Origin of the sequence: Chitinophaga sp. CF118, assembly GCF_900112615.1 — a bacterium.
In the GTDB taxonomy this organism is placed as follows: Bacteria; Bacteroidota; Bacteroidia; order Chitinophagales; family Chitinophagaceae; genus Chitinophaga.
Genome location: NZ_FOMK01000007.1, coordinates 115343 through 230685, shown reverse-complemented (window position 1 = coordinate 230685; position 115343 = coordinate 115343). Strand labels below are relative to the sequence as shown.

Here is a 115343-nt window from a genome sequence, read left to right as displayed (position 1 = left end):
GATATGGGAAACCGTTTCCGTTTGCTGGTGAATGAAGTGGAAGCTGTGAAACCGGAACATGAACTGCCTAAGTTACCTGTGGCCCGTGTGTTATGGAAACCATTGCCGGATATGAAAACAGGCTGTGCAGCATGGATTCAGGCAGGAGGAGCACATCATACATGTTATAGTCAGAATCTTTCTGCTGCACATATGCAGGATTTTGCCGATATGGCAGGAATTGAGTATGTACGCATAGCAAAGGATACGGAAATGTATCAGTTCCGGAATGAGTTGCGTTGGAATGAAGCGTTTTATTTGTTGAAAGGATTGAAGTAGTCAATATCGTTTATAACATAAGAGGTTGTATTCTTTTGATACAACCTCTTGTGTTTCCGGAGAACTTAATTTAATCATTTACAACTGTATCGGATCACTACAAAATTTAGCGGAATTGTTGCAAAAGATCCATAAAACGGATCTCCCAAATAAGCATTTTGTGGTAGGCCGTATTTATTATAATTAGATGGCTCCACACTTAGTGAATTATTCATACTGTAATCCCTATTCAGGAATTGCCAGATAGGGTGGAGAAGCCGGAAATTTACCTTATCATCGAAACGAAAGTAACGAGTGATGGTATCCATGCCGGACTTAGTAAACAGCTTAGCAAGGTTGCCCTCCTGATTATATGTGTATGTCCGGGTTGTTATGGTGCTTGCCTTTCCGTAGGTGTCTGTTGACTCAATCATCCTGTCTTTCCAATCGTATTTATAAGTTGAGATATTGTTGACTCTTAATATGCCATCATGATCCGGAAGAGGACCACCTGGGCCAATAAGACCAAATCCATAAGTGGAGTCTACTATGATTCTGTTCTTACCATCATAAACGTAACGGTGCCAGATCTCAAAATAGGGATTAGGACTGGTATAAACGCCATAAAAATCAGTCATCCTGCCTTTTTTGTCATACCGGAATAAGAAATTAGGACGGCCCGTACCAACATTAGCTCTCGTGATACTAACAGGATTGCCTTTAATATTATAGACTATAGCCAAAGAATCTTCGTCAAATATACCTTGTCTTACCTGGATGATCTGGCAGCAGGGAATGCCTGGGGAATGATCGTGATATTTGTTACAGGCTTGTAATAGCAGGCTAGCAATACATGTCAATGCGCATGATGCAATCAATGAATGAGGCTTCATAAAAAGATTTTAGGGGATGAACAATTATTATCTATAAGTGGTGTATCGGTAGGTAGGAAATTCTCCGGAAATGATTGTTTGGGAACGTGGAATTATATGCAGATAAAGATAATCGAGAAATATGAAAAATAAAAATCAAAAGCAGGCATAACTGCGGACTGATAGATAATCCGCAGTATTAATATGATAAAGCCCGCTTTTTAATAAAAAGTTATAAAGTATGCCAGTTTCTCACCAGTTCATCCACCAGTGATTGTCCTGCTGACCATTCTCCAAGATTAGATTCTGCATTAATATGTCCTTTATCACCTGCGTTTACAAAGCGGCTACCCCATGCATTTGCAAAAGTAACAGCCCGTTGCTGGCTGGCAAATTCATCATTTGTACTGGAAACAACTATGCTTTTAAAAGGTAATGGAGCGAGAGGAATAGGAGCGAAGCCGGTTGCTTCTTTCGGGAAGGCTTGTCTTTCTGTATCAGCAGGAGCGACTAATAATGCACCTCTTATACGGAGTTTTGTTTGCTGTGCCCAGTGTGCGAGCGCAATGCAGCCCAAACTATGGGCTACGATCACTACATCGGGTCCGGCTTCGGCGACTGCTGTTTCGATCGTATGAACCCATTCGCTCATCACGGGTTCATCCCAGTTTTGCTGCTCGATACGTTTGTAACCTGGCTTTTTTTCCCATACACTTTGCCAGTGTTGCGGCCCGGAACCATATAGGCCGGGAGCGGTCAGAACATTAATTTGCATAAAAGAAAAACTTTAAAAACGTTCACTGTAAGAGGTAGTTGGCATTTCTACAATTTACGCAAAAAGAATAAAAAATTAAATGCCCCTTAAGTGTAAATTTCTGCGGATCCCTTCATATTTGGATCGCTTTAGAGGAGAGTGCCGGAAAATCTTTTTAAATTCTTCTTCAGTTAATTCTTCCCAGTCTTTCGTACTGAAATTGAGAATAGCAGGAATGGGAGTGAACTCTGCCGTTTTATTTGGTTTGGAAAACCTGTTCCACGGACAAACATCCTGGCATACATCACATCCGAACATCCAGTTATCAAAACGATTCTGCATGTTTTCCGGTATCAGCATTTCCTTTAGTTCAATGGTAAAATAGGAAATACATTTACTTCCATCTACCACGCCGGGAGCTACAATTGCTTCAGTTGGGCAGGCATCAAGGCAACGGGTACAAGTGCCGCAGTAATCACCTACAGGACTATCATACTCAAGAGCAAGGTCTGTAATAAGTGTGGCGATAAAGAAAAATGAGCCGGATTGTTTATGAATAAGGTTCCCGTTTTTGCCTAGCCATCCTAGTCCGCTGCGTTGGGCCCAGCTTCTTTCCAATACCGGTGCAGAGTCTACAAAACCACGTCCGTTCACTTCACCGAAAGTTTCCTGCATCCTGGTTAATAACACCTTTAATTTGGCTTTGATTACTTCATGATAATCCTGTCCGTATGCATATTTAGATATTTTTGGGGCATCCGGATGTTGTTGCACTTCCGGGTAATAATTTAATAAGAGTGTGATCACGGATTGGGCGTTATCCACTAGTTTGCGGGGATCAATGCGCTTGTCAAAGTTGTGCTCCATGTATTGCATGGAGCCATGCATTCCCTTCTTTAACCATGATTCCAGTCTCCTGGCATCATCATCCAGCTGTACGGCACGGGCAATACCACATTGGTCGAATCCCAGATCAGCAGCCTGTTTTTTTATAAAAGCCGTATAATTTGCTGTTACATTCATGTAATATGCAAGTTACACAAAATAGAAGATTGTGATGATTTTACATGGATTCTGACTTTTTCCATATCTTCATATTCTTTAAAAATATTCCTATTATACCTTTATGCAAGTTAAATCTGTTGTATTCCCCATACACCTTATTGTTGGGTGTCTGTTTGCATTTACCTCTTATTCCCAGGACAAGAATAAGAACCGATTTGGGAAAGTAGAACCCAAAGATTTTGAAAAAACAACATTCGAATTGGATACGAGTGCACATGCTGTGATTCTTGCGGATGTTGGTACCTCCGAATTTGAAATGGCGCGGGATCATTTTGAGATCCGTTTTAAACGCACCCGCCGTGTGAAGATTGTAGATGACAATGGCTATGATGCTGCCAAGGTAGAAATCCCATTGATAAAATCGGGACAGTCTGAAGAGCGACTGTTAAGTTTGAAAGCCGTTTCCTACAACCTGGAAAACGGAAAGGTGGTTGAAACTAAAATGGATAGTAAAAGTGTGTTCACTGACGAGCTGGTAAAGAACTATATTGAAAAGAAATTTACACTTCCAGCGGTAAAAGCGGGTACCATTATAGAATATACATATTCGGTTTCTTCTCCCTTTGTTTTTAATCTGCAACCCTGGGTTTTCCAGGATGAATATCCTTGCCTGTGGAGTGAATATTCCGTAACAATTCCAGAGTATTACGATTTTGTCTTTCTGCGTCAGGGATATCAGTCGTTTGTAATAAACGGAGAAAGGTCTAGTGATAGAAGATCCTATGAAATGAGTTATGAATTAGATGGTGGTGCCAGCCGTACACAACATGCTACTTATACTACCAATGTAGCTACCACCCATTGGGCAACCAGAGATGTACCGGCATTGAAAGAAGAAAATTATACTACTACGCTGTATAATCATATCTCAAAAATAGAATTCCAGCTCGCATCGATAAAATATCCCGATTCGCCAATAAAGCCTGTTATGAGTACATGGCCCAAATTATATGAAGACCTTAATAAGAAAGAGGATTTCGGAGCTTCGCTGGACAAGAACAATGGTTACCTAAGTGATGTGGTAGACGAACTTACTGCAGGTCTTAGTTCCGATACGGCAAAGGCGAGACGGATTTACAATTATGTAAGGCAGAATTTTTCATGCACTATACATTCCGGCCTTTATCTTACAAAATCTCTTAAAACTGTATTCACCTCTCATAACGGAAATGAAACAGACCTGAACCTGTTACTGGTAGCAATGTTACGCAGGGCAAAACTGGATGCCAATCCTGTTATATTAAGTACGCGGCAGCATGGTTTGACCTATGAAATGTATCCAATTATTAACAGGTTCAATTATACAATTGCCAGTGTGAATTCGACTACAGGCACTTATTTTATGGATGCTTCTCTTCCTTATCTTGGTTTCGGGCGACTGGATAGCCGTTGTTATAACGGACATGCACGTATCCTATCTCCTGAAATTCCTGCTATCAGGTTTGATGCAGATTCCCTGCAGGAAAAGAAAACCACCTACATAATGCTGATGGGTGAAAATGGTGTGATCAAAGGACATTTTGAGCAAAGACCTACGTATATGGAATCCTGCGATCTGCGTGAAACAGTAAAGACCAAAGGGAAGGAAGAGTTTTTTAAGCCTGTTACCAAGAGCTTTGCTATGGAGGCGACTGTCAGTAACACTGTAATAGAAGATCTTGATGATTACGAGATTCCTGTGAAAGTAAGTTATGATTTTGAAATGAAGCCAGAGGCAGACGGGATGCTGTACATTAACCCTATGTTCTCGGAAGCTACACTCAATAATCCTTTTAAGTCGCAGGAACGTTTCTATCCCGTAGAAATGCCTTATGTAATTGACGAATTATATACCTTGAATATGACCATACCAGAAGGGTTTGAAGTAGAGGAACTACCTAAACCGGCTATTGTGCAATTAAATGAAACTGATGGTGTTTTTCAGTACCTCATCCAGAGGAACGAGAACCAGATTCAGTTTCGCTCCAGGATCAAACTAGCCAGAGCCACTTTTAACCCCGATGAATACAATTTACTACGGGATTTTTATGATATGATTGTGAAGAAACAGGCAGAACAAATCGTACTGAAAAAAAAGTAAATAATGGATCACTTTAAGAAGATAATCTCGTACTGTATTACTTGTTTGTTTTTTCTGCAATCTGCTTTTGCCGGAGATCCTGATTATAATGTTAGTGTCATTCCTGCTGCTTTAAAAGAGAAAGCGCATGTAGTGAAGCGTATGGAAGAAATGCAGGTAAACATAACAGGTTCCGGAGATGTAATTACTACGCACAGGTATGCGATCACTGTATTTGATGCCAGCGGCGATAACGATGCGCGAATGGTGGCAGTATATGATAAGTTCACAGACATCCGCTCTATCAGGGGGGCATTATATGATGCAACGGGGAAGCAATTGAAGCGACTGAAACAAAGCGATATAGAAGATATGAGTGCAGTAGATCAAGGCTCCCTAATGACAGATGCCCGAATGAAAGTGCATACTTTTTATCATACCGAATATCCTCATACTATTGAATATGAAGTAGAGCAAAAAAAACGGCAAACATTTTCTTTACCCCGCTGGATACCACAAATTAATGAAAAGTACGCAGTAGAAAACAGTAAACTGGTTGTAAATGCTCCACTTGATTTCACACTCCGCTATCGCAATTTCAATTATAAGGGAGAACCTGTTATCACTACAGATAAAGATACACGTACCTATACCTGGGAAGTGAAAAGTGTTCCTGCATTACCAGATGAATCATATGCCGATGAGTGGTATAAACGCACTACGGCAGTATTTCTGGCTCCTTCCAGCTTTGAGATTCAGCAATATAAGGGCACTATGAATACCTGGGAGGAACTAAGCCGTTTTATATATGGACTTAACAAAGGAAGGGATCAGTTGCCCGATGCAATAAAGCAAACGGTACACCAACTTACGGATGGTCTTAGCCGGGATGAAAAGATTTCCAAACTCTATCGCTATTTACAACAGCATACACGTTATATCAGTGTACAGTTAGGAATAGGGGGGATGCAAACCTTTGATGCAAATTATGTAGCCAGCAATGGATATGGCGATTGTAAAGCTTTATCAAACTATATGTGTGCAATGTTGAAGGAGGCTGGTATCCCGGCTTTTTGCGTACTGGTTCATGCCGGGGATTACAGTATTACCCTGGTTGAGGATTTTCCATCAAATCAATTTAACCATGCTATTGCATGTGTACCGGGCGCAAAGGATACTACCTGGCTGGAATGCACCAGCAGTATTCTGCCTGCTGGTTATCTCAGCGGTTTTACCGCCAACAGGCCGGTACTGATTATTAGTGAAACTGGCAGTAAGCTGGTATATACACCCGCTTATAAGATGGAACAAAATCTACAGTTGAGACATGTCTCTGCCACTGTAAGTGAAAATGGAGATATGTTGCTAAAAGCCAGTACACATTATACGGGATTGCAACAGGATGATCTGCTGGAAATGCTGCATGCATTATCAAGAGAAAAATTACTGGAGAGGAAGAAACGAAGTTATTCATTTCCCAGTTACGATTTAAATAAATATGAATGTAAAGAACTGGCAGAACGACTACCTGCCATAGATGAAGAGCTAGAACTCACCACCCGTAATTATGCATCCATTTCCGGAAAGCGGATGTTCATAGCTCCGAACCTGCTTAACAAATCAATATCCCGCTCCGAATCAGAAGCGCCACGGCAGTCCGAGATCTGTTTGAAATCTTCATTCCGGGATATAGATACGGTGTTGATTACTGTACCTGCCGGCTACACGCCGGAATCAGTTCCGCAACCCGTTAGCCTGCAAAGTGCTTTTGGAACTTATTCCACGCGAACAACGATGAATGGAACAGTCATTACCTATATCCGTACCATTGAATATAGGGGAGGCACATACCCTGCCGCTTCGTTTCCGGAACTGGAATCATTTCATAATGCTATCTATAAAGCGGACAGGGCAAAAATGGTATTGGTAAAGAATTAACCTGAAAATATAGCAGAGACCTTTCACAAAACCTGTTAAAAGAGCAGTCCGCCATTGTATTTTCTGCCAAATTTGCTCTAACGATAAGTTGGAGCAGGTTTTGTTACTCTCTTCGCGTATGTGAAGCAAAACCATAAAAGGTATGAATCTTAATAATTTCACCATTAAATCGCAGGAGATCCTGCAACAGGCGCAGCAACTGGCTTTTAACAGTCAGCATCAGGCTATCGAAACCGGGCACTTACTCAAAGCCTTACTGGAAGACCAGGATAGCTCTATTGATTATCTGCTCAAAAAGAATAATGTAAACGTTAATTTCCTGTCTTCAAGACTGGACGAACAAATAGGCAAATATGCCCGTGTTAGTGGAGAGGGAGGACAGGTACTGAGCCGCGATGCCAATACAGCTATGCTGAGGGCAGGTGCCAGTATAAAAGAATTTAAAGACGAATTTGTAAGTGTAGAGCATCTGCTTTTAGGCTTGCTGGGAGGTAGCGATGATACTGCCAAACTCCTGAAAGATGCAGGAGTTACGGAAAAGGGACTCAAAGCCGCCATTAAGGAATTACGCAAAGGCAGCACTGTCAACTCCCAGACAGCAGAGAACCAATACAATTCATTACAGAAATATGCGAAGAATCTCAACGACCTGGCTCGTGAGGGCAAGCTGGACCCGGTAATTGGTCGCGACGAAGAGATCCGCAGAACATTGCATATCCTTTCCCGCCGTTCCAAGAACAACCCTATCCTGGTGGGAGAACCCGGTGTAGGTAAAACAGCCATCGTGGAAGGGCTGGCACATCGTATTATCAATGGTGATGTACCTGAAAATCTACGTTCCAAGATTATCTATGCCCTCGATATGGGCTCGCTGATGGCAGGTGCCAAATACCGTGGAGAGTTCGAAGAAAGACTGAAAGCAGTAATTAAAGAAGTAACTGAAAGTGACGGGCAAATCATCATGTTCATTGATGAAATCCACACACTGATTGGTGCCGGTGCCATGGAAGGTGCAATGGATGCCGCAAATATATTAAAACCGGCACTGGCACGTGGAGAATTAAGGGCTATCGGTGCTACTACCCTGAACGAATACCAGAAATACTTTGAGAAAGATAAAGCGCTGGAACGCCGTTTCCAGAAGGTGATGGTAGATGAACCCAGTGTGGAAGATGCTATCTCGATTCTCCGCGGACTGAAAGAACGGTACGAGAGTCATCATCACGTGCTGATCAAAGACGAAGCGATCATTGCAGCTGTAGAATTATCACACCGTTACATCACAGACCGCTTCCTTCCGGATAAAGCGATAGACCTGATAGATGAAAGTGCTGCCAAGCTTCGCCTGGAAATGAATTCCATGCCGGAAGAACTTGATGAACTGGAACGCAGGATCCGTCAGCTGGAAATTGAAAGGGAAGCGATCAAGCGGGAGAATGACGAAACAAAACTGCGCGAACTGAATGAAGAAATAGCCAAGCTGGGTGAACAACGTAATACCTTTAAAGCAAAATGGCAGGCAGAAAAAGAGATTGTAGATAAAGTGCAGAATGCAAAGGCATCTATAGAAAATCTCAAACAGGAAGCTGAGCAGGCTGAGCGTAACGGTGATTACGGCAGAGTAGCAGAAATACGCTATGGTAAGGTAAAAGAACAGGAAGAACTGGTATCAAAATATTCGGCAGAACTAAATGATATTTCAACAGATCATAAACGTTTGTTAAAAGAAGAAGTAGATGCCGAAGATATAGCTGAGAATGTAGCGAAAGCAACAGGCATTCCGGTGCACCGTATGATGCAGAGCGAAAGGGATAAACTGTTAAGGCTGGAAGATGAATTGCATAAGCGTGTAGTAGGGCAGGAAGAAGCCATTATAGCAGTATCTGATGCTATCCGCCGTAGCCGTGCAGGACTTCAGGATCCTAAAAAGCCGATTGGCTCATTTATCTTCCTGGGTACGACCGGTGTAGGTAAAACGGAGCTGGCGAAAGCACTGGCAGAATACCTGTTTGACGATGATTCGATGATGACGCGGATAGATATGAGTGAATACCAGGAAAAACATTCGGTAAGCCGCCTGGTAGGTGCACCTCCGGGATATGTGGGATATGATGAAGGTGGACAACTGACAGAAGCGGTAAGACGTAAACCTTACTCTGTTGTATTACTTGATGAAATAGAAAAAGCGCATCCGGATGTATTCAATATTCTGCTGCAGGTATTGGATGACGGCCGCCTCACGGATAACAAAGGCCGTGTAGTGAACTTTAAGAACACCATCATCATCATGACCAGTAACATGGGTAGCCAGATTATCCAGGATAACTTTGAAAAGATAAATGAAGAGAACAGGGAAACGATTGTGGATGCAACCAAGGCAGAAGTGATGGATTTGTTAAGAAAAACGATCAGACCGGAGTTCTTAAACCGTGTGGATGAAGTTATTATGTTCCAGCCATTATTGCGTGACGAGATTAAGGGAATCATCAATATCCAGTTGCAGCAGCTTAAAAATCTGCTCGCACAAAATGGCATAATTTTGGAATTCTCAGACTATGCATTAGAGTACCTGGCAATCCAGGGATATGATCCGCAATTTGGTGCAAGGCCTCTGAAACGCCTTATCCAGAAAGAGATTGTAAACTTGTTGAGTAAAAAGATCCTGGCAGGTGATATTGATAAATCGAAACCAGTATTGATAGATGTGTTTGACGGAGTAGTGGTAGTTCGGAATAATCATACTGTATAATGCATCAGAAAAAGTTTTAAATACGACGATATACAGTTACAGAATACCCGGGCAATTCTTTGTCCGGGTTTTTTAATGTATGATGCTGTCGCATCTTATTTTCTTACATTTGAAATAAAAAACCATATGGCTGGCGAAAGAGAACATCACTTTATGCAGATAGCAGTGGAATTGTCACGTAAAGGCATGGAAAATGGGGATGGCGGACCTTTTGGCGCTATTGTAGTACGTGGAGATGAAATAGTAGGCAGAGGCTGGAACCAGGTGCTGAGCAACAATGATCCTACCGCCCATGCAGAAGTGATGGCTATCAGGGAGGCCTGTACTCATTTAGGTACTTTTCAGCTGCATGATTGCGAAATATACACTTCCTGTGAACCCTGCCCAATGTGCCTGGGGGCTATATATTGGGCCAGGCCGCAACGGATCTATTTTGCTAATACAAAAGATGACGCCGCGGCTATTGATTTCGATGATTCATTCATCTACCAGGAAATCCAGCAGCCCCATTCCGAAAAGAAAATCCCCTTTATTCAGTTAACTGTTCAGGAAGCCGGTAAGGTGTTTAAGGACTGGCAGGAAAAGGGGGATAGAACATTATATTAAAACGGAGAGAGCCGCTTCATATGAAGCGGCTCTCTCTATTACATCGTTTAAGCTTTGCTGATTAAGCTGCTTTTTTAGGAGCATGGTGTGCTTTCTTAACAGCCTTAGTGGTGTCAGAAGCTGGTTTTTCAGTTTTTGCTTTTTCTTTCTTTGCTGGTTTAGTAGCAGGAGTTTGTGCAAAAGTGATAGCACTAACACTCATAAATAATGCAGCTACAATAAGACTTTTCTTGATGTTCATGATCGTAATTTTAAGAATTATTAGATTTGTAATTTGTTGATTGTTTCTGATGTAAATGTACGATCGTGAGCAGGCGTTTTCGAACTGGTTTCGGTGAATAAGGAATAACTGTCGTTGAAAAAGGGAAAAGCGAAGTCAGGGTTGATTAATGAGATATTATGGATAGGGAATTACCGATATATTATAACAGGATATTTAGTGTTTCCTGCATGGCCTGCATGCATAACTGTTTGAGGGTGTTGAACTTATCAGAAATATTTGCAGGATTATAGCTGGAAGCTTCCAGTGTTTCCATTGGTTCCAGAAGGGGATATAATTTTGATTCCAGCCCTATAAAAGAGATTGTGGTTTTCAGGTTATGGGCTGCACTGCGGATGTCTGCAATCTGTTCTTCCGTAATAGCTTTTTTTAATAATGCAAGATCTTCCGGAAGCTGTGTAAGGAATTGTTGCAACATGCCATTCTCAAAATCTTTATCGCCTTTAGAAAGCTCCCGGAGGTATTGCAACTGAACAATGTTATTGTCACTATCTGTAAGATATCCGTGCCCGTTATTGTATATAAATAATTCAGGTGTACTGTTTTTACCGGTAAATACCTGGATCATTCGATATAGCTCTTCTTCCCTGATCGGTTTAGCCAGGTATTCATTCATTCCGGCTTGCAGGCATTTTTCTTTTTCTCCTGCCATGGCATGTGCTGTCATGGCAATAATTGGGATATTGGAATGAAGTTCACTGCGGATCTTTTGGGCGGCTGTGTAACCATCCATTCCCGGCATCTGGATATCCATCAGCACCAGATCAAAGTGATTCTTAGTGAGCGCATTGATAGCATCCTGTCCGTTTGTTACCAGCTGGTAATGTAGCTGCCGGTTGCCCAGCAGATGGCGCAACAGGTCCTGATTCATTTTGTTATCTTCTGCTACCAGCAGGCGGATATCCGGTTGGTGTAACAGGCTGAAGTTATCCGGCGAATAGTTATCCCCGTTTTCGGACAACATTTCCCCCAGTGCATAAGGCAGTTCTACCCTGAAACTGCTGCCTTTACCTGGTTCACTTTCAACAATCAACGCGCCGTGCTGTAACTCTACTAATTGCTTTACAATGGTTAGTCCTAGCCCGGTGCCGCCGTATTTACGGGTCGTATCAGCTTCTGCCTGGTTGAACCGGTCAAAAATAGCTGCCAGTTTATCAGATGCAATGCCTATTCCGGTATCTGTAACGGTAAATAACAGGCGTACGGTCTGTTCCTGAGTTCCTAATTTACTGACTATAATGTTTACGCGTCCCTGATGGGTGAATTTAATTGCATTATTGGTGAGATTCACTAATACCTGCGTAAGCCGCATCGCATCTCCGAAAAGGATATCCGGAACATCCTCATTAATATCTACAGAAAGGGTCAGGTTTTTTTCGATGGCTTTAGGCTGGAACATGGTTTGCAGGGAATGCAGCATGCCGCGCAGACTGAACGATACCGGTTCCAGCCGCATCATGCCCGATTCTATCTTTGAAATGTCAAGAATATCGTTGATGATATCCAGCAAATTTTCACCTGCACTATGAATAGCCGTTACATATTCCCGCGACTTCTCATTCATGGGCTGCTGCTTCAGCAGGGTGGTAAATCCCAGCACCGCATTCATCGGCGTTCGTATTTCATGGCTCATATTAGCCAGAAATTGATCTTTGATCGCCGTCAGTTTCTTTTCCTGCTGTTGTGACTGATCCAGCGCTTCTATTAGTTGTTCCTGTTTATGAATTCTGCTGGTGATATATAAAAAGGCAAGAAGGCTGAAAATGCAGGCAAATACCATCATGATGGTGCCCCAATTCTGTGCTTTCTGACCGCTGGTATCTATGAGATGGGTAGTACGGTTCATTTCCGTTTGCCGTGTAGTATCAAGCTGGTGCAAAATGCCGGTGATGGCTTCTCCCAACCGTTTACCTTTTTGAGCGTTAATCAGCCTTTCGGCAGACCATTTTCCATGACTATAAAAAGAGTCAAGCACTTCAATATTGAAACGGTTCTTTTCTTCCACTAAATAATTAAGCTGTGTAAGCAGTTTCTCTGTACTATCATTGAGAACAAGTTTATTGATCTCTTTAAGGTCTGCTTTGATAACAGCTACTTCGGCTTCAATGCCGGTAATATTGAGTGTATCCTGGGAGATGACAGTACCCCTTACTTTACTGTCTGTTTTGGCAATGTTGGTTTGCAGTTTCTGTAATTCATTTTTTACGTTCAGCTCGTTAAGTAATTGTTCATTACCTGAGATGAGTTTACGGATATTCTGGGCGGAGTTAAACTGCAGCACAATAAATAATACCATGCCTGTAAGGAACAGGCCTAATAAGTAATATTTAATCTGTTTAGGCTGCATAGAGGAATTGATAAGCTATATAAAGATAACAACGAATGATCAATTGCGGATTACGATAGGGAATAGTAGACTACCCCCCAAGGTAATGCGCGATTGATCATTCGCAAGGTAATTATACCTTATTTTGCTTTCGGAGCTACTGCTGCTTTCTTATGACCTTTATGGTGTTTGTGATGCACTTTAGGTTTTGCAGCTTGTGCAGTCTTCACAGCTTTAGCTGTATTAGCAGGTTTTGTAGTATTTGCGAAAGTAGCGGTACCAACTAACAGCATGGCAGCAGCCATCATTATTCCTAACTTTTTCATGATAATTAATTTTTGTTTTTGTGATTGATTACTATGATGACCTAAAGGTACATCTGCATAACACCCAAAATTCCTACAAGTTGTTTAACAGGCAATAGTAATCGTTAGAAAAGGAAAAACTGTCGTTTTGGTATTTTTACAGCAGATTCAGCCTGCTGTTAAGGGCTGATCTATATGCATCTGCTATTGGTACTGCATTCTTTTGAATCACGATGGTGCCATCTTCAATGGCTTCTATTTTGTCAAGTGCTACTATATAAGAGCGGTGTACCCGCATAAACCTACCCGCAGGAAGTTTTTCCTCTACCGCCTTCAGAGTGGTATGGATTGCGTAATATTTCTGAGGGATATGGAGCTTTACATAATCTCCCATGGCTTCCAGGAAAAGGATTTCGTCGATCTTAATGCGCTTCAGCACCCCATTATCGCGTATAAATACAAATTCATTGTCGGATACTTGTAATTCCTGTTGCTGGGACTGTGTCTCACAAATTTCCCTGGCCCTTTCTATGGCCTGGATAAATCTTGCAGGGCTTACAGGTTTGATCAGATAGTCCGCTACATTGAGTTCGAAAGCTTCTACCGCATAGTCTTTCTTTACAGTAGTGAAAATGATAACAGGAGCTTTTTTACCCAGATTACGGGTAAGTTCGATGCCGCTCATACCAGGCATTTCGATATCCAGCAGCAACAGATCTATCTTTTCCTTCTGCAACAGGTTATAAGTTTCTATCGCACTGGTGCATTCTCCCAGTACATGCAATTGTTCTACATGGCTGGCCAGTTGCTTCATTGCAGTACGGGCCATTTTATTGTCATCAACAATCAGACAGTTCATATGGCAAATATAACGAAACATTGATCCTGAGATTGCCGGTATGGCAGATTATAATTTGCTTAAAAGATGGATTTAACTACTTTTTATAACACATAATAAATATCTTGCAACTCCTAAAAGGTTTCATTTGAAACAGCTAAAGCTGCTAGTACTATTTATTTCATGTTTATTCCTTCTGTCATCGATGCAGGAGGTGAGGCATAGTACTGTTTCTTCAGCTCACGAATTGCTGATTGATTCGTCTGATACCATACATACTCAAGGTCATCTTTTTGTGGGAGAGAAGCGGCAGCGGTTCTATTACCGTACAAAAGCCCTGAATGATTTTAATGAGCATTGTATTGTTGTTTCAAGTATCAGGATCAAATCTCTCTTCGTTTTTATCTGTTCCCATTATAAAGGCTATACACAATCCTATATCAGTGTAGCTGTCTCCCTGAATAACTGGAGAGGCCCGCCCACCGCTTAATCCAATTTACACATTCAACGCTAATTTATTATTTGTAGTCCGGGGCTGTTGCCCCCGGGTACTTTAACACTTTCCATCAGTATGCGATGTAACATTACTGCAGGAACGTGGGTGGCTATGTTTTGCCTTTTCATTGGCATGACCATCCGTTCCTATGCACAATTACCGCTGCAGCAGGCAATTACGCTTACCCTGCAGCACTATCCCACTTTAAAGGTAAAAAGGGCATTATCCGAGGCCGCCGTGGCACATTCCACAGATGTAAATCATCAGTGGTGGCCTTCTATGAAACTACTGGACGAAGTGAATGCGGGTACCGATAATGGTATTTACGGTTCTTACTTTCCTATGAGTACCATCCCGTCTACTTCCGGTGGTATCAGGGATGCCAACCGTTCCGAAGTGATGAGCGGAAATATTGCACTGGCACAGATGCAGTGGGAGGTATATAATTTTGGTGCATACCGAAGTAAGCGGGAAGAAGCCCTGCAACAACAAAAAGTATACACCTCAGATGCAGACATCACAGCAAATGATCTGACGGTTTCCGTGATCCAGGACTACCTCCGGTTGTTGCAATACTACGCTATGATGCGTATTCAGGCAGATAATATTGCCCGCACCCGTTCTGTATTACAAGCGGTTACAGTGATTGTATTGCATGGACTTAAACCAGGGGTAGACAGTTCTATTGCTACCGCAGAACTTTCCAAGGCCAGGCTGAATTATCTGGATATGCAGAACGGGTATAACCAGGTAAGGATGCACCTGGGTATCCTTACCGGTCTCGATAGCTCAGTTATAATTCCAGATACATTATATAATGGAGGATTGGTACAGATGCTTGAAAATGCAACGGATACCGCTGTTGTACAACAGGAACACCCTGCTCTGCAATTTTACAATGCATTATTCCAGCAACAAAAAAAGCATGAAGATGTGATCCGGAAAGACGCGTTACCGAAGGTATCGCTGATGGTTGCAGGATGGATGCGTGGTTCCAGCACACAATACAATGATATATTTAACAAAAACCTGTTGAGTGGTATCGGTTATAGCCGCTATAATTACCTCGCAGGAGTAAGTGTTGCTTATAATTTTACAGATATCGGGCACACACGTGATAAGATGCGTGAGCAACGCTTGCGTACACAGGCGGCCGAAAGTCAGCTCGAAGCCTCGCATACCTTATTGGATAACCAGTTGATGCAGGCACAGATAAATATTCATACCGCCATGGATAAACTATTTGAAATGCCTGCTCAGCTCAATGCAGCCAGGGCCGCAGCTATGCAAAAAATGGCACTCTATAAGGGGGGCCTTACGAATATCATAGAAGTAACCAATGCATTGTATGTGCTGAACCGTGCAGAGACAGACCTTGTGCAAACCCATAATGCTGCATGGCAGGCCCTTTTCATGGAGGCATTTGCCAGTAATCATTTACAGCAGTTGGTGCAGCAACTGGAAACCGCACGCCGGCAATAAAAAACTTAAAACCAATCATTATGTCATTAGTTGCAACTGCATTGAAAAAGCCATTGTCCGTAGTCGTAATTACTCTGGGCGTGTTCTTGTTTTCAATACTGGCCGTGATAAATATCCCGATAGATATTTTTCCTAAACTGAACCTGCCTACGATATATGTAATAGAACCATATGGAGGCATGTCTTCCCAGCAAATGGAAGGCTTCTTTGCTACAAGATTACAGGACCAGTTTCTGTATGTAAATGGGATCAAAAATATCAGTAGCAAAAATATCCAGGGTCTCACCATGATCAAACTTACTTTCTACGAAACCACCAATATGGCAGAAGCATCGGCACAGGTAGCTTTACAGGTTAGCCGTGCTATGAACTTTTTTCCACCGGGGGCCGCACCTCCGCAGGTAGTGCGTTTTGATGCATCTTCACTGCCGGTTGGACAATTGGTATTCAGTTCTAAAACCCGCTCTCTGAAAGATATTTACGACCTGGCTAATACCCGTATACGGCCTATGTTTTCATCTGTTCCCGGTCTTTCAGCACCACCTGCATTTGGCGCCAATGCCCGTTCTGTAGTAGTGAATGTCATCCCGGAGCAATTGCGTAGTTATAACTTAAGTGCAGACCAGGTAGTGGAAGCCATTGCAAAAAATAATGTGATGACGCCTTCCGGTAATATCCGTATTAACAATAAAATGTACCTCACAACCATCAACTCATTAGAGGAACAAGTGAAAGATTTCGGTGATATTCCCATTACGACCAATGGTCAATCCACCGTGTTTGTTAAGGATGTGGCGAATGTAGCTGATGCAGCAGATATAACAGTAGACTATGCACTGGTGAATGGTAAACGTTCAGTATATATGCCGGTAGTTAAAACTGCCGATGCATCTACCTGGGAAGTTGTAAAACAACTTAAGGCTAAACTACCGGAAATGCAAAGCCTGCTGCCGGAAGATACGAAAATTACCTACGAATTTGATCAGTCAGTAGCCGTGATCAATGCAGTAAAAGGACTGGTGACAGAAGGCTTACTTGGAGCACTGTTAACTGGTTTGATGGTATTACTTTTCCTGCGGGATTTACGTAGTTGCCTTGTGGTGGTAATCACTATCCCTGTAGCAATATTAAGTGCGGTACTTGGATTACAATTGGCCGGACAAACAATAAATCTCATGACTCTTAGTGGTCTTGCATTGGCAATAGGAGTGCTGGTAGATCAGGCGACTGTCACCATAGAAAATATTCACCAGCACCTGGAAATGGGCAAGCCTAAACGACAAGCCATCTATGAAGCATGTGAGGAAATAGCTTTCCCTTTATTACTCATCCTGCTTTGTATCCTGGCGGTATTTGCACCTTCACTTATTATGACAGGCGTACCTAAAGCAATGTTTCTGCCATTGTCTTTGTCTATCGGATTTGCCATGATTGCATCATTCTTTACTGCACAAACACTGGTACCTGTTATCTCCAATTGGTGGCTAAAAGAAGAGAAATTCCAGTATCATCATGGGCAGCCACATGCACATGCGGGACTGGCATTGGACGAAGAAGAAATCAAAGAAGTAGACTCCCATTTGTCCGATCAGCAGCAACATCCGGAAAAAAACAGCAGTTTTGAGCGCTTTAAAGGTTGGTTTATACGTACGCTGGAAATGTTAGGCAAGCATTCTGCATTGGTGATCACTATGTATGTTATTGTTGCATTTGCAGCTGCCGGTGCCGCTTTTATGGTAATAGGAAAAGACCTGATGCCGCATCTTAATGGTGGACAATTCCAGCTTCGCCTGCGTGAACCGGATGGTACAAGACTGGAACGTACTGAAGAGAAAGTACATCAGGTATTACAGCTGATAGATAGTACTGTGAATGGAAATGTGGCTATCAGTTCAGCTTATGTGGGACTAATACCCAGCAGCTTTGGTTCAAGTAACCTGTATGTGTTCAATGCCGGCACACATGAGGCAGTATTGCAGGTAAATCTGGATGAAAATTATAAGACGGATATAGACAAGTTAAAAGACCGGCTTAGGAAAGTAATCTCTACTCACTATCCGGAATTACGGATATCTTTTGAGCCGGTAGACCTGACAGAGAAGATTATGAGCCAGGGTTCAGCAACACCCATTGAAGTGCGGGTGGCAGGTAAAGATATGAAGCAGATTGAGGAATATGCAGATAGATTGGTAGAAAGGCTGAAGCGGATCGATATCCTCCGGGATGTACAGATTGCCCAGCCATTGCACTATCCGGTTATCAATATTAATGTAGACCGCTTTAAAGTGGCACAGATGGGATTGAATATCTACCAGGTGGCCCGCTCAGTTACAGCATCAACTTCCTCCAGCCGTTTTTCTGAAAAGAATCAGTGGTTGGATCAGAAAGGTGCCTACACCTATCAGGTGCAGGTACAAATTCCGGAATACAATATGCAGACTGTAGACGATCTGAAAGAGATCCCGTTGGTAAAAGGACAATCACGCCCGGTACTTGGCGACGTAGCAACCTTCTCATATAGCGAAATGCCCGGAGAATATGACCGTGCCGGCCCCCGTAGATTTCTGACTGTGAGTGCAAATATTTCTGGTGCTGATCTTGGGAGAGCAACAACAGCTGTACAAAGGGAAATTGATGAACTTGGGCCGCCTCCCAGAGGGTTAAAAACAGAGGTAAAGGGTAGTTCCAGCCTACTATTGGAAACACTTGGCGGATTGCAGAATGGTCTGATCCTGGCCATCGTCGTAATCTTCTTACTTTTAGCAGCCAACTATCAGTCATTTAAACTGAGTTTTGTTGTACTTGTAACTGTCCCGGCTGTAATTGCGGGTGCACTGCTTATGTTATTGCTTACAGAATCTACACTTAATCTGCAGTCTTACATGGGTATGATTATGTCTACCGGAGTATCAGTGGCTAATGCCATCCTTATTGTTACAAATGCAGAAAAGCTTAGGCTGGAATACAGGGATGCTTATAAAGCAGGTATTGTGAGTGCCGGGATCCGTTTGCGTCCTATCCTCATGACCAGTCTTGCCATGATTGCAGGTATGATCCCTATGGCATCCGGAATGGGCGAATCGGGCGATCAGACTGCCCCATTAGGACGAGCTGTGATAGGTGGGCTGATTGCATCCACAGTGGCTGCGTTGTTTGTATTACCACTGGTGTATGCCGCCATGCAGCGTAAAACTACTTACGACTCACCCTCCCTTATGCCTGAAAAAAATATTGCTGACCATAAAACAATCATCACTCATGTATAAGAATATCGTGATTATCACTAGTGTTGTGGTATTACTGGCTGCCTGTAATACCGCTTCATCAAAAAAGAGAACAACGAAGAAAGATAACGTTAACAATTATACGCTCACCGAAGTAATTAAGAAACCCCTTTCTTCCAGTATAGAACTCCCAGCTGTATTGGAGGCTTATCAAAAGGTAAGTATCTACCCACGTGTAAATGGTTTTGTAAGAGATATAATGGTAGACCGTGGAAGTGTAGTGAAAAAAGGACAATTATTGTTACAGCTGGATGCACCGGAAATCATCCAGCAATATTATGCAGCACAGTCAAAATACCTGCAGGCGAAAGCTGTATTTGCAGGATCAAGAGATAACTACGAACGTACTCTGGCTGTCAGTGAAACCCCTGGTACTATTTCCCCACATGATGTGGAAGTGGCAAATGCAAAGATGCTGGCAGATAGTGCTATTATGAATAGTGAGCTGGCTAATCTGCGTGCATTGGAAGCTACCCGTAGTTATCTGACGGTGACCGCTCCGTTTGATGGGGTGATCACAGAACGTAATATTCATCCAGGAGCGTTGGTTGGCCCTACAACAAATGTTGACGGGCGTCCTATGCTGATGCTGGAGCAGGAGGGCCGGCTGCGTTTGGTAGTGCAGGTACCGGAGGCATACAGTGCGCAACTCTCAGCTGTGAGGCAAGTGAAATTTCACGTGAATGCATTACCGGGAGTTGAATTTGCAGGAGGTATCAGCCGGCAGGCCGGTTCATTAAATGACCACTATCGTTCAGAAGCTGTGGAAGTAGATGTACAGAATCCGCAGCATCAGCTTAAACCTGGTATGTATGCAGAAATTGTAATACCGGTTACGGGCTCCCTTGAGGCAATGGTTGTACCAGGTAGTGCAATCGTTACTTCTACGGAAAGAAAGTATGTGATAGCCATTAAAAATGGTCGTACGCACTGGATAGATGTGCAAGAAGGAAATCGGCATAATGATTCAACGGAAGTGTTTGGTCAATTGATGCCAGGGGATAAAGTTATATTACAGGCAACTGACGAGATTAAAAATGATATCAATATAGAATAAAATGAAAAGAGGATGTATCAGTAATATGATGCATCCTCTTCTGTTTTGCATGGCAGCATTTTTGTAACTCTATATGTAAAATGTATTGTTATGACAGTTAAAAAAACAACGAGCACTCAACGTACTATTAAACAGACAAAACGCGAAAATGCTACCAATGTTCAAGCCGCAAAAGCTGCTCCCAAAAAGGAGTTCAATGATGATAAAAATAATACCCTGGAAGGATATGATGAAAATGAATATGATAGTAAGGATAAGGCAGATGAGAAACGTAAAAAAAGTTAAACATTCCAGCCATAAGGAATATACTCGTTCTCAAAACTACCATCGTCATACAGATTTACCATAGCATAGCCATTGTCTGTCTGATAACGTTTTCCTTTCCACCAGTTACCACTTACCGCACCATTGCTGATGTATGTAACGCCATTGTACATAACCTGTTCGTAAAGGTGGATATGTCCACTTAAACAAAGTTTAACATTAGGATGTTGATCGAATAATGCAACAATACGTGCAGAATCTACGTGCATAGAACCTAATCCCAATTGGTATCCGATCTCATCTTTATATTTATTGTCGACAACTACAGTTGCTGCGGATACAATAGGAGCATGTGATAAGACGATGATAGGCATAGTGGTATTTGCCTTCAGATCTTTTTCCAGCCAATCGAATTGCTCATCATCCAGTTTACAGGTATACCATACACCATCTTTTTTAGGTTGGATACTGTCAAGAACTATAAAGTGCCAGCCGGCTTTGTTAAAACTACGATAAGGTTTTTCCAGCCGCATCATCTCCAGTGCATATTTTTTACCATAGAGCAGGTCTGATGTCTGACCAGCACCCCAGCAGTCGTGATTACCAATACAATATTCTATTGGCAGACTATTATCATTTTTCATGAGATCATGCCAGAGTTTCCATTGTACTTCCACCCGGTCTTTAGGTTGTTTTAGTGCATCCATGATACAATCCCCTGTATTCATAATAAAGGAGGGCTTATCTTTTTGAGACTGAATATGATGCAGGCATTTCGCAAGGCCTTCCGATGCATGCATTTCGGGTTCCAGGTGTACATCTGTAAGGTGGGCAAACCTTAATGCAGGTTTTTTAGTGGTAGAAGTAATAGCAGCAAGAGAGCGGGTGCCCGGGAGGGTGCTAACCAGTGCACCCAGGCCAAGGCTTTTCAGCAATGAACGACGATCCATAGAAAAGTTATTTTTGCAAACTTATTTTCTCTGGAGGTCAGTTACCAACTGATAACAGGTTCTTAATATAAAGATAACAATGCCTTATTTTGGTAGGAACACAAGGCTGATACCCGCAGTTTTCCATTCTGCATTGTAAGTAGGCAGAATCATTGCATTCATGGCGGATTTAGGTATGAATAACCGTTGCAGTTTGGGATAGATCCAGTAAGCTGCTTTTGTGCTCAGGATACCAATACCGGCACCAGTAACCACATCGCTAACCCAATGGCGGTTATTGTACAACCGTAGTACGCCGGTGGCAGTTGCCGCTGCATAACCAGCCACCCCATACCAGGGACTTACATCTTTATATTCCTGCCACATAAACTGTGCTCCCATAAAGGCAGTCGCAGTATGGCCAGAAGGGAAGGAGTTATAAGTACTTCCATCAGGGCGTAATATATGTGTACTGTTTTTCAGGATGCCCACCGTACTTGTCATCAGCAGGGCGGAAATACCCAGGATCATTGTCCTGTCACGGAAATTATGAGCGCCATGAATCCCAGCAAGGTTGAGTGCATATACAGCCAGTGCAGGAGAGTACTCAAGATAATTATCAATTTTGGTGGAGAAGCCCGGATTGTCTTCCCTTAATTCAGCCCTGGTGGTATGATTGATAGATAGTAGTGTCGGATTTTTCAGCGCAAAGAAGCCATAACCAACCATTACAGCCGGAACAGCGATCCCAGCAATGGAAGGGCGGTAGTTCTTTATGGCAGCACGCCTGTCAAAAAGGGTTGTAGTAGTATCTTTTATGGAGATTGTTGATGTATCTACAGGCATTGTTTGCGCCATGGTAGAGGATATCATTGATGTAAATATAAACAGTTGAAGGTAAAATCTCATTGTTCTGTACAGCTTAGGCTTTGTAAATTGCAATAACATTCTTAAAACATTCTGAAGATACGAAGAAGATAATTTTAATCTTTAGCACTTACATGTTATATTTGTCCCTATACCAGGAAATGGTGTCTTCCTGCACAAGAACCGTCCGGGCATTAGTTAGCCGGAACTGATGACGCCTACAAATTGAAACGGATGCTCCTGTGAGGGGGCATCATATTAAGTTTATTTGTAGGTTATGAAGTTTATCAGACAGTCATTTGAGCAATTTACTATCGCTTATCAGCTTATCCGCTGGACCATTATTCTTATTCCTCTTTCCCTTATTGTGGGCACATTGGTGGCTCTTTTCCTCTGGTTGCTGGAATATGTAACTGAGTACCGCTATGACCATGAGTGGCTGCTCTATTTCCTGCCCCTCGCAGGTGTTGGTATCTATTTCATTTACAAAGAGTTTGGTGGTAAGTCTGAAGCAGGGAATAACCTTATTATGGATGAGATCCATGAACCGGGCGGGGGCGTACCGGCCCGCATGGCTCCGCTGGTATTACTTACAACTATTATTACACACCTTTTTGGAGGATCTGCCGGCCGGGAAGGTACTGCTGTACAGATCGGTGGCAGTATGGCAAACTTTTTAGGCCGCAGGATGCGCCTGAAGCAGGCAGATGTTCGTATTCTGTTAATGACGGGTATAGCAGCCGGTTTCGGCGCGGTGTTTGGCACGCCGCTCACAGGGGCCGTTTTTGCTCTGGAAGTACTGGCTATAGGCGTAATCCGCTATGATGCACTGATTCCCTGCCTGATTGCAGCTATCTTTGCAGATATTGTTTGCGGTGCATGGGGCATCCATCACACTCATTACCAGATCTTATTTCATGAAGCGAAACCTTCCCTTTTTCATTTTATACATTTCGATCTGTTGCTTTTGGCAAAAGTGATTGTTAGCGGTGTTGCTTTCGGACTTGCCAGTTTTACATTTTCTACCTGCATGCGTAACATTAAGAAGTATGCAAAACAATTTATCCGCCCGGCATGGCTGATTCCTGCTATTGGTGGAATAATCATAATCCTGTTATGCTGGTTGCTGGGAACTCATGATTATTTAGGATTAGGAGTAACGGCATCGAATGAGTCTGGCGTAAGCATTGTTGCAGCATTTACTAATGGTTATGTTCCCACCTGGGCATGGTTCTGGAAGTTGCTTTTTACAGCTATCACACTGGGTATGGGCTTCAAAGGCGGGGAAGTTACCCCGTTATTCTTTATCGGTGCTACATTAGGTGTTACAATAGCGGGATTAGTGGGTGCACCTCCAGATCTGTTTGCCGGCCTTGGTTTTATTGCCGTATTTGCAGGGGCCACCAATACGCCTATAGCCTGTACCCTCATGGGCATAGAACTTTTTGGCACGGAGCATGCGTTGTATTTTGCCGTGGCCTGTTTTACGGCTTACTATTTCAGTGGGCATGCTGGTATCTACAGTGCGCAGCGTGTTGCGGTTTCCAAGAAATAAATTCATCACCATATTAACTCCTTAGTATTCATGAAAGCAGTTGCTGTTTCTAAATTTAAATCCGCTCCCGAAGTAATGGAGCTTCCAAAGCCCACAGTAAAACCTGGTACACTTATTATCCGTGTAGCCGCGGGAGGTATGAACCCTTTTGACTGGAAGTTGACAGATGGTATCCTGGATGGGAAAATGCCGCACCAATTCCCCCTGATTATGGGCACGGATGGTGCTGGTATTGTTGAATCAGTGGGAGAAGGAGTAACCCATTTTAAGGAAGGAGATGTCGTGTATGGACAATTCATTCATGCACCAATAGGTGAAGGTGCTTTTGCGGAGTATGCCATTGTACCGGATAGTGTGATCATTTCCCGGGCGCCTGCAAAGATTTCACTCACCGAAGCTGCAGCTATACCCACTGCCGGTATGACCGCACAACAGTTAGTGGAAAAATCGGGACTTAAACACGAACAGACATTGCTGCTCGTAGGTGCTACTGGAGGTGTAGGTTCTTTCTTAATTCAGTTGGCTAATATGCAGGGGATTTATGTGATAGCGACTGTCAGCGATGATGAAGGGGCTTCACGTGTTACAGAATTGGGTGCGAGAGAAACAATCAATTATAAAAAGCTGTCAGTCGATCACGAGATAAAAGCTAAATATCCTGATGGCGTGGATGGGCTGATTGATCTTGCCAGCAATGCGGAAGCTTTTAAAACTATGTCTGCACTGGTGAAAGATGGTGGTGTGGCTTTGACAACGAACTTTGTTGCAGATAGTCATGCATTGAAAGAAAAGAATATCACAGGAGGTAATTTTGAAACAAAAAGTACAGTGGAATCTCTTGATTCTTTAACTGATGCAGTAAATAATGGAATGCTAAAAGTTTCAGTGGCTGCTGTGATAAGCCTGGAAGAAGTTCCTGCGGCTATCGAATTAAGCAGGCAAGGGAAAAGCGAGGGGAAAACAGTGATTAAAATCAGTTAGAAATAATCGGGCCCAACCAAAAAGAGGGCGTACTAAAAGTAAGATACGCCCTCTTAAAACTTTATTATTATACATCCGTATAGTCACTTGCAATATTTAATTTTTCAATAGCTCCTGCATCCAGATTCAACTGAGTTGCCTTAAACAATTCATCCAGTTGTTCTATATTGGTTGCACTGACAATAGGTGCTGTCAGGCCTTCCCTCTGTACAAGCCATGCAATGGCAACACTTGCCGGTGTTGTGTGATAACTTGCCGCTACTTCATCAAGTGTATCTAAAATATTCATTCCACGTTCATCCAGATAACTGAGTGCTTTCTTCCCTCGCGGACTTTTTGCAGCATCTTCTTTAGAACGGTATTTACCACTCAGAAAACCACTGGCCAGTGAATAATAACTAATCACTCCCAAATCATATTGCCTGGTAATCGGCTCATATTCCCGCTCAAATTTTTGGCGGTCATAGAGGTTATATTCAGGTTGTAATGTTTCATATCTTGGATAACCATATTGTTCGCTGGCCTGTAATGATTGCAGCAATCTTTCGGGACTCATATTAGAGGTGCCGATAACACGTACTTTGCCGGCTTTGATCAGTTTTGCATATGTTTCCAGTGTAGCCTCTACAGGTGTTTCCAGGTCATCATAATGTGTCTGATAAAGATCAATATAATCTGTCTGTAAACGGTGAAGAGAATCTTCAATGGCTTTCTCAATATATTGTGGTGCGAGCCCTTTTTTATCAGGAGCCATTTCTCCCCCTACTTTTGTTGCAATCACTACTTTATCTCTTTTTCCGCCTTGCTTTATCCAGTTCCCAATCACCTTTTCAGATTCTCCGCCTTTATTACCCGGTATCCATTTTGAATACACATCAGCAGTATCAATAAGATTGAAACCTCTTGCTACAAATGCATCCAATAGTTTGAATGAAGTTGCTTCATCTGCCGTCCATCCAAAAACATTACCTCCGAATGCCAATGGCGCAACCTTGAGTGGTGATTTACCTAATTGTCTTTGTTCCATGATGAATAGTTTAATTCATTCTCCATGCTGCAAAAGGGATACCAGACATAACATAACTGACACATTAGCAATAAGATAGTTCACCTGAGATAAAAAGTGTAACTTCGTACGGCCAATTGTACCCTCATTTAATAATTTTTATTTTCTTTCCCTATCTATTTTAAGGAGCGTTTTTTGTAAGTGCATTCCATATTTAGGATTGGCATAGCTAATAGCTTTGATTTTTTTGATTTAAAGACATTACTGTATTATGAGTAAAACCATTATTGTATCTAACAGGCTACCGGTAAAGATCACAGAAAAAGAGGGCGAGTACCTGTTAAATCCGAGTGAAGGTGGTCTGGCTACAGGACTTGGGTCCATTTACAGACAGGGCTATAATATCTGGATTGGATGGCCGGGATTGGATGTAAATGAAGAAGCTCAGCCCATAATTAAAGAACAACTGAGCGAGATAAACCTGATGCCTGTTTATTTGACACAGGAGGAAATAAATAACTATTATGAGGGATTCTCGAATGAGGTACTGTGGCCTGTTTTCCACTATATGTCCGTATATGCCCGCTATGAACAGATATATTGGGATTTTTATTATCAGGTGAATAACAAATTCAGAGATGCTATTTTGCAGGTAGCAGAACCTGGAGATGTAATATGGATTCACGACTATCAGTTACTCTTATTACCGGGGATGGTCCGTGCTGCATTACCGGATGTAGCCATTGGTTATTTCCAGCATATTCCTTTCCCTTCTTTTGAGTTATTTCGTTTAATCCCCTGGCGTGTAGAATTGCTGGAAGGGATGCTGGGCGCTGATCTTTTGGGTTTTCATACTTTCGATGATAGTCATCATTTCCTGAATGCTGTAACCCGCTTATTACCTGTGAATGCTTCTGCGAATGTTGTGTTGATGAACGACAGGGCTGTAGTAGCAGAAACATTTCCCATGGGAATTGATAATAATAAGTTTGAGTTATTATCCAGCGATCCGGAAGTATTGAAACAACTGGATAGTTTACGCGAGAATTTCCAGCATACACATATGGTGTTGTCAATAGACCGGTTGGATTATAGCAAGGGAATCATTCAGAGATTGCAGGCATTCGAATTATTTCTGCAGATGTATCCTGAATATATTGAAAAGGTTGTGTTATATATGATTGTTGTACCGTCAAGGGATACAGTACCTCAATACAAAGAATTGCGTGAAGCAATAGATATGCTGGCAGGTGGCATTAATGCCCGTTTCCGCACCATGAACTGGCATCCGGTGAATTATTTTTACCGTTCATTCCCGGTAGAAACATTATCTGCATTATACAATTTTGCAAATGTGGCTCTTGTAACGCCCATGCGTGATGGTATGAATCTTGTGAGCAAAGAATACATTGCCAGCAGAACGAATAATACCGGTGTTCTGATCCTGAGTGAAATGGCTGGTGCTTCCAAAGAACTGATTGATGCATTAATTGTAAACCCTAATAATATCGGAGCTATTGCACGTTCATTATATGAAGCACTGAATATGCCCGAAGAAGAGCAGGCCCGCCGGATGAAACCTATGCGGCAGGTGGTCTCTAAGTTTAATATCTCGCATTGGGTAAAACTCTTTATGACCCGTTTACAGGAGGTGAAACAAATGCAATTGTCTATGCTCGCGCGTCGTATGAGTATGGAGATGCAAAAGCGGATACAGCGGGATTATAAGGCTGCTGCAAGGCGTGCCATATTTCTGGATTATGATGGTACGCTTGTTGGCTTCCAGCGGAATATTGATATGGCTTCGCCAGACCCGGAACTATATGAGTTATTAAAAGAACTGTCAGATGATCCGGTTAATCAGGTGGTCATGATCAGTGGACGTAAACATGAAACGATGGAACTATGGCTGGGACATATGAACCTGGACCTTATAGCAGAACATGGTGCATGGCAGAAACAGAAGGGGGCAGAGTGGCAGAAACTTTCGGGATTAACAGATCAGTGGAAACAGGATATCGCACCTATTCTGGAAACATTCACCGATCGTACACCGGGTTCTTTTATAGAAGAGAAAAGTTTTTCTCTGGTATGGCATTACCGGAAAGTAGAATCCGGCCTGGGTGAATTGCGTGCAAATGAGTTAATGAATACCTTACGATATTTCACCAGCGATATCGGATTACAAATACTGCCAGGTGATAAAGTGATTGAAACAAAGAACATGGAGATCAATAAAGGGAAAGCAACACTGGCATGGATGCAGGACAGGGAATTTGATTTTAAACTGGCTATTGGAGATGATTATACGGATGAAGATATTTTTAAAGCATTACCAAATGATGCTGTTACGATCAAAGTAGGTAGCCAGGTATCTGCGGCAAGATATTATTTAAGAAACTACCAGGAAGTGAGAGCGTTTTTAAGATCGCTGATTTCCTGAGATAATCAGTGCAGGTACCGACTGTAACATCTGATTCTTTAATCCATAAAAGATGCCCCCAAAAAGTAAGACAACTTTTGGGGGCATCTTTTTCAATATAAAATACAACCTCTTTGTTATCTGTATACGAATCTTGTATTTGTAGAATCGATATAAGGATCACTTGGGTCATATATTGCTGTCGTTATACTTTTTGCTGTAGCCGGATAGTTATCCGCATCATAAGTATAAGTATTCTCAGTCTTACGGATAAATTGGCTATTATCTTCGGAGGTGAGTATATTATTAGCAGAAATATCTTCCGGGTTATAATATTCCAGGAGGCAGAACAGACCTGCTATTCTAGCCCGGGGATTTATTTTATCATCATAGGTGTACAGGGTAATAAGGCTATCCCGTCCGTTTGGATAGATATCAATCCCCAGTTCTTTTACAATATTACCATTATTCCATGTGTAGTCCCGCTGCCTTATAACTGTTTTTCCTCCAAACTCGTCTATATAGTAAGTCAGAATTTGTGAAAGTTCTCCATTAAGAGAGTAGATCAGTGTATCTAATCCAGCGCCAACATCTTTCATTCTGTTGATCTGATCTGCACTATTGTAACCCACTTCCATTCTTAAATAAGGTTCGTCATTGGGACCCGCAGTAAGGAATGTTTTAGCCATTTTTCCATTCTCATATTCTGCAATATAAGAGTAGTTGGCTTGTTGCTGGTAATCCATAATGGAATAGTGGGTAATGGCATTATCAGCGTTGTAACTGATTTTAACATCAAAGTGGGTTGACTTTAATGAATCAAGATACTTTACAGCAAGCATGTCCTGTGCGATTTTAACCGGGTTATCGTTTTTTTCACAGGCAGTACAGAATAGGGCCAGCATAGTGATGCCCAATAGGTTTTTTTTCATGATTAGGGTGTGTGTTTAGGTAACAAATAATATTTATATAGCGGGGGCAAATATATAAAATATTCAAAAGGTGACAATATTTTTATAACTGTTATAACATTTATAAGCAAACCATCTCTACATATTATTTTTTGTTTAACATAAATATCGGAACATCTAATTTCATTGCAATTCTGTAAGCAGCATTCATTAATCCTACATGACTGTAAGCCTGTGGAAAATTACCCCACTGACTGCCATTCTCTTCATCCACATCTTCGCTGAATAACAGCAGGTGGTTAGAGTATTTCATCAAACTTTCAAATTCCGTTACCGCATCATCGATCCGCCCAACACAGGCCAGGGCTTCTACATACCAGAACGCACAAACGAGAAATGTTGTTTTCGGTTTACCAAAATCATCTGAGTGGAGATAACGGTAAAATAAACCATTAGGTGTTTTGAGTTCTTTCTCTAAAGCTGCAAGATGGTCCTTTGCTTTTTCTGAAGCAGGATCCAGATAATTCATCATGATAAGTTGTAAGGTGCTTGCATCGAGATGCTGACTCCCGGCTGCATTGGTATATACTTTCCTTACAGGATCAAAACAACTTTCAATATGCGCAGCTGCGCGATTCTTCAATGATATTGCCCGCTCCTCAAGATCTTTGTTTCCGATAGTGTGCGCCATCTTTTCAGCAGCAGAACAGCCCGCCCACTGGAATAAATTACTGTAACAATGAATATTTGCAAAGTTGCGGAACTCCCATATGCCGGCGTCTTTTTCGTCGATCGTATTTTCAATTTTGTTTAACAGATATTCTATCCACCATGTAGAATCCTTACGTTCGGAAAATACAAAGCGATGATCTGTATATAAGGGTAGCATAGAGATCAGTACCTGTCCGTAAATATCATTTTGAATATGTTCGTAAGCCTGATTGCCAACCCTTACAGGCTGGTTACCCATATATCCATCCAGGTGTGGCAGGATCTGTTCTACCAGGTTCTTTTTACCTGTAATGCCATACAAAGGCTGATACCGGTAATCTCCTGAGAAAGAAATATCTGCTACATAGCTAAAGTATTTTTCCATTTCTTCAAAATGGCCGATGTGATTCAGCGCAGTGATTACATAGTAGGTATCACGCAACCAGCAGTAACGGTAATCCCAGTTTCTTCCACTACCCGGAGATTCCGGTAAACTTGTGGTACTGGCTGCGATGATGGCACCCGTATCTTCATACTGATGAATCTTCAACGCCAGAGCTGAACGGATCACTGCAGGCTGAAAAAAGTTGGCAATGTTGGAGTGTTTGATCCAGGTACGCCAGTATTGCGTCGTTTCCCGGAGGAAGTTCTCTGCAGTACTGTTCAGCGGTGCTTCCAGAGGATTGCCATAGCTTAACAGCAGGTATTTATCTTCATTCAGTACGAAATATTCATCTTCAAAAAGATAACTCACCGGTATATTAGTAGTAAGCCTGATGTTCTCTTCGCAACCCAGGAACTCTATATGATTACTACCTCTTTGTGCCCGTAGTTTGCGGCCACCATAATCACATACGGGTTCACATTTAACCATTACACGGGGAGTACCTTCCAGGCTTTCTATTTTCCTGATCAGCATCAGGGGCTTAAAATAGCGCTCATATTGGAGAAAGCGGGGAGCATAATCTATGATCCTGTATTTACCGTTTTCGCTGGTTATTTCTGTACACAACACATTGGTGTTTTCCAGGTAATATTGTTTTGAAGTATACTCGCCGGGGGGCAGAATGGAAAACTCGCCACCTTTCTTTTTATCAAGCATTCCGCCGAAAACAAAGGAACTATCCATGCGTGGCCAGCAAAGCCAGTCAATATTCGTATTAACATTTACATGCGCCAGGTAAGCACAATTTCCAATGAGTCCCGTCTGATACGTATGTCTTTTCATAACCGATTAGTTGCATTTCCTTACGCAAAAGCCATTCCAACTAGCTTTATTTAATATTGTTTTAACAACTAATAATATGAGTGTCCTTTTTTTCGTAAATTCCATTATGCGGAAGTGGATTCGTATAGCCCTCATTGTTTTTGGCAGCCTCCTGGGTGTACTGATAATCCTTTGGCTGGGATTAGCATGGTATATAAGACTACACAAAACAGAATTGCTGCATCAGATCAGTGATATTCTCAATGACCGCCTGCATGGCGGGCAACTTACGATTAAAAATATGGAACCCTCACTGGTTCGTAGCTTTCCTGCTATTTCCGTTTCCCTGCAGGATGTAACCGTTAAAGACAGCCTCTGGGAGCAACATCACCATAGTTTGCTTGAAGTATCCCATATCTTCATAAAAGTAAATACACTCGCTTTACTACGTAAGAAACTGGACATAAAACAGGTAAGTCTTGAAAAAGGAACGATCTATTTGTTCACCGACACAACTGGTTATACAAATACCAGCGTATTAAAACGTAAAGCTCAGGGGGACAGCGCTACAGTAAGTGGACGTAGCCAGGGGCCGGATATTACCGGTCTGCAATTTGTGGACATGCATATTGTGCTGGATAACCGGGAAAAAGGGAAATTATTCGATTTTGCAGTCGATCAATTAAAAGGCAAACTTAGAAATAATGACTCCGGCTGGGTTTTTTCTATGCACACCGAATTGATAGTAAAAAGTCTGGCATTTAATACTGATCGCGGCAGCTTCCTGAAAAACAGAAAAGTTGAAACCTCACTCGACATTGAGTATAACAGATTGAAGAAGACGCTCTATATCCCGCAGCAGGGATTGGAAATAGACGGACAGCCCATTTCTGCCGGTGCAAAATTTAACTTTGATGAACAATCGCGCCAGTTTAACGTACATATCGTGGCAGAGAAAGTGTTGCTTAGCCAGGCATCTTCCTGGCTAACCCCCAGGATTTCAGAAAAACTTGATAGCATTCACATAGAAAGGCCATTGGATGCAGAATTTGCATTGACTGGTTATATGCGTTACCGCGACCTGCCACTCGTAAATGTTACCTGGAAAACTAAAGATAACAAGGTTATTACAAAAGGAATGGAACTGGATGAGTGCAGCTTTGATGGCAGTTTTACCAACGAATGGGTTGCCGGACAGCCACGTACCGATGATAATTCAATAATCAGTTTGTACAGCCTGAAAGCCCATTGTTATGGCATACCCGTGATGGCAGATACCGTACATATTACTAACCTGAGGTACCCGGCACTGACAGGATATTTCAAGTCTGAATTCCCGCTCACAGATCTCAACAATGCATCTGACAGCAATGGTGTATTCAATTTTACTGCCGGTACAGCAAAAGCGAAGTTGTATTATAAAGGAGGAATTGCGGCAGGAGATACGATTACACCATTTTTAAAAGGAACTGTACAGCTAACACAGGGTGCAATGGAATATACACCACGCAACCTGAAATTTAAGAATTGTAATGCCACACTGGATTTTACAGGACAGGATCTGTATTTGAAGGATATCCATATCCAGACTCAGAAAAGCAGTCTGCTGATGGATGGGAGTGTACGTAATATCACAAACTTGTATTTCACCGCGCCAGAAAAGTTGCAACTGGACTGGAATGTTCGCAGCCCAATGGTAGATCTCGATGAATTCCGTAGTTTCCTTGGTAAGCGTAAGTCAGGTGTACTCATCTCCAGAGCAGCAAATAGAAGAAAGACAAACCGTATCGTAAACCAGCTAAACGTGATGTTAAATTCCTGCAATGTTAATTTACAGGTACTGGTAGATAAAGTGAGCTATAGTAATTTCACAGCGCAACAGGTAAAAGCAGATCTGGCGCTTTCTCAGGAAGATATCCTGCTCAGGAAGATTTCACTGCTACATGCAGGAGGTAGTATTCAGCTGAATGGAGTGATAAAACAGGCTGGCGGTAATAACCGGTTTAAGATCAATACTGATATTAGTAACGTGCATATAGACCAGTTGTTTTATGCTTTTAATGATTTTGGGATGAAGTCGCTGAGTTCTAAAAACCTTAAAGGAATTATGTCTGCAAAGGCTGATATAAGCGGTAATATAAAGGATAATGGGGTGGTAGCCCCGCAATCCATGTTTGGTACCCTGAATTTTGATCTCCGTGAGGCTGCTTTGATCCACTTTACACCAATTGAAGATATCGGGGATGTGGTATTCCGTAAACGTAACCTCGGTAATATTACATTTGATAACCTTAAAAACACCCTAACACTACAAGGAAATAAAATACTGATTCCCCCGATGCAGATTAATTCAAGCGCTTTATATATGGATGTAACTGGCGTTTATGGTATCACTACCGGCACAGACCTGTATGTGGATGTTCCGCTGCGTAATCCCAGTAAGGATGATGGGATTACCGACATGGAAAAACTAAAGAAGAACCGTCGCAGAGGAATCATATTACATCTCCATGCCACAGATGATGGTAATGGTAAGGTAAAGATCAAGCTGGGCGGAAAGGGGAAGCCGGAGCCGGAAAAAGATAAAGTAGAAAAGTAACATTTTTCTGAAAGAGGCGTTTAATATAGTGGTTTTCATCGGATAATGCATTTTAAATGACTGTTAATCAGTTATTTGGTTTGCATGACTAAAGAGAAAACACTATTTTACAGCCTTTTCAACGAACTATATTCATGAAGAAGATTCTGGTTTTGTCATTGCTTGCCTTTACTGCTTGTAAAAAGGATAATGCCACTGTGCAACAGCTCGATTATAAGGGGAAGTGGAATATCTCGCGAACTATTAGCAAGGAATATACATTGAACAACGGGGATACCATCTTTACAAAAAATGATACTTCCACCTTTGAGCATGGGGCTGCCTACATTGATTTCCAGCTGAATAATAAAGGGGGAGGGGATGTACTCCTATATAGGAATGGTGGCATTGACTCTATGAGTTACGAAGCAATGACCCACGCTTTTTTTCACCTGGATTCCACATTATGTGAAATCACTTCGCTGGCAGACAGTTCCTTCAATTTCAATACTTTGATATTTGATAATACCACTGTACCAGATAAGATCCAGGTAACACAGGACTTTTTTATCCTATCCAGATAAGAAGGCATGGTTTTTTGTAGCTATAATAGCTACCATGCACTTTTATATGTCAAGAGCATATCTGAAAGGAATATTCCAAACTTTAAAGGCAGCCTTTCAGCTGCTCCAGAACAATGATCCTCTTCGTCTGGCGGGGGCTACCGCTTTTTTTGCCAGTTTTGCACTCCCTCCAATATTACTGATCTTCATCCAGGTAATGGGCTTATTGTTTGACCGTAAAAGCATAGGGAAACAGTTATTTCTCCGCCTTGGAGATCTTGTGGGAAAGGAAAGCGCCCATCAGGTTGTAATTACCTTACGCGGCTTCCGGGGGCTTGCCCAAACCGGGCCTGTAGCCATTATTTTGTTCATATTCCTGCTTTTCGTAGCTACTACCTTAATGAAAGTCATTAAAAGCTCTCTCAACCAGCTCTGGATGATCCATATGCCTGTAAAGGAAAACTTCTGGCAATCGCTGCAGGGCAGACTGCGTTCACTTATAGTAATAGGTGCTGCCGGCCTGCTTTTCCTCGCAGGACTGGTGGCAGAAAGCGCACACGTGTTTTTAGGCACATACATAAAGGACCTCTTTCCAGGTGCAGCCATTGTATTCAATGGTGTAGTTTCCCAGCTGATATCACTCATCATTGTTACATCCTGGTTCGCGGTATTGTTCCGTTATTTACCAGATGCAAGGCCTGACTGGAAAGTGGCATTTGCAGGTGCTTTATTAACCGGTGTTCTCTTTAATATAGGGAAATTAGTATTGCGAAGGTTGTTATCTGGGGGCAATCTTGGTTTACTTTATGGAACTTCTGCTTCTGCCGTATTACTTCTGCTTTTTATCTTTTACAGTGCTATCATTTTTTACTACGGAGCAGCTTTTACCAAGGTGTGGAGTGAATATAAACAGCGCCCCATGCAACCTTTACGTAATGCAACGTTTTACGAACTTGCAGACGTTGATATTAAATGATTACTCTCCTCGCATAATCATTTCAATTTCGTTTTTAATCTGACTGCTGAACCCTTCCAGCTCAAATTTAGGATGCTGATCCAGGTTAATTCTGATCTTCCCGTTTTCATTTAATAATGAATCTGATAAAGGCTCCAGTAAGGCCTGCATCTGGCGTACCCCCATTTGCGCTAACTGGTTCATAAAAGAATCTTCCAACTGGAAAAATTCGCGGTTCTTGTAAGAATAAGTTACTTGAATCATGATTAGACGATTTTCAAAGGATATTAATAATTAACTGTATTGATTAAATAAGGTTATGTGTATGTCCCAGCATTCCATACTGCAATAACTGTGCTAATTGGTTGCCGCTATAAATATATTAATTTTATTAATAACTAGTTGTTATTCACTCGTATAAAACTTTTCCACAATAGGTTATCCACAAGGCTGGCCCTGCTTTCAGCTTATAAAATATTTTACGAGGTTCTTGTATATATTTTACAATGCCTGGTTGGCCGTTCTTCCAGCCTTAAAAAAGATTTTATCAGCTATGTTACCGCTCTTCTTGTTGGTTCTTCCGGATTATTAAAATGCTTTATATTGCCGACTCAAATAGAACAAATGCGATTACTTCGTTATGTAGGATGTTGTCCATTATGGATATTTTCCCTTATTCTTCTTTGCCTGCTTACGGGTCAGATACAGGCGCAGCCAGGGCAATCAGTCAACTGGAGCCGCGACGGACAGTCTTTTTATCAGCAAAATGGTAACAGTATTACTGCTATCCAGCTAAAAGACAGCAAACAGACAGAAAAAATTTCTGCTGCCCAACTCACACCTGCTGGCGGCACCCCGCTGGAAATAAGAGATTTCGCCTTTTCGCCCGACGAAAAGAAACTACTCGTCTACACAAATGCTAAGAAAGTGTGGCGTTATGATACCCGTGGCGATTATTGGGTGCTTGATCTTACCACAAATACCTTGAAACAGCTGGGAAAAGGCTTGCCAACATCTTCCCTGATGTTTGCAAAATTATCTCCCAATGGTTTGCAGGTGGCTTATGTAAGTGGGCATAACCTCTATGTGGAAGACCTGGCAACCGGTAAAAGAAAAGCGCTGACACAAGATGGTACCCGTCGTTTAATCAACGGTACATTCGATTGGGCCTATGAGGAAGAGTTCAGCTGCCGGGATGGATTCCGCTGGAGTCCGGATAGTAAGGCTATCGCCTACTGGCAGATAGATGCTACTAAAATCAGAGACTTCCTTATGATTGATAATACTGATTCCATCTACTCTTATACTGTACCGGTAGAATATCCCAAAGCAGGTGAAAGTCCTTCTGCCTGTCGCGTGGGAGTGGTCGATCTGGCTACTGCTAAAACCACATGGCTGCAGGTGCCGGGCGACGCGCAGCAACATTATATTCCCCGTATGGAATGGGTGCCTGGTAAAAATGAACTGATAGTTCAGCAACTGAATCGTAAACAGAACGAGAGCATCTTATATATATGTAACACAGCAACTGCTAAAGCGAAAAAGCTATATAGTGAAAGTGACCCTGCATGGCTGGATGTAAAATCAAGTTGGGATGGTCGTGATATTGCGGGTTGGGATTGGAGCAGGGATGCAAAATCCTTTGTATGGGTAAGTGAGAAAGATGGCTGGCGTCACCTTTACCGTATTGATCTGAATGGAAAGGAATCACTGATCACACCGGGAAAATATGATGTGATCAATCTCCTGACTATTGACGAAGCCCATAACCTGGCTTACATTCTGGCATCTCCGGAAAATGCTACACAACAATTCCTCTATAAGGTAAGCCTGGATGGTAAAGGTGCACCAGAGCGAATCTCGCCAATAACTGAAGAAGGTACTCACGAATATGACATTTCTCCGGATGCACAATATGCACTCCATAGATTTTCAAATCATTTCTTTCCTCAGCAAAATGAAGTTGTGTATTTATCTACACATAAAAGCGGGGATAATAATCCTATTTTCAGGAATCTGCAAACAGCACGGTATGCATTACGCCAGGAATTTTTCCAGGTAACTACTGCCGATGGTGTAACTATGGATGGCTGGATGGTTAAACCATTAAACTTCGATTCCACAAAAAAATACCCGGTTGTATTTTATGTTTATGGAGAACCCGCTGCTGCAACTGCCAGAGACCAGTATGGTGCAGGACGTAACTTCCTGTACGATGGGAATATGGCAGAAGATGGATACATCTATATTTCTATGGATAATCGTGGTACACCTGTACCTAAAGGTCGTGAATGGCGTAAATGTGTATACCGTAAGGTGGGCATCATTAATGCACGTGATCAGGCCCAGGGCGCACAGGCTTTGTTTAACCGTCATGCCTGGATCGATACTTCCCGTGTAGCCGTATGGGGTTGGAGTGGAGGTGGTTCCATGACGCTGAACTTAATGTTCCAGTATCCCGGGATCTATAAAACCGGTATTGCCATTGCCGCTGTTGGCAATCAGCTGACCTACGATAATATTTACCAGGAACGTTATATGGGATTGCCGGAAGAGAACCGTCAGGATTTTGTGAATGGGTCTCCCATTACTTATGCAAAAAATTTACAGGGAAACCTGTTATATATTCATGGTACTGGCGACGATAACGTACATTACCAGAATGCAGAAATGTTAGTGAATGAGCTGGTACAGTATAATAAACAGTTCCAGTTTATGGCTTATCCTAACCGTACGCACGGTCTCCGCGAAGGAGAAGGAACTTTCAAACATCTGTCTACTTTATATACAAACTATTTAAAACAGCATTGCCCGGCAGGCGCAAGATAAGATTGGTTATGTCCAAAGCAAAAATTTTCGGACTGTTGTCCGTAGCCGTTGTTATTATCAGCGTTTTTCTTCCCTGGCTTACGGTTGAAAGCAAACATCTCATATTTACAGGGATCGATACTGCTGGTTCCCGTTTTGGTGAACCCGGCAAACTCAGTATTGTGGTGGCTGTTGTAACAGGTATTTTATTCCTGCTTCCCGGTAAAGTGGGGGCAAGGTTTAATCTTTTTATGGCTGCTTTCCTGGCGGCCTGGAGCTTTCGTAACTTTTTATTATTCAGTCGCTGCGAAATGGGAGAGTGTCCGGACAGGGGAATAGGGTTATACCTTTGTCTGGTGGGTGCTATCGCTGTTTTTGTATGTGTGCTGTTTACTAACGGAGAAACAAAATCCAAATAATATATAAATACCCGATGCTGATGGTGTCGGGTATTTACTTAAATATCATCTGCATCATATAAGCCCCCAGAAAAACAGCTCCTGTATACAGGATATTCCGTAATATCATTGGAATAGCCTCCTGACGGGTGATACGGGATTTAACGAAGCTAAAAAGTGTCATGATGATAAAGCAAAACAGGATACTGATACGACTGGCTTCCGGAAAGTTTTCATTCTGAAGATAAGGCCAGAAGGGAAGTAGTCCACCCAGTAAAAAGAAGATCCCGGTAACCAGGGCATTCGCTAAAGCCCGCCCCATGTGATAGTTACTTACCTGCACATTTTCCTGCTGTAGGGTATTCTCCCAGTCAGTCGCATCCCTGGCCATTTCTTCAGCAATATTCTCTATCACATTTTCTCCAATATCCAGGCTTTCCAGTTTTTTTCTTTCGTTTGCAGATAAGGTACTTTCATCATGTTGTGAATCACCTTTATTCGCCTGGTAGGCGGTAATCATAACAAGTATACTGCCTATCAGCCAGATACAATCGTTTACTGTATAGAACTTCTGTACGGTAATATTCAGACCGTGGGAGAGGTAGGTTGTGAAGAACAACACTAACAAACCTTCAGGAAATCCTATCAGGAAGTCGGTAATCCATCCGCTGCTTCTGATAGCTTTGTGTTCTTTAGACATTGTTGTAGGCTATAAAACTATAATGTTTCCAGACTCTTGGCAATGATCCCAACACATTCTTTTATTTGTGCCGCTGTAATGATCAAAGGAGGTGCAAATCTTATTTTGTCTCCATGGGTAGGTTTGGCCAGCAATCCGTTATCTTTTAATTCAAGGCAAAGATCCCAGGCCGCTTCCGGGTTGTTATGCTGAATAACGATTGCATTTAATAATCCCCGGCCCCGGATTGTTTTAATGAATGGAGATGAGAGTTTAGCCAATTCTGCCCGCAACAGGATTCCCATTGCCTCCGCATTTTCAGCCATCTTTTCTTCTTTCAGCACGGTTAATGCGGCAATCGCCACCTTACAGGCTAATGGATTACCGCCATAAGTACTGCCATGTTCTCCCGGCTTAATGGTGAGCATGATCTCATCGCTGGCCAGTACGGCTGCCACAGGAATTGTACCGCCGGAAAGGGCTTTACCCAGGATAAGGATATCCGGACGTACATTTTCATGATCGCAACACAGCATTTTTCCTGTGCGGGCGAGCCCTGTCTGGATTTCATCCGCAATAAATAATACCTGCGCATCCTCACAGTATTGGCGAACTTTGAGCAGGTACCCTTCATCAGGAACTACCACACCAGCTTCCCCCTGAATAGGTTCTACCAGGAATCCTGCTACATTTTTATCCTGTAATGCTTTTTCAAGCGCCAGCAGGTCATTATATGGAATCACTTCATACCCTGGCATAAACGGACCGAAGTCTGTCCGGGATGAAGGATCAGTACTAAAAGAAATCACATTCAGCGTACGGCCGTGGAAATTATTGGCACACACAATGATTTTTGCCTTATTCTCCGGAATGCCCTTTACCACATATCCCCAGCGGCGGCATAATTTCAGCGCCGTTTCCACTGCTTCCACACCGGTATTCATGGGAAGTACTTTATCGTAACCGAAATAAGATGTGATGAATTCAGCATATTCTCCCAGCAGGTCGTTATGAAAAGCTCGGGAGGTAAGTGTGAGCTTCTGTGCCTGTTCTACCAGGGCTTTAATAATAGCAGGATGACAATGCCCCTGGTTAACAGCCGAATAACCGGAAAGGAAGTCGTAATAACGTTTCCCATCCACATCATACAGGAATACCCCTTCACCACGGTCCAGTACTACTGGCAGTGGATGATAATTATGCGCACCATATTGCTCCTCCAGATCAAGGTAATGCTGCGTTTTCTCACTAATCTTAAATGTGTGTAACATACCCTCCAAAGTTAGTCAATATGTCTGTGATCTTTTATTTCCCCTGTAATTTATTAACGAGCTGGATATATTCCTGTTTAGCTGCTTCCCTTGTTTTTCCCTTCAATTCTTCCCATGCCTGATATTTAGCTTTGGCCACAAAATCAAATGGATTGGCAGGCGCTTCTCCATTTACATCGCCTTCATTTCCCTGTTTATAAAGGGAATACAGTTTTAACAGGGTTTCATTGTCTGGTTTTGAGGGGAGGGCTTTACTGGCCGAGGCTGCGGCTTCAAATTCCTGTTGGAGATCCATGATGTTTTTTTTTACTAATGTAGGCAAATAGAACTAAATACACTCCCCTCACGTATGCCGGAATAGCAAAATTTTGAATACCTTTGCGGCCTGACTAAAGACGGCTTAAACGTCTGGTTTTAAAAGCATATATGAAGAATATCCGGAATTTTTGCATCATTGCGCACATTGACCATGGTAAAAGTACATTGGCTGACAGGCTGTTAGAACATACCAAGACCATATCTGACAGAGATATGCAGGCTCAGGTACTGGACGATATGGACCTGGAACGTGAAAAAGGTATTACAATTAAGAGTCATGCCATCCAGATGGACTATTTCATCAATGGTGAGCAATATGTATTTAACCTGATAGACACTCCCGGCCACGTGGACTTTTCATACGAGGTATCCCGTGCACTGGCTGCCTGCGAAGGCGCTTTGCTGCTGGTAGATGCTGCACAGGGTATCCAGGCACAGACAATTTCTAACCTGTACCTGGCACTTGAAAATGATCTGGAGATCATTCCCGTAATTAATAAAATAGATATGGAAGGTGCTATGATCCCTGAAGTACAGGATCAGATCATAGAACTGATAGGTTGTAAAGTGGAGGATATCCTGCTGGCATCCGGTAAAACGGGTATCGGTATCGAAGCGATCCTTGAAGCTATCGTTTCCCGTATCCCTGCTCCAAAGGGAAACTACGAAGCACCATTACAGGCGCTGATCTTCGACAGTGTATTTAACTCCTTCCGTGGTATCATTGCTTACTATCGCATCTTTAACGGTGTCATCAAAAAAGGTGACAAGATCCGTTTTGTCAATACAGGCATGGATTACTTTGCAGATGAGGTGGGCATCCTGAAGATGGGCCTGCAACCATCCAAAGAAGTAAAAGCTGGTGATGTGGGTTATATTATCACCGGTATTAAAAATGCAAAAGAAGTGAAGGTGGGTGATACCATCACCCTTTGTTCAAACCCAAGCCTGGAATCTATCCACGGGTTTGAAGAGGTGAAACCAATGGTATTCGCAGGGATCTACCCGGTAGCGACAGAGGATTTCGAGGAACTGCGCGACTGTATGGAGAAACTCCAGCTGAACGATGCTTCCCTCACCTTTGAACTGGAAACTTCCCAGGCCCTCGGTTTCGGTTTCCGTTGCGGATTCCTTGGAATGCTGCACATGGAAATTATCCAGGAACGCCTGGAAAGAGAGTTTAACCAGACGGTAATTACAACCGTTCCAAACGTGGGATTCATTGCGCATACCACCAAGAAGGAAACCTTAACGGTAAACAATCCTGCGGAAATGCCGGACCCTACTAACCTGGAACGTATTGAAGAACCGTTCATCAGGGCTCAGATAATCACCAAACCCGACTATATTGGTAATATTATGACGCTTTGCCTGGGTAAAAGAGGGATGTTGCTGAATCAGCAGTATCTCACACCTTCCCGTGTAGAGCTGATTTTTGAAATACCATTGACAGAGATCGTATTCGATTTCTACGATAAACTGAAAAGCCAGACCCGTGGTTACGCTTCATTTGACTATGCGCCTATCGGTTACCGCGATAGCGATATCGTGAAGATGGACATCCTCCTGAACCAGGAGAAAGTGGATGCGCTGAGTGCATTGATCCATCGTAGCCGTGCTCAGGAATTTGGCCGTAAGCTTTGCGAAAAGCTGAAAGAACTGTTGCCACGCCAGCAATTCCTGATTGCCATTCAAGCTGCAGTAGGTGCTAAAGTATTGGCCCGTGAAAACATCAGCGCCATGCGTAAAGATGTGACAGCCAAGTGTTATGGTGGGGATATCTCACGTAAACGTAAATTGCTTGAAAAACAAAAAGAAGGTAAAAAACGTATGCGTCAGATAGGTAATGTGGAAATACCACAGGAGGCATTCCTTGCAGTATTGAAACTGGATGATTAATTAAGTCTTACATCAAATTGGGATAAAATAAAAGGCTGTCTTAAGTATATTAAGGCAGCCTTTTTCTTTTGAAGTCTGTTCCAAATAGTTGCAAATCAGTATATTCGTAAAATAGTTCATACAGTGATTTTCTGCCTGAACGTAATTGCTTCCTCTTCTTTCCAGGCCCTCCATAAAGTTCAGTACAAATTAAAAGAGTCTTCGAAGTGAGTGGATATTTGCTTCATATTTTGGCCATACATTGGAGAATCTTTGAACAGTTATACCTGATCAAAGATTGTCCAACCAATGTCCAACGAATGTCCAAGGTATGATCAACCTATAGACTCACTATTGTGTCTCCCCGAACTCACCTAAACAACAATAAAGGCAATAAAGAGATGTAATCCTGACTATTGTTTACAATGTTTTACTTTCTGAAAATATTGTACCCCGGCGGATTTGAATTCTTACCCGATAGAATGATTACTGCCTGAATTTAAAGACTTTCATACCGATTATATACAAGGTTCATAGAAGTTTTATTATATTAACCAGGGATAATAAAGCTGATGATGAAAACCTGTTTACTTTTGATAATCCTGTTTACCGGCCTGGTTGCACATGCTCAACAGGCAGATGTGCAACATTACCAGTTTTCCCTGACCTTCAATGATTCCACAAATAAGATAAACGGAACTGCCGGGATCACCGTCCGGTTCCTGGAGGATACAGATACGTTGCTACTGGATCTCACGGGTGCTGCAAAGGGGGATACTGGTATGACAGTCATCACAGTACATGAAGCATCCAAAGCCATGAATTTCCTGCAGGATAGTGCTTTCGTTCGCCTTTCAGTACAGGCCCGAAAGGGAGAGCTGCATACTTATACCATTGTATATGCTGGCATCCCCAAGGATGGTCTGATTATCTCTACCAATAAATACGGACGCAGGACCTTCTTTTCTGATAACTGGCCAGACAGGGCTCATCAATGGATCCCATGTATTGACAATCCTGCCGATAAGGCAACAACAGACTTTATTATTACCGCACCTGCCCATTACCAGGTTGTGGCCAACGGACTAAAAATAAAAGAAACGTTATTACCCCATCATCTTAAAACAACACATTACAGGGAAAAGATCCCTTTACCTACTAAGGTAATGGCGGTTGGAGTAGCCGATTTTTCAATAGATCACTCTGCAGATGTAAACGGGATTCCTGTTTATAGCTATATTTTTCCTGAGAACAAACAAAAGGGTTTTCGTGATTACGGGATGGCTGGCAAAATTCTTTCTTACTTTATTAATAAGATAGGACCTTATCCTTTTGAAAAACTGGCCAATGTACAGTCCAAAACTATCTTCGGAGGTATGGAAAATGCCAGTGCAATTTTTTATGCAGAGGGCTCGGTGGGGTCAAAGCAGATTGAAAAGCTACTGGCACATGAAATTGCTCATCAATGGTTTGGAGATGGTGTTACGGAAACAGACTGGCAACATCTCTGGCTCAGTGAGGGATTTGCTACCTACATGACCCATCTTTATATGGAAGGTAAATATGGGAAAGATACGCTAATGGCTGGATTACGGACCGACCGTAAAAAGATTATAGCATTTGCAAAGAAGAGAAAGACGGCCGTAATTGATACCACCGTGAAAGGACACTACATGCAATTGCTGAATGTGAACAGTTATGAGAAAGGTGGATGGGCTTTGCACATGCTCCGGCGTCAGTTGAGTGATGCGATCTTCTGGAAAGGGATCCGGTTATACTTTGCTACTTATAATGGCCGTAATGCCAATACTACGGATTTCCGGAAAGTGATGGAAGAGGTAAGCGGACAATCACTTGCATCATTTTTCAGTCAATGGCTGGAAACCGCAGACATACCAGCACTTAACGTCTCCTGGACATATGACAAGGGGACATTGAATATAGAAATAGCACAAAGCCAGCAACAGTTATTCGTATTCCCATTAGAATATACCATCGGCACTGACGCGGTTATACGTAAAGTAAATATCAAAGATAGAATCACAACGATCAGTATTCCAATACAACAGAATCCCGGTATTATACGGATAGATCCACAGGTAAATCTATTGGCAGAGATCACAATGATACTTCCTGGTAGGTAAATGTCAACAAAACTGGGATCAAAAAAACGGGTGCTTAAAGTATTACTTCAAGCACCCGTTTTTTAATTATTTATCAATGATTTATCTAAGCCAGTTGTTTATTTGACTGAAGTGTTGTTTGTTTGATTAATGCCCATGCGCCAAACAAAACACCTGTAAAGAACACATTACCCAAAATTGTATTCAGGGCAAAGCTGCCAAACAGATCGTTCCTGTAGAAAGGAATAGCAGCAACATAACTGGCTACCAATCCCTGCGCTGTAGGAGGATACAGGTTAGACAGCATCCATACCCCAAAGTTAGAGATCAGGAAGAACAATACACCGGTGCCAATGGCAGCCAGCAATACATTGAGTACATTCACCTTTCTGATAATAGTACCTATCCAGGTAATGAGCAGAAAAGCGCCATACACGAATATCATCTGGAAACCATAAAATCCCTGGATACTGGTAAACAACTGAAAGAATACATCTGTCAGGAAAAGTGTAAGTAACGGTAACAGATATGCCAGACGTTTATTTCTGATTACAATGCCACCAAACAGGGCACTGGCTCCTAAAGCGTTAAAGTTCCACAACTCCAATTGATTGGTTGCAAGGCGACAAATGATTGCCAGGAATATCAATGAGGCAATGATTACATTTTCCTGAATCGAATCCTTCTTCATGGTGTAGATTATTTAAACAAAGATACTTATTTCACTGGTACACTGGCCTTATAAATAATTGTACCGGCCTGGCTTTGAATATGATACGCAGCCTTATAGAAAGTAACGACTGACTGTCCTTTTTGCAGCTCAACAGGCTGATTATCATCGCCTGTAATTACAGCATCGCCTTCGAGCACGAGCATGATTTCTGTCGCCTCACTGGTATGTTCATAGCGCTGACCAGCTTTCAGGGTAATTTTACTTACCACAAAATCAGGAGCGGGAGAGTTATAAATACTTTCGAGTCCGCCTTTTACGCTATCACCTTGTAGGATTTTCGGATGTACGGCTTCAAAACGGGTATGCTTCAGCAATTCAGGCACATCAATATGTTTGGGAGTAAGACCACCGCGTAAAACGTTGTCGGAATTAGCCATCAGCTCTACGTTCTGCCCTTCAAGATAAGCGTGCGGAATGCCTGCATCCTGGAATACGGCATCACCTGGCTGTACCTGCATGATATTGAAGAAATAAATAGAGAAGATACCCCTGTCAAGACGGTCCAGTCCTTTGGGATCGTTTTCGATAGCCCTTCCTGTCCAGAACGCCGGGTCTGATTTATGCAGCTTGCCAGCCTTATAATCGGGCAGGACTCTTTCTGCCAGTGGATGTAACAATACGTTCACTTCTTCCTGAGGCATTTCCATTACCACCTTATACAGGCCGTAATAACCTTCTTTTTCAAAAACCGGAACCAGGAAAGAAAACTCCGGAACAGTCTGTAATACTTTCTTCAGTTTATCTTCCGGTAAAAAACCATGCAGCAGCCAGAACTCGCTGAGGGCCACCATGATTTCCGGCTTATGATTATCATCTTTATAATTACGGTTAGATGCATTAAGCGGTATCCCTGCTGCATTTTCCCTGGCAAAACCTTTCTCTGCTTCCACTTTGGTAGGGTGCACCTGGATAGACAGCATATCTTTTACATCCAGAATTTTCAGGAGGTAGGGAAGTTCTCCGAAACGCTCCCATACTTTAGCACCCAGCACTTTTTCAGGATTGGCTTTTACCAGTTGATCAAGCGTTGTTTTTTCGCCATTCGTATGTATTACAGAAGGAGCGCTCTGATGTGCCCCCATCCAATATTCTGCACTCGGCTCTGTGCTTTCAGGAATTCCAAGCAACGCAGGAATGTAATGAAAGCCTCCCCAGGCATAATGTTGAACCTTACCATCCAGTCGAAATAATTTCTTCTCACTCATGCTTAATGCGTTATAATTGTTTGTATTTTCAATTTTTGTTAACCCAGAGCCTTCTTCACGGGAGCTCAAAAATAGTTAAATTTAAATGGCATCCCATCTCGATCTGGGCAAAAAAGGAGAACTCCTGGCACAGGAATATCTTCTTAAGGCCAATTATCAGGTACTCCATACCAACTGGCGGCATAGACGCCGGGAAATTGATATTATTGCCAGTCAGCCGGGCTGCCTGGTGTTTTTTGAAGTTAAAACATTATCCAATGATCTTTATGGCTGGCCAGAGCAAAAGGTAAATGCCAGGAAGAGATTTCATATACAGGCGGCGGCCGAAGTATATATTGATCGAATTGCCCAACCTCCCAAGGCCATCCGTTTTGATATAATTTCCATTACATTTCAGTCAGATGGCACACATGAATTATTACATATGGAAGATGCTTTTTAAATATTTCCCTATACCTGGAACAGAGTGAGATTCCTGAAAAAGTGCTATTGCTATTAGTCTTTAAATATACCTTATCTACCGTGATGATTAGGTGAAGTTTAATAAAGATCAAATCTAAAACCTTATCCCAGAGCCAAATTAAAAAACTGAACAGGCAGATGTAGTGTATTTAAAGACTAATAGCAATTTATGCCCCAACAAAAATAATCTCAAAAACGCCCATCTAACTCCGTCAGGAGCCAGATGGGCGTTAAAAAAGCGATAAAGCCTACCAGATCCCGGTGTAGTTATGTGGAGTAATTGTTTTCAACTCTTTCTTCAGCGTTGCACTTATCTTCAATCCATCTATAAACTTATGCATTGTTTTCTGTGTAATCTGTTCTCCTCCGCGGGTCAGTGCTTTCAGCGCTTCGTAAGGCTGCGGATAATTCTCCCTGCGTAATACGGTCTGGATCGCTTCTGCAACTACAGCCCAGTTATTCTCCAGGTCTTCATGCAGTTTCGCCTCATTCAGAATCAGTTTATCCATTCCTTTCTGTACGGATTTCAATGCCAGGATAGTATGCCCAAAGGGTACACCCACATTCCTCAGCACAGTAGAATCCGTAAGGTCACGCTGCAGGCGGGAAACAGGCAATTTGGCGCTCAGGTGCTCAAACAGAGCGTTGGCCAGTCCCAGGTTACCTTCTGCATTTTCAAAATCAATTGGGTTCACCTTATGTGGCATTGCTGAGGAACCTACTTCGTTCGCCTTGATTTTTTGCTTGAAGTAATCCATAGAGATATACTGCCAGATATCACGGCAGAAATCCAGAAGAATTGTATTGATGCGTTTCAATGTATCAAACTGTGCTGCCAGATTATCGTAATGCTCTATCTGGGTAGTAAATTTCATTCTTTGCAGTCCGAGAGTATTGTTAACGAACTTATCACCGAACTTTTCCCAGTTGGTTTTTGGGAATGAAACATAGTGCGCATTGAAATTACCGGTAGCACCGCCGAATTTGGCAGCAAAAGGGATATTGCCGAAAAGGCTGATCTGTCCTTCCAGTCTTTCCACAAACACCAGGATCTCTTTACCCAGTATGGTCGGGGAGGCCGGTTGTCCATGTGTACGTGCCAGCATGGGGATCTTCATCCAGGATTTGCCCATCTTTTTAAGAGCAAGTACAAGGTTGGAAATAGCAGGCATATAGATATTTTCTACTGCTTCTTTCCAGTACAGCGGCGTAGCGGTATTATTGATATCCTGTGAAGTAAGGCCGAAGTGTACCCATTCCAGTTTGTCTTCCAGTCCCAGGCCTTTCAGTTCGTTCTTTACAAAGTATTCAACAGCTTTAACATCATGATTGGTCACCTTTTCTGTTTCTTTGATCAGTTGGGCATTCTCAATGGTGAACTCCTGGTATATTTTGCGAAGAGCTGTTATCTGTGGTTTAGAAATTGAAAACAGCTTTTGCTCTGAAAGGGCAATAAAGTATTCAATTTCCACCTGCACACGATAACGGATTAGTGCAAATTCTGAAAAATACGGGGCCAGTTCTTCCAATTGTTTACGGTAACGCCCATCCAGCGGAGAAATAGCAGTTAAAGATTGTAATTGCATAATGTTAGTTTATAAGTTAGCTCCAAACTAATTGGTTTCCAGCTTGCAAGATTACCTCATCTGGTTCAATATTTCATCAGGAGATTCTTTTGAAAGCGGATAACTAATCACTGGAAACTAAAATTTGCCTATTTTAGCCGGCAAAATTACTGAAATTGGAACGGAAAGTAAAAGTAGCGGCAGTAAGTTATTTGAATACCAAGCCATTATTATACGGATTCAGAGATCACCCGGTGATGAATATGCTCGAATTAAGTATGGATTACCCGGCAAAGATAGCGCAGCAACTGATTGACGGAGAGGTAGATGTAGCGCTTGTTCCGGTAGCGATCATTCCGAAATTAAAAGAGTATCATATTATTTCTGATTATTGCATAGGAGCAGAGGGACCAGTAGCATCAGTTTGTCTTTTTAGTGAAGTGCCAATGCAGGAGATTAAACGCATTTATCTTGATTATCAGAGCCGTTCTTCTATTGCTTTGCTGAAAGTACTGGTTCGGGACTATTGGAAACTTTCAGTTGAACTGGTAGAAACTTCAGGCGCTTTTCAGGATAAGATCAAAGGTACAGATGCCGGTCTTGTGATTGGCGACCGTGCACTGGAACAACGTCGTCATTCTCCTTACATTTATGATCTTGCAGAACACTGGATGCGCTTTACCAGCCTTCCGTTTGTATTTGCAGCCTGGATCAGCAATAAAGCATTGGATGTTGAATTCATTCAGCAGTTCAGTAATGCTAATGCAATCGGTATCAATAATATACCGGCAGTAGTGGCAGAAAATCCTTACCCCATATACGACCTGACTACCTACTACACACAAAATATCAGTTTTCCGCTCACCCCCGCCAAAAGACAGGGGATGCAGAAGTTTCTGAGCTTTTTAAGATAGGGCGAACATACAGTAAAAGCTGAATGTATAACGTAATTCACGGTATATATTCAGCTTTTTTAGTTATATTAGACCTCCTTTCTGTTCACTCAAATTCCTGACACATGAAAATTGGCATACTCGGCAGTGGCCCGGTAGGACTTACGTTAGGTGAAGGATTAGTAATGGCAGGTCATGAAGTTGTTTTGGGGACCCGCAATCCATCTAAAGAATCATTACAGCTATGGGCAAAAAAACTGGGACCACAGGTAACCACTGTTCCGTTTCGCGATGCTGCGGCTCAGGGAGAGCTCTTAGTGATCTGCACAAGCTGGGCCGGTACCCAGAAAGCCATTGAATCTGCCGGGTTGTGGAATTTCAAGAATAAAGTAATTGTGGATGTAACAAATCCCCTGGATGGTAAGGGTCCGGATCAGCAGGGACGATTATCCTTTTCCATTGGGCATAATAATTCTGCCGGCGAGCAGCTACAGGCATGGTTGCCTCCGGATGCATATGTAGTGAAAGCATTAAGTTGTATTGGTCATGAATCGATGTTCCGTCCTATGGAGGAACAGAATGCACCTACGATGTTTATCTGCGGTAATAAACGCGCAGCTAAGGCTACCGTCATCAACCTGCTGGCCGAAATGGGCTGGCATGATGTGGTCGATATGGGAAGTATCGAAATGAGCCGGAATATTGAGCCGCTGAGCATCCTGTGGTATGCATACGGTTTCCGCACAGGCACCTGGACGCATGCGTTTAAGCTAATGGTAAAATAATATGAAATGAATTATCGCTCTTTCGTATAGATAAAGAAGTTAGGATCTACTTTAAACTCCTTTTTATCAGACATAGTAAAAGTCGTTGATTGCCACTTCTTTCCCGGATAAATAAACTGGTAGCCATTATCATTTAAGGTAACCTTTACAGGCATATTAAAATCAACAACATCAGTCACCCAGCGAAACTGCAACTGGGTACCGTTAAAGTGATATTCCAGTGTTGGGATGGTAGTATGCAGCAGGTATTGCTCAAATACCTTATTGAAATTCATCCCTGTCCTCTCATTAAAATAGTTTACGATATCCATCCCGGTAACCGTCTGGTGATAGAATCTTTCATTCATTCCCCTCAGAATATCACGGAACATGCCATCGTCATTAACGATCTGCCGGATAGTATGGATCATATTTGCTCCTTTGTAGTACATATCTCCACTACCTTCATTATTCACATCATATGCCCCTACAATCGGAAAGTCATTCTTGATATTTTTACGGATCCCGGTTATATATTCAAAAGCAGCTTTAGGTCCGTACTCGCATTCTGTAAAAAGGGTTTCTGAGTAGTTGGTGAAACTTTCATGGATCCACATATCAGCAATGTCCTTACTGGTAATGTTATTCCCGAACCACTCGTGACCGCTTTCATGGACAATAATGAAATCCCATTTCAGTCCCCATCCTGTACCGGAAAGATCTTTTCCGGAATAGCCCATCTTGAACTTATTGCCATAGGCCACAGCGCTCTGGTGTTCCATGCCCAGATGAGGGGATTCTACCAGTTTATAGCTGTCCTGATAAAAAGGATATTTGCCAAACCAGTATTCAAAGCAGTGCAGCATAGTTTTTACCACCGCAAAATGTGTTGTTGCGGTATCTTTATTATAGTCCATTACCCAGTAAGACAGGTCCAGGTTTCCGGCTTCTCCCTGGTAAGTATCTTTGATTTCCACATAGCTGCCCACGTTCAGCGCCACATCATAATTATTAATAGGGTTGCTCACATACCATACAAAAGTGGTGGTAGCATCCAGGTTATCGAACTTCTTTTTCAACCGGCCATTTGATACTGCAACCATCAAAGGAGGAATGGTAATGCTGATGGTCATATCATTTGGCTCATCACTCTGATGGTCTTTACAGGGCCACCAGGAGCTGGCTCCTAATCCCTGACAGGCAGTTGCGATCCAGGGGCGGCCCTGCTCATCCTTTCTCCACATAAAGCCCCCATCCCAGGGTGGATTTACTGCTGTTTTAGGCTTTCCCCGGTAATAAATCCCGATTTTCTTGGTAGAACCTACAGATTGTTTATTCATTGTGCGGACAAAAATGGCATTACCTTCCCTTTCATAAGCCAGCTTCAGTCCGTCCTGAGTAATGCTGTCAATCTCCATTGGTACCTGGAGATCTATCTGCATGATACTATCAGTTTTTAATATTGCATAAGTGATTATATTGAAGCCGGTAATGGTGCTGTCTCCTGCAAATACATTGATATGGAGATCGTAATTTTGCACATCCCACCAGGCACGGGCAGGAGTAATACTACCCCTTAGGGTATCAGCCCGGGTAAAAGTTAGCTGGGCACTGGCGGTAAGTCCCATCATCAAAACCACAAAAAGCATAGGTATGCCACGCATAAAAAAATGGTATTTAATAACGGAAAGATATTAATTTTCATTTGAATGCTAAAGGGCTAATTATAAATAGGAAACATAATGATAAATCTTAAATTTAAGAAGCACCTCACATTTTACTTGAATTTAAACAAAATATGCAATTAAGACTCTTTATTATCCTATCTGTCTGTACTTTAGTTGCCTGCAAAAACAGGCAACAGATTGATAAACAGGTATTCAGGTATAATGTGACAGAAGGTATTGCTACCCTGGACCCGGCTTTTGCCAAGAACCAGTCAGTAATATGGGCAGTAAAACAAGTATATAACACACTTGTAGAACCTGACAATCAATTAAATATACGTCCATGCCTTGCTAAAAGCTGGGAGGTGGCGGCAGATCATAAAACCTTTATATTTCATTTAAGAACAGACGTTTATTTTCATGATAATGAATCGTTTATAGGAGGGAAGGGGCGCCTTATGACGGCGAATGATGTAACATACAGCCTCCGCCGTATAATGGACCCAACGACTGCCTCACCAGGTTCCTGGATTTTTAATGGTAAAGTAGATCCGGAGAAAGGATTTACCACAATTGATGATTCTACTTTCCGCCTCACATTATTACAACCTTTCCATCCGGTACTCGGTATCCTCAGTATGCAATATTGTTCCATTATTCCGCATGAGGTGGTAGAAAAGTATGGGAAGGATTTCCGTAAACACCCTTGCGGTACAGGGCCTTTTCAGTTCCACGAATGGGAAGAGGGACAAGCTTTGATCCTGCACAAATATCCCCGCTACTTCGAAAAAGACAGTGCAGGCAACCGTCTGCCTTACCTGGATGCAGTAAAAGTTAGTTTCCTGGATAACAAAGCCACCGAATTCCTGCTGTTCCGGCAGGGACTATTGGATTTCATGAACGATATTGATGCTTCCTTTAAAGATGAAGTGCTTACAAAAAAAGGTTTGCTGAAAAAAGAATGGGTAGGTAAAATGGTGCTTGACAAGGGGCCTTACCTGAATGTGGAATACTTCGGATTCCTGTTGGACAGCAGCAAATTAGTAGTGAAAGCTTCACCCACACGCCTCAAAAAGATCCGGTTGGCCATTAATTATGGAATTGACCGGGTAAAGATGATCACTTACCTCCGGAATGGAATTGGCACACCTGCCAATGCAGGGTTTGTTCCCGCCGGATTACCTTCTTTTGACACAGCTAAAGTAAAAGGCTATACTTATAATCCGGCTTTGTCAGCCCAACTTCTGAAAGAGGCGGGATATCCGGAAGGCAAAGGGCTACCCGTAATAAAGCTTTTATCCATCCCCATTTACGAAGACTTTGCCAATTATGTGGCCAACCAGTTGCAACAGGTAGGCATCAAAATTCAGGTAGAAGTTATGCAAAAGGCATTATTAATGGAGCAAACCGCTAAATCGGAAGCTCTTTGCTTCCGGGGCAGCTGGATGGGAGATTATGCAGATGCTGAAAACTATCTGGCCGTGTTTTACAGTAAAAACCCAGCTCCACCCAATTATACCCGTTACGTTAATCCGGCTTTTGACGAACTCTACGAACAGTCTCTACAGGAGAATAATGACTCTATCCGTTACCAGCTCTACCAGCAAATGGATCGTATCATAGTGGCCGATGCTCCGGTAGTACCGCTGTTTTACGACGAGGTCATCCATCTGATCCAACCTAATGTACATGGGTTAGGTAATAATGGACTTAACTCGTTAGAGCTTAGAAAGACGTACATCTCCAGATAATTTTAACATTTTGCCAACATCGCTCCAGCGGCTAGTTAAGGTGCTTTATAAACCTTGTCTATGCTCCAAACGTAATTATCGATATGATATACAATCATTTTGGGCTACCTTTGGGCCCTAATTATTTACATTTTATAAATTTGAAATGACTGCGATTTTAATATTCTTTTTTGTACACTGGTTCATGTCCTTATTTTTTCACACCTTTTTCCTGCATAGGTATGGATCCCACCAGATGTATACAGCAACTAAAGGTTGGGAGAGAGTGTTTTATTTTAGTACATGGTTTTTCCAGGGTACCTCTTACTTAGTGCCACGCGCTTATGCTGTGATGCACCGTATGCACCACGAGTATAGTGATACTGAACATGATCCACATTCTCCGCACTTCTTCAAAGACGTGTGGCATATGATGGTACAGACGCGTGCTATGTACAATGACTTTGTAACACGTAAAAACACACCCGATCCTAAATTCACTGAAGATCCATTGCCAGAGTGGGATGCAATGGACAAATTTGGTGATCACTTCGTTACCCGTATTGCATGGGCTGCGATATACATTTCTTTCTACGTAGTGTTTGCACCAAGCTGGATCTGGTTCCTGCTGTTGCCTATTCACTTCCTGATGGGACCAATACAAGGTGCGGTAGTAAACTGGTGCGGTCATAAATATGGTTACAGCAACTTTGATAACCATGATCAATCTAAGAATAGTACTCCCTGGGGTCTGTTATTAATGGGTGAACTGTTCCAGAACAATCACCATAAGTTTAAAGACAGTCCTAACTTCGCTAAGAAATGGTATGAGTTTGATCCTACCTATCCTGTAATGAAGCTCTTTAACTTCATAGGGATTATTAAGCTGAAAACTGCAAAAGTGAAAACAGTAAAGATGAGGGCAGCTGCCTGATCTGATTGAAGATACTAAAAGGAAAGGCTCACCATAAGGTGGGCCTTTCCTTTTAGTATTGTTTGAATTTCATAAGTATAACCAATAGCTTAACTTTGCATCATGAATAAAGCTGAAAGTGCAACGGATTTCCTTGGCAGCAAAATGCCTTCACTGAAATCAACAGATCAGTTTATTGTATTTGAAAGGAAAGAATATGCCCTCAAAACAGTGCCTTATAACAGAAGGGACTTCTACAAGATTTCTTTAACATTCGGAACCGGCCGGTTGCATTATGCCGATAAAGGTGTGGAAATAGACCGGCCGGCCCTGATATTTTCAAACCCAAGGATTCCTTATGGCTGGGAGGCAATTTCGGAAGAACAGGAAGGTTTTTTCTGTTTGTTTACAGAAGAATTTTTAAAAGCAAAAGACCGGGACCTGGTTTTACAGGATTCCCCACTCTTTAAAATAGGGACAGATCCGGTATTCTTTGTCGATGATACTCAACAGAAATATATAAGCACAATATTCCAGAATATGCTGAGGGAGTTTAATTCCGGTTATATTCATAAGTTGGATTTATTAAGGAACCATGTAAACCTGTTGTTGCATGAGGCCATAAAAATGCAGCCATCGGTCAGCTATTTCAAACATCAGAACGCAGCTGTGCGTATTACCTCAATGTTTCTTGAATTACTGGGAAGACAATTTCCGGTTGATTCACCGCAATATGCCCTGATGTTAAGGACAGCCAATGATTATGCTTCACATTTGTCTGTCCATGTAAATCATTTGAATCGTGCCGTTAAAGAAGTTACAGGTAAAACTACCACCGAACATATAACCGAACGTATTGTAAGTGAGGCAAAAGCGCTTTTAAAACACACCAGCTGGAGCATTAATGAGATTGCCTATAGCCTCGGTTATGAATATCCTACCTACTTCAATAATTTCTTCAAAAAACAAACCGGTGTTACTCCCAGTTCTTTAAGGTAATACTCGAATTGTTTGAATTTCTTAGTCTTCCGTTTGAATACCTTTAACATACCGGCAGGTATACGGACTACTTTTGTGTTATCCAAAAACACAGACCATGGAAAATAATTTAGAAGGTAAAGTAGTCATAATCACAGGGGCAAGTAGTGGGATAGGAGAGGCAACGGCACTGATGCTCGCAGAGCGCGGAGCGAAAGTGGTACTTGGCGCACGCCGGCTGGATCGCCTCGAGATGCTGGCGGCCCGTATCACCCAGGCAGGTGGAGATGCTGCTTATGCCCGTACAGACGTAAAACGGCGGAATGACCTTTCGGATCTTGTAATGTTGGCAAATGAGCGCTATGGAAAACTTGATGTGCTTATCAATAATGCTGGTATCGGACCTATTTCGCCGCTGGACGAATTGCGCGTTGAGGATTGGGAGGAGATGATCGACATCAATATCAAAGGTGTATTATATGGCATTGCCGCAGCTCTGCCTGTATTCCGCAAGCAAGGCTTCGGGCATTTTATCAATATCGCCTCTACTGCAGGACACCGGATTGTTCCTACCATGGCCGTATATGCCGGCACAAAGTTCGCAGTGCGTGCTATATCAGAGGGTTTGCGGCAGGAGGCCGGTGAGAAACTGCGTGTGACAATCATTTCACCCGGCATCATTCACACGGACTTTGCAGACTCTATGACAAATCCGGAAATGAAGGCTCAGATCATAGATACGAGGGATAAGCTGGCAATTCCGCCAGATGCAATTGCCCGCGCCATTGCGTTCGCAATTGAGCAGCCGGCCAATGTGGATGTAAATGAAATAATTGTTCGTCCCACCGCACAGAGTTAATACTCATCAGGTAAGATGAAAAAGGGGCTGTATCAACATTAGATACAGCCCCTTTTTTCTGGCTAAGCACATTTGTTTAACCGCATATTTTTAAAATCTCCTGAAATAACCAAACGTTGCCATTTTCAGCATTGGCTGATCTCCACTCGTATCTCCATAAGCATGTACTTCGTCAAATCTGCTAAGGTCAAACTGTTCGCGGATCCTGTTCACTTTTTCCTCTCCATTACAATTAACTCCGTATATACGTCCCGTAATCCTTGCATCTTTAACTTCCAGACGGGTGCCTATACAACCGATTCCCACACTTTCACACCAGGGTGCTACCCATTCCTGGGCCGAAGCTGTTACCACATTTACCTGATGGCCTTTAGCCAGGTGTTGCCGGATGGCATTCAGGGCACTGTCACGCACAAGGGTTGGCAGCCGCTCACGACAAAAATCGGCACAACGTTCTCTGAATACATTTTCAGGTGTATTCCTGAAGAAGTATTGAAGTATTAACTGCTTGATTTTCTGGTTCGAAACCAGTTTCAGCTTAAACAATATTAACGCCGGAGACAATAGTATCAACCCTATATATAAGGAAGCTACTCCTTTTTGATACCGTATGATCTCAAAAAGAGTGTCTTTACGGGTAATCGTGCCGTCAAAATCAAAAAAAGCTATAGATGGTTTCATATCAGAGCTTTAGTTTTTTGAAGATGCCTTCGGGTACATTTTTGATAATGAGCATAATATATCGCCAGAACCATTTAGTATACACAACATTCTTTTTCCCTTTTGCCGCTTTATATACTGATACCGCTACCTGTTGCGGTTGTGCCGTTAACAGAGGAGGTAAAGGCAGATTTTCCGTCATACGGGTATATACAAAACCAGGTTGTACACTCAGTACATGTACGCCTTTGTGAAACAACCGGTTACGCAAACCACTGAGGTAAGCAGTAAAGCCGGCCTTGGCACTACCATAAATGTAATTGCTCTGGCGACCACGTTCTCCGGCTACAGAACTGATCCCTATGATGGTCCCGTTTCCACGGGCGGCATAATCGTCAGCTACATAATTCAGGATGGAAACGGCTCCGGTATAATTCGTATTAATGATACGGGTGGCTTCTTTCCAGTCTGACTGTGCCTTTTCCTGATCGCCCAGGTAACCGAATACACAAATCGTTACATCCGGTTTAACCGGTAATGCTTCGTAAAAAGCAGGGTGACTGCTAAAATCGGTGGCATCAAAAGCATAAGTGCTGGCCTTTATATGATGACGAATCTGCAGATCCTGTTGCAGGGCATGCAGTGAATCTGCATTCCGGGCAGCTAATTGTATATCGTATTTTTCACCGGCAAACTGACGGGCAATGGCTATCGCCATATCAGACCCCGCTCCCAGTATAAGAACAGTAGGCATATATCTATAATGGACTATTTTTTATGATGAAATAAGGACAGAATTGTATGCCTGACCATGATCGTATTTGAAATGTATTCGCCTGATAATCTGTACAAACTATTCTGTTAATAAAAGTCTGTTTGACTGCACAGAACGGAACAGTTTATCTCCGCTATAAGTTTTTAAAATGCTGGCAAATCGTTGTGCATTGGGGTAGCTTTGCCAGAACATTTCCTGTTTCATCCGCGCATCTTTGGACAGATAAAGGCGGCCTCCATATTGGAGTACCAGACTGTCCAGTTCATCCAGGAATTCAAAAAGTCCTTTCCGTACCGGGAAATCCAGAGCAAGTGTATAACCTTCCATCGGAAAAGAAATAAGGCTTTCCTGTTTGCCAAAAACTTTCAGTACTGCCAGGAAAGATCCCAGGCCTTTGTCACTTATCCGTTGCAGAATAGCAATAAGTCCTTCTTTTTTTTCCAGCGGTAATACAAACTGGTATTGTACAAAACCAGCTTTACCATAACCCCGGTTCCAGTGCAGAATAGCATCCAGGGGATAAAAGAATGGCTCGTAGGGTACAACATTATTGATTTCCCGCTTTGTATTCTTTAGGTAATAAAGCCAATTGAATGCCTTGACAGTAAATGTATTAAGTATAAATGAAGGGAGGTTGAAAGGAACCGTCAGCTTACTTTTGGCAGATACTTTCAATGGCGTTTTACCTTGAGTATCACTTAGCTCTTCTTTGGTGGCATGTTCACCTACTATCAGGATACTACGCCCGAAAGTATCACCTTTCTGTAAGCAATCGATCCAGGCCATGGAATAAGTGTAATGCTTATATTCATCAAACAGTTGGATCAGATCTTCCAGGTTCCTGGCTTTGATCTGCTTTTGTTTAATATAGGCCGTCTCGATTTTCTTCAGTCCGAACTTCACGCGTGTAATGATACCAGTGAGGCCCATCCCGCCACAGGTAGCCCAGAACAGATCTGGTTCCACTTCAGCAGAGCAGGTGATTGTATTTTTATTACCGGTGATTATGTCCATGCTGATGATATGTCCGGAAAAAGAACCATCAACATGATGATTTTTACCATGTACATCAGATGCAACAGCACCACCTATAGTAATGAATTTTGTTCCGGGAGTAACGGGGAGGAACCAGCCTTCGGGAACGATAATCTCCAGAATCTGATCCAGGGTGATACCTGACTGGCATTCAAAAATACCGTTTACAGTATCGAAAGCCAGTACCTTATCGTATTTAAGGGTAGACACACTGAAGTTTGCCAGTGAGGCATCTCCATAGCAGCGACCATTGCCACGGGCTATTATGGATGTATGAGAGGATATAAAATCCTGAATCTGTTCATCCTGCGAAAATGTTGTTTCATCGCAGGAGAGAACTGGGTAGTTGCCCCAGTTTGCCAACCGTTTTTCCATTACTCAAAAAAACTTTTGTTAGTGGGTAAATAAATAAGCACATAAAAACTCAGCACCCACAGGAGTATGGTTAATTGAATAAAACGGTCTTTATATAGGATTTTGGTTGGAGAACCTGTATTGTTCTCCACATATGTTATTTGCAAATATCGTAATAATCCACCAATTACAAAAAGGCAGGTATAGTAAAGACGGTAAGTCTTGAAACGGGTCATAGTTTCAGGGGCCATCGTATACATCAGGTAAGCTACAATGATCACGGCAGATACCAGCGCCAGCATCACATTCATGAAGTCCATATTATACCCCTTGGAGGCTTTTCGCATTTCCTTGCCCGACTGATCCTTAATTATTACATCGTCCCTGCGTTTGGCAATAGCCATAAAAAGGGCCAGCAGGAACACCATAATCATCAGCCATTCCGATACGGCCACACCTGCAGCAATACCTCCTGCTTTAATACGTAATACAAACCCTGTGGAGAGAATAAGGATATCCAGGATGGAAATGTTTTTCAGTCCGAAGGTGTATAATACGTTGATAACAAAGTATATACCTACTACGAATGCGAATTTTGGTTTCACATAGAAAGCCAATATTCCACCCAGTATAAGGCATACCGCAAAGAATACAAGAGCAGCTGGTTTGGACACTGCACCTGAGGCCAGCGGCCGTTTACACTTAACCGGGTGATTACGGTCGGCTTCTATATCCTTATAATCATTAATGATATAGATACTACTGGCTATCAGGCTAAAAGCCATAAAACCAATCAGTAGCTCCACTATTTTTGACAGATTGAAAATTTCTCCGGCAAAGAACAGCGGTATATATAAAAACAAGTTCTTTACCCAATGGGAAGGTCTTAATAATTTAAAATATTGCACGGGGATTAATCTTTATACGGGCACCAAGATACGATGCATTATGGAACAAATTGCAACTAAAAACATCATACTTCCGTTAATTCTACTATTTTTGAGCCCATTCGACTATTTATTTCATACTAATTTGCCCCCATGGTTATACCATCAGTTTACACTCCATTTAGTAAAAGAAGTGCTTTTATTACAGAATTGATTATCATTATTGGATTTGCACTCGTTCCCCTGTTCGTTACATTTCCTTACCGTGTTAATATTTTCCTTTCATGGGAAGGTGCTTACAGGATCTCTCAGGGACAAATACCGTATAAGGATTTTGGGCTACCACTGGGATATGGTTTCTGGTTGATGCCTGCCTTGTTTTTCAAACTATTCGGTGCACAGCTTATCACACTTGTAAAAGCTCAAGTGCTGATGAACATCCTTGCCGGACTGGCATTCCGCTCCATCCTTAAAAGCCTGGATGTAAAGCCGGTACTGCGCATTGTTTCTGTTTTACTTTTCGTATTATCTTATTCCTTTTTCAATTTCTGGCCCTGGTATAACCAGACAGTGATCGTATATGAACTAATCGGACTGGCATTCCTGTTCCGCTTTCTTACAGGTCCGGGAGGACGTATTCAGTTTCTTTATCTTTTACTATCAGCCTTTTTCACCTTCCTGTCTTTCTTTACGAAACAGGATGGCGGCGGACTGGCTCTCTTACTCTCACTCGCTTTACTGGCCTGTAACAGTCTGCAGGAAAAAAGATGGTGGGATGTACCAGTATTTCTTGCTTTCTATGGAATAATTGCCGCTATCATCATTCTGCCCCTGCTGCCTTATGGCTTTGGATACTGGTTTAATCACGGACAGGCCCCTCATAATTCACGCTTATCGTTATACGATATTATCTCGGAAGTGCTGGCCCAATCCCAATGGATCAAGTGTTACGTTTTACTGGTAGTGTTATGCCTGGTGCCGGCTTTCCGCCAGTGGAGTACTTTCTGGAACAATAAGAAGGAGGTATTGTTTGCCCTGCTAACTCTGGGCATTCTGGCCGAAGCGGCTATCTTCCAGGTAACCAGTTATACTCCGCCGGATAATAACATCTTCTTCCACAGTTTTGCATTTGCCTTCATCGCTTCCCGTTTGCAGGAGCAATTGAAGATCAATCTCGCAGGCTGGAAGCCTTTTGCTGTTATGACGCTTTTGGTAATGTTCTGGTGGTCGGGAACTTTCTGGAAATACCTGGATAAGGTGGTATCCCGCGTATTACCTGAGAAAGAAGTTGCCAATGGGACCCCTGAAAATTTATCCGATAGTATCTACGCTAAATACAATCCGCAGATAAGTAAAACCGGCGAGAATGTAGTATCCCGTAATAATTTTATGCTGGAAGGGGATCCCAACGATGTGCCTGTTTCCAAATGGATCTTCTCCGACCTCTGGGCTTTCAGGCATATTTATATGCCGCCTTCCACTGTAGAAGGGATGAAACGCCTGATGGATATGCCTGTTGTAAAGGAAAAGAAGGATAGCCTTAAGATGCTGAATATGACTGAGCTAACGCCATTGGCGCAAGCTATGCATTACAAGCAGGAAACCGGATCGGACTATCCATTATGGAATCACCTGGGAGTTGGTATGTTCAACAGGCAGCTGCACTCATTTGCACAAAAGATCAGGGATCATCATTATGATATCGTATTATATGAATACGCTCCAAAGAACAATAACTTTTTCCCCTTCGCTTTACAGGAAGAGCTCCGGCAGAATTATCGTAAGGTAGATTCATTCCTGGCTCCCCGTCGTCCTACCAATGCAATGATTGAAGTTTATGTAAGATAGTAACAGACTGTACCATAAAAGGGTATCAGACGGGTTACGAACAGGAAGTAAAGAGGCTCATCCTACGTTTTTTAACGTAAGATGAGCCTCTTTACTTCCTGTTCGTTTCCTGATTAAATCTTGTTTGAAGTTTATTTTATTAATGGAAGCAGACTTGTTTGTTTCCGGGTTGACTCATGAATTTTCAAATATCTGTGCATAATAAAATACTAATTAAATTAGCAATAACTAATTTAATTAGTATTTTCGCATCAGGATAAAGCACACCCTTATTGAAAAACGATGTATAGGTAGATTGTCTTTTACTTCATATTTAATGATAGGTTAATAATAAACTTCAATAACCATTGATTGGCACAAAAGATTGTCTATTAATTTTTTAGATTCTAATAACTGGAATAATGACAACGTGGTTGTATGACGGAACCTTTGATGGTTTTCTGTCTTGCGTATTTGATATGTACTGGCAACGGAAGATGAATATACTGATCCGTAAGGAACAGGAACATGTCCGGGGGGTATTTGAAGATGCGATGTTCATGCCTACCATTATAGCAAATGCCGACAGGGTATGGGCGGGGTTGAGTAAAAAAGTCTCTCCGGTTCAACTCAGTCAGTTTTTTGCCTGTTATCTATCTGAACTCCCTGCCGAAGAAGATAATATGGTAGGATACCTCCGTTATGTATTAGGTAATCAGGATGGCGTATCTCCAGATCCTGCAAACTTCTATATCATGCATGCTGAGCAGCTGGCGCATAAAGTCCAGAAAGAAAGACACCGGATGGAAAGCCTGGTCAGTTTTCAGCTCACCAAAGACAATATCTATTACGCTATTATTTCTCCCAACTATAACGTATTGCCATTAATGGTCAGGCATTTTAAGGAACATTATGCAGATCAGTTCTGGCTGATTTATGACCAGCGCCGTCGTTTTGGGATTTATTATAACCTTCAGCAAGTGGAAACCATACGTTTACAATTCAATGAAAACTACGACGCTCGTTATCATAATCTGGGAAATATCTGGGCACCAGAAGACGAATTGTATCAGCAGGTATGGAAAGCATTTTATAAAGAGGATGTTGTTAAAAGCACTAATAACCAGCGCTTACAATTGAAGCATATGCCCAGGAGGTATTGGAAATATCTGGGAGCAGAAAATTAAACAGGTTAATTAAAAACGGTAAAAAGCATTTTAGTTTCATCACCTGAAAAAGAAAAGAGTACTGAACTCCTGAAGATGCGTCATTGCAATTGATCTTAAATACACCTTGGCTGCCGTGATGATTAGGTGAAGTTTAATAAAGATCTGATTTACAATCTTATTCCAAAGCCAAATTAAGAAACCAAACAGGCAGGCGCAGTGTATTTAGGATCAATTGCAATATAGCCGGATATGTTTTTAATCAAACAAGCTTAACTGAGGATCTGGTGGTTTGGATTTACCCATCACAGTACGCCCGCCATACCGCCAGGAATCATTCCTTTCCCGGGTTATTACCTGGTCAAAATTCTCATTGGGAATAAAGTCCTTTTCCAGTTGTTGTGACAAGACAGATAACTTGCGGATAGCATCCTGTTTATCCGTCTGACCTATTTTAGCTTTATTAACTGCATCCCTTAATGTCTGGATCGTTTCATCATATACATTCACCGGTACCGGAAAAGGATGTCCATCTTTCCCGCCATGTGCAAAGGAGAAACGGGCCGGATCTGTAAAGCGGGAAGGAGTGCCATGAATCACTTCACTTACCAGTGTAAGGGATTGCAGGGTACGAGGTCCCAGGCCTTCCAGCAGTAATAACGACTCAAAATCAAGTATTTGCCTTTCATGGGCCAGCGCAAGCACACTACCTAATCTTTTCAGGTCTACATTTTCAGCCCGCACATCGTGATGGGAAGGCATGATAATACTACGGATCTCGGGGAGCAGCTTACCGGGATTCTCCTGTACCAGTTGCAGCAATCCTGCTTTGGTGGTCATTGCCTCCTTATCGGTGAGGTTAAGGATCAGCCCCTGGTTCTTTCCATATATAAAGGTGTGAGGTGTTTCTGTAAAATGTTCGAAAGCAGTGGAATGCCAGTGATATCGCCTCGCCATACTGCTGGCATCATTCATTCCCTGCTGCACAATGGCCCATTCTCCTTCATCAGAAACAATAAAGGAATGAAGATATAGCTGAAAGCCATCCTGTACAGCGGTGTTATCTACTTTCGCCGCCAGTTTACTGCTGCGTACAAGCGATTGCCCGTTTAATCCTGTTTTCTCGGCAATGACCAGTAGTTCTTCCGGCGTTTCGCGGGAATGTTTTCCTTTACCTCCACATATGTAAATCCCCAGTTCTTTTGAATGGGGATTCACTGCTTTTTTAAGAGCCCCCATCACGCTGGTGGTTATACCGGAAGAGTGCCAGTCCATTCCCATTACGCAACCCAATGCCTGGAACCAACAGGGATCACTCAGGCGGCGCAATACTTCACCCTTGCCATAATCAGCTATAATGGTTTCTACTATTGCTCCCCCCAGTAAACTCATTCGTTTTGCCAGCCAGAGAGGAACATGCCCATAATGAAGAGGAAGATCTGCGTAAGCACGTGACATAGGATACGAAAATAGGCATTGGCACAATTATTTCAATCATTATTGCTCAATGTCATGTAATTGTTTTAACCTATTAATAAGATTGTCATGAGAATGCAAACCAAAGACTTCGGAAATAAAGCGATAACCCTACGTTTAGCTATATATAAAGGATGTATAACTGCCTGCCTGGCAATCATCATAAGTATATTCCTTTTTGCCTGTGGTGGCGCAAAAGAAAGCGGCAGTACGACGGATACAACAGCTGTAATGCAAACTACTCCTTCTGAAGTAGCTCCGGCCGACACTGCCAGTATGCCAGCAGACACAACAAGTACTAAACCTGATAGCATCCCCGTGCATTAATTGGGGGATATGTCCACTAATTGTGGAATTTAATTCCAACAATCTGTTGAGTTTAGAATGATTTGTTAACACGTAATTATTTTTTTATGAAATACATAAAAATTAATAACGATATTTTATTTGCCTTACTGATAGTAGTAGGAGCAACCCTCGCTTCGTGTGGAAGTGGTAATAAGAACAATACAGATTCTACTGCTGTAAATACAGTGGATACAACAGGTATAGCACCAGATAGTTCCTTAGGAGATACAGTACCTGCGGCGGAAATGCCTCCGGGAGCTATAAACCCTGGCGAAGATTCTTCCCGTTATGGTACGGGAACCGGCGATTCTTCAAAGAACCGCAGAAAATAAAGATATTTCTGAACTGTATATAAAAGTAAATGTATAGGGAGCCAATTTGGTTCCCTATCTTTTTTCCTTCCCTGTAAAATATTTACCTTTCCTGCCCGTCATACCCATAAGACATTTACAACAATCCCTCATCCTAATAGGTTAATAGTAACTGATGCAACAAAATAATGAGATTAAAAAAGGATTCCGCATTGGATCATTTAAGAAAACATTCCGCTTATATAAATATGTGAAGCCTTACTGGCCGGCTTTCAGTCTGGGCTTACTATTCCTTTTCCTGTCCAGCATTTCCAACCTGGCCTTTCCAAAACTCCTGGGCGAACTGGTAGATTCCGGCACCGGTAATAAGAGTGTTGCGGCTATCAACCATACAGGTTTGTTGCTGGTGGGTATCCTGTTGGCACAGGGGATCTTCGGTTATTTACGGATCATCCTCTTTGTGAATGTTACAGAACGGTCGCTGGCTTCATTAAGGCAGAATATTTACAACCACCTGATCCAGCTGCCAATGCGTTTCTTCGCTGGCAGGAGAGTAGGCGAACTGGGAAGCCGGATTTCTTCCGATATTTCCCTGTTACAGGAAACATTTACTACTACTGTGGCAGAATTCATCCGGCAACTGATAATCATTATTGGAGGTATCGTACTCTTGTTAAATACTTCTTTATATTTAACACTATTGATGTTGTCCTGCCTGCCGGTGATCATGGTGATCGCTTTTTTCTTTGGCCGGATCTTCCGCCGTTATTCCAAACAGGCACAAACTCAGGTAGCAGAAGCGAATACAATTGTAGAGGAAACTTTACAAGGCATTCTTAATGTGAAAGCATTTGCCAATGAGTTCTTTGAGATGAAACGTTATAAGAAGAAAACAACCGAAGTTGCCAATACTGGTATTAAGGCCGGATCTTTCAGGGGCATCTTTGCTTCCAGTATGGTCCTGGGTATTTTCGGGGCGATGGTAGCCGTTATATGGCAGGGCGCGCTGATGATTGCCGCTGGCCAATTAGCTGCGGGAATGCTCTTCTCCTTCATCCTTTATTCCAGTTTTATAGGTGCGTCTGTCGCCGGACTGGCAGAGGTATATGCCAGTATCCAGAAAAGCATTGGTGCAACTGAGAACCTGCTGGAAATACTCGATGAATCTGCAGAACCTATTATTGATAGCTCTCAGATCTCACCTGAATATCAACTGACCGGACAAATATCTTTCGATAATGTTACCTTCCGTTATCCCTCCCGCGATAACCTCCAGGTATTGGAGAATATCTCTTTCGATATTTCTGCAGATCAGCAGGTGGCTTTAGTAGGGCCAAGCGGAGCAGGAAAGAGTACCATCGTATCCTTACTGTTACGCCTGTATGATCCGGTGGCTGGCGGAATCCGGTTTAACGGTAAAGGGATCAGCGAGTTTCCATTATCTGCCATCCGCAGCCAGATGGCCATCGTTCCACAGGATGTATTTTTGTTCGGAGGTACCATTCGGGAAAACATCGCCTATGGGAAACCCGATGCTACAACAGACGAACTGATAGCGGCCGCAGAAAAAGCAAATGCATGGGAGTTTATTCAACGCTTTCCGGAAGGACTGGATACTGTTGTGGGGGAACGTGGAGTGCAATTATCGGGCGGGCAGCGCCAGCGTATAGCTATTGCGCGTGCGGTACTTAAAAATCCCCGCATCCTTATATTGGACGAAGCTACTTCTGCACTGGATGCCGAATCTGAAAGACTGGTGCAGGATGCCCTGGAAAAACTGATGGAAGGACGAACTTCAATTGTGATTGCACATCGCCTTAGTACTGTGCGTCAGGCAGATAAGATTATCGTACTCGATAAAGGAAGCATTGTAGAACAAGGCACCCATAAAGAACTTGTAATGATAGAGGGAGGTCTGTATAAAAACCTGAGTGAAATGCAGTTTACCAATTAAACTTCATTCCATCTTAATATTTTGCTTGAGATGCAATCGTATAAGTAGTTCCCTACATATACGGTTTCATCTCATCTTCAATGTTTTGCCGCAGGTTCATTAGCTTTTTAGCATAGGCCTCCATTTCAATGGCAGCAGGCGTTTGCGGTGTCCATTTAGGAACAGCTACAGTTTTACCCTGATCATCTACAGCAGCAAATACCATTACACAGTGTGTGGTTTTGATCCTTTCCTGACGACGCGGATTTCCTGCCTGTACATTAATTGCAATATGCATACTACTTTTACCGGTATAGATAATAGTAGCCGTTATTTCTACCATATCACCAATAGCGATGGGTTTAAAGAAACGGATTCCCCCTACATATACAGTTACACAATATTGCCCGCTCCAGTTAGCCGCACAGGCATAACCTGCCTGGTCAATCCATTTCATTACCGCACCTCCGTGTACTTTACCTCCAAAATTCACATCGGATGGTTCGGCCAGGAAACGAAGCGTAACGGTATTAGTGGTAGTATCTATCATGATCGTTAAAATAATAAATGCAAGTTAATAACTTGCATTTATTATATAGTGCTTTTTTATTTTTCGTAAGATGCTTAAATATCATTATTATTTTCTGGCTGCTCTTCTTTTTTGTTCTTGTGTTTAGTCTCCATTTTACCAAATCTCCAGGATACGTTCAAACGCAGTTCGCGGCTGGCACGCTTGCGGTAATACTCCTGATCAGAGAATTCTGTAGTGGTATAAGTAAGGGTACGGTCTGTATTAAATATGTCGTTCAGTCCCAGCGATACTGCCAATGTACGTTTCTTCAGGAATTCCTTTCTTACGGCCATGTCTACACTATACTTGGCAGCTTTTTCTCCCTGTGGCAGAATTTGTTTTGATTCGTAGTTACCCGTTACCTGTACGCTGGTATTCCAGGGTAATTTGTAATTACTGTTAATCTTACCAAACCAGGTAAAGCCCTGGTTGGAAAGGTTATTCTGCAGGTTTCGCGCATTAATCTTAGTTTGAGCTAAGTTCAGGTTAGTCGTTACATCCCAGTCTTTTGTGAGTTGGTCGCGTACCGTAAACTCTGCACCATAGGCGTTCCTGGTATTGGCATTTACCGGGTAAGTGAGCACCACTTTCTGATCCTGCCCGTTAATGTTCAGGATAGTATCCAGTGAAAAATCGGTGATCGCTTTTTCTGTATTACGATAATATAAGGATACTAATACATTGTGTTTCCTGTTAAAATCTTTCAGATAACTCAGCTCGAAAGAGTGGGTAAATTCTGGTCGCAGGTTTGGATTACCACGATCCGCACTCTGCCCGCTATATTCTATATTAGGCAGCAGATCCCGGAACCACGGACGTCTTACACGACGACTGTAATTCAACTGTATTTCATGATCTCCTTTAAATTTCTGTGAGAGGAATACGCTGGGAAACAAACTGATAGGATATTTTATTGCATAATCATTCTTGCCAATACTCTTCATTTCCCCGTTATAATTCGACTGTTCTGCCCTTAAACCTGCCTGGTAACCAAAGTTGCCAGCATTGCCGGAATAACTTACATAAGCGGCATTGATAGTTTCTTTATAATGATAATCATTGGAAAGAGATGAATCCAGCACATAATTACCAGAAGTAAAATCTTTTCCCATAGTATTCAACTTATTGTTGAATATGCGGCTGGTAGTACGTAATCCTGCTTCCAGTTTAGATGTTTCCGAAAAGGGATTTACATAATCGATCTGACCGGTAAGATAGGTTGTATTCCCCTTCCCGTTACCATAACGGCTTTGTGGTTTAGGTGTATTGATGGGTGAATTGTCCATCCCATAATATTGAATATCATAGTTGGCCCCATCTTTACTGGTAGCGTAGTTATAAGTAAAATCTCCTGTTAATTCATGGCCTTGTCTGGCAAAAGTATGTTTATAACCCAGTTGAGATGAATAGTTCCGCCAGCTGTGTGTATTATTATCTATGCCCGGTCCGTAATCAACGCGTTGTTTATCCTCATCCAGATCATACAATGTAACATCACTATAATCATTAAAATCTCCACCCATTATTCCCTGTGAAATGCTGATAGTGTTCCGGTTATCTGCAAACCAGTCGAATCCGAGTCTGCCAAACATGAATTTGCGGGTATTGTCGCCCGTATTATACTGATCCAGGTAAGTAGTGGTATCTGTTCCAATATTTTTGCGGAACAGGTGGGAGTTGGTCGCACTTTTACGGGTACGGACATTATAACTAAGTGAAACATTATACTTTTCCCTCCGGATATTGAGGTCCAGTCCGCCGTTGATACCTCCGAGAGAGGACACACCCGCATTCACCTGTCCGTTGATACCCGCTTTACGGTTCTTTTTCAGCACAATATTGAGGATTCCGCTTACACCTTCTGCATCATATTTGGCAGATGGATTGGTCACCACCTCAATATTGGCAATAGCATCCGCAGGGATCTGATCCAGGGTAAGCGTGGTAGGGCGGCCATCTACAAATATGGTAGGTGTACCATTCCTTACACTTACATTCCCATCGATATCTACATTTACGGAAGGTACCTGTTTCAGCACATCCGTAGCAGTACCTCCAATGCTGGAGAGGCTTTTATCTACATTAAACACCCGTTTGTCGATCGCCATAGTATAAGCGGGTTTTTCTCCCACTATTTCCACGCCTGCCAGAGATCTTACATTTGCTTTCAGTTTCAGATTACCTACATCTACACTGTTAGCTTTTGAGTTTAAGATAACTGTTTTATAAACGGTTTCATACCCAATGAAATTTACCTTTACCAGGTATTTGCCGAATGCAATTTCAGGGAAACTAAAATCCCCGTTTGTTTTAGATAACATTCCAGTAAGTACACTGGAATCGGCTGAACGTAATATAGCAACAGATGCATATTCTACGGGTGCATTAGTCTGCGCATCCACTAATTTACCATAAAGAGCGCCATTTTCCCCTGGTTTCTGGACCGGTTCCTGGGCATAGGTGTGAAGAAAGAATGACAATACCATTCCCGAACATAAAGTGACAACTTTCTGCATGATTCAAAATACTTTTCTAAAGTGAGCCTGTAACGATATTAAAAGTAATAGTAATTGGAAAAAGAATACCTGACTTTTGGATGAATGGCGGGCGGCGTTCTGTATCTTTGCACGCTCTGTTATTTTCGAATCAATGCTTTATGCCAAACGACTACCGACCGGACTGGGATATATACACTTGCCATATAGAGGATACACCGGCTATTATAGGGCTGGATCTTGACTTACGACGCTTCGCTCCCTTGAACAATAAACCATTTTCGTTATACATTTCTGTATACCTGAATGATCCCCGGCCGGATGGTTTTCCCAAAGCAGAAGAATTTGAAACATTAGGAGAGATAGAGGATGGACTGGTGCTGCAACTGGAACAATCTTTACAGGCACATTTAGCTGGCCGAACCATTTCCGCCGGTATCCGTGATTTCTACTTTTACATCGGTAACCCTTTACTCCACGATAAATTTATAGGAGATGTTATGGTCCGCTTCCCGGGATATAAGTATGATTATGAGGTGAAAGAGGATAAAAACTGGGAATTGTATTTCGATTTCCTGCTTCCGGATATCCAGGAATTTCAGCGCATGCAGAACCGCAAAGTTCTGCGCACATTGAAGCAAAATGGGGATATTGAAGATAAAGAACGACATATAGATCATTGGATCTTTTTTACCACCGAAGCCGACAGGGATTTATACTGGAAACAGATTCAGCCGCGGGGATTCATCGTAGAGGGATGGCCTGCTGAATCAGATAGTGACCTGCCTTGCGGATTACAGGTTTCCCGGAATGATAAAACTGATGAGGACAGCATAGATGCTGTTGTTATGTTGTTATGGGAACTGGCCCGGAAAATGAATGCCCGTTATGATGGTTGGGAAACAGTAATAGTAGCACAATAATTTAAGCGTTTTTCAGTTAGTTCTCCTTACAAACAGGAATTGCCTGTTTGATTCACAATTTTTTTTTAGATTACATACGAACTGTTACAACTATCAGGTATGCTTTACGTATGTAAAGTATACCATCTTATTTATCTACCGGAAAGAGTGGGAACGCGTTTAAATATATTACCTGGTTTATTGATTTATTGTTGCCTGATGATGTTGTCTCTTACAGCAAAGGGAGAACGCGTGTATAGCATAAAAAATGTTCAATCAGTTGATACTGTTCCTGTTAAGGAGGAGAATGTCCCTGTGTTGGGGATTGATTTGAAGAGTATCAGGTTATTTGATACGGTTTCCACCAAGGGGTTAAGCAGGCCAATATCCGGAATTATACCTCAAAATATCAAATTATTAGATTCTGTGCAGACCAAGCCTGGTTCTAAAAACTGGTTCAGGCGTATGAAGGAATACCGGGACTCCATGAGAAACAAACAATACCGGGATTCAATTATCAGGAAAGTTACCCGTCAGAATATACCTGAGCCGGAATTGAATGACAGTGTAATCATTAAAAGTGAAAAGTATTTTACGCCTTTTTCCGGCAGGGTAATCCGGGATATCTATTACCGGAAAGTAAATGTATTCGGTCCTGATAACATCAAAGATACAGCCTTCACTACCAGTATGAAGCTGATTCATCTGGCAAACAGACTCCATTATAGTTCGGAAGAGTGGGTAATCCGGCAATCACTTTTTTTCCGGCAGGGTGATACAATCAACCCTTATGAAATGTCGGATAACGAACGTTACCTGCGTAACCGGCCTTTTGTATCGGATGCCCGTTTATATATTATTAATGCGGCGGTATCTCCGGATTCTGTTGATCTGCTTGTAGTAACAAAAGATGTTTTTGAATATGGCATAGATGTTTCAGAAGTTACACCTACCGCCGTCCGGGCAACGGTATCTAATAATAACCTGTTTGGTGCTGGTCAGGAATTAAGAATAGGAACTTCCTGGCATAATAATTATAATCCTCCCTGGGGATCAGAAATAAGATATACGAAGTACAATGCCCTGGGAACCTTCACCGACTTCTCAGCGGGGTACACTTCCCTAAACAACTACAATCCGATAGATTCCGGTGTATATGAAGGGGCCTATTACATAAGCCTGAACCGTCCGCTATACAGAAGTGAGGCAAATTGGGTAGGTGGGGTGAACCTGTCTAACCATTTCTCTATTAACAACTTCAACAGAATAGATACCTTTTACCGGGATTACCGTTACCAGGTGATAGATGTTTGGGGTGGTTATAACTTCCTTAAGCAGGATAAGCGTAAAGCTGGTTCCCGTAAACCTAACCTGGCATTTCTGTTCCGGCATAATAACATATTCTTTCAGCGCACGCCCAAACAGGAAATGTTTAAAACAAGTCCGGTGTACAATGACCGGCGTTTTTACCTGGGGGAAGCGGTTGTGTTTAAACAGGACTTCTTCAAAACGCATCATTTTTTCGGTTTTGGCCGTACAGAGGATATTCCGCTGGGGTATACCGCTTCCATATCTGCAGGATGGGAATCCTGGAATCATCGCCGAAGGGCATATACCGGTATAGAAGCACAGAAATTCTGGCCCACCCGTTTGCAGGGAGTAATAAATGCCAGTGCCGGCATAAGTACTTTCTGGCTGGATAATGTGGCAGAAGATCCGGTAATTCACGCCCAGATAGAATATTACAGTCGCCTGTTTAAAATCGGGAAAGCGATGTTCCGTCAATTCACCTATTTTGATTACCTGGGCAATGTGAATCCGTATCTATACCGGCCGCTGGATATTAATAATGAACACGGGGTATGGGGATTCAGGGGAAGTTTAATGAACGGTTATCAGCGCCTGAATTTAAGATCTGAAACGGTATACTACAGTGCGCTGAAAGTGTTAGGATTCAAGTTTAATTTTTTTACTTCATTACAGGCTTCCCAGCTAACATCGAACAACAATAATATCTTAAAGAACCCGATTTACACAGGTATAGGATTTGGCTTCAGGGTAAAGAATGAAAACCTGGCTATAAATACGATCAAGATCTCAGGAAATTATTTTCCGAAAACCCCGGCACCTATCAAACCGTTCTTCCTGGAAATTACAACGATTGTTGATTTCCGTTTTGATATCTATGGATTGAGAGCTCCGGCTTTCTTACAATTCAGATAAACCTACATATTGATTTTAAAGGGTGTCTTTACAGATTGCGAATAATCAATAAATACTCTGTATCTACCTGTTTTGTTTGTTAATTAGGCTTTAGAATAATATTTTAGATTAGATCTTTATTAAACTTTACCTAAGCATCACGGTAGATAAGGTGTATTTATTGATCATTCCGCAATCGCGCGGTATCCGCACTCCTTTTTAGTTTAGATTTGAATTCTTCAAATTATAATTCAGTCTTTTTAATCTTCAGTATCACTAACTTAGAAGTCGGTGTATTACTTTTATCTGCAACACTATTCAGTGGTACCAGCGCATTTGTTTCGGGAAAATAAGTAGCTGTACATTTCTCAGGGATATTATATTCTACCACTAAGAATTTATGTACCACCCTTTCTGTTCCGCCAAACTCATTATACAGATCAACCACATCACCCGGTTTTAAACCTGCAGCAAGAATATCTTTTATGTTCATGAGGATAACTCTCCGTTCCTGGTATATACCACGGTAACGATCATCCAGCCCATAGATCGTAGTATTAAACTGATCATGACTGCGGATAGTCATCATCATAAATTCATCTGCCGCGAGGTTTTGTGTAGTAACATCTGCTATATTAAAATGTGCCTTACCACTTCGGGTATTAAACTTTCCTTCCCGTGCGCTATTAGGCAGATAAAAGCCACCAGGATGTCTTACCCGCACATTATAATTATCAAATCCTGGAATTACCTTTTCTATATCTTCCCGGATATAATCATAGTGTTTCATATAATGTGTCCAGTTAACGCGGGACCGGCTGCCCAGTGTAGCCTGCGCCAACCTGCATACAATCTCTGGTTCACTCAGCAGATGAGTGGATACAGGGTTCAGATTCCCTTTTGACATCTGAACTACTCCCATGGAGTTCTCACAGGTAACAAACTGATTTTCTCCGTTTATAACGTTCTTATCACTACGGCCAAAGCAGGGCAGGATTATCGCTTCTTTGCCATGTACCAGATGACTGCGATTCAGTTTGGTTGATACATGCACTGTCAGGTCACAATTGCGCAACGCCTGTGCAGTCACTTCTGTATCAGGGGTAGCTGACAGAAAATTCCCGCCCATCGCAAAGAATACTTTTCCTTTTCCGTCGCGCATAGCACGAATCGCAGATACGGTATCATACCCATGCTCCCGCGGAGGATTAAAACCATATATTTTTTGTATGGAATTCAATAATTGTTCTGAAGGCTTTTCGAAGATCCCCATTGTACGGTCGCCCTGTACATTGCTATGTCCGCGCACAGGACAGGTACCCGCGCCAGGTTTGCCAATACTGCCTTTCAATAAAAGCAGGTTCACTACTTCTTTGATCGTATCAACAGCATTCTTGTGCTGGGTAAGGCCCATTGCCCAGCAGGCAATGATCTTCTTTTTATTTACCAAAGCTTTTGCTGTCAGCTCAATCTGTTCTAAAGGGATACCACAATCTTCTGCTAGTTGTGATAGATCCTGCTGACGCAAATGCGAGATATAATCCTCATAACCAAGAGTATTCTCTGTTATGAAATCTTTATCGAATACAGTGCCGGGATGTTTATCTTCTTCATGCAATAATAATAGCGTCAGCGCTTTTATTAATGCCAGATCTCCATTGATCTTTACCTGCAGGAAGATATCGGTAAGATGTGTTTTAATATTAAGTATGCCCTTTACCGTTTGGGGATTCAGGAAGTTAAGTAAGCCTGTTTCATGTAAAGGATTAACAGCGATAATGGTCGCACCGTTTTCCTTAGCTTTTTGTAAGGCAGTCAGCATACGGGGATGATTAGTACCCGGATTTTGTCCCAGTATAATGATCACTTCTGCCATATACAGATCATCCAGTGTAACAGATCCTTTACCAATTCCTAATGATTCTCCCAATGCCACCCCGCTGGATTCATGACACATATTTGAGCAGTCGGGCAAATTGTTAGTGCCATATTCCCTTACAAATAACTGGTACAGGAAAGCCGCTTCATTGCTGGTTCTGCCGGAAGTATAAAAGATGGCTTCATCCGGAGATGCCAGCGCATTGAGATGTTGTGCTATTTTATCAAAGGCCGTTTCCCAACTGATGGGCAGATAATGAGTAGCCCCCGCAGGCAGGTACACCGGGTGGGCAACTCTTCCTTTTTTTCCTATCTCATAATCTGTAAGTTCTGCGAGATCAGCCACACTGTTAGCTGCAAAAAAAGAAGGATCCAGTTTTTTGCTGGTAGCTTCTTCCGCAACCGCTTTAGCCCCATTTTCACAGTATTCTCCTATGGAAGAGCGTTCGTCATCGGGATCAGGCCAGGCACAGCCTGGACAGTCAAACCCACTTTTCTGGTTCAGTTTCAGGAGTGCTTTGAGTCCCCGGACGGCATCCATTTCTTCCAGGATATGTTTTGCACCTGAAATTACAGCTGGCAAACCAGCTGCTGTAGTTTTAGGTTTACCTAGTTTTACGGATCCTGTAAATTCCTCGGGATTTTCTGCACCTGGGATGACGGATGATGTTGACATATAGGAATATTTTAAACGACTATTCTTTGTTCTCCTGTATAAATATTAAATCGCTGCTGACGAAGAAATCCCACCAAAGTAATATCCCATTCACGTGCCATTTTCACTGCCATACTGGAGGGAGCGCCTACAGCGGCAATCATTTTAATACCTGCCATAGCGGCTTTTTGAATCAGCTCAAAGCCAGCACGTCCGCTTAGTAATAAAATATAATGCTTTAAAGGGAAGAGAGACTCTTGCAGGGCGGCACCTACCAGTTTATCCACCGCATTATGCCTGCCAATATCCTCCCGCATAATTAATAAATTACCTTCATTATTGAACAATGCGGCAGCATGTAATCCACCGGTATCTTCAAAAATTGCCTGTTGCTCACGTAACAGGTCTGGTAATTGTATCAGCAATGATGCCTTACACTCAATGATCTCTTGTGTAACGTGCTTTTCTACCGGCGCATAAATAGACGTGATATCTGTTTTCCCGCAAACACCGCAGCCGGAATTTGCAAAGAAGTTACGCTGAGCCGATTGTAAAATGGGAACTACACTTTCCTGTAGGGTAACTGTTACCACATTCTCTAAATCACTATTGATCTCTGTTATATCTTGTTGGGACCGGATAATACCTTCTGTAAAAAGAAAACCGCCTGCCAGTTCTTTATCCTGTCCGGGCGTACGCATAGTTACAGTAATACTTTGCTGCTGGCGATCGTGCAATGGTCCGTGTACCAGTCTGATTTCCAATGGTTCTTCTGCTGCCAGTGCATCTTCTGTAGCAGTAATAATGGTATCCTGTACTTTTGTTATTCGGGTATAAGAAATGGCCGGATGTAACATACATAAAGTTACAAATAATAAATGGCATCAAATTTTCAGTACATTAGGTACAAATAAAAAATAGCATATATGCGCTGGCAAAACAGACGATTAAGTGATAACGTAGAAGACCGCCGTAGTGGTGGTGGAATGCGTACTTTAGGTGTTGGCGGTGGTATTGGCGGTATTATTATCGTCGTACTGGCCTTATTGTTTAACCGGAATCCCCAACAGGTGCTGCAACAGGTACAGCAGGGGAGTGGCAATACTCAACAATCTGAGCAGGTAACAGACAACAGTGATGAAAATTCCCGGTTTGCTGCTACTGTCCTTGCCGAAACTGAAGATGTATGGACAAAGCTGTTTTCCGAAATGAATAAAACATACCAGAAACCACATATGGTGTTGTTCAGAGATTTTGATCAATCTGGCTGTGGCTCCGCACAGGCTGCTATGGGACCATTTTATTGCCCGGCAGATGAGAAGGTATATCTGGATCTGTCTTTCTTTAATGAGATGGAACAGCGCTTTCACGTAGTGGGCGATTTCTCCAGGGCTTATGTAATTGCTCATGAAGTAGGGCATCATGTACAAAATCTGCTGGGAATCACTAAAAAGATGGATGCTATGCGTTCGCGGCTTAGTGAGGAGGAATATAATAAGTTGTCTGTAAGACTGGAACTCCAGGCCGATTTCCTCGCAGGGGTATGGGCACACCATGAACAAAAAATGGATGATGTACTGGAAGCCGGTGATATTGAAGAAGCACTGAGTGCAGCCAGCGCCGTTGGTGATGATAAACTGCAGAAAGCAGCCCAGGGATATGTAGTACCGGATGCTTTTACTCATGGAACTTCCGCACAACGGATGCGCTGGTTCAAGAAAGGATTTGAAAGCGGGAATATTAAAGATGGAGATACATTTAATGCAACGGATCTTTAAAAAAGATACTTCCAATTTCTACGAAGGGATCGAATAAAAAAAAACACACACAAATAAACAAAGGAGGTGACGATCTCTTAAGTAGAGAATCATCTCCATTAAGGAACCGAATAAGAAGAGATCGTATCGTACTTAAATCTCTTCTTATTCGGAAATATCCTTTAAAATGCAGCTCAATAAAAAATAGATTAAGGGAATTTGCGAGCCTTAGCCATTTGATACACGATTGATACAGTCCAATAAATATTCAAAAGCTCTTTAAAAAGCAAGCTCAGTAAAAAAATGATTAAAGGAGCAGTTTGGGAATAAGAAGAAGCCATTTGACACACGCATGATATCGTCCAATAAATATTCAAAAGCCCATACGCTTGTTAAAGTCCAACAGAATTAATACCGAATGGGTACAGCCCGCAATCCCACCTGAATCCAGGTTGAATCTTACAGACCCTTCCCTATAGCAATATTCTGATCCTGTGCCATGATTTTCAGTTGCTCTGTTGTAATGGTAATAGTATACCCTCTGTCATTGTTATTTTCTTCTTCTTCAGACAATGGTAATGTAAAATGAAAGCTGGTACCTTTTCCCACCTGGCTCATAAACCATATCTGCCCATTATTTCGTTCAATGAAATCTTTTGATAGTGGCAGGCCCAGTCCACAGCCTTTTTCATTCTGTGTTCCCCCGGTAGAATAATAAATATTGGATAATACTTTAGGCTGGTCCACTTCAGCGATACCTACTCCATTATCTTCCACAATCAGTTCTATTTTTTCAGACAGCATCAGGTAATGGATATTAATCTTCCCATGAGTTGGTGTGAATTTGATCGCATTGGTGATCAGGTTGCGCAACGCCAATCGGATCATATCAGGGTCGGCATATACCATAACAGGATGAAGGAACTGATGTGTCAATGAGATCTCTTTTTGTTTTGCCAATGATTGCAGCAATTCAAATTCCCTGTTCAGTACGGCTGTGATATCAAAGTCATCTCCATTTACCCTTATTCCTTTCATCTGACTGCTGGCCCACTGCAACAGGTTATCCATCATGGCGGAAGTATTCTTCATATCACGCCAGAGTTCATCAATGAAGAATCTGAATTGTTGGGGAGACATTTTATCATCCCTTAACAGAAATAACATTCCTTCAAGTATGGCCAGGGGAGAACGCAGATCATGCGAGATTACGGAAAATATCTTATCCTTCACCTGGCTGCTACTTTCCAGAGCAAGGTTTTGTTCCAGGATGATAATATTCTGTTGCTGTACTTTTTTATTTCGGTTATTCAACTGCAAATATAAATCCTGCTGCCGCCTGTACATGCGGAAAAGTACACTTGTTATTATGGACAAAATAAGGAAAAGCGCAACACAGAAAATCACAAAGCGCTGCTGTAATTTGATCGTGGAAAGATGTAGAAACTGTTCTTTTCTTAAGATCTCATTTTCACGTTGTTTTTTCTCAGACTCATACTGTTCTTTGGTATTGGCAATGAATTTTGTTTTCTCAACATTAAAATATTGTTCCCTTAACCGGGAAAACTCTTTATAATCTGCCATCGCAGCTATATAATTACCACGCGCAGAATCCAGTGATGCCTGATATTTATAATAAACCATTTTGTTCCTGGCATTCTGCTGATGTTCATTCAGTTTCTCCGCATCAGCAAGATTCTGGGCGGCATCTGTATACTTTTTCAGTGCGGTATTTACGTTACCGATATTCAGATAGGCTTGCGTAAGTCCTTGCAGATTATCTGATTCCCTGTAGTACTCTGCGGAAATCTCATAGTAACGAAGCGATTCCAGGTATTGCTTTTTATCAAATAAAATATGACCGATAATCTCATATGTATCAGCCAGTCCCTTATGATCGTTGAGAGACAATTTTATCTTTTCAGATTCATACAGGTAGAATAAAGCAGAATCTGGTTTATGAAGAAGCAGATAGCTGGACCCCAGGCTGTCAAGTGTCCTGGCAATTTCTGCCGGATTTCTATCGGCGCCAGGTAATTGCGCTATCAGCCTGTTAGGCAATAATACGCACAATGCAGCCAGAAGGCAATAGGTGAATACAGTTAATCGGACTATCTGCATAGAAAGTCAAGTTGTTGACACAAGCGTTCATTTAGGGGTTACCTGAAATGCTGCGATAAAAATAGGGAAAAAACGGATGCAAATTTTCCAAATTTGAAAATACCTGTTCAAACATTGTTCCACAATCTGTTATGAGAAAAAAAATGTACTATTACGGAATGAAACCTACACTTACCATAGAATATTGCCCTAAATGCGGATGGCTTATGCGTGCGGCATGGATGGCACAGGAAATGCTAACCACTTTTACTGATGACCTGCTTAGTGTATCATTACAGCCCAGTGAAGTTGGTGGAAGTTATATTGTGTCCGTAGACGGTGAGGTGCTCTTTAGCCGTAAGGAAGAAGGTCATTTTCCTGAAATAAAAGAATTGAAGCAATTGGTGAGGGATAAAGTAAACCCAGGGAAAAATCTTGGCCATTCAGATAAAAAATAGCTATTGAAATCGACTCAAAAGGGAGCAATAACACTTTTATTTACTTTTTAGCGGGTTCTATAAGAATGAACTGTATTAATAAAAGTCGTTTCTTTGCATCCCGATGAGAATGCAGAGACTAATATTTTTTACGGCCGTATTACTGATTGTTTGTCAAGGATTAGCGGCTCAGCAGGAAACTGGTAAAGCCTTGAACGATACGCTTGTTACCCGGCAGGATACCCCTGTTGTCCATAAGCGCAGTTTTTTCCCATTGCCGGTATTAGGCTATTCGCAGGAAAAAGGACTGGAAATAGGTGCAGCCATGTTGTACTCTTTTTATGCGAACCAGGATCCTGTTTTACGCAACTCTACCATTAACCTGATTCCCAGCATCACTACCGAAAAGCAGTTTAAGATAGATCTTAAAACGGATATCTGGACGGATGCCAATAACTGGCACTTCAAAAGTAACCTGCGTTACCACGATTTCCCCGTTTATTTTTATGGAATTGGCGACACTACTCATAAAGCAGATGGTACTTTGCTTGATAATATCCGGTATAAAGTACAACTGGAAGCAGAACGTCGTATAGGCGGTCATTTTTATGCAGGATTACTGCTCCAGTTTCAGCAGGATGATTATCATTCCCGGGAAACAAAAGGTATTTATCCGGGGTTAGCTCTCACTGATAAAGACGGCGGACATGTCACCTTTATTGGAGCTACCGGCATCTTCGATAACAGGGATAATCAGAATTATACCCGGTATGGTAGCCTGCTGCGTTTAAATGTGGCATATGCCCCCTCATTTCTGAGTAAACAAACATTGTGGAGAGTGGATGCACAGGCCCGGCATTTTATTCCTTTATCCCGTAAAAGCACCCTGGGCTTAAATGGTGTTTTCAACTCCCTGCAAGGCAAAACGTTACCCTTTTACCTCCTGCCCGAAATGGGTAATGACCTGATGATGCGCGGGTATTATACCGGTCGTTACCGTGATCAGAATTACCTGGCACTACAGGCAGAATACCGTTACTTCCTGGATCCACGGATCCCCATTAATATATGGTTCGTTCATATGCAGCCTAAATTTGCACTCGCTGCTTTTGGTGGTACCGGTGCCGTTTTTGCCAACCGGGATATCGGGTTATCTCATTTCAAGCCGAATTACGGACTTGGTATACGCTGGTTCTATGATGAGGGTGCCCGTCTCACTATTCGTATAGACTATGGCTGGGGTGAAAAACGTCCCGGAGAACAAAGGCAATCCGGACTTTATCTCTCTTTAGCAGAAGCGTTTTAATTATCAGGAGTGCTATCTATTCTTTTTGACTGTATCACTACTATTTATTAACTTCAGCGGAACTTTAGTTTATAACCCATAACCCAAAAATTCCGCTATGAAACGCACGCACCTATTCCCGGTGTTGTTAACTTTTGCTATTGGTTTAACAAACACCATTCAAGCTCAGACAGTTAAATCACCATCTAAATTTTATCTGAAAGTTGCCGGCGGATATTATTTCAGTGTATTCCCTGGTCAGTTTCCCAAAGTAGGTTCTTACGAGCCCCATGATGAACAAAAAGAAATCAATGGTACAACCGGTGCTACTACCATAATATCAGAGAAAGTACTCACAGGTTCTTATGGCGCTGGTGGGAGGGGAGGACTCTCCTTCGGCTGGAACCTCAACAAATACATGGCAATTGAAGCTACTTTCAACTACTATCGGAGTAACAAAAACCTGATGACAAAAGAAGTAACTACACTGGCAGGTACTTCTCAGGTTGTTGGTAAAATCGAATCGCATGGTTATGTGTCTGCGGTAGATTTTGCACCAAGCCTGGTTGTTTCGCCCGGCTTTAAAAAAGTAAATCCTTATGTACGTTTTGGTTTAGTGTTACCTCTGTGGGGCAGACTTAATATTGAGACTGATGCCAGCAAAAGCGGTTCTGCAGTAATATCCGGACAGCCCGTCGTAACTCAGACAAAGATCCATCGCGAAGAGCAGGTACATCCAAATATTACCCTCGGCTTCCAGGGCGCATTTGGTGTTGCATTCCCGGTATCTCATAAACTGGATGTTTTCGTAGAAACAGAATATCGTAACATCCCGGTGAAAAGCAAGAAAAAAGAAGTGAATACCTACGATGAGAATACCAATATTATTAATCCTTCAACCGGAGCGATAATTACTACACAACATCGTGGACTAAGTGATCTTTCCACTGCAGAAAGAGAAACAAAATATGTAAATACAATTGATCAGAGTTCTAATACACCCGTTAGTACGTCTGGAACAAAGGTTACCTACAAACATGATGATCAGCCTTCAAATGATCTAAAATCGTACATCAATATTGGTGGTTTAGGTGCTAATGCTGGCCTGCGCTGGCATTTTTAACCACAAGAGAATTGATTACCTGCAACAGTGATCCTTCCAGTGTCTTATCAGTGATATTGCCGGCAGCATCTATTTTTGTACGAACAACAGGAATAAGCAATTTACTTTCTGCTGAAATAATTGCAGACATTACAGTGAGTGTTTGTACAAGAGATGCGTTGGCTTTATCACCACCGGTTGCAAGGGGAGAGGCGCTGATCACAGCGGTTGGTTTGTCGTATAATTCTCCGGAAGATACGATCCAATCCAGCGCATTTTTCAAAACACCGGGCACACCAAAGGCGTATTCCGGAGTACAGAATAACACAGCATCTGCATTTTTCAGTTGTTCCCGCAGATCTTTTACTGTTGCGGGTGGTATGGAATCTTCGCCATCCAGTTCCGGACTGAAATAAGGCAGTTTATCCAGCCCTTCGTACAATGCAATTTTTATATCAGCCGGTGCTAATGCAGCACTGGCTTTTATTATATTGGTATTGGAAGATGTATTTCTCAAACTTCCTGAAATAGCGAGTATATGCGTAATCATTAACTTACAGTTTTGTATATAATCAGAAGCCTGCTTACTTGATCAGTAACATTGCAGATATAATAACTCAGGCAGGCTGTTTTTTAGGATTAGCTTTAACCGGCGGTAATAAATCATATGGCCTGTTAAATGCTTCCTGAGAAACTTTAAAATGAGCTGATAAAGTACGGATCACATCTTTGGACAATCCTTTTTTGTAATGAAGAATATCGGAAAGATATCCTTTGCTGATGCTGAGGATTTCTGCAAGGCTGGTGGCATTCATTTCATGATCCTGCATGAGTGACTGCAGCAATTTTATAGGATCAAGATCCATGAGTGTATTATGTTCTTCATCCCATGTTTCAATGAGTAAAGTGAGCAGCTCGATCTCATCTTTGATGATGCTGTTTTTAGGCTTGGTATCAGTGAGCTCCTCAAGTTTTTTACAGTATGCTTTATACTGATTTTTGCCTTTGATAACTTTGTATTTTAAACCATCCATATCAATAAGTATTAGTTAAATACTGTTGTTTACTTTTACATAATTCATTGTAGGAGGCATGTGTGCCTATCCAGCAAATGTATAGATGCACCTGAGTATCGCCAAAGGAATACTTACATAACATTCTATAATTATTGCCACCCACATTAAAAATAACTCTGTTCGAACCATTCCCTAAAAGATCTGCACTTCTGAAAGTTTGCTTGATATCTGATGGGTTTTCCCAGTTTGCAAATTTTATTTTAGTTTTCCATTCTTCAAATGAACTTCGACTATTTGGATATAAATTAACAAACGACTCTATACTGGGCTTTTTTACTAAGTGTATTTTCATAACAAATATGGGACTTTTTATTCAGTTCTCCAAAAGAGAACAATTATTTTTTACAACAGCTGTAAATTATTTTTTCTTCCCTAATAATGCGCTGTTCATTTTGTTCATTTTAAAATCTGCAGCATGTATATTTGTAATGAGTAATTTGTTTGAATCATGAATCTGTTGCGTATATTAAGTATCCGAAAATTTCAATTGCAAAGAATAGCCATGCAGAATTATGAATATGTAGTTTATAGGATTGTATCCGGAAGTTTCAAGAAGTAAACATATTGATTCCGTTTCTTGTAAAATCGTATAGATTAAGTATCTGAAAATTGTAAAGAATAATCAGTCAGAATCGTGAATGTATTGCTTGTAGAATAGCACAAATCAGGAACGAAAATTTCTGTTATACAGCCTTGAAATTTATGCTCACTGAACAGATATTTCAGTCGGGTATTCGTACCTTATGGTCCATAGCAGTTTAGCCCTTAAGATCTTCCCAGGGTTAAACTATGATTTCTTCAAGCCTTTCCCAGCCTGTATTTCTCCTTTCCTTTTATTCTCATAATTTATATTATGTTAAATAGAGTATAAGCCCAATCCCTCCGTTCTCTGCATTATACTTATTCCTTTCTTCGGTTAACAGATACCCACAGCCTGTGCCATTAAAACTCCTAATGACCTATTCTGTATGTTGTTATTAATTTCTGTATCTTCATTAACAACTTAATGCGTTTTCAATTATAGTTATCCCGGAACTTTCCTACACCGTTACACCTCCGTTTATTATTGTTAAATCTCAAAATAAATCACATGAATTCAATTCTAATGGCTGCTGCATTCATAATGCTGTGCATTGCCGGTCTGTCATTATCAGGTTGCCAAAAGAACCCTGGCATACCTCCCTGTAGTCCTGTTTGTCAGATCTCGGAAATTAAAGGTAATCTTGAAAACGAGGGTGGTTATCTGGACTCATTAGCTATCGTTTATAATAATAAGAACAATCCTGTAAGTATGACCAGAAATAATGTTGGCAACACCTGGCCTAATTATTTTTTCCTATATGATCACAAAGGACGAATGACGGATTTTTATGGTGTTTATCCAAATCCACTTCTTGAAAATGCTTTTGATACCTGGCACCGTTTTTATTATGACTCCAAAAACAGGGTCATTATTGACACTACTTACGAATTTGGTATCGTAGGGCCAGGTCCTAAGCCCATTCCCCGCAACAATCGCCCTAATCTTTCTGTGCGTAATATTTCTACCTATACATATGACAACCAGAACCGGATTATTAAAACAACATACACTCAGGACAGAGATACTGTCTTTATGATAAAGCTGTTTAGTTATAATCATTCCGGCAATCTTGTAAAGATTGAAGAGCAATTCCTCGGTACAAGTAACATTATCACATTTGGCGCTTATGATAATAAGATAAATTATCATCGCACCAATAGTATCTGGCAATTCCTGGACCAGGATTACAGCATGAATAATTTATTACCCATAGCTGCTTATAATAGTTATAATCTTCCTACATTATTACTGGATAGTGAACCTGGTGATTACAGAGTTTTAGCCGGATTAGGTTTCAGGCATGCAAAAATTGAATATTCCTGTGAAATAATAAAACAAGGCATACCCCCTCTTATCAAGTAATAATCAATAAAAATATTTGCAGTTATGAAGCTTATTTAAAGCCCTTAAGGCAGACAGAACAGGACAGTTATCTGGTTGTTTTCCCATATTTTCAGATACATATTTTTCAATAAACAACCGATAAATTCCTGTTATGAAATTTTTTAACCCTTACGTTATAAGGCACAGCCTTACAATTGCCGCATTTCTATTATTTCAACTTCAAACAAAAGCTCAAACCCTGGCTTTCCCGGGAGCAAACGGTTTTGGCCGTTTTGCTGTGGGTGCCCGTGGTGCTGCTAATCCCGAAGTGTATATCGTTAACAACCTGAACGACACCGGTCCTGGTTCTTTCAGAGATGCTGTAAGTCAGCCAGGGAGATTTATTGTATTCTCTGTTGGTGGTATCATCAGGCTACAATCGGCTGTAGCTGTAGCGGCAAACATCACTATAGCCGGACAAACAGCTCCCGGTGATGGAATTGTGCTATTCAACAAAAGAGTCACATTTACAAATTCTAACAACACCATTTGCCGCTTTTTGCGTATCCGGCTGGGCGCTACCGGTAATTCAGGACAGGATGCCTGTGGCCTTGCCAATGGCGCTAATATGATCTTTGATCATTTGTCTGTTAGCTGGGGTATGGATGAGGTTTTTTCTATCAATTGGGATAGCAAAAATACCTCGCCGGATAATATCACAATTCAGAACTCTATTATCGGTCAGGCGCTTCACCGGGAGAATCACTCTGCTGGCGGCCTTATTCAAACACCAGACGGTGGAAAAGTAAGCCTCATAAGAAACCTTTATATCAGCAATAAAACACGTAACCCTAAAGTAAAAGGTGTAAATGAATTTGTAAATAATGTTGTATACGACTGGGGCAATGGAAACCGCCTGGGCGATATTCTGAACTATGGCTGGTCTGGCGATGCCTATATTATGGGTGGTTCTGCTGGTATTTCTGAAGTGAATATTATCAACAATTATTTCGTTGGCGGTCCTCTGACACCTCCTTCCAAAACCACTCCTTTTTCTCGTGGAACCGGTACTTTTTACCTATATGGTGCAGGTAATTATTTTGATAATAATCAGGACGGAATATTGAACGGCGCACTTGTGCCATATGATACTATCGGATATCCTGGTATCGGTACAACTGGTTTTAAACAACAGCCCTTCCCCTATCCCATGGCAGCTCCGCTGCTTTCCGCCGCACAAGCCTATCAATGGGTTATTGATAGCGTAGGTGCCTGTTATCCCAGAAGAGATGAAGTTGACAGCTTGTTGGCCAACGAAGTTAATTCCAGAGGAGTAAAAGGTTGGTATGTGTACCGGGAAACTGACCTGCCATTTTCAAATGGTGGTCTGGGTGAAATATATGGTGCGCCAGCGCCTGCAGACACGGATGCTGATGGTATGCCAGATGCATGGGAAGATGCGCATGGACTGAACAAAAATAACAAACAGGATGCCGTGTTGTATAGTACTACATTTCCGGCGTACATGAATATAGAAGTTTATATCAACTCGCTGACTTCCGTAGTGCCTTCTGCTTTTATACAACCAAATATTATAGCACAAAATATTACTGGTGGTAGCAAAGATATCAACCTGAGTATCTACCCTAACCCGGCATCTCAGCAAGTTGCCATCCAGTTTGGTTTCAAAGATGCCGGAAAGTTTCAAGTTGAACTGTATGATATGCAGGGCAAGTCTATTAAAATGATTGGTAGCGGACAAACAGCAGGTAATACTAATCATTCATTTAACCTGAATGTTAGTCAATATGTAAGCGGGACTTACATGATAAGGATTACAACCGGGAAATTGATAAGAACTGAGCGACTGGTAATATCCGGTAACTAAACATAAATAGAATTCCAATTAAATAATCAGCTAGTGTGATGATTTCTAAGTTTATAAACCATAGAAAAAATTGCAAGGCAAAATAATTACATCAGAACTTACAAATCGTTATACTAGTTGATTCAATAAACCAATCCCACCTGAATCCAATGTGGCCTCAGTACTGCAGGAATTATTTGAACGGATGCATATTTATTACAGTGTCATTCCTGTAATAGGTACCCAGTTGTGGAGTACCATTTTCATTATAGGTAATAGTTGGCCCATGTTTTTTCCCGCCTTTATAAAATTGAACTGCCGCTACTTTTTTGGTATAGCTGTATACTTTTACATAAGAATAAGTAGTATCATCCGTATTTACATACGTTTCTGTTTTAAGAAAAACGCCGCCTCCCCCCTGCTCTGTCTGAGTCAGTTTATAGTTGACGGTATCCTCTAATGAATAGAGATCTTTATTATGGGATGATGAGCTATTGCAGGCAGATAAGGTGGCAAGAATTAATGAAAGAGTAACTAATTGGAATTGCATACAATGTTTTTGTAATGGCAATCTATCAACATTTTTTGAAAGTTGGCTGATGCCATTGGGAAAATTAATTATTAACGGCGTATTAACTAATTCCTGAAGTGATTGAACTATTTTGCATGAGTGTGTGTTAGTAGTAAGGATACAAAATAACTATCTGACGTCTGATATTTACAACTTAGAACTGTTTATGATTCCGTCATCAATACTATCGCCCTTATCATGGTATCAGCAACTCTTTAGGGATCCGTTCACTTTTAAAATGAAATGCGACAGTGCAAAGGCGCTCACTATTGTATTGATGCTATGTCTCCATGCCAGACATTCATGATACAGACAATTACATTTGAATAAAAACAATATGAACATTTAGAATACAGACTTTTAATTAATATAAATAGGGACATTACGATTTTATCACCTGAATGTTTTTAAATTGCAAGTGTAAATTCAAGACCCCAAAATCTGATCAAGGACAAACACTAGCTAACTATTATCTGAAACTGGGAAGCACCGATGGTACCGTATCCGGCAAACTGGGAACTTGCCGTAATTCCATAGATGTATGTTCCATAGACGTAAATTTCCGGGCATGAACCTACTACAACTAATTGTTACTTCTGGCTGCAGTAACATGACGGATGAAGACCAAAAGCGTAATGTACGCAGAGTAAACTTTGTCTGTGCCATTACAGCATTAATGTCAATTTTATTTGGCATGTTTTGTTATATCCTTACCGGCGAAATCCGTATTTACCTGCCATTTATTATTTTAACATGCTTAATACTGATTATTTATCTGTACGTGAAAAAAGCAGAACTGCTTCAGAGGCAGGAAATGAAACTGCTGGAAAACAAGTTATATGCAGCAGAAAAACATAATGAAGAATTACAATGCCTGGCAGAACAACTGGAAAGGGCAACCAATGCCAAAAGTGTTTTTGTTCGTGAAACCAGCCATGAAATCCGTACGCCGTTAAATGCCATTTTTGGGATCAGCCAGTTACTGCAGCTGAAAGTAGAACAGCATAAATCCCTGGCCCCTATCCGTATGCTCGCAGATCATTTATATGCAGCCAGCTACAACACAAAAGAGATCATCAATAATATCCTTGAATTCTCAAAAATAGAAGCCGGAAAACTGGATAAACCTGAGATGTGCAACCTGGATATAAGGGAATGGATTAGGGAAACGGTGAATATGCACCAGTATGTGGCAGCGATAAAAAATGTAAAGATTAAATACACGATAGATAATGAAATTCCGGGACAGATAACCGGCGATAGAATATTACTGACTAAAACAATTAATAACCTCCTCTCCAACGCTATTAAATTTACTTCGAAGGAAAGCACCGTGACCCTGCGGGTGTTCACCAGCGATAATAAATGGTATATCCAGGTCACCGATCAGGGAGCTGGTATACCGGAAAATAAACTCCGTACTATTTTTGATGCATTCTTTACTGAGCGGAATATCTTCCTGGAAGGCACTGGCCTGGGATTACATATTACCCATAAACTAGTGGAAAGCTTACAGGGTGAAATAGAAGTGTCAAGTATCATCGGGAAAGGAACTACTTTCACAGTGATGCTTCCCCTGGTAATTAGCAGGGATACTAATCATACGGAAGTGGACAATGAAGACCTTTGCGCGAATCTGAACGATACTACGATCCTGATTGTGGAAGATGATAAAATGAGCCAGTTGGTACTGTCAAGGTTCCTGTGCGGACTGGGATGCCGGATAATGCTGGCAGAAGATGGTCTTGAAGGATTATTGCTGGCGAAAGCTTCAAGGCCTGATATCATCATCCTGGATTCTCACATCCCCGGCATGAGTGGAAAGGAAATGCTGACCTACATCCGCGAAGATGCTATGCTGAAAAATATTCCAGTCATCATTGCCAGCGGAGATCCATTCAAGGAAGCCAGCGAAGAATTGTTAAAGGCTGGTGCAAATGAATATCTGATCAAACCTATAGAATTCAAAAGACTGCACATTACACTAAGCAAATACCTGCAGGGAATTGCCCATTCATAAGTCGCATTATCAAAACTCTACCCATGCCACACAGGCTTTCTTTTCTTCTCCTTTACGGGTGATCATAAGTGTTGCATATATACCTTTTTCCGATTGATAATCGGAAGCTCCAAGCATACAATAATAACCTTTAAATGTTTCCGGTGTGCCAAACAGGAAAAGGCGTTCCTGGGTTGAATCATTGCAACGGTAACATACAATATTCGCTTCTGTAAGATATCTCATTGGCTTTTTATCCTGATAAGTACCTCCCGGATCAAGATACTGAAGATAATCGTTGAAGAGGATATAAGTGCCATGAGGTGTAGGTAAATACTCGAAAGAGAGATATGGGGTTGTATTTAGTGCCTGGATCCTGTTACGGAAAATCCACTGCCCTTTCTGCTTGCGTTGCAGGTATAAAGGTTCATATATACCATTGGCTACCTGCATTTTCGGAAGGGCATAACCGGATTGTTCCACACCTGCAGTATCTAAATGACTGATACCAATATCATTCATATTGGTATGCATCCTGTTCCATGCATTCGGACTATTCCCCGATGCAAATTCACTCATATTCTCAAGGAGTACCGTTGCACTGCCATCTGTATCTGGAAGAAGCAATTGTGGTTGTCCTGAGTATGCAGTGGTATATTTCATTTTCTCCTGGGCATAAGCGGAAATCTTATCCGTTGTAACTGGCTGCATATGCAGTAACTGTAAGGTACCTGCATCCAGATAATTCATATAGGTGGCCAGTCCGGTTAATTTACCATTTTTGATCATTGTGGTTAGCAACAACTGTAAACGTTGTGTGGCCGGTACGTACCGGATAGACGCATGCAGATCTGAAAAATTGGCGGTATAAGGTAACAATTGGTGAGTAAAAGTATTGTCGCCGGTTTTAATTTCAGATATAAGTACACAACTGGCGGTATCCTTGCTGCTTTTACGGTTACTCAGTGCGGCAGTTGCAATATATACACGCTCTTTGCCCTGTACGGTCATATCTAGAAAAGAGAAATAGGAAAAAGTTTCTTCAGGCAGATAATAAGCGGTTTGCTGTATCAACTGATGCTCAGGTGAGAATAGTGAAACCTGTATTCTTTCTTTGGAATTTTCATTCCGCTGCAGTTCTCCACCAGCAAATGATGCTAAAGCATAATAACCGCTATGAGGATCTTTGGCAGTATAAAAATCATGAGAGGCAAAGTTATTCTGTACAAATACATCGCGGTGTAATACTGTCGGCAGTTCTCCCAGTTTATCCTCTCTTACCAGTTGCCCATTTTTACCATCCAGCACTAACCGGAACATACAGGGTTTATATTTAACCAGCTGCTGCAGGAAAATCACTACCTGTCCGTTAATATTATAAATGCCATCTATTTCTGTGTCGTTAATATTTCCGGCATCCCATAGTTTTCCCGTAACCGTTTCATTTGCAGATACTTCCCGCTGCTGATTATACAGCGTTATCTGGATGCCCAGCTTCTTGTCAAAGTGCAGGTAACAGGTATTGCCATTATCGAGTAAGAGTATTTTTTCAAAGCCCTCTCCTGGTTCGGGAAAAGTCTGACTAAGCTGGACTTTAGGTAGCTGGGCAAATATATGAGTAGAAAACAGGACAAACAGGCAGGCGGCTGGCCAGAAATATTTCATAGGTTATCTTATCGTTCAGGGGATAAAAGTATAAATATTTTTTAAAATGTATGCAATACGGAGTCAATTACTAACCCCTTATCCCTTTTTCCTTTGTCGTTTTAAGCCTTTTCTTATATTTATGGCCATTTCCAAACAAACGTGCAATGAAAGTCAACAAAGTTGTTTTATTATCGAGCCTATGCTGTTTGTTCTACATTAGTGAAACTGTAGCACAAACTACCCCAAAGTATGATCAGCATGAGGCATTTTCCCCCTTATTCTATCCCACTAATGGTAATGAATACCGTAGCGCTGGTGGGGCACCTGGACATAAATACTGGCAGAACCATGCAGACTATACTATCAAAGTTAGTCTGGATACGGCCAAACATCGTGTAAGCGGATCTACACTAATCAAGTATAAAAATAACAGCCCGGACAGTCTTTCTTTCCTCTGGCTGCAGCTTGATCAGAACATCTATAGAGCTGATTCCCGTGGTACTGCTACTTCATTTGTGAATGGTGGCCGTTTTGCTACAAGTAAATTTACTGATGGCAGTGAAATCAAGTCCGTAAGTGTTATCAGCGACGGAAAAGCCGTTCCTGTAAAATATAGTATCAACGATACCCGTATGCAGATCTTACTGTCACAGCCATTAAAATCCGGTGGCGGTGCTTTGCAGATCAAAATAGATTATGCTTTCAATGTTCCTCAGGAAGGTACTGACCGTATGGGCCGTTTGCTCACCCGTAACGGATGGGTATACGAAATAGCGCAGTGGTACCCCCGCATGGAAGTATATGATGATATCCTGGGCTGGAACTCTATCCCTTATCAGGGGGCTGCTGAGTTTTACCTGGAATATGGCGACTTCGATTACTCAATTACTGCTCCTGCCGATATGGTAATAGTAGGTTCCGGGCAGCTGCAAAATGCGGCACAGGTACTCACATCTACAGAACAACAACGCCTGGCCAAAGCACGTAACAGTGAGAAAACGGTCATAATTAAAGATAGCAGTGAAGTTATTTTCGGTACCCGCCGCAGAGGAAATCTCACCTGGCATTTTACCTGTAAAAATGCACGCGATGTTTCCTGGGCTGCCTCTAAGGCATTCATATGGGATGCCGCCAGGATCAATCTGCCAAGTGGTAAAAAAGCCCTGGCACAGTCCGTATATCCTGTAGAAAGCGTAGCTGCTTCCAATGGATGGCAGCGATCTACTGAATTTGTAAAAGGATGTATTGAGATTTACTCCAAACAATGGTTTGAATATACTTATCCGGTTGCTACCAATGTGGCTGGTATTGTGGGTGGGATGGAATACCCCGGTATCGTATTCTGCTCTTTCAGAAGCACTGGTGCTGGCTTATGGGGCGTAACTGATCACGAATTCGGACATAACTGGTTCCCGATGATTGTGGGTTCCAACGAACGTAAATACGCCTGGATGGATGAAGGTTTCAACACATTCATTAATCATGGTTCCGGTAAGGCATTTAATAAGGGCGAGTTTGACCAGAAAATGGTGGCGCAGAACATGGGCCGTGCTATCTATGGAGCAGATCCTATTGTGAGTACTCCTGATGTAATCCAGAGCAGTTACCTGGGCATAGCAGCTTACTTCAAACCTGCTATGGGACTGGAAATTCTGCGGGATCATATCCTGGGTAAAGAACGTTTTGAACTGGCATTCCGCACCTATATCAAACGTTGGGCGTTTAAACATCCTACTCCCTGGGATTTTTTCCGCACTATGGAAAACGTAGCTGGTGAAGATCTTAGCTGGTTCTGGCGTGGCTGGTTCCTGAACAACTGGAAACTGGATCAGGCAATTAAAAGCGTGAAATACGTAGACAATGATGTAGCAAAAGGTTCGCTGATTACTGTTGAAAATCTGGAACAAATGGCATTGCCACTGGTAGTAGCTTTAACAGACAGTAAAGGTAATATAGATACAGTAAGACTGCCGGCTGAAATATGGCAACGTGGTAGTACCTGGACCTTCAGGCATAATTCTACTTCCAGGCTCACCAAAGTAGTGATCGATCCGGAAAAAGATTTTCCTGATGTTGATCTGTCTAATAATGTATGGAATGGTGATGTTAAGAAGATCCCTGCCGGTCTTACTGCCACTGAGGTAGTTAACAGGTATTTAAGAGCAATTGGTGGTGTTGATAAACTGAAAGCATTGAAAGACCTGACAATGACTGCTTCCGGTTCCATACAAGGCACTGAAATCCAGATGACCAGGAAATTTAAAGCACCCGATAAATTCCTGCTGGATGTATACATTCCTTCTATGACTACACATGCCAGCAAAGTGCTGATCATTGGAGATAGCGTAAAAGCTGTGCAGATGGGTAATCCTGTTCCAATGGATGAAGCAACGGCGAAACATATGAAATCTAACATGAACATCATACCTGAACTGTTGTATCAGACTGATGGGTCTACCCTGGAACTCTCTCCGGAAGTAATCGTAAATGACGACTCCAGCGAGTCTTATCAGTTGACTATCACCTCTGCTGACGGACAAACAAATGTGCAGTATTATGATGTTAAAACAGGATTCCGTGTTAAAACAGAAAGCCGTAATGGAGATCAGGTGACTTCAGTCATAGAAACCAGCGATTACAGAGATGTAAACGGAATCAAATTCCCGTACGCCATCAAGAACTTCATAAGTGGTCAGGAACTTAATTTTAAGGTGGATGAGATCAAGGTGAACAGCGGCCTTGGCGATGAGGCATTTAAATAGATAAAGTAAATAAATTATATTTTGAAAGGGGGCTAACAACTAATGTTAGTCCCCTTTTTCGTTTTGTAATCGGCTGTAGCTCCCGTTCCTATTGACAAATAAACTTGTCATGAATGGGGAAGTAATAATTTATTAATGCTGAATTTAGTTGATTATCAATATATTTAAAAAGTATATTAATTTTCTGCTAGGTTATGTTTAAATTTATTTTATATATTTAATGGTACTGTTGTGCGGGAATAGCCAAAAAACCCTCCCGCACGCGCAAATTGGATTTCCCTGGAAGAATCAGATTGGTAATAGATTGTCAACCTAAACTTAGAGTAAGAAGAATAAATTTTAATCATATATAATAATTCCTGCTATCATGAAAGTATCAGCTATCAGCTTTCCGAGCGTTTTTGAAACGGCGTATGGCAACACTGAAAATTCTGCGAAAGACCTGTTGAATGGTTTAAAGATCAAAAAAGATGAAAACTGGTATATCGCTGGGAACCTTGCCAGACGTGGAGGCATTAATCCCGGTCGTATTACAAATGCAACTCCACAGGAGGACGATTATGAAATTCTGTTCAAAGCAGCGATGGTAAATGTGCTGGATAAAGTACAGCAACCATTATCACTCACTATGGGATTTCCATTTTCTACCTATAATATTTACAAAAGTGCCGCTGAACAGTTCCTCACCAAGCGGCATTTCCTGATAGAATACGATACCCACACATTTAACAATAAAGGCACTATCAAGAAAGGGATGCTTGATATTGAGCGGTTCGAAGTAATCCCGGAAATAGTAGGTGGTATCATCGGTTTAAAGAAAACGATCAATGATTCCAAGCTGGATAATTTCATTGCCGTAAGTTTTGGCTTTGGTACCATTGAAGGTGGTATGGCTACTGCCGATGGTTTAATAAACCGTACCTGCTTCAGCTCCCACGGTATCAAGTATGCAATTAATAACCTTGCACGCGAACTGAACAAACAATATTATCTGGACATGAAAAATGAACATCAGCTGGATGATGCTTTCATGAAAGGATCTATCTTCACAAACCGTAAACGTATAGACCTGAAGGATATGCGTAAGGCATTACTCACGCATTATTATAAAGAAGTAGTATCTCCGCTGATGCGTAACTATTTTACAGATCAGGATTATGAAAATTGCAGCAAAATCTACCTAATGGGTGGTGGCGCTCATTATAAAGAGCTCACAGATTGTTTCATCGAAGAATTCAGGGATTTTATTCCAGTAGAAGTTGCGCCCGATCCGGAAAATCTGGTAAGTGCAGGTTATCTGTATAACTCACTGCGGATTTCTGATGACAAGCACCTGCGTAGTGTAGGGCTTGATCTTGGCAATGCCACCTCTATTATCTCTGTTTTTGAAGAAGGAACCCTATCTGTTGGCCCAAATCTATGATGTGTCTGCTTTAATTGAAATATTTAGAAAAGCCTTCCGGAAGGGAATGTTCCTTATTCCGGAAGAAGTATCCGTACAGGGTACCATTGAATCTCCTATTCCCGGTCGTATAGACGGGAATGTGCGTGGTGACGTGAATACCATGGGTATGCTCATCATTGGTAAAAGCGGGAACATTCGTGGAAATATACATGCTACAAACCTCATTGCATACGGAAGAGTATTCGGAGATGTCTTTGTAACCAATAAAGCCGTTATCAGTAACAAGGCTTATATCAAAGGAGATATTACGGCATTGATTCTCGAAGTGGAAGAGGAAGCTATTATTGAAGGCGCGATTCGTAAAAATGTTTCAGACCCGGATACCATTATACCTCCTGATCCTGAAAGCGAAATCAATAAAACCAATCCTCCTCCTCCTGATGAGAAAGCGACTACCTGGTTTTAAATTCTTTTTAAATGCCGTCTCTTCAAAGAGATGGCATTTTTCATTTTATCTGCCCCAGATATAAACTGTTCGTACATAACATACTGTTTTCCGCTTTAAATGCCAGGTATGTTTCTATTACTACTCCTATTCCCCAATCAGCCGGTAATTGTAGCACATCAGTTCCTATGCTCCTTTTAGCACCACATATTGTATAGACTGCTTCTTTTAATAAGGGAGCGTAAGCGAGTAACATTACATGATCATTACTATGAGCATAACTTAGGTCTGGCGTCCATGTAAATTTGAGGTAATTGCCCGCTGATATTACGGAAGCATTAATTCCCTGTGTGCTCATGGAGCCTTCTGTAAATCTTGCTTTTGAATAATCTATTGTGAAGTCCGGATATTGACCTGCAATCGAAAATTTATGTTGGTAAGAAGAGGCTAAACAATATGCCGTTTGGGCTTTACCTGTGGCTACATGTGCAAAGCCAGCGTTTACGAATTCTGTAATTGGATGTAGCAGATTGTTGATCATTCTTATTCTTTGCTGTTGTATCAGCTGTTTTTCTGTAGGTGGCTTGTTGCTTTTTCCGCGGCGGGAACGGAGAATGAATTGACCTCTGAGCATATAGCCGTCAACGGGACCTAACACGCCCGTTATGCCTCCCAAAATGCCATTTTTTAAACGTGCCATTTAATCGGTATTGATGGGTGAAAAACAAGGTATAATTGCAGTCCTAATTTAATGAATATTGTAATGCCAGAGAAGATGTTTTTTATGTCCTGTTTAGCTATAACAGGTCATTAGATTGGAGGTAAGAAGGGGTTAAGAAGGGGTTAGTTTGACTCGAGTCAAACTAACCCCTTCTTAACCCCTTCTTACCTCCCGCTTAAACTTTCTCATTTTCCTTATTTAAGCACGAATGTAATCTTAGCTGGGGATTCGATGGCAGGAGATATTATTTTGCAGGCTACCATCAATGTGCCTGACTGTTTTATAGGGTTAGTTGACGTGGAAAACCTGATGAATTTAATTCTCTGCTAGAGCAGGCGATTACAAAGCACAAAATTATAATGGAATAAAATTCAGGTAATAGGGTTGTTCGATGAACGAGATCTATATCCGGACATTTTTTTTTGTAATTAAATTTATTATTTCCTTACATTCGTAATACGAAATCAGAATTAAAAAAAAATGGAGCAGGCTTGGTGATCAACATCATGGCTGCTTTTTTGTTACCCAATCATTTCATATTCTCCCCTGTTAAAAATTAGGTATTAATTTGTTAATCATTCATTTAATCAAATGGAAAAAGATGTTATGGGCCTGAAGCAGGCTAATAAATATGACCGGATTGTAAAAGAAAATATGGAATCTGTATTGCCTGTTTTTATGAAGGGAGTATTGAATTTAGATATTTCTGAAAGCAGGGAAATCCCTGATGATCTGCAGTACACAAAGGAAAGGAAGCCAGATGTACTTAAGAGAATAACAGACCGGAATAACCGTACGTTTATCTGCCATATAGAATGGCAGTCTCAGAATGATAAAAATATGGCATATCGCATGGCGGAATATGCTGTGATGTTGTATCGTAAATACCGCATACCAGTAAAGCAATATGTTATTTTCATGGGGCAGGATGCTGTCACTATGAAAACGACTATTAAGCATAAAAATTTAAGATTCTGGTATAAGATAATTCCGTTGAAAGAAATTGATTATAAATTTTTTCTGCAATCAGAAGATCCTGAAGTAAAAGTATTTGCAATTTTAGCTAACTTCGGAAATGATGATATAGAGACGGCTTTAGACAGAATTTTGAATGAGATCAGAACCGCTTCTGATGGGAGTTTAGCTGAAGATAAGCATAATAATCAGCTGCGTGTCTTAGTGCAATTACGTAATGACAATGTTAAACTTAAATTTAAACATATGATATCAACAAGAACATTTTTCAAGGTAAAAGATGATGCTTTTTATCAGATAGGCAAAGAGGATGGAATAGTAGAAGGGAAAGAGGAAGGTAAGGCGGAAGGTGAGGCTGCAAAACAAGCGCAAACAGCTGTCAGGATGAAAGAACTTGGATGTGATACGGAATTAATTTCTAAAGTGTTAAATATTCCTATTGCTGAAGTAGAGCAACTAATAGAGCCTCTACAAATGGGAATTTAGCTGAAGAGAAGCATAATAATCAGCTGCGTGTCTTATATATTTTACAAAAGACCCATCAATTGACAGATCTTTTGTTTTAATAGCAGGTTGGTAGTTAAACTCCTTTACGCAAGCTTTCTGCATAGTCATTAGGAAGTGGACTATCTTCAACGGCTTTCGCTGCCTTCTCCACATCATATTCAAAGCGGATAAATTCTGTTTGTACTGTAGTCTTATCGCTGATACTGCTGTTTTCATTGATGTGAAGCATAACGTATCCTCCGCGGGGATCACCATCTTTAGGTTTGCCTACGGAGCCTATATTGATAGCATGGCGATAATGAGTTTCTTCTGATAAGATACGGTGATAAGGTTTATGTGTATGACCGAAACACATAACATCTGCATCTGCCTCATGCATAATTCTCAGCATGCTCTTTTCTTCTCTGTCTTCGAACAGGTACTCGTTGATTTTACGGGGGCTGCCATGTACGAGCAGCAGATTTAATTTATCATTATTCAACTGAAATTCTACTTTGATGTGGGCAGGTAAAGTGCGGAGGTATCTGCGTTCTTCGTCCTTCACTATTTCATTGGTAAAAGAAATAGAAACACCACCGTTTGCCTTTTCAAGATCGGTTTTGTAAGCACAGCCACAATCATTGGTGGCACGTCCTATACCAAAATCATAGTTACCAGCTATTGTAGGAATACCTCTTTTGCGGATCTCATTAATCACTTCATTAGGCCAGATATTGTATCCTACAAGATCTCCCAGGCAATAGATAGCATCAGGTTTCCTTTCCTCCACATCCTTAAAGAAGGCTTGTAAGGCCGGTAGATTTGCATGGATATCACTGAATAATGCAATTTTCATATTAAGCGCTTTGTAATTTATTAGTGTAATATTTTTTCCTTAACCAGAAAGCAACATTCACAAGGCCGATCAAAGCTGGTACTTCTACCAGTGGTCCGATTACACCAACGAATGCTTGTCCGCTATTGATACCGAATACGCCTATTGCTACGGCAATGGCTAGCTCGAAGTTATTTCCAGCCGCAGTGAAAGCAATTGCTGCGTTCTTTGAATAGTCTGCTCCCATTGCTTTACCAAGGAAGAAACTAACCAGAAACATGATTGCGAAATAAACAGCCAGTGGAATAGCTATCCTTACTACATCCAAAGGAATATGTACGATCAGTTCTCCTTTGAGGCTGAACATGATTACGATTGTAAATAGTAATGCTATCAGAGTTATGGGAGATATAAAGGGTACATATTTTTCCCGGAACCACTTCTCCCCTTTCCATGCTATGAGGGCATACCTGCTCACAATGCCTGCCAGAAAAGGAATACCGAGGTAAATGCCTACGCTTTTTGCGATTTCTGCTATTGTAACAGACACTGTAATGCCTTTCATTCCGAATACGGTAGGTAACCAGGTGATGAATACATAAGCATATACACTATAAAGTAACACCTGAAATATGCTGTTTAATGCTACCAGTCCCGCAGCATATTCCCGGTTACCATCAGCCAGTTCATTCCATACAACAACCATTGCTATACAACGTGCAAGCCCTATCAGGATTAATCCTGTCATATATTCCGGATAGCCATGCAGAAATAATACAGCTAGTCCGAACATCAGGATGGGACCTATTATCCAGTTAAGTAAAAGTGATGCAGAGAGTATCTTTACATTCTTAAATACTTCTCCCAGGTTTTCATATTTCACTTTGGCCAGTGGAGGGTACATCATTAGTATCAATCCGGCTGCAAGCGGAATATTTGTTGTTCCTGAAGAGAATGAATTAATGAACCCTCCTGTAGATGGAATAAAATATCCTATGCCAATACCAACGGCCATTGCGAGGAAGATCCATAACGTAAGAAATCTGTCAAGAAAACTTAATTGTTTCCGTTGTGCCGGATTACAGTTGTTATTGCTCATGTTATTTGTCGTTTGTTGTATAAAGTGGCATTGCAACTTTCCTAATTTACATTTGTAAGGTTTATGAGCAACAATCGGGACCACAGCAGGCTTTGGCTTCAACTGGTTTTTCTGCATAAACAGTAACGCTGAAGATACCTGTACCTGAACTTCTGAATGCTTCTATTTCTTCTTTGCTTAAATATGCTGACAAGATATCGTCAGGTACTACAATGGCTTTTTCTTTCTGGACGGTAATGTCAGTGAATCCATTATTTGCTATTAAGTCAAGGTATTCCTGCTTTTGAATAGCACCGGAGACGCAACCAGCATACATTTCAGCAGCTTCCTGTATTTTTGAGGGAAGACTTCCCACCAATACAATATCTGAAATACTGAAATGACCACCGGGTTTCAGTACACGAATAATTTCTTTAAATACGCCGTCTTTGTTAGGTACCAGATTAAGTACGCAATTGCTAACAACAACGTCAGCTGTATTTGCTGATACCGGCATTTTCTCAATATCTCCCTGGCGAAACTCAACATTATTAAAATTGATCTTTTCAGCGTTAGCGCGGGCTTTTTCCACCATTGCCGGAGTAAAGTCAATTCCTATCACTTTCCCGCCTTCTCCGGTCTCCTGACGGGCAATAAAGCAGTCATTACCAGCACCTGACCCAAGGTCTATCACAGTATCCCCTTTCTTTATTTTAGCAAACTGTGTAGGCAGTCCGCATCCAAGGTTAAGATCTGCATCCGGGTTATACCCTTCAAGCTGAGAATAATCATCAGTCATGATATTATATACTTCTGTGGAGCAGCTACTAGCACCACAACAGGAAGAAGCATTCCCTTCTTTATCCTGTAAAGCAATCTCACTATATTTTTGCTTTACCATTTCTTTTATCTGAGCATCTGTAGACATAATATCTGAAATTTAAACATGTTATTGTAATATTACGATAGATATGGTCAAAAAAATTTAACAGCAGGTTTTGTCAGTGACAGACTCTTTGAAGAACCCTGCAAACAGTAGCTGATATTGCTTCCAGACCTTTGGATCTATGCAGTAGCAAACACTGGCTCCTTCTATATTCCCCTGAATAAGACCGGCCGATTTTAATTCTTTCAGATGTTGAGAGGTTGTTGCCTGAGCAAGTCCTAATTCATCCACTAAATCTCCACATACACAGGCATTCTTTTTAACCAGGTATTGCAATATAGCAATACGTGCAGGATGCGCTAATGCTTTAGCCATCAAAGCAATATCATTCTGTTGTTTCGTAAATAAGTCTGTTTTAGTAGCGCCCATAGTTTATCTTATTGTCACATCGTAATATTACGATAGTATTTTGAATTGGCAAATTTTTTTTTTAACATGATCTATGCTTATATTAGTTGTAATATTTGATTATGACGGTTTGAATGATAATTCCGATTCTACAGCACCCTCTTGTTGATATTTCTTTAAAATCCGAATAATTCATTCATCCTTCAGGTTAAACAGCCTTAATCAGCGCTGTTTTTTGATTTCCAAAAACTACTATCCCCTGGCTTTCCGTACTGTTGAGCAGTTCTTCAAAAGCCCGGATCCCCTCTCCTGTGGTCAATGGCAACATGCCCCATTGCTTTTCCAGGTGTTTTACAGTATCCAAAGCCATCCGCATACCTCCATCTTTCCATAGTGGCCAGGCAATACTCAATGTTCTTCCTTGTCTTTTCCCTTTTGCCTTTTCCTCATTGCGATAATGAGCATATTCATCCAGGTAAGCATTGGCCGCCGCATAATCTGCCTGGCCAGGATTGCCCAATACTCCGGCTACAGAAGAGAAGAATACCATAAAATCAAGTGTTTCTTCTTTTGTGGCTTCATCCAGGTTCCTTGCGCCCTGAATTTTGGCAGAGAGTACCTCACTGGCTTCTCCGGCTGTTTTTTTCAGGATATAACTATCGCGGATAACACCTGCACTATGGATAATACCATCCAGTTTTTGGTATTTTCTTTTGATCTTTTGAATTAAGGCAATTACGTCTTCTTTATTACTTACATCACACTGGTGATATTCGGCATTAGGTATTTTTGCAAGTGCATCCTTAGCTTCCCGGCCGAGTACACTCCTTCCTGTCAGGATCAGTTTGGTGTCTTGCGTTTTACTGATATGTTCGGCAAAGATGCGCCCTAATCCTCCTGCGCCTCCTGTAATCAGGTACACTCCTCCTTCTTTGATCGTTATTTGTTCTGCCTGCCTGGAAGATACCTCTAACTCCTGAACGGTTCTGATTGCCCGTATCCCGTCTTTATAGCGTACTTCTGTCTCTTTTATGTGTTGCTCGGCTTCCAATATCTTAGTAAGCGATCCCAGTTCCGTTAGCGACAAATTGTCCACCCCGATTATTTTACCTGTTAATTTTGGGTTTTCACGGGTAGCCGTTTTTAATAACCCAGCGATAAAACCGTAGTTCATGTAGTCCGTGTTCCTGCAAACGATTATAATCTGGGTAGCCGTTTTCACTGCCTGCTTTTCTTTCACTTTTCCTAATACATGGATAAAGTAAGCCTCCGGTGTTTGCTGAGGTATGGCTTCCACTGTTGTCTCCAGTCTTACGGCAAGTTTTTCTGCCAGGATCCCCGAACCGCCCGCCAATAATATCAGTTGTGCCGTAGTTGTTTCCTGCCGGAAGGTTGCTGTTAATACCGACGCTTGCCAGTTATTGCTGTACAAATATGTATTTATCCTTTCTGCCTCACCTGTTTTTTCTGCCGGCTCTGTTCGGAGTACTTTGATTGCCTGCCTTTCCTGCCTGGGAATCCAGTAACGCTCCCGGGCAAACGGATAAGTTGGTAAGCTGATCTTATTGGGTTTGTTCGCCGGATAGAGAGCGTTCCAATCAATGCTAATTCCCTGTACCCATAATTGGGCCAGGGAATCAGATTCCTTCTCTTTGATGGCCTCTTTTACATAGGCTTCTCCTGCTTTACCCTGTATGGAAAAACCGATCTTATCCTTCCTGATATTCCCTGTTAGCAGGCCATCCTTTTTCCCATCCAGATAAATGCTTAGTTGTGCTATCAGCTCTTCCCTGTTTTTTGCTATTAATGCCAACCGCTCTTCCATCGGCTCTCTACCTATCTGTAAAGTATATGCAATATCGAAAAGATCAATATCCGGCTGCGATTCCACATAAGCTTTTAAATTCGATACCTGTTCCTGGAGTCTCTCCGCATCCCTGGCAGACAGTACTATGATTGCAGGCGCAGCACTGGTGTACTGTTCTTTATGCTCAGAAAGGTATTCTTCGACTACCAGGTGAGCATTACTGCCACCTGCTCCAAAGCTATTGATCATTGCTCTCCTTGTAGTACCATTTGGTCGCCACTCCGTCAGCGCTTTACAAAATTTTAAGGGGGTACGCTCCAAATGTAAATTTTCGTTGAGGTTTTCTAAATTTATACCTGGCACAAACTGTTTATATTTCAACTGAAGCAACACCTTGGTTAACTGGGATATTCCGGAGGCGGCTTCCAAATGTCCTATATTGGATTTTACCGACCCTATTGTAATTTGCTTTCCTGTTGCCTCGCCAAACACCCTGGACAGGCTGGCTATCTCGATAGGATCGCCTATTGGCGAGCCATTCGCTGCTGCCTCTATATAACTAATGGTTGCCGGATCTACACCAGATCGTTCTAAAGAATCGATCATTAAAAGGGATTGAGTCTTGGGATTGGGTACTCCAAAACCACTTGTGCCTCCATTGTGATTTAAAGCGTTCGAGATAATAACACCATAAATCTGATCTCCGTCTTCAACAGCTTTACTCAACGGCTTTAATAATACCGCACCCACTCCTTCACCCGGAATATATCCATCTCCGTTCCCAAAGATTTTACTGGTGCGGGTGCTGCCTACGTAACCATACTCGGCTAAACTTTGCCACTTGGACGGATGCAGGCTTAAATTCACGCCCCCGGCAATTGCCGCGCTACAGTCGCCTTTCATAATGCTGTCACAGGCTTGTACAATGGCTGTCATGGAAGAAGAACTGGCTGTATTGACAGCTACACTGGGACCGGATAATCCAAAGTGATAAGATACCCTGTTGGCTATTGCCCAGCTGGTAGAGAATGCAAGTTCGTCCGATATTGATTTATCAGTAGCTACCAACGGATATTCATGAGTCATGGAGCCTACGTAAACACCTATACGGGTATCTAAACGGGTTCTTGGCGCGTAACCCGCATCTTCAAATGTGGCCCATACTATTTCCATAAAAAGCCGGATCTGTGGATCAAGCATTTCTGCTACTTCAGGAGAAAGGTTGAAATGTGAGGGGTCAAATTTATCCACGTCCTGCATAAAGCCTCCCCACTTCCCTTTGCTTCTTCCTTCCTTATATTCCTTATCGGCATCCCACCTGTCTTTTGGAATTTCAGTGATACAGTCTTTGCCTTGTTTAAGGTTGTCCCATAATTCATTTACGTTGCCCGCCCCCGGATATCTCCCACTCAGCCCGATTATCGCAATCTCTTTTATTGCTGCGCCGTTCTCCATTGATCCTGTCGTTGCTGCTGTCGCCAAAGGCTGCCGGGGTTTATCTGCTGGTTTAGCTGGTAAGGCAACTGGTTGCACATCAAACAACCTGATTAATGTTTCTTCATGAAAAGATAAAAAATAACCCGACAACTCCTTTATGCTCTGGTATTCGAAAAATAATGTTGCCGGTAAAGCCCCGAATTCTTCCTGCAATTCATTTGTTAATTGCATAACGAGTATCGAATCTATGCCATACCGTTCAAAAGCAGTATCAGAATCTATCTGGCTCACAGGCAGGTTTATAGCAGAGCCAACGTTCGTTTTTAAATATTGGATTGTCTTTTCCTGTAAGTCAGGTATGCTGTCTGTTGTCTCTAACAGCGGTTCCCGTACAGGCGTCAACGATGGCGTGACCATTGCCGCCTCTTTATCCAAAGCCATGAAAACAATTCCTTTGATCCGTACACAAACATTCCCCTCCTCATCTGCAAGATCAACATCCAGCCGCTGTATAACGTCCAATGGTGCGCACCCCTCACTGTATCGCGCATATGCCCACATATTGGTACTACATCTGCCATATACCCTTACTTCCTCTGCCGCATACGGTAAGCGCAATTGAAGCTGCTCCCTCCCTATTAATACAGCCGCCGATTGTAAGGCGCTATCCAGCATTGATGGATGCATTATATAATCGTCCAGTGTATCCCTTACCGATAATGGTATCTCAATACAGCCCAATACATAACCTTCTCCCTCATGTATTTGTATCATCCCATTAAACCCCGCTCCAAGTCTAAGTCCGCCCTCTGCTATTACTTTATAACACGCCTCCCCACTTACCTGTCGGCTACAACCGGCTTGCAATTGAAATATGTCTATCCACGGTACTGCAGTTTCCTCTTCCAGGAACACTAATCCCTGGCTGCGTATAACATCCTCCGAACATATTTCATAACGTACACTGCCAGAAGATTCCATGTACAAATCAGTATGAACATGTACTCCATCAACAGATGCTACTATTGGACTAGCCCACACAATTTGCCTGAACACCATCACCACCGGTTCTTGTTCCGATAAGTCCATCTCCAGAGCTGCCGCGGCCCTTGCCATCTCTATATAACATACGCCAGGCAGTACTTTGCGGCCCTTTACCTGGTGATCTTTTAAAAAGAACTCTTCACCACTAAAGCTGGCACTGTAACGATGCCTTTTCAAGGTGGATATATTGCCGTTTATATTTTTCATAATATTTTTTTAGTTGGTAATTCTGAAAAGAGTTTCTTCCATTAGCTTAGCCGCCTCTTCCATCATCTTTATTCCTATTCTGTCTGCATGACGATTTTTCCAGCTTTCAAGCGATGTTCCTTTTACCCATTGATTAAAGGCTCCCAGTGCCGGACCTGTATGTACCTGGAAATTTACCTTTTCAGTTATATTTCCTTCAATCGCCAGCTTATTACAATGGCCGAAGTACCAACGAAATACCAGGGCCATTTTCTGCTTTGGATTATTTTCTGCTTTTTCTATTGTGGATTGTTCTCCTTTTCTTTTGAAATATGTTTTGCTCTCTTCCCATATTTCATCTATGGATTTCTTAAAATAATTCTTTTCCAGTTGCTGTATTACCTTCTCAGGTATTTCTTCCAACGAATTGTACTGGTTATAAAGCGAATAAAGCTTATTGGCCCTGGCGGGAAACAACACTCCTCTTTTTAACACCTGCACTCTTGCTCCTATTTCAAACATATCTCCGGCCGGAGCATAATCGGTGTCCTGAACATTTATTTCCTGCAACAAATCTTTTACTGCATCACTTGTTCTTGCCTCTACCGTACATTGATTGATAGAACCGGTAAGGACAAAATCCGCCCCCATCATATAAGCACAGGCCACTGCCTGTGGGGTTCCTATGCCACCGGCTAATCCAATGTGTATGGATTGGGAATACTGTTCTTCCTTTTCAATGATTGCTCTTAGTTGTTGAATAGAGGGTAATAATACCATTGCTACCCCTGCATCGGTATGACCTCCTGAGTCGGCTTCCACACATATATCATAACTCATGGGAACCTTTTTGGAGAGTGCCGCCTGTTCTGCAGTGATCATCTCTTCTTCCAATAGTTTATTTACTATCCTTTCCGGTGCAGGACGCATGAATACTTCTGCTACTTCCGGTCTTGATATTTTTGCCAATATTTTATGATCGCAAATAACATTTCCGTCAGTACCTTTTCTTAACCCTTTTAAGCGATAATAAACAAGGGATGGGGTTATTTGCATGTATGCCGACGCTTCTAATTTCCGAACACCATATTTTAAGTAGAGGTCTACCGTTCGCATTTCAAATGCCGGGTCCACCAGGTTATGGAGTAAATTCATTCCATAAGCCTCTCCGGTAGTTAACTCATTCTGGATATATTGTATGTTTTTTTCAATTTCTTCCAATGACAAACCACCTGTGCCTACAAAACCCAACATGCCCGCTTTTCCCATACACACCACCAATTCCCTGGAGGCTATTCCTCTATACATGGCTCCTGCCAGGTAAGCATATTTTATTCCGTAGTCTTCGCGGAATCTGTGGCTTCCGAGACAGGTTGCTAAGTCAGTACTTTGACGGCTAGTTAAGCTTGCGCTTATTGTTATCTTTTCTTCCTTCAGGGGAGTACTACTCACTTTAATCTCATTGATCATTTTGGTGAGAATTGCTCCTCCGATTTCCTCATGCGTTGTAATTCCTTTTCCCATCAGAAAACGAATGGTATCGGTCCATTGTACAGAACTTGCTACCTGCCGGCTTAGTAATGCGACTGTTTGTCCTTCTTCATAAGGACGGGCCGTGGCATTGGCTATTACAGGAGTTTGCAGGGACGAAAATTTAAAACCATTGAGAAAAGTTGCAAATTCCTCAGCAGCTGGTTTCATGTACCTGGAATGAAACGGGGCACTCACAAATAAGGGTATAATTTTGATTCCCTCGTCACTGAAATCTTTAACTACTTTGTCGATCGACGCTTGCGGCCCTGCTATGACAGTTTGAGTAGGGGTATTGTAATTGGCTATATCGATATCCGTATATCCGTTATCTTCCAGTTTCTGAGTAAGCGTTGCTATATTAAGACCCAGTACTGCGGCCATGCCTCCCCCCGATGCTGCTGCCATTAAAGCTCCCCGTTTTTGTACCAGTCTCAGACCTGTTTCAAAGTCAAAAGCACCGGCTGCCAGTAAGGCATTGTATTCGCCTAAACTATGGCCAATCAAATAATCGGGGCGGCTATCCTTATGTTGCTTATAATACTCAAAAGCATTAACGACATACAACGCGGGTTGTGTGAATTCAGTTTTCCCCAGTTGTCTTTTCGGGTCGTTTACGCAAAGTTCTTCCAGGTCGTAACCTAGTATTTCCGAGGCTTGTTGTGCCTCTTTATTATAAGCCCTGAATAACTCTTTACCCATTCCTTTATACTGTGATCCCTGACCGGGAAACATGATTACTTTCATAGGAATTATTTTATCAATTGTTTTAAGATTTGAATTCCAGCTCACGCTTATGTAAAAGCGGATGCAGATTCTTTTTCTTTTCAGCAATTTTTCCTTTCCCCTTAGGTATCCAATACCGTTCCCTTGCAAACGGATACATCGGTAGGCTGATCTTATTGGGTTTATCTTCCAGGTAAAGTCCGGTCCAGTCTACACTCACTCCTTTTACCCACAACATGGCTAAGGAATCCAGTTCTTTTGCTTTAACTGCCTTTTGCATATATGCTGGTTCTCCTTTTCCATTGAGCGAAAAGTCGGACTTATCCCTTATAACATTACCTGTAATGAGATGATTGGTTTCCCCATCGAGGTAAGCTTTTAGTTTTACTGTTAGTTCTTCCCTGTCTTTTGCTATCAATGCCAATCGCTCGTCCATAAACTCCCTGTTTGTCTGTAACGTATATGCTATATCGTGAAGGTTTGCTACGGGATTCGATTGCAGGTAAGTGTTAAGGTTACCCGCCAGCACTTTAAGTCTGTCTTTGTCCCTGGCGGATAAAAGTATGATGACTGGCGATGAACTACTATATGCGGGTATGTCCTTTGGCTGGTATTCTTCTATCACAACATGCGCATTATTTCCCGTCATGCCAAAGGAGCTTATCCCCGCCATGAATGGTTTGTCTGACTTCCAGTGCTCCGTACTTTTATTTATTCTGAAAGGGGAACCGTCTATTTTAATATAAGGGTTCAGTTCCTCAAAATTGGGCATCGCAGGAATCGTTTTGTGTTTCATCATGAGCAGAACCTTGATTACACTTGTTAACCCTGCTGCACCTTCTAAATGTCCTGTATGCGCCTTGGTAGATCCGATGGCGCAAAAGCCGGTCTTATCAGTATAATTTTTAAAGGCGCGTTTTAATGCATTGATCTCAATGGGATCTCCCAGTCCGGTGCCGGTACCATGAGCCTCTATATAACTGATGTTTTCCGGGTTTATACCTGCTGCCTTCCAGGCATCGACTAACAACTCAGTTTGAAGCTCTGGTCGTGGGGAGGTAGGATTATTAGATTTCCCTACATGATTGATCGCACTGCCTTTGATAACACCATGAATTTTGTTCCCATCTGCTATCGCTTTGGATAATGGTTTGATCAATATGGACACCACTCCTTCTCCTGGTACATAGCCATCTGCTTTCTTATCAAATGTGTGACATCTTCCTGTTGGTGACAATGCCTGCATTCTTGAAAAATACACGTAATGCAGAGGGCTCAAAAGAACATTCAATCCTCCTATAACTGCAGTATCTATTTCTCCGTTACGGATTGCCTGGCACCCCAGGTGCAGGGCTGTCATTGATGACGCACAGGCATTGTCCAACGGAATAGATCCTCCCCGCAAATCAAAATGATAAGAAACACTGGCAGATAAACTTGACATAGCACTACTATTGTGCTGGTAATTGCTGATAGACGTTTGTGCCCGCACTATTTCATCCCAATATTCATGAAAACAACTTCCTACGTATACGCCGGTACGGCTACCTCTTATTTCATTTATCACACCCGCATCTTCAAACGTGTGGTAAGCTGACTGCAGTAGCAGTCTTAACTGGGGGTCCATCCATGTTGCCTGCAGTGGGGCAATACCAAAGAACAGTGGATCAAACTTGTCTATGTCTTTAAGAAAACCTCCCCATTTGCAGTAAGTTTTATTTTCTGCTTCTTTATTTTCATCGAACCACGGCTTATAATCCCAATGGTCCTCAGGGATTTCAGTAATCAGGTCTCTGCTGGCCTGAATATGATCCCAAAACTCTGCTAAATCAGCGGATTGAGGAAGGTAGCCACTCATTCCTATAACAGCGATATCATCTGTCCTGGATGTGTTTATTTTCCTTGATACCTCTTCCTGCCCAGACGGGTCCATTTCGAGAGTAAGGTTTTCCGATCCAAATGATAACGGACTATGTATAGGATGAGTGGCTGATAATTTATCGGCATGGTCACTTTTAAAATAACCAACTAAGTCACCTATATTCTGATATTCAAAAAAGAGTGTAGGATACAATTCAATGTCTAACTCCTTTTCTATTAGTTGAGATATGCCAATCATCTGGCCGGAATCCAAACCCATATCCATGAAATTCTGTACCAGGGAAATTTCTGATGGCTGTTTGCTTAAAGCCTCCCCGATTTTTATTTGCAGGTAACCGGTAATTCCAATTTCAACGTTTCCATGTGAAGAAAGGACGTGGCCTGCAGGATTGCTGTTTTGGGGCGCTTTTGTACCAAACAGGCTCGCCGGATCAGGCACCGATTTAGTGGTATAACCAAACATGCGAACGATTGTGGTTCCATCGTTCTTTAATATCTTGATATTAAATTCGGCTATCTGATCATTACTTTTAACAGGTGAAATATAGCAGTAGTAATCCTGTAAATTGTAGCCTGGAAGATCGCCCATTACTTCCACTGCCTTTATCATCAGTGGAGGCCAGTGATTATTGCCAGACATTTCAATATCCTGGTATAGAGATAATGTACTGGCCACATGGGCTCCATCAAACAATGCCGGAGGAATAATGAAAGTTTCCGTTTTCTTCATTTGCTCATCACTTATCCGAAGCGATGCCAGTGAATCCCCGTTTGGCAGATGCCATACGTTTTGAACAGTTCTTAAAGTTGGCCCATATCCATAACAGGACTGACCCTTATGATCATAAAATAGCTTTGCCTCCGATTCTTTGACACTATCTTTTTTAAGTTTATCGACATTAATTCTTTCTTTAGCAATTATGATTTGATTCAACTTACAATTGAATGGCATGCTCACCTTTTCGTCTATCTGATATTCTATGTTCACCTGGTTAGATGCCGGATCAGTGATACTCTTTAACCGGGCCATTTCTCCCGGCTCCAGAACAAGTGGATTTGAAAACAATATCTTATCAATTCTCAGCGCCTTTCCTGGATATAGTTTAAAGCCCTCGTTTATACTCATAACCATGTACGTTGCTCCTATCAGAACTTGTTTACCAAAGATCTGGTGATCCCGGATTAATGGTTCATCATAAAATATCTCCTTTATCTGACCCTCTTCTTTTAAATGTTCTGTCATCTCCTGTCCCAGCCAATACGAATTATTGGATAGTCTTTCTACCGGGAGTGTTGTTCTTTTTATTGAGGTATTAGTCGTTGGTTTTTCTATTACCATATGACAATTGGTTCCTCCAAATCCAAAGCTGGATAGGGCAGCTATTTTCTTATCGGTAGTCCAGGCTTTTAGTGTTGTATTGGGATAAAAAGGAGATTCCTCAAACTTAAACCGGGGGTGTGGCTTTTCACAGTGTAAGGTAGGCGCCAGTTGACTGTGCTGCATCTGTAACAGGATTTTTATCAACGCTGTCACACCAGCTGCGGTCATGTTATGTCCCAGGTTACTCTTGACGGATCCTATGGCGCAGTATTGCCTGTTAGCCGTTTGGGTCCTATATACCTCTGTCGCCGCTTTTATTTCTATTGGGTCGCCTAATAAGGTGCCAGTACCATGTGCCTCATAATAAGTGATCTCTTCGGGTGATATTTTAGTCTTCTCCAGTGTTTCTCTGATCACTTCTTTTTGCCCTTCTTTATTGGGCACGGTCAATCCCATCGTCTGACCATCATTATTGACTGAGGATCCTGCAACTACTCCAACTATCTGATCGCCATCCGCCAGGGCCTGATTGTAATCTTTCAGCATAACAAGGGCTCCGCCTTCTGCCATCACAAAACCTGCAGCACGTTCATCAAATACATAACTTCTGCCATCCCTGGATAATACTTCGGCCTGGCTAAATCCTATATGGGCAAATGCATCCACCATGATCGAGATACCTCCTGCTATGGCCATCGTTGTTTTTCCACTTAGGATATCATCACATGCCTGGTGAATGGCTACCAGTGAACTGGAACAGGCGGTATCGATCACCTGGCTGGTGCCCTTCAGATTATAAAAGTCGGAAACCCTCGCCGCGATCATATTACTGATATTATTCACAACCGTATGTTGGCGGGCTCCTGGTGGGAGAAGGTGATAATTATTGCGAACGTAATTGTTATCTTTTGCGCCTATATATACGCCGGTCTTTGTATTCGATAACTCCTCTTTCCTATACCCGGCATGAGATAACAGATCTCTGGTAAGTTCCAGGATGATTCGTTGCTGAGGATCCATCGAAAGAGCCTCTTCATCACTTATCTTAAAGTAGAGAGTATCAAACAATCCTGCGTTTTTAAGAAATCCTCCCTTTGTGGTGTAGCTCTTATCAGGTGCTGCTTCTGCCGAATAATAATTTGAAGCATCCCATCTGTTTGCCGGCATTTCGCTTATCAGGTCTTTCCCTAACCGCAAATTCTCCCAATACTCATCCAGGTTATCTGATTCGGGTAATTTACAGGACATGCCTATAATCGCTACTTTCCCGTTACTCTTCGGACTTGTACCAACTCGTGCCCGGCCGGATCGTTTCAGCATGCCGGGCACTGAGCTGGCTTTTGGGTTTGTTGCCAGTATAGGCTCCTTTATCGCCGGTGATTTTTCTTTTTCTAGGTATTCTGCCAGCAAGGCTATGGTGGGATAACTTACTATGGCAGTAGGTTCGATAGCTATTTCAAACCTTGATTCCAACATATTGAGAATCTTCATCATCATGATAGAGTCTACTCCATATTCCGAAAATTCTGTGTCTGTTTCCAGGTCTTCTTTGTTCAGTTTTAATAGTGCTGAACAAATTTCTATCAATATTACCTCTATTGCTGATTTACTGCTACTGGTCTCTTTGGGGGAAACTTCCGTTGGTGGTGTACTGTCCTTGTGGAACAGCGCTAATTTAATTTTCTCTCCCGGACCATAAGCTACTATTCCCTGGCTGGCAGTACTGCGTAGCAATGCTTCAAATGCCGCGATCCCCTCTTCGGTGGGCAACGGTAACATACCCCATTGCTTTTCTAAGTATTTCAGTGTCTCTTCATCTACCTGCATGCCACCTTCCTTCCACAGTGGCCAGTTGATGCTGAGTGTTTTTCCATATCTTAGCCCTTTGGCCTTTTGTTCGTTACGATAATGTGCATAATAATCCAGGTAAGCATTGGCAGAGGCATAATCGGCCTGACCTGTATTGCCCAATACCCCTGCCATAGAGGAAAAGAATACCATGAAATCCAGTGGTTCTTCTTTTGTGGCTTCATCCAGATGTTGAGCTCCGGCTATCTTGGGAGATAATACTTCCGCAACTTCTTCTTCTGTTTTTTTGATGATAAAACTATCACGGATAACGCCTGCGCTATGAATAATCCCATCCAGTTTCTGGTATTTTTCTTTGATCGTTTTAATTAAAGAAAACACTTCGTCTTTATTGCTTACATCACAGCGGTAGTATATAGCACCGGGTATTTCTGAGATCGATTCTTTGAGCTCACTTCTTCCGGTAAGGATAAGTTTCGTGTTTTTTGTTTTGCTGATATGCTCTGCAAAAATTCGCCCTAAGCCTCCTGCGCCACCGGTTATTAAATATACCCCACCTTCTTTGATGCTCAGGGTTCCAGTATCTGAGACAGATCCAGCTATTTTAATTTCTCTTTTCCCTTTTTGATAGCGTACTTCTGCCTCAGTGCTATTTTGTTCAGCTCTCAATATTTCTGTGAGTGTATCCAGCTCCGTTACAGACAAGCTATCTACCCCTATTATTTTCCCGGTTAACTTAGGGTTTTCCCAGGTGGCGGTTTTTAACAGTCCGGATACAAACCCGCAATCCAGGTAGTCACTGTTTTGACAAACTACTGTTATGTGAGTGGGGTTTCTCTCTCTCAGCTTTTCTTTTATCTTATTCAACACAGACATAAAATATGTCGCTGTTGACTGCAGGGGTATGGCTACTACTTCCATCTCCAGTGTTTCAGTGAGCTTATCGGCCAAACTATCAGCTCCACCGGCCAACAGTACCAATTGAGTAGTATTTGTTTCCTCATAACTGTTTGTTGTCAGTTCCGACAATTGCCAACCGTTACTGTATAAATGAGTAAATCTATTTTTAGAAATGTTATCCAACGGCAACATTACAAAGTCTCTAAAACTGAGTAATATCTCTCCTTCTTCATTTAGCAGATCAATATCATAACTGATTACTTTACCGTTTGCTTTATTGTTAGCGCTCTTTCGGGCATAACACCAGATTGTTGCCTGCAGGTCTTTATAAATAGTAACTTCTTTTACACTAAAAGGTAGCGTAAGGCCTGGTTTTTCTTTTACGAAACTTAACCCCGCACAGGTTTGCAAAGCACTATCCAGCAGTCCCGGAGCAAGTATATAGTCTTTTTCTTTGAGTAAACTGATCCTTGAAAGGGCTTCTGCTTCACTATAGTATAATATTTCTATCCCCTGGAAACTCTTCCCATAATCCAGGCCCATCCCTTTAAATAGTTCATAGCAGGCTTCCCTTTCCTTTGTGTTCTTTAACCTGTTTCGAATGAGTTCCAGATCCTGGCGTTCCGGTGCCTGCCGCGGAGTTGTACTGAGCCTTCCCTGGCTGTGGACTTGCTCTTGCCCGTCTTTTTGCGTATACACATCATACGCGATCTCTTCTCCAGATGCATAAATACCGATATCCACTTTTTCAGGCATTCCATTCACCCGTATAGGACTCAGCCAGGTCACGTCTGTTAATCGGGTGATCCCTTTTTCTGCTGACCGGGCTCCTGCTTCCCTGGCTAATTCTAAATAGGCTACTCCTGGAAATATTTTCT

Annotated in this window: 88 protein-coding genes and 1 riboswitch (2 of these 89 running past the window's edge); of the genes, 45 read left to right on the top strand and 43 right to left on the bottom strand. The window is 41.9% G+C overall.

The window, feature by feature from the left end:
- Nucleotides 1-318, top strand: partial view of an L-arabinose isomerase gene (gene araA / locus BM176_RS24130; RefSeq protein ID WP_090106905.1) — the 3' end only. 1188 nt of this gene lie to the left of the window's left edge; only the last 318 of its 1506 coding nucleotides appear in the window; its start codon lies off the left edge, out of view; it ends in the stop codon at nucleotides 316-318.
- A gap of 74 nt (nucleotides 319-392) precedes the next feature.
- Here the strand turns inward: araA and BM176_RS24125 are convergent, their stop codons facing one another.
- From BM176_RS24125 to queG, 3 genes are all read right to left on the bottom strand, one after another.
- Complete coding sequence (locus BM176_RS24125) at nucleotides 393-1190, bottom strand: hypothetical protein (RefSeq protein WP_090106904.1); 798 nt, start codon at nucleotides 1188-1190, stop codon at nucleotides 393-395.
- A 211-nt stretch (nucleotides 1191-1401) separates the two neighbouring features.
- Nucleotides 1402-1944, bottom strand: coding sequence for an RBBP9/YdeN family alpha/beta hydrolase (locus BM176_RS24120; protein WP_090106903.1), 543 nt, complete (start codon nucleotides 1942-1944; stop codon nucleotides 1402-1404).
- A gap of 75 nt (nucleotides 1945-2019) precedes the next feature.
- Nucleotides 2020-2946, bottom strand: a complete 927-nt coding sequence (gene queG / locus BM176_RS24115; protein ID WP_090106902.1) for a tRNA epoxyqueuosine(34) reductase QueG — start codon at nucleotides 2944-2946, stop codon at nucleotides 2020-2022.
- Between the two features lie 103 nt (nucleotides 2947-3049).
- Here queG and BM176_RS24110 point away from each other — a divergent pair, with 103 nt between their 5' ends.
- The 4 genes from BM176_RS24110 (at nucleotide 3050) to BM176_RS24095 (ending at nucleotide 10340) form a co-directional block, all read left to right on the top strand.
- The gene (locus tag BM176_RS24110; RefSeq protein ID WP_090106901.1) at nucleotides 3050-5068 is read left to right on the top strand and encodes a DUF3857 domain-containing protein; all 2019 of its coding nucleotides are present in this window, start codon (nucleotides 3050-3052) and stop codon (nucleotides 5066-5068) included.
- Nucleotides 5069-5071: 3 nt separating this feature from the next.
- Nucleotides 5072-6985: a DUF3857 domain-containing transglutaminase family protein gene (locus BM176_RS24105; RefSeq protein ID WP_090106900.1), complete on the top strand. Its 1914-nt coding sequence runs from the start codon at nucleotides 5072-5074 to the stop codon at nucleotides 6983-6985.
- A gap of 142 nt (nucleotides 6986-7127) precedes the next feature.
- A complete protein-coding gene (clpB, locus tag BM176_RS24100) occupies nucleotides 7128-9734 on the top strand; it encodes an ATP-dependent chaperone ClpB (RefSeq protein ID WP_090106899.1) in 2607 nt (868 codons plus the stop codon).
- A 126-nt stretch (nucleotides 9735-9860) separates the two neighbouring features.
- Complete coding sequence (locus BM176_RS24095; RefSeq protein ID WP_090106944.1) at nucleotides 9861-10340, top strand: nucleoside deaminase; 480 nt, start codon at nucleotides 9861-9863, stop codon at nucleotides 10338-10340.
- A 61-nt stretch (nucleotides 10341-10401) separates the two neighbouring features.
- On the opposite strand, the gene BM176_RS24090 is transcribed toward BM176_RS24095, so the two are convergent.
- The 4 genes from BM176_RS24090 to BM176_RS24075 form a co-directional block, all read right to left on the bottom strand.
- Nucleotides 10402-10581 carry a hypothetical protein gene (locus BM176_RS24090; protein ID WP_090106898.1) on the bottom strand — a complete coding sequence of 60 codons (180 nt, stop codon included), beginning with the start codon at nucleotides 10579-10581 and terminating at the stop codon, nucleotides 10402-10404.
- Between the two features lie 181 nt (nucleotides 10582-10762).
- Nucleotides 10763-12967, bottom strand: coding sequence for a response regulator (locus BM176_RS24085; protein WP_090106897.1), 2205 nt, complete (start codon nucleotides 12965-12967; stop codon nucleotides 10763-10765).
- 119 nt (nucleotides 12968-13086) lie between these two features.
- Complete coding sequence (locus BM176_RS24080) at nucleotides 13087-13272, bottom strand: hypothetical protein (RefSeq protein ID WP_090106896.1); 186 nt, start codon at nucleotides 13270-13272, stop codon at nucleotides 13087-13089.
- Between the two features lie 136 nt (nucleotides 13273-13408).
- Nucleotides 13409-14110 (bottom strand): LytR/AlgR family response regulator transcription factor, encoded by a 702-nt coding sequence (locus tag BM176_RS24075; protein ID WP_090106895.1) that lies wholly within the window; start codon nucleotides 14108-14110, stop codon nucleotides 13409-13411.
- 127 nt (nucleotides 14111-14237) lie between these two features.
- On the opposite strand from BM176_RS24075, the gene BM176_RS24070 reads away from it, so the two are divergent.
- The 5 genes from BM176_RS24070 to BM176_RS24050 all read left to right on the top strand — a co-directional run bounded on the left by BM176_RS24070 (nucleotide 14238) and on the right by BM176_RS24050 (nucleotide 20693).
- Nucleotides 14238-14579 carry a hypothetical protein gene (locus tag BM176_RS24070; RefSeq protein ID WP_143097903.1) on the top strand — a complete coding sequence of 114 codons (342 nt, stop codon included), beginning with the start codon at nucleotides 14238-14240 and terminating at the stop codon, nucleotides 14577-14579.
- Nucleotides 14580-14660: 81 nt separating this feature from the next.
- Nucleotides 14661-16067: a TolC family protein gene (locus BM176_RS24065; protein ID WP_090106893.1), complete on the top strand. Its 1407-nt coding sequence runs from the start codon at nucleotides 14661-14663 to the stop codon at nucleotides 16065-16067.
- Between the two features lie 20 nt (nucleotides 16068-16087).
- Nucleotides 16088-19333: an efflux RND transporter permease subunit gene (locus BM176_RS24060; protein WP_090106892.1), complete on the top strand. Its 3246-nt coding sequence runs from the start codon at nucleotides 16088-16090 to the stop codon at nucleotides 19331-19333.
- Nucleotides 19326-20408 carry an efflux RND transporter periplasmic adaptor subunit gene (locus BM176_RS24055; RefSeq protein ID WP_177230525.1) on the top strand — a complete coding sequence of 361 codons (1083 nt, stop codon included), beginning with the start codon at nucleotides 19326-19328 and terminating at the stop codon, nucleotides 20406-20408. Before BM176_RS24060 ends, BM176_RS24055 begins: the two co-directional genes overlap by 8 nt.
- Before the next feature lie 90 nt (nucleotides 20409-20498).
- Nucleotides 20499-20693 carry a hypothetical protein gene (locus tag BM176_RS24050; protein ID WP_090106890.1) on the top strand — a complete coding sequence of 65 codons (195 nt, stop codon included), beginning with the start codon at nucleotides 20499-20501 and terminating at the stop codon, nucleotides 20691-20693.
- Here the strand turns inward: BM176_RS24050 and BM176_RS24045 are convergent.
- Together BM176_RS24045 and BM176_RS24040 are read right to left on the bottom strand one after the other, a co-directional pair.
- Nucleotides 20690-21622, bottom strand: a complete 933-nt coding sequence (locus BM176_RS24045) for a metallophosphoesterase family protein (RefSeq protein ID WP_090106889.1) — start codon at nucleotides 21620-21622, stop codon at nucleotides 20690-20692. The genes BM176_RS24050 and BM176_RS24045 overlap by 4 nt on opposite strands.
- 84 nt (nucleotides 21623-21706) lie before the next feature.
- Nucleotides 21707-22474, bottom strand: coding sequence for a phosphatase PAP2 family protein (locus tag BM176_RS24040; protein WP_090106943.1), 768 nt, complete (start codon nucleotides 22472-22474; stop codon nucleotides 21707-21709).
- 142 nt (nucleotides 22475-22616) lie between these two features.
- A riboswitch (Fluoride riboswitch) is annotated at nucleotides 22617-22696 on the top strand.
- 49 nt (nucleotides 22697-22745) lie between these two features.
- Here BM176_RS24040 and BM176_RS24035 point away from each other — a divergent pair.
- Together BM176_RS24035 and BM176_RS24030 are read left to right on the top strand one after the other, a co-directional pair.
- On the top strand, nucleotides 22746-24023 hold the full coding sequence (locus BM176_RS24035; protein WP_090106888.1) for a voltage-gated chloride channel family protein: 1278 nt from the start codon (nucleotides 22746-22748) through the stop codon (nucleotides 24021-24023).
- A 30-nt stretch (nucleotides 24024-24053) separates the two neighbouring features.
- Entirely contained in the window at nucleotides 24054-25004 is a 951-nt protein-coding gene (locus tag BM176_RS24030; protein WP_090106887.1) for an NADP-dependent oxidoreductase, read from the top strand.
- A 67-nt stretch (nucleotides 25005-25071) separates the two neighbouring features.
- Here the strand turns inward: BM176_RS24030 and BM176_RS24025 are convergent, their stop codons facing one another.
- Complete coding sequence (locus BM176_RS24025) at nucleotides 25072-26031, bottom strand: aldo/keto reductase (protein ID WP_090106886.1); 960 nt, start codon at nucleotides 26029-26031, stop codon at nucleotides 25072-25074.
- A 250-nt stretch (nucleotides 26032-26281) separates the two neighbouring features.
- On the opposite strand from BM176_RS24025, the gene BM176_RS24020 reads away from it, so the two are divergent.
- Nucleotides 26282-28453, top strand: coding sequence for a bifunctional alpha,alpha-trehalose-phosphate synthase (UDP-forming)/trehalose-phosphatase (locus BM176_RS24020; RefSeq protein ID WP_090106885.1), 2172 nt, complete (start codon nucleotides 26282-26284; stop codon nucleotides 28451-28453).
- 116 nt (nucleotides 28454-28569) lie between these two features.
- Here the strand turns inward: BM176_RS24020 and BM176_RS24015 are convergent, their stop codons facing one another.
- Both BM176_RS24015 and BM176_RS24010 read right to left on the bottom strand, forming a co-directional pair.
- Complete coding sequence (locus BM176_RS24015) at nucleotides 28570-29364, bottom strand: hypothetical protein (protein ID WP_090106884.1); 795 nt, start codon at nucleotides 29362-29364, stop codon at nucleotides 28570-28572.
- A 124-nt stretch (nucleotides 29365-29488) separates the two neighbouring features.
- Nucleotides 29489-31282: a glycoside hydrolase family 15 protein gene (locus BM176_RS24010; RefSeq protein ID WP_090106883.1), complete on the bottom strand. Its 1794-nt coding sequence runs from the start codon at nucleotides 31280-31282 to the stop codon at nucleotides 29489-29491.
- A 106-nt stretch (nucleotides 31283-31388) separates the two neighbouring features.
- Here BM176_RS24010 and BM176_RS24005 point away from each other — a divergent pair, with 106 nt between their 5' ends.
- The 3 genes from BM176_RS24005 (at nucleotide 31389) to BM176_RS23995 (ending at nucleotide 35378) form a co-directional block, all read left to right on the top strand.
- Nucleotides 31389-33860: an AsmA family protein gene (locus BM176_RS24005; RefSeq protein ID WP_177230524.1), complete on the top strand. Its 2472-nt coding sequence runs from the start codon at nucleotides 31389-31391 to the stop codon at nucleotides 33858-33860.
- A 134-nt stretch (nucleotides 33861-33994) separates the two neighbouring features.
- Nucleotides 33995-34423: a hypothetical protein gene (locus BM176_RS24000; RefSeq protein ID WP_090106881.1), complete on the top strand. Its 429-nt coding sequence runs from the start codon at nucleotides 33995-33997 to the stop codon at nucleotides 34421-34423.
- Nucleotides 34424-34469: 46 nt separating this feature from the next.
- On the top strand, nucleotides 34470-35378 hold the full coding sequence (locus BM176_RS23995; RefSeq protein WP_177230523.1) for a YihY/virulence factor BrkB family protein: 909 nt from the start codon (nucleotides 34470-34472) through the stop codon (nucleotides 35376-35378).
- Here the strand turns inward: BM176_RS23995 and BM176_RS23990 are convergent, their stop codons facing one another.
- A complete protein-coding gene (locus BM176_RS23990) occupies nucleotides 35379-35621 on the bottom strand; it encodes a hypothetical protein (protein ID WP_090106879.1) in 243 nt (80 codons plus the stop codon). It lies immediately after the preceding gene.
- A 360-nt stretch (nucleotides 35622-35981) separates the two neighbouring features.
- Here BM176_RS23990 and BM176_RS23985 point away from each other — a divergent pair, with 360 nt between their 5' ends.
- Nucleotides 35982-38186, top strand: coding sequence for a S9 family peptidase (locus BM176_RS23985; RefSeq protein WP_090106942.1), 2205 nt, complete (start codon nucleotides 35982-35984; stop codon nucleotides 38184-38186).
- Nucleotides 38187-38194: 8 nt separating this feature from the next.
- A complete protein-coding gene (locus tag BM176_RS23980) occupies nucleotides 38195-38584 on the top strand; it encodes a hypothetical protein (protein WP_090106878.1) in 390 nt (129 codons plus the stop codon).
- A 34-nt stretch (nucleotides 38585-38618) separates the two neighbouring features.
- Here the strand turns inward: BM176_RS23980 and BM176_RS23975 are convergent, their stop codons facing one another.
- Genes BM176_RS23975 through BM176_RS23965 form a run of 3 tightly spaced genes read right to left on the bottom strand, consistent with a single transcriptional unit; the run spans nucleotide 38619 to nucleotide 40808 of the window.
- Nucleotides 38619-39263, bottom strand: a complete 645-nt coding sequence (locus BM176_RS23975; protein WP_090106877.1) for a VIT1/CCC1 transporter family protein — start codon at nucleotides 39261-39263, stop codon at nucleotides 38619-38621.
- Nucleotides 39264-39280: 17 nt separating this feature from the next.
- Complete coding sequence (gene rocD / locus BM176_RS23970) at nucleotides 39281-40513, bottom strand: ornithine--oxo-acid transaminase (RefSeq protein ID WP_090106876.1); 1233 nt, start codon at nucleotides 40511-40513, stop codon at nucleotides 39281-39283.
- Nucleotides 40514-40547: 34 nt separating this feature from the next.
- On the bottom strand, nucleotides 40548-40808 hold the full coding sequence (locus tag BM176_RS23965; protein WP_177230522.1) for an acyl-CoA-binding protein: 261 nt from the start codon (nucleotides 40806-40808) through the stop codon (nucleotides 40548-40550).
- Nucleotides 40809-40939: 131 nt separating this feature from the next.
- Between BM176_RS23965 and lepA the strand changes: the two genes are divergently transcribed.
- Together lepA and BM176_RS23955 are read left to right on the top strand one after the other, a co-directional pair.
- Nucleotides 40940-42730: a translation elongation factor 4 gene (lepA, locus tag BM176_RS23960; RefSeq protein ID WP_090106875.1), complete on the top strand. Its 1791-nt coding sequence runs from the start codon at nucleotides 40940-40942 to the stop codon at nucleotides 42728-42730.
- A gap of 551 nt (nucleotides 42731-43281) precedes the next feature.
- Nucleotides 43282-44853, top strand: a complete 1572-nt coding sequence (locus BM176_RS23955; RefSeq protein ID WP_090106874.1) for a M1 family metallopeptidase — start codon at nucleotides 43282-43284, stop codon at nucleotides 44851-44853.
- 85 nt (nucleotides 44854-44938) lie between these two features.
- Here the strand turns inward: BM176_RS23955 and BM176_RS23950 are convergent, their stop codons facing one another.
- Together BM176_RS23950 and manA are read right to left on the bottom strand one after the other, a co-directional pair.
- Nucleotides 44939-45523: a DUF6580 family putative transport protein gene (locus BM176_RS23950; protein WP_090106873.1), complete on the bottom strand. Its 585-nt coding sequence runs from the start codon at nucleotides 45521-45523 to the stop codon at nucleotides 44939-44941.
- Nucleotides 45524-45549: 26 nt separating this feature from the next.
- Nucleotides 45550-46770, bottom strand: coding sequence for a mannose-6-phosphate isomerase, class I (gene manA, locus BM176_RS23945; protein ID WP_090106940.1), 1221 nt, complete (start codon nucleotides 46768-46770; stop codon nucleotides 45550-45552).
- Nucleotides 46771-46855: 85 nt separating this feature from the next.
- Here manA and BM176_RS23940 point away from each other — a divergent pair, with 85 nt between their 5' ends.
- Nucleotides 46856-47212 carry a YraN family protein gene (locus tag BM176_RS23940; RefSeq protein WP_090106872.1) on the top strand — a complete coding sequence of 119 codons (357 nt, stop codon included), beginning with the start codon at nucleotides 46856-46858 and terminating at the stop codon, nucleotides 47210-47212.
- 268 nt (nucleotides 47213-47480) lie between these two features.
- Here BM176_RS23940 and purB read toward each other — a convergent pair whose 3' ends face one another.
- Complete coding sequence (purB, locus tag BM176_RS23935) at nucleotides 47481-48818, bottom strand: adenylosuccinate lyase (RefSeq protein ID WP_090106871.1); 1338 nt, start codon at nucleotides 48816-48818, stop codon at nucleotides 47481-47483.
- Nucleotides 48819-48973: 155 nt separating this feature from the next.
- Here purB and BM176_RS23930 point away from each other — a divergent pair, with 155 nt between their 5' ends.
- Nucleotides 48974-49711 carry a menaquinone biosynthetic enzyme MqnA/MqnD family protein gene (locus BM176_RS23930; protein WP_090106870.1) on the top strand — a complete coding sequence of 246 codons (738 nt, stop codon included), beginning with the start codon at nucleotides 48974-48976 and terminating at the stop codon, nucleotides 49709-49711.
- Between the two features lie 104 nt (nucleotides 49712-49815).
- Complete coding sequence (locus tag BM176_RS23925; protein WP_090106869.1) at nucleotides 49816-50475, top strand: NADPH-dependent F420 reductase; 660 nt, start codon at nucleotides 49816-49818, stop codon at nucleotides 50473-50475.
- Between the two features lie 11 nt (nucleotides 50476-50486).
- Here BM176_RS23925 and BM176_RS23920 read toward each other — a convergent pair whose 3' ends face one another.
- Nucleotides 50487-52118, bottom strand: coding sequence for a M1 family metallopeptidase (locus BM176_RS23920; protein ID WP_090106868.1), 1632 nt, complete (start codon nucleotides 52116-52118; stop codon nucleotides 50487-50489).
- 134 nt (nucleotides 52119-52252) lie between these two features.
- Here BM176_RS23920 and BM176_RS23915 point away from each other — a divergent pair, with 134 nt between their 5' ends.
- The 4 genes from BM176_RS23915 to BM176_RS23900 all read left to right on the top strand — a co-directional run bounded on the left by BM176_RS23915 (nucleotide 52253) and on the right by BM176_RS23900 (nucleotide 56601).
- Nucleotides 52253-53872 (top strand): ABC transporter substrate-binding protein, encoded by a 1620-nt coding sequence (locus BM176_RS23915; RefSeq protein WP_090106867.1) that lies wholly within the window; start codon nucleotides 52253-52255, stop codon nucleotides 53870-53872.
- Nucleotides 53873-54017: 145 nt separating this feature from the next.
- The gene (locus BM176_RS23910; RefSeq protein ID WP_090106866.1) at nucleotides 54018-54785 is read left to right on the top strand and encodes an acyl-CoA desaturase; all 768 of its coding nucleotides are present in this window, start codon (nucleotides 54018-54020) and stop codon (nucleotides 54783-54785) included.
- A 102-nt stretch (nucleotides 54786-54887) separates the two neighbouring features.
- Nucleotides 54888-55763, top strand: a complete 876-nt coding sequence (locus BM176_RS23905; protein ID WP_090106865.1) for a helix-turn-helix domain-containing protein — start codon at nucleotides 54888-54890, stop codon at nucleotides 55761-55763.
- Between the two features lie 97 nt (nucleotides 55764-55860).
- Nucleotides 55861-56601 carry an SDR family oxidoreductase gene (locus BM176_RS23900; RefSeq protein ID WP_090106864.1) on the top strand — a complete coding sequence of 247 codons (741 nt, stop codon included), beginning with the start codon at nucleotides 55861-55863 and terminating at the stop codon, nucleotides 56599-56601.
- A 90-nt stretch (nucleotides 56602-56691) separates the two neighbouring features.
- Here BM176_RS23900 and BM176_RS23895 read toward each other — a convergent pair whose 3' ends face one another.
- From BM176_RS23895 to BM176_RS23880, 4 genes are all read right to left on the bottom strand, one after another.
- Nucleotides 56692-57282 (bottom strand): HAD-IB family hydrolase, encoded by a 591-nt coding sequence (locus BM176_RS23895; RefSeq protein ID WP_090106863.1) that lies wholly within the window; start codon nucleotides 57280-57282, stop codon nucleotides 56692-56694.
- Nucleotide 57283: 1 nt separating this feature from the next.
- Nucleotides 57284-58015, bottom strand: a complete 732-nt coding sequence (locus tag BM176_RS23890; protein ID WP_090106862.1) for an SDR family oxidoreductase — start codon at nucleotides 58013-58015, stop codon at nucleotides 57284-57286.
- A gap of 99 nt (nucleotides 58016-58114) precedes the next feature.
- The gene (locus BM176_RS23885) at nucleotides 58115-59446 is read right to left on the bottom strand and encodes an FAD-binding oxidoreductase (RefSeq protein WP_090106861.1); all 1332 of its coding nucleotides are present in this window, start codon (nucleotides 59444-59446) and stop codon (nucleotides 58115-58117) included.
- A complete protein-coding gene (locus BM176_RS23880; protein ID WP_090106860.1) occupies nucleotides 59446-60333 on the bottom strand; it encodes a decaprenyl-phosphate phosphoribosyltransferase in 888 nt (295 codons plus the stop codon). Before BM176_RS23880 ends, BM176_RS23885 begins: the two co-directional genes overlap by 1 nt.
- A 132-nt stretch (nucleotides 60334-60465) precedes the next feature.
- On the opposite strand from BM176_RS23880, the gene BM176_RS23875 reads away from it, so the two are divergent.
- A complete protein-coding gene (locus tag BM176_RS23875) occupies nucleotides 60466-62160 on the top strand; it encodes a hypothetical protein (RefSeq protein WP_090106859.1) in 1695 nt (564 codons plus the stop codon).
- A 401-nt stretch (nucleotides 62161-62561) separates the two neighbouring features.
- A complete protein-coding gene (locus BM176_RS23870) occupies nucleotides 62562-63326 on the top strand; it encodes a TIGR03915 family putative DNA repair protein (protein WP_090106858.1) in 765 nt (254 codons plus the stop codon).
- A 237-nt stretch (nucleotides 63327-63563) separates the two neighbouring features.
- Here BM176_RS23870 and BM176_RS23865 read toward each other — a convergent pair whose 3' ends face one another.
- Nucleotides 63564-64763, bottom strand: coding sequence for a DUF763 domain-containing protein (locus BM176_RS23865; RefSeq protein ID WP_090106857.1), 1200 nt, complete (start codon nucleotides 64761-64763; stop codon nucleotides 63564-63566).
- Nucleotides 64764-64850: 87 nt separating this feature from the next.
- On the opposite strand from BM176_RS23865, the gene BM176_RS23860 reads away from it, so the two are divergent.
- The 3 genes from BM176_RS23860 to BM176_RS23850 all read left to right on the top strand — a co-directional run bounded on the left by BM176_RS23860 (nucleotide 64851) and on the right by BM176_RS23850 (nucleotide 67394).
- Nucleotides 64851-65108, top strand: a complete 258-nt coding sequence (locus BM176_RS23860; RefSeq protein ID WP_143097901.1) for a hypothetical protein — start codon at nucleotides 64851-64853, stop codon at nucleotides 65106-65108.
- 86 nt (nucleotides 65109-65194) lie between these two features.
- Entirely contained in the window at nucleotides 65195-65461 is a 267-nt protein-coding gene (locus BM176_RS23855; protein ID WP_090106855.1) for a hypothetical protein, read from the top strand.
- Nucleotides 65462-65615: 154 nt separating this feature from the next.
- Nucleotides 65616-67394: an ABC transporter ATP-binding protein gene (locus tag BM176_RS23850; protein ID WP_090106854.1), complete on the top strand. Its 1779-nt coding sequence runs from the start codon at nucleotides 65616-65618 to the stop codon at nucleotides 67392-67394.
- Nucleotides 67395-67446: 52 nt separating this feature from the next.
- Here the strand turns inward: BM176_RS23850 and BM176_RS23845 are convergent, their stop codons facing one another.
- Nucleotides 67447-67923, bottom strand: a complete 477-nt coding sequence (locus BM176_RS23845) for an acyl-CoA thioesterase (RefSeq protein ID WP_090106853.1) — start codon at nucleotides 67921-67923, stop codon at nucleotides 67447-67449.
- A gap of 74 nt (nucleotides 67924-67997) precedes the next feature.
- A complete protein-coding gene (locus tag BM176_RS23840) occupies nucleotides 67998-70460 on the bottom strand; it encodes a TonB-dependent receptor (protein ID WP_090106852.1) in 2463 nt (820 codons plus the stop codon).
- A gap of 140 nt (nucleotides 70461-70600) precedes the next feature.
- Between BM176_RS23840 and BM176_RS23835 the strand changes: the two genes are divergently transcribed.
- On the top strand, nucleotides 70601-71362 hold the full coding sequence (locus BM176_RS23835) for a DUF695 domain-containing protein (RefSeq protein WP_177230521.1): 762 nt from the start codon (nucleotides 70601-70603) through the stop codon (nucleotides 71360-71362).
- Between the two features lie 99 nt (nucleotides 71363-71461).
- A complete protein-coding gene (locus BM176_RS23830) occupies nucleotides 71462-73564 on the top strand; it encodes a BamA/TamA family outer membrane protein (protein ID WP_143097900.1) in 2103 nt (700 codons plus the stop codon).
- A gap of 223 nt (nucleotides 73565-73787) precedes the next feature.
- Here BM176_RS23830 and BM176_RS23825 read toward each other — a convergent pair whose 3' ends face one another.
- Both BM176_RS23825 and fdhD read right to left on the bottom strand, forming a co-directional pair.
- On the bottom strand, nucleotides 73788-76097 hold the full coding sequence (locus BM176_RS23825; protein ID WP_090106849.1) for an FdhF/YdeP family oxidoreductase: 2310 nt from the start codon (nucleotides 76095-76097) through the stop codon (nucleotides 73788-73790).
- Nucleotides 76098-76108: 11 nt separating this feature from the next.
- A complete protein-coding gene (gene fdhD / locus BM176_RS23820; RefSeq protein ID WP_090106848.1) occupies nucleotides 76109-76933 on the bottom strand; it encodes a formate dehydrogenase accessory sulfurtransferase FdhD in 825 nt (274 codons plus the stop codon).
- Nucleotides 76934-77002: 69 nt separating this feature from the next.
- On the opposite strand from fdhD, the gene BM176_RS23815 reads away from it, so the two are divergent.
- Nucleotides 77003-77854, top strand: a complete 852-nt coding sequence (locus tag BM176_RS23815; protein WP_090106847.1) for a KPN_02809 family neutral zinc metallopeptidase — start codon at nucleotides 77003-77005, stop codon at nucleotides 77852-77854.
- Nucleotides 77855-78292: 438 nt separating this feature from the next.
- Here BM176_RS23815 and BM176_RS23810 read toward each other — a convergent pair whose 3' ends face one another.
- Nucleotides 78293-79954 carry a sensor histidine kinase gene (locus BM176_RS23810; protein ID WP_090106846.1) on the bottom strand — a complete coding sequence of 554 codons (1662 nt, stop codon included), beginning with the start codon at nucleotides 79952-79954 and terminating at the stop codon, nucleotides 78293-78295.
- 158 nt (nucleotides 79955-80112) lie between these two features.
- On the opposite strand from BM176_RS23810, the gene BM176_RS23805 reads away from it, so the two are divergent.
- The 3 genes from BM176_RS23805 (at nucleotide 80113) to BM176_RS23795 (ending at nucleotide 82778) form a co-directional block, all read left to right on the top strand.
- Nucleotides 80113-80391 (top strand): Rdx family protein, encoded by a 279-nt coding sequence (locus tag BM176_RS23805; protein ID WP_090106939.1) that lies wholly within the window; start codon nucleotides 80113-80115, stop codon nucleotides 80389-80391.
- Nucleotides 80392-80500: 109 nt separating this feature from the next.
- On the top strand, nucleotides 80501-81676 hold the full coding sequence (locus BM176_RS23800; protein ID WP_090106845.1) for a BamA/TamA family outer membrane protein: 1176 nt from the start codon (nucleotides 80501-80503) through the stop codon (nucleotides 81674-81676).
- Nucleotides 81677-81773: 97 nt separating this feature from the next.
- Nucleotides 81774-82778, top strand: a complete 1005-nt coding sequence (locus tag BM176_RS23795) for an outer membrane beta-barrel protein (RefSeq protein WP_090106844.1) — start codon at nucleotides 81774-81776, stop codon at nucleotides 82776-82778.
- On the opposite strand, the gene BM176_RS23790 is transcribed toward BM176_RS23795, so the two are convergent.
- From BM176_RS23790 to BM176_RS23780, 3 genes are all read right to left on the bottom strand, one after another.
- On the bottom strand, nucleotides 82750-83307 hold the full coding sequence (locus tag BM176_RS23790; RefSeq protein WP_090106843.1) for an NADPH-dependent FMN reductase: 558 nt from the start codon (nucleotides 83305-83307) through the stop codon (nucleotides 82750-82752). The genes BM176_RS23795 and BM176_RS23790 overlap by 29 nt on opposite strands.
- A 67-nt stretch (nucleotides 83308-83374) precedes the next feature.
- Nucleotides 83375-83791: a helix-turn-helix domain-containing protein gene (locus BM176_RS23785; protein WP_090106842.1), complete on the bottom strand. Its 417-nt coding sequence runs from the start codon at nucleotides 83789-83791 to the stop codon at nucleotides 83375-83377.
- Between the two features lies 1 nt (nucleotide 83792).
- On the bottom strand, nucleotides 83793-84125 hold the full coding sequence (locus BM176_RS23780; RefSeq protein ID WP_090106841.1) for a type II toxin-antitoxin system HigB family toxin: 333 nt from the start codon (nucleotides 84123-84125) through the stop codon (nucleotides 83793-83795).
- Between the two features lie 798 nt (nucleotides 84126-84923).
- Between BM176_RS23780 and BM176_RS23775 the strand changes: the two genes are divergently transcribed.
- Both BM176_RS23775 and BM176_RS23770 read left to right on the top strand, forming a co-directional pair.
- On the top strand, nucleotides 84924-85778 hold the full coding sequence (locus BM176_RS23775; RefSeq protein ID WP_090106840.1) for a hypothetical protein: 855 nt from the start codon (nucleotides 84924-84926) through the stop codon (nucleotides 85776-85778).
- Between the two features lie 133 nt (nucleotides 85779-85911).
- A complete protein-coding gene (locus tag BM176_RS23770; protein WP_090106839.1) occupies nucleotides 85912-87627 on the top strand; it encodes a T9SS type A sorting domain-containing protein in 1716 nt (571 codons plus the stop codon).
- A 172-nt stretch (nucleotides 87628-87799) separates the two neighbouring features.
- Here BM176_RS23770 and BM176_RS23765 read toward each other — a convergent pair whose 3' ends face one another.
- Nucleotides 87800-88156, bottom strand: a complete 357-nt coding sequence (locus BM176_RS23765; protein ID WP_090106838.1) for a toxin-antitoxin system YwqK family antitoxin — start codon at nucleotides 88154-88156, stop codon at nucleotides 87800-87802.
- A gap of 589 nt (nucleotides 88157-88745) precedes the next feature.
- Between BM176_RS23765 and BM176_RS23760 the strand changes: the two genes are divergently transcribed.
- Nucleotides 88746-90197 (top strand): ATP-binding protein, encoded by a 1452-nt coding sequence (locus BM176_RS23760; RefSeq protein WP_177230520.1) that lies wholly within the window; start codon nucleotides 88746-88748, stop codon nucleotides 90195-90197.
- Nucleotides 90198-90206: 9 nt separating this feature from the next.
- Here BM176_RS23760 and BM176_RS23755 read toward each other — a convergent pair whose 3' ends face one another.
- Entirely contained in the window at nucleotides 90207-91841 is a 1635-nt protein-coding gene (locus tag BM176_RS23755) for a hypothetical protein (RefSeq protein WP_090106836.1), read from the bottom strand.
- A gap of 146 nt (nucleotides 91842-91987) precedes the next feature.
- On the opposite strand from BM176_RS23755, the gene BM176_RS23750 reads away from it, so the two are divergent.
- The 3 genes from BM176_RS23750 to BM176_RS23740 all read left to right on the top strand — a co-directional run bounded on the left by BM176_RS23750 (nucleotide 91988) and on the right by BM176_RS23740 (nucleotide 96456).
- Nucleotides 91988-94585, top strand: coding sequence for a M1 family metallopeptidase (locus BM176_RS23750; protein ID WP_177230519.1), 2598 nt, complete (start codon nucleotides 91988-91990; stop codon nucleotides 94583-94585).
- Between the two features lie 367 nt (nucleotides 94586-94952).
- Complete coding sequence (locus BM176_RS23745) at nucleotides 94953-96008, top strand: ParM/StbA family protein (RefSeq protein ID WP_090106835.1); 1056 nt, start codon at nucleotides 94953-94955, stop codon at nucleotides 96006-96008.
- A 1-nt stretch (nucleotide 96009) separates the two neighbouring features.
- Nucleotides 96010-96456 (top strand): bactofilin family protein, encoded by a 447-nt coding sequence (locus BM176_RS23740; RefSeq protein ID WP_177230518.1) that lies wholly within the window; start codon nucleotides 96010-96012, stop codon nucleotides 96454-96456.
- Nucleotides 96457-96496: 40 nt separating this feature from the next.
- Here BM176_RS23740 and BM176_RS23735 read toward each other — a convergent pair whose 3' ends face one another.
- Nucleotides 96497-97135, bottom strand: a complete 639-nt coding sequence (locus tag BM176_RS23735; protein ID WP_090106833.1) for a DUF6266 family protein — start codon at nucleotides 97133-97135, stop codon at nucleotides 96497-96499.
- 612 nt (nucleotides 97136-97747) lie between these two features.
- Between BM176_RS23735 and BM176_RS23730 the strand changes: the two genes are divergently transcribed.
- Nucleotides 97748-98617 (top strand): RpnC/YadD family protein, encoded by an 870-nt coding sequence (locus tag BM176_RS23730; protein ID WP_090106832.1) that lies wholly within the window; start codon nucleotides 97748-97750, stop codon nucleotides 98615-98617.
- A 94-nt stretch (nucleotides 98618-98711) separates the two neighbouring features.
- Here the strand turns inward: BM176_RS23730 and BM176_RS23725 are convergent, their stop codons facing one another.
- The 7 genes from BM176_RS23725 to BM176_RS23695 all read right to left on the bottom strand — a co-directional run.
- On the bottom strand, nucleotides 98712-99473 hold the full coding sequence (locus BM176_RS23725) for a metallophosphoesterase family protein (RefSeq protein WP_090106831.1): 762 nt from the start codon (nucleotides 99471-99473) through the stop codon (nucleotides 98712-98714).
- 1 nt (nucleotide 99474) lies between these two features.
- Entirely contained in the window at nucleotides 99475-100551 is a 1077-nt protein-coding gene (arsB, locus tag BM176_RS23720; RefSeq protein ID WP_090106830.1) for an ACR3 family arsenite efflux transporter, read from the bottom strand.
- A gap of 61 nt (nucleotides 100552-100612) precedes the next feature.
- A complete protein-coding gene (locus tag BM176_RS23715) occupies nucleotides 100613-101458 on the bottom strand; it encodes an arsenite methyltransferase (RefSeq protein ID WP_090106829.1) in 846 nt (281 codons plus the stop codon).
- A 57-nt stretch (nucleotides 101459-101515) separates the two neighbouring features.
- Complete coding sequence (locus BM176_RS23710) at nucleotides 101516-101845, bottom strand: ArsR/SmtB family transcription factor (RefSeq protein WP_090106828.1); 330 nt, start codon at nucleotides 101843-101845, stop codon at nucleotides 101516-101518.
- A gap of 187 nt (nucleotides 101846-102032) precedes the next feature.
- Nucleotides 102033-106319 carry an SDR family NAD(P)-dependent oxidoreductase gene (locus BM176_RS23705; RefSeq protein WP_090106827.1) on the bottom strand — a complete coding sequence of 1429 codons (4287 nt, stop codon included), beginning with the start codon at nucleotides 106317-106319 and terminating at the stop codon, nucleotides 102033-102035.
- Nucleotides 106320-106328: 9 nt separating this feature from the next.
- Entirely contained in the window at nucleotides 106329-108575 is a 2247-nt protein-coding gene (gene fabD, locus BM176_RS23700; RefSeq protein ID WP_090106938.1) for an ACP S-malonyltransferase, read from the bottom strand.
- A 22-nt stretch (nucleotides 108576-108597) separates the two neighbouring features.
- On the bottom strand, nucleotides 108598-115343 hold the 3' portion of the coding sequence (locus BM176_RS23695) for an SDR family NAD(P)-dependent oxidoreductase (protein ID WP_090106826.1). The gene runs 3154 nt beyond the window's last position; 6746 of the gene's 9900 nt are visible here — the last part of the coding sequence; the start codon falls outside the window, past its right edge — the gene reads right to left on this strand; it ends in the stop codon at nucleotides 108598-108600.

Excerpts from the sequence above, each read along its gene's own strand:
- BM176_RS23800 (WP_090106845.1), top strand. The coding sequence starts at position 80,501 with ATGCAGAGACTAATATTTTTTACGGCCGTATTACTGATTGTTTGTCAA.
- BM176_RS23925 (WP_090106869.1), top strand. The coding sequence starts at position 49,816 with ATGAAAATTGGCATACTCGGCAGTGGCCCGGTAGGACTTACGTTAGGT.
- BM176_RS23750 (WP_177230519.1), top strand. The coding sequence starts at position 91,988 with ATGAAAGTCAACAAAGTTGTTTTATTATCGAGCCTATGCTGTTTGTTC.
- BM176_RS23805 (WP_090106939.1), top strand. The coding sequence starts at position 80,113 with ATGAAACCTACACTTACCATAGAATATTGCCCTAAATGCGGATGGCTT.
- BM176_RS24000 (WP_090106881.1), top strand. The coding sequence starts at position 33,995 with ATGAAGAAGATTCTGGTTTTGTCATTGCTTGCCTTTACTGCTTGTAAA.
- BM176_RS24020 (WP_090106885.1), top strand. The coding sequence starts at position 26,282 with ATGAGTAAAACCATTATTGTATCTAACAGGCTACCGGTAAAGATCACA.
- BM176_RS23795 (WP_090106844.1), top strand. The coding sequence starts at position 81,774 with ATGAAACGCACGCACCTATTCCCGGTGTTGTTAACTTTTGCTATTGGT.
- BM176_RS24045 (WP_090106889.1), bottom strand. The coding sequence starts at position 21,622 with ATGGATCGTCGTTCATTGCTGAAAAGCCTTGGCCTGGGTGCACTGGTT.
- BM176_RS23850 (WP_090106854.1), top strand. The coding sequence starts at position 65,616 with ATGCAACAAAATAATGAGATTAAAAAAGGATTCCGCATTGGATCATTT.
- manA (WP_090106940.1), bottom strand. The coding sequence starts at position 46,770 with ATGAGTGAGAAGAAATTATTTCGACTGGATGGTAAGGTTCAACATTAT.
- purB (WP_090106871.1), bottom strand. The coding sequence starts at position 48,818 with ATGCAATTACAATCTTTAACTGCTATTTCTCCGCTGGATGGGCGTTAC.
- BM176_RS24060 (WP_090106892.1), top strand. The coding sequence starts at position 16,088 with ATGTCATTAGTTGCAACTGCATTGAAAAAGCCATTGTCCGTAGTCGTA.
- BM176_RS23790 (WP_090106843.1), bottom strand. The coding sequence starts at position 83,307 with ATGATTACGCATATACTCGCTATTTCAGGAAGTTTGAGAAATACATCT.
- fabD (WP_090106938.1), bottom strand. The coding sequence starts at position 108,575 with ATGAAAGTAATCATGTTTCCCGGTCAGGGATCACAGTATAAAGGAATG.
- BM176_RS23830 (WP_143097900.1), top strand. The coding sequence starts at position 71,462 with ATGCTTTACGTATGTAAAGTATACCATCTTATTTATCTACCGGAAAGA.
- BM176_RS23870 (WP_090106858.1), top strand. The coding sequence starts at position 62,562 with ATGACAACGTGGTTGTATGACGGAACCTTTGATGGTTTTCTGTCTTGC.
- BM176_RS24035 (WP_090106888.1), top strand. The coding sequence starts at position 22,746 with ATGAAGTTTATCAGACAGTCATTTGAGCAATTTACTATCGCTTATCAG.
- BM176_RS23745 (WP_090106835.1), top strand. The coding sequence starts at position 94,953 with ATGAAAGTATCAGCTATCAGCTTTCCGAGCGTTTTTGAAACGGCGTAT.
- BM176_RS23735 (WP_090106833.1), bottom strand. The coding sequence starts at position 97,135 with ATGGCACGTTTAAAAAATGGCATTTTGGGAGGCATAACGGGCGTGTTA.
- BM176_RS23770 (WP_090106839.1), top strand. The coding sequence starts at position 85,912 with ATGAAATTTTTTAACCCTTACGTTATAAGGCACAGCCTTACAATTGCC.
- BM176_RS24030 (WP_090106887.1), top strand. The coding sequence starts at position 24,054 with ATGAAAGCAGTTGCTGTTTCTAAATTTAAATCCGCTCCCGAAGTAATG.
- fdhD (WP_090106848.1), bottom strand. The coding sequence starts at position 76,933 with ATGTTACATCCGGCCATTTCTTATACCCGAATAACAAAAGTACAGGAT.
- BM176_RS23940 (WP_090106872.1), top strand. The coding sequence starts at position 46,856 with ATGGCATCCCATCTCGATCTGGGCAAAAAAGGAGAACTCCTGGCACAG.
- BM176_RS23975 (WP_090106877.1), bottom strand. The coding sequence starts at position 39,263 with ATGTCTAAAGAACACAAAGCTATCAGAAGCAGCGGATGGATTACCGAC.
- BM176_RS23775 (WP_090106840.1), top strand. The coding sequence starts at position 84,924 with ATGAATTCAATTCTAATGGCTGCTGCATTCATAATGCTGTGCATTGCC.
- BM176_RS23920 (WP_090106868.1), bottom strand. The coding sequence starts at position 52,118 with ATGCGTGGCATACCTATGCTTTTTGTGGTTTTGATGATGGGACTTACC.
- BM176_RS24090 (WP_090106898.1), bottom strand. The coding sequence starts at position 10,581 with ATGAACATCAAGAAAAGTCTTATTGTAGCTGCATTATTTATGAGTGTT.
- arsB (WP_090106830.1), bottom strand. The coding sequence starts at position 100,551 with ATGAGCAATAACAACTGTAATCCGGCACAACGGAAACAATTAAGTTTT.
- BM176_RS24010 (WP_090106883.1), bottom strand. The coding sequence starts at position 31,282 with ATGAAAAGACATACGTATCAGACGGGACTCATTGGAAATTGTGCTTAC.
- BM176_RS24040 (WP_090106943.1), bottom strand. The coding sequence starts at position 22,474 with ATGATATCCTCTACCATGGCGCAAACAATGCCTGTAGATACATCAACA.
- BM176_RS23815 (WP_090106847.1), top strand. The coding sequence starts at position 77,003 with ATGCGCTGGCAAAACAGACGATTAAGTGATAACGTAGAAGACCGCCGT.
- BM176_RS24075 (WP_090106895.1), bottom strand. The coding sequence starts at position 14,110 with ATGAACTGTCTGATTGTTGATGACAATAAAATGGCCCGTACTGCAATG.
- BM176_RS24050 (WP_090106890.1), top strand. The coding sequence starts at position 20,499 with ATGACAGTTAAAAAAACAACGAGCACTCAACGTACTATTAAACAGACA.
- BM176_RS24085 (WP_090106897.1), bottom strand. The coding sequence starts at position 12,967 with ATGCAGCCTAAACAGATTAAATATTACTTATTAGGCCTGTTCCTTACA.
- BM176_RS23755 (WP_090106836.1), bottom strand. The coding sequence starts at position 91,841 with ATGAAATATTTCTGGCCAGCCGCCTGCCTGTTTGTCCTGTTTTCTACT.
- BM176_RS23980 (WP_090106878.1), top strand. The coding sequence starts at position 38,195 with ATGTCCAAAGCAAAAATTTTCGGACTGTTGTCCGTAGCCGTTGTTATT.
- clpB (WP_090106899.1), top strand. The coding sequence starts at position 7,128 with ATGAATCTTAATAATTTCACCATTAAATCGCAGGAGATCCTGCAACAG.
- BM176_RS23965 (WP_177230522.1), bottom strand. The coding sequence starts at position 40,808 with ATGGATCTCCAACAGGAATTTGAAGCCGCAGCCTCGGCCAGTAAAGCC.
- BM176_RS24065 (WP_090106893.1), top strand. The coding sequence starts at position 14,661 with ATGCGATGTAACATTACTGCAGGAACGTGGGTGGCTATGTTTTGCCTT.
- BM176_RS23835 (WP_177230521.1), top strand. The coding sequence starts at position 70,601 with ATGCCAAACGACTACCGACCGGACTGGGATATATACACTTGCCATATA.
- BM176_RS23905 (WP_090106865.1), top strand. The coding sequence starts at position 54,888 with ATGAATAAAGCTGAAAGTGCAACGGATTTCCTTGGCAGCAAAATGCCT.
- BM176_RS24105 (WP_090106900.1), top strand. The coding sequence starts at position 5,072 with ATGGATCACTTTAAGAAGATAATCTCGTACTGTATTACTTGTTTGTTT.
- BM176_RS23900 (WP_090106864.1), top strand. The coding sequence starts at position 55,861 with ATGGAAAATAATTTAGAAGGTAAAGTAGTCATAATCACAGGGGCAAGT.
- BM176_RS23785 (WP_090106842.1), bottom strand. The coding sequence starts at position 83,791 with ATGGATGGTTTAAAATACAAAGTTATCAAAGGCAAAAATCAGTATAAA.
- BM176_RS23915 (WP_090106867.1), top strand. The coding sequence starts at position 52,253 with ATGCAATTAAGACTCTTTATTATCCTATCTGTCTGTACTTTAGTTGCC.
- BM176_RS23985 (WP_090106942.1), top strand. The coding sequence starts at position 35,982 with ATGCGATTACTTCGTTATGTAGGATGTTGTCCATTATGGATATTTTCC.
- BM176_RS23995 (WP_177230523.1), top strand. The coding sequence starts at position 34,470 with ATGTCAAGAGCATATCTGAAAGGAATATTCCAAACTTTAAAGGCAGCC.
- BM176_RS23710 (WP_090106828.1), bottom strand. The coding sequence starts at position 101,845 with ATGGGCGCTACTAAAACAGACTTATTTACGAAACAACAGAATGATATT.
- BM176_RS23890 (WP_090106862.1), bottom strand. The coding sequence starts at position 58,015 with ATGCCTACTGTTCTTATACTGGGAGCGGGGTCTGATATGGCGATAGCC.
- BM176_RS23780 (WP_090106841.1), bottom strand. The coding sequence starts at position 84,125 with ATGAAAATACACTTAGTAAAAAAGCCCAGTATAGAGTCGTTTGTTAAT.
- BM176_RS23910 (WP_090106866.1), top strand. The coding sequence starts at position 54,018 with ATGACTGCGATTTTAATATTCTTTTTTGTACACTGGTTCATGTCCTTA.
- BM176_RS23885 (WP_090106861.1), bottom strand. The coding sequence starts at position 59,446 with ATGGAAAAACGGTTGGCAAACTGGGGCAACTACCCAGTTCTCTCCTGC.
- queG (WP_090106902.1), bottom strand. The coding sequence starts at position 2,946 with ATGAATGTAACAGCAAATTATACGGCTTTTATAAAAAAACAGGCTGCT.
- BM176_RS23715 (WP_090106829.1), bottom strand. The coding sequence starts at position 101,458 with ATGTCTACAGATGCTCAGATAAAAGAAATGGTAAAGCAAAAATATAGT.
- BM176_RS23825 (WP_090106849.1), bottom strand. The coding sequence starts at position 76,097 with ATGTCAACATCATCCGTCATCCCAGGTGCAGAAAATCCCGAGGAATTT.
- BM176_RS23705 (WP_090106827.1), bottom strand. The coding sequence starts at position 106,319 with ATGAAAAATATAAACGGCAATATATCCACCTTGAAAAGGCATCGTTAC.
- BM176_RS24055 (WP_177230525.1), top strand. The coding sequence starts at position 19,326 with ATGTATAAGAATATCGTGATTATCACTAGTGTTGTGGTATTACTGGCT.
- lepA (WP_090106875.1), top strand. The coding sequence starts at position 40,940 with ATGAAGAATATCCGGAATTTTTGCATCATTGCGCACATTGACCATGGT.
- BM176_RS23860 (WP_143097901.1), top strand. The coding sequence starts at position 64,851 with ATGAGAATGCAAACCAAAGACTTCGGAAATAAAGCGATAACCCTACGT.
- BM176_RS23845 (WP_090106853.1), bottom strand. The coding sequence starts at position 67,923 with ATGATAGATACTACCACTAATACCGTTACGCTTCGTTTCCTGGCCGAA.
- BM176_RS23760 (WP_177230520.1), top strand. The coding sequence starts at position 88,746 with ATGAACCTACTACAACTAATTGTTACTTCTGGCTGCAGTAACATGACG.
- BM176_RS24025 (WP_090106886.1), bottom strand. The coding sequence starts at position 26,031 with ATGGAACAAAGACAATTAGGTAAATCACCACTCAAGGTTGCGCCATTG.
- BM176_RS23725 (WP_090106831.1), bottom strand. The coding sequence starts at position 99,473 with ATGAAAATTGCATTATTCAGTGATATCCATGCAAATCTACCGGCCTTA.
- BM176_RS23955 (WP_090106874.1), top strand. The coding sequence starts at position 43,282 with ATGATGAAAACCTGTTTACTTTTGATAATCCTGTTTACCGGCCTGGTT.
- BM176_RS24110 (WP_090106901.1), top strand. The coding sequence starts at position 3,050 with ATGCAAGTTAAATCTGTTGTATTCCCCATACACCTTATTGTTGGGTGT.
- BM176_RS24095 (WP_090106944.1), top strand. The coding sequence starts at position 9,861 with ATGGCTGGCGAAAGAGAACATCACTTTATGCAGATAGCAGTGGAATTG.
- BM176_RS23865 (WP_090106857.1), bottom strand. The coding sequence starts at position 64,763 with ATGTCACGTGCTTACGCAGATCTTCCTCTTCATTATGGGCATGTTCCT.
- rocD (WP_090106876.1), bottom strand. The coding sequence starts at position 40,513 with ATGTTACACACATTTAAGATTAGTGAGAAAACGCAGCATTACCTTGAT.
- BM176_RS24120 (WP_090106903.1), bottom strand. The coding sequence starts at position 1,944 with ATGCAAATTAATGTTCTGACCGCTCCCGGCCTATATGGTTCCGGGCCG.
- BM176_RS24005 (WP_177230524.1), top strand. The coding sequence starts at position 31,389 with ATGCGGAAGTGGATTCGTATAGCCCTCATTGTTTTTGGCAGCCTCCTG.
- BM176_RS23840 (WP_090106852.1), bottom strand. The coding sequence starts at position 70,460 with ATGCAGAAAGTTGTCACTTTATGTTCGGGAATGGTATTGTCATTCTTT.
- BM176_RS23765 (WP_090106838.1), bottom strand. The coding sequence starts at position 88,156 with ATGCAATTCCAATTAGTTACTCTTTCATTAATTCTTGCCACCTTATCT.
- BM176_RS23810 (WP_090106846.1), bottom strand. The coding sequence starts at position 79,954 with ATGCAGATAGTCCGATTAACTGTATTCACCTATTGCCTTCTGGCTGCA.
- BM176_RS23875 (WP_090106859.1), top strand. The coding sequence starts at position 60,466 with ATGGTTATACCATCAGTTTACACTCCATTTAGTAAAAGAAGTGCTTTT.
- BM176_RS24080 (WP_090106896.1), bottom strand. The coding sequence starts at position 13,272 with ATGAAAAAGTTAGGAATAATGATGGCTGCTGCCATGCTGTTAGTTGGT.
- BM176_RS23730 (WP_090106832.1), top strand. The coding sequence starts at position 97,748 with ATGGAAAAAGATGTTATGGGCCTGAAGCAGGCTAATAAATATGACCGG.
- BM176_RS23950 (WP_090106873.1), bottom strand. The coding sequence starts at position 45,523 with ATGAAGAAGGATTCGATTCAGGAAAATGTAATCATTGCCTCATTGATA.
- BM176_RS24125 (WP_090106904.1), bottom strand. The coding sequence starts at position 1,190 with ATGAAGCCTCATTCATTGATTGCATCATGCGCATTGACATGTATTGCT.
- BM176_RS23895 (WP_090106863.1), bottom strand. The coding sequence starts at position 57,282 with ATGAAACCATCTATAGCTTTTTTTGATTTTGACGGCACGATTACCCGT.
- BM176_RS24015 (WP_090106884.1), bottom strand. The coding sequence starts at position 29,364 with ATGAAAAAAAACCTATTGGGCATCACTATGCTGGCCCTATTCTGTACT.
- BM176_RS23855 (WP_090106855.1), top strand. The coding sequence starts at position 65,195 with ATGAAATACATAAAAATTAATAACGATATTTTATTTGCCTTACTGATA.
- BM176_RS23990 (WP_090106879.1), bottom strand. The coding sequence starts at position 35,621 with ATGATTCAAGTAACTTATTCTTACAAGAACCGCGAATTTTTCCAGTTG.